General features: G+C 38.4%; 135 protein-coding genes and 2 riboswitches (2 of these 137 cut by a window edge). Of the genes, 90 read left to right on the top strand and 45 right to left on the bottom strand.

Annotated features, from left to right (window positions below):
• From AC1VNJ_RS08975 to AC1VNJ_RS08945, 7 genes are all read left to right on the top strand, one after another.
• Positions 1–989: the 3' portion of an aldehyde dehydrogenase family protein gene (locus AC1VNJ_RS08975; RefSeq protein ID WP_028414822.1), read on the top strand. The gene continues 445 nt to the left of window position 1, outside the view; only the last 989 of its 1,434 coding nucleotides appear in the window; its start codon lies off the left edge, out of view; it ends in the stop codon at positions 987–989.
• A gap of 91 nt (positions 990–1,080) precedes the next feature.
• A complete protein-coding gene (locus tag AC1VNJ_RS08970) occupies positions 1,081–1,983 on the top strand; it encodes an AEC family transporter (protein ID WP_028414821.1) in 903 nt (300 codons plus the stop codon).
• 526 nt (positions 1,984–2,509) lie between these two features.
• Complete coding sequence (locus AC1VNJ_RS08965) at positions 2,510–3,706, top strand: GTP-binding protein (protein WP_430052293.1); 1,197 nt, start codon at positions 2,510–2,512, stop codon at positions 3,704–3,706.
• A gap of 158 nt (positions 3,707–3,864) precedes the next feature.
• Positions 3,865–4,398, top strand: coding sequence for a dCTP deaminase (gene dcd, locus AC1VNJ_RS08960; protein WP_049165927.1), 534 nt, complete (start codon positions 3,865–3,867; stop codon positions 4,396–4,398).
• 143 nt (positions 4,399–4,541) lie between these two features.
• Complete coding sequence (locus AC1VNJ_RS08955; protein WP_430052291.1) at positions 4,542–5,486, top strand: CobW family GTP-binding protein; 945 nt, start codon at positions 4,542–4,544, stop codon at positions 5,484–5,486.
• Positions 5,487–5,629: 143 nt separating this feature from the next.
• Positions 5,630–6,070 (top strand): Fe-S cluster assembly sulfur transfer protein SufU, encoded by a 441-nt coding sequence (gene sufU, locus AC1VNJ_RS08950; protein WP_482640657.1) that lies wholly within the window; start codon positions 5,630–5,632, stop codon positions 6,068–6,070.
• Between the two features lie 494 nt (positions 6,071–6,564).
• On the top strand, positions 6,565–7,974 hold the full coding sequence (locus AC1VNJ_RS08945) for a glycoside hydrolase family 1 protein (RefSeq protein ID WP_034267302.1): 1,410 nt from the start codon (positions 6,565–6,567) through the stop codon (positions 7,972–7,974).
• 40 nt (positions 7,975–8,014) lie between these two features.
• On the opposite strand, the gene AC1VNJ_RS08940 is transcribed toward AC1VNJ_RS08945, so the two are convergent.
• Entirely contained in the window at positions 8,015–8,902 is an 888-nt protein-coding gene (locus tag AC1VNJ_RS08940) for a MurR/RpiR family transcriptional regulator (RefSeq protein WP_033580092.1), read from the bottom strand.
• A 31-nt stretch (positions 8,903–8,933) separates the two neighbouring features.
• On the opposite strand from AC1VNJ_RS08940, the gene AC1VNJ_RS08935 reads away from it, so the two are divergent.
• The gene (locus AC1VNJ_RS08935) at positions 8,934–10,343 is read left to right on the top strand and encodes a PTS transporter subunit EIIC (RefSeq protein WP_220462343.1); all 1,410 of its coding nucleotides are present in this window, start codon (positions 8,934–8,936) and stop codon (positions 10,341–10,343) included.
• 23 nt (positions 10,344–10,366) lie between these two features.
• Positions 10,367–10,843, top strand: a complete 477-nt coding sequence (locus AC1VNJ_RS08930; protein ID WP_098626308.1) for a PTS sugar transporter subunit IIA — start codon at positions 10,367–10,369, stop codon at positions 10,841–10,843.
• Positions 10,844–10,997: 154 nt separating this feature from the next.
• Here the strand turns inward: AC1VNJ_RS08930 and AC1VNJ_RS08925 are convergent, their stop codons facing one another.
• The 3 genes from AC1VNJ_RS08925 to AC1VNJ_RS08915 are packed head-to-tail and all read right to left on the bottom strand — an operon-like array spanning position 10,998 to position 12,709.
• Positions 10,998–11,525, bottom strand: coding sequence for an NAD(P)H-dependent oxidoreductase (locus tag AC1VNJ_RS08925; protein WP_482640656.1), 528 nt, complete (start codon positions 11,523–11,525; stop codon positions 10,998–11,000).
• 49 nt (positions 11,526–11,574) lie between these two features.
• Entirely contained in the window at positions 11,575–12,222 is a 648-nt protein-coding gene (locus AC1VNJ_RS08920) for an SDR family NAD(P)-dependent oxidoreductase (protein WP_154992189.1), read from the bottom strand.
• A gap of 49 nt (positions 12,223–12,271) precedes the next feature.
• Positions 12,272–12,709: a MarR family winged helix-turn-helix transcriptional regulator gene (locus tag AC1VNJ_RS08915; RefSeq protein WP_014458900.1), complete on the bottom strand. Its 438-nt coding sequence runs from the start codon at positions 12,707–12,709 to the stop codon at positions 12,272–12,274.
• A 226-nt stretch (positions 12,710–12,935) separates the two neighbouring features.
• On the opposite strand from AC1VNJ_RS08915, the gene AC1VNJ_RS08910 reads away from it, so the two are divergent.
• From AC1VNJ_RS08910 to AC1VNJ_RS08860, 11 genes are all read left to right on the top strand, one after another.
• On the top strand, positions 12,936–13,349 hold the full coding sequence (locus tag AC1VNJ_RS08910; RefSeq protein ID WP_482640655.1) for a DUF6892 domain-containing protein: 414 nt from the start codon (positions 12,936–12,938) through the stop codon (positions 13,347–13,349).
• Between the two features lie 246 nt (positions 13,350–13,595).
• Complete coding sequence (locus AC1VNJ_RS08905; RefSeq protein ID WP_028414817.1) at positions 13,596–13,916, top strand: PadR family transcriptional regulator; 321 nt, start codon at positions 13,596–13,598, stop codon at positions 13,914–13,916.
• 58 nt (positions 13,917–13,974) lie between these two features.
• Positions 13,975–14,328 carry a DUF1048 domain-containing protein gene (locus tag AC1VNJ_RS08900; protein WP_048019363.1) on the top strand — a complete coding sequence of 118 codons (354 nt, stop codon included), beginning with the start codon at positions 13,975–13,977 and terminating at the stop codon, positions 14,326–14,328.
• 189 nt (positions 14,329–14,517) lie between these two features.
• Entirely contained in the window at positions 14,518–15,279 is a 762-nt protein-coding gene (locus AC1VNJ_RS08895; protein WP_374733764.1) for an ABC transporter ATP-binding protein, read from the top strand.
• Positions 15,280–16,029, top strand: coding sequence for an ABC transporter permease (locus tag AC1VNJ_RS08890; protein WP_482640654.1), 750 nt, complete (start codon positions 15,280–15,282; stop codon positions 16,027–16,029).
• A gap of 445 nt (positions 16,030–16,474) precedes the next feature.
• Positions 16,475–17,233, top strand: coding sequence for an IclR family transcriptional regulator (locus AC1VNJ_RS08885; RefSeq protein ID WP_115654590.1), 759 nt, complete (start codon positions 16,475–16,477; stop codon positions 17,231–17,233).
• Between the two features lie 17 nt (positions 17,234–17,250).
• On the top strand, positions 17,251–18,204 hold the full coding sequence (locus AC1VNJ_RS08880; RefSeq protein ID WP_482640653.1) for a sugar kinase: 954 nt from the start codon (positions 17,251–17,253) through the stop codon (positions 18,202–18,204).
• 17 nt (positions 18,205–18,221) lie between these two features.
• Complete coding sequence (locus AC1VNJ_RS08875) at positions 18,222–18,884, top strand: bifunctional 4-hydroxy-2-oxoglutarate aldolase/2-dehydro-3-deoxy-phosphogluconate aldolase (protein ID WP_154989998.1); 663 nt, start codon at positions 18,222–18,224, stop codon at positions 18,882–18,884.
• Positions 18,871–20,019 carry a galactonate dehydratase gene (gene dgoD / locus AC1VNJ_RS08870; RefSeq protein ID WP_013058319.1) on the top strand — a complete coding sequence of 383 codons (1,149 nt, stop codon included), beginning with the start codon at positions 18,871–18,873 and terminating at the stop codon, positions 20,017–20,019. Before AC1VNJ_RS08875 ends, dgoD begins: the two co-directional genes overlap by 14 nt.
• Before the next feature lie 93 nt (positions 20,020–20,112).
• Entirely contained in the window at positions 20,113–21,432 is a 1,320-nt protein-coding gene (locus AC1VNJ_RS08865) for an MFS transporter (protein WP_482640652.1), read from the top strand.
• Positions 21,433–21,530: 98 nt separating this feature from the next.
• Complete coding sequence (locus AC1VNJ_RS08860) at positions 21,531–21,767, top strand: hypothetical protein (RefSeq protein WP_482640651.1); 237 nt, start codon at positions 21,531–21,533, stop codon at positions 21,765–21,767.
• A gap of 271 nt (positions 21,768–22,038) precedes the next feature.
• Here the strand turns inward: AC1VNJ_RS08860 and AC1VNJ_RS08855 are convergent, their stop codons facing one another.
• From AC1VNJ_RS08855 to AC1VNJ_RS08845, 3 genes are all read right to left on the bottom strand, one after another.
• Positions 22,039–22,470: a branched-chain amino acid ABC transporter substrate-binding protein gene (locus tag AC1VNJ_RS08855; protein WP_482640650.1), complete on the bottom strand. Its 432-nt coding sequence runs from the start codon at positions 22,468–22,470 to the stop codon at positions 22,039–22,041.
• Positions 22,471–22,674, bottom strand: a complete 204-nt coding sequence (locus AC1VNJ_RS08850) for a helix-turn-helix transcriptional regulator (protein ID WP_033580110.1) — start codon at positions 22,672–22,674, stop codon at positions 22,471–22,473.
• A gap of 1,067 nt (positions 22,675–23,741) precedes the next feature.
• Positions 23,742–24,077, bottom strand: coding sequence for a winged helix-turn-helix transcriptional regulator (locus AC1VNJ_RS08845; RefSeq protein WP_033580111.1), 336 nt, complete (start codon positions 24,075–24,077; stop codon positions 23,742–23,744).
• A gap of 143 nt (positions 24,078–24,220) precedes the next feature.
• Here AC1VNJ_RS08845 and AC1VNJ_RS08840 point away from each other — a divergent pair, with 143 nt between their 5' ends.
• Both AC1VNJ_RS08840 and AC1VNJ_RS08835 read left to right on the top strand, forming a co-directional pair.
• Complete coding sequence (locus AC1VNJ_RS08840; RefSeq protein ID WP_047750190.1) at positions 24,221–24,715, top strand: lactoylglutathione lyase family protein; 495 nt, start codon at positions 24,221–24,223, stop codon at positions 24,713–24,715.
• Positions 24,716–25,014: 299 nt separating this feature from the next.
• Positions 25,015–26,055 carry a zinc-binding dehydrogenase gene (locus tag AC1VNJ_RS08835; protein WP_482640649.1) on the top strand — a complete coding sequence of 347 codons (1,041 nt, stop codon included), beginning with the start codon at positions 25,015–25,017 and terminating at the stop codon, positions 26,053–26,055.
• Positions 26,056–26,106: 51 nt separating this feature from the next.
• Here AC1VNJ_RS08835 and AC1VNJ_RS08830 read toward each other — a convergent pair whose 3' ends face one another.
• Positions 26,107–26,274 (bottom strand): gamma-type small acid-soluble spore protein, encoded by a 168-nt coding sequence (locus AC1VNJ_RS08830; protein ID WP_033580113.1) that lies wholly within the window; start codon positions 26,272–26,274, stop codon positions 26,107–26,109.
• A gap of 1,040 nt (positions 26,275–27,314) precedes the next feature.
• On the opposite strand from AC1VNJ_RS08830, the gene AC1VNJ_RS08825 reads away from it, so the two are divergent.
• Both AC1VNJ_RS08825 and AC1VNJ_RS08820 read left to right on the top strand, forming a co-directional pair.
• Positions 27,315–27,467, top strand: coding sequence for a hypothetical protein (locus AC1VNJ_RS08825; RefSeq protein ID WP_155278278.1), 153 nt, complete (start codon positions 27,315–27,317; stop codon positions 27,465–27,467).
• Between the two features lie 944 nt (positions 27,468–28,411).
• Complete coding sequence (locus AC1VNJ_RS08820) at positions 28,412–28,612, top strand: cold-shock protein (RefSeq protein ID WP_033580115.1); 201 nt, start codon at positions 28,412–28,414, stop codon at positions 28,610–28,612.
• 233 nt (positions 28,613–28,845) lie between these two features.
• Here AC1VNJ_RS08820 and AC1VNJ_RS08815 read toward each other — a convergent pair whose 3' ends face one another.
• Together AC1VNJ_RS08815 and AC1VNJ_RS08810 are read right to left on the bottom strand one after the other, a co-directional pair.
• Complete coding sequence (locus tag AC1VNJ_RS08815; RefSeq protein WP_033580116.1) at positions 28,846–29,046, bottom strand: cold-inducible protein YdjO-related protein; 201 nt, start codon at positions 29,044–29,046, stop codon at positions 28,846–28,848.
• 123 nt (positions 29,047–29,169) lie between these two features.
• Positions 29,170–29,823, bottom strand: a complete 654-nt coding sequence (locus AC1VNJ_RS08810; RefSeq protein ID WP_014458934.1) for a M23 family metallopeptidase — start codon at positions 29,821–29,823, stop codon at positions 29,170–29,172.
• A gap of 726 nt (positions 29,824–30,549) precedes the next feature.
• Here AC1VNJ_RS08810 and AC1VNJ_RS08805 point away from each other — a divergent pair.
• The 6 genes from AC1VNJ_RS08805 (at position 30,550) to AC1VNJ_RS08780 (ending at position 33,941) form a co-directional block, all read left to right on the top strand.
• Positions 30,550–30,855 (top strand): hypothetical protein, encoded by a 306-nt coding sequence (locus AC1VNJ_RS08805; protein ID WP_071272130.1) that lies wholly within the window; start codon positions 30,550–30,552, stop codon positions 30,853–30,855.
• A gap of 165 nt (positions 30,856–31,020) precedes the next feature.
• Positions 31,021–31,614, top strand: a complete 594-nt coding sequence (locus tag AC1VNJ_RS08800; RefSeq protein ID WP_098113271.1) for a YdeI/OmpD-associated family protein — start codon at positions 31,021–31,023, stop codon at positions 31,612–31,614.
• Positions 31,615–31,756: 142 nt separating this feature from the next.
• Positions 31,757–32,128, top strand: a complete 372-nt coding sequence (locus AC1VNJ_RS08795) for an iron chaperone (RefSeq protein WP_328132992.1) — start codon at positions 31,757–31,759, stop codon at positions 32,126–32,128.
• A 40-nt stretch (positions 32,129–32,168) separates the two neighbouring features.
• On the top strand, positions 32,169–32,876 hold the full coding sequence (locus AC1VNJ_RS08790; RefSeq protein ID WP_482640648.1) for a DNA alkylation repair protein: 708 nt from the start codon (positions 32,169–32,171) through the stop codon (positions 32,874–32,876).
• Positions 32,877–33,038: 162 nt separating this feature from the next.
• A complete protein-coding gene (locus AC1VNJ_RS08785) occupies positions 33,039–33,332 on the top strand; it encodes an RNA polymerase alpha subunit C-terminal domain-containing protein (RefSeq protein ID WP_482640647.1) in 294 nt (97 codons plus the stop codon).
• Positions 33,333–33,455: 123 nt separating this feature from the next.
• Positions 33,456–33,941, top strand: coding sequence for a tetratricopeptide repeat protein (locus AC1VNJ_RS08780; protein ID WP_482640646.1), 486 nt, complete (start codon positions 33,456–33,458; stop codon positions 33,939–33,941).
• Between the two features lie 263 nt (positions 33,942–34,204).
• Here AC1VNJ_RS08780 and AC1VNJ_RS08775 read toward each other — a convergent pair whose 3' ends face one another.
• On the bottom strand, positions 34,205–34,393 hold the full coding sequence (locus AC1VNJ_RS08775) for a hypothetical protein (protein WP_014458940.1): 189 nt from the start codon (positions 34,391–34,393) through the stop codon (positions 34,205–34,207).
• A 501-nt stretch (positions 34,394–34,894) separates the two neighbouring features.
• Here AC1VNJ_RS08775 and AC1VNJ_RS08770 point away from each other — a divergent pair.
• The 3 genes from AC1VNJ_RS08770 (at position 34,895) to AC1VNJ_RS08760 (ending at position 36,463) form a co-directional block, all read left to right on the top strand.
• Positions 34,895–35,122, top strand: a complete 228-nt coding sequence (locus AC1VNJ_RS08770) for a hypothetical protein (protein WP_033580126.1) — start codon at positions 34,895–34,897, stop codon at positions 35,120–35,122.
• 91 nt (positions 35,123–35,213) lie between these two features.
• Positions 35,214–36,062, top strand: coding sequence for a sialate O-acetylesterase (locus AC1VNJ_RS08765; RefSeq protein WP_482640645.1), 849 nt, complete (start codon positions 35,214–35,216; stop codon positions 36,060–36,062).
• A gap of 80 nt (positions 36,063–36,142) precedes the next feature.
• A complete protein-coding gene (locus AC1VNJ_RS08760; protein WP_482640644.1) occupies positions 36,143–36,463 on the top strand; it encodes a hypothetical protein in 321 nt (106 codons plus the stop codon).
• Positions 36,464–36,515: 52 nt separating this feature from the next.
• Here the strand turns inward: AC1VNJ_RS08760 and AC1VNJ_RS08755 are convergent, their stop codons facing one another.
• Complete coding sequence (locus tag AC1VNJ_RS08755; RefSeq protein WP_047750239.1) at positions 36,516–37,691, bottom strand: NupC/NupG family nucleoside CNT transporter; 1,176 nt, start codon at positions 37,689–37,691, stop codon at positions 36,516–36,518.
• Between the two features lie 467 nt (positions 37,692–38,158).
• Between AC1VNJ_RS08755 and AC1VNJ_RS08750 the strand changes: the two genes are divergently transcribed.
• Entirely contained in the window at positions 38,159–38,365 is a 207-nt protein-coding gene (locus tag AC1VNJ_RS08750) for a hypothetical protein (protein ID WP_034267112.1), read from the top strand.
• Positions 38,366–38,419: 54 nt separating this feature from the next.
• A complete protein-coding gene (locus AC1VNJ_RS08745) occupies positions 38,420–39,091 on the top strand; it encodes an MOSC domain-containing protein (RefSeq protein ID WP_482640643.1) in 672 nt (223 codons plus the stop codon).
• 57 nt (positions 39,092–39,148) lie between these two features.
• Here AC1VNJ_RS08745 and AC1VNJ_RS08740 read toward each other — a convergent pair whose 3' ends face one another.
• The 3 genes from AC1VNJ_RS08740 to AC1VNJ_RS08730 all read right to left on the bottom strand — a co-directional run bounded on the left by AC1VNJ_RS08740 (position 39,149) and on the right by AC1VNJ_RS08730 (position 42,610).
• Positions 39,149–39,991, bottom strand: coding sequence for a C40 family peptidase (locus tag AC1VNJ_RS08740; RefSeq protein WP_034267107.1), 843 nt, complete (start codon positions 39,989–39,991; stop codon positions 39,149–39,151).
• A 304-nt stretch (positions 39,992–40,295) separates the two neighbouring features.
• The gene (locus AC1VNJ_RS08735) at positions 40,296–41,720 is read right to left on the bottom strand and encodes an NAD-dependent succinate-semialdehyde dehydrogenase (protein ID WP_165636326.1); all 1,425 of its coding nucleotides are present in this window, start codon (positions 41,718–41,720) and stop codon (positions 40,296–40,298) included.
• A gap of 29 nt (positions 41,721–41,749) precedes the next feature.
• Entirely contained in the window at positions 41,750–42,610 is an 861-nt protein-coding gene (locus AC1VNJ_RS08730) for a LysR family transcriptional regulator (RefSeq protein ID WP_154991889.1), read from the bottom strand.
• A 338-nt stretch (positions 42,611–42,948) separates the two neighbouring features.
• Here AC1VNJ_RS08730 and AC1VNJ_RS08725 point away from each other — a divergent pair, with 338 nt between their 5' ends.
• Positions 42,949–43,863, top strand: coding sequence for a DMT family transporter (locus tag AC1VNJ_RS08725; RefSeq protein WP_325075115.1), 915 nt, complete (start codon positions 42,949–42,951; stop codon positions 43,861–43,863).
• A 48-nt stretch (positions 43,864–43,911) separates the two neighbouring features.
• On the opposite strand, the gene AC1VNJ_RS08720 is transcribed toward AC1VNJ_RS08725, so the two are convergent.
• A complete protein-coding gene (locus tag AC1VNJ_RS08720; RefSeq protein WP_034267099.1) occupies positions 43,912–44,562 on the bottom strand; it encodes a DUF975 family protein in 651 nt (216 codons plus the stop codon).
• Positions 44,563–44,754: 192 nt separating this feature from the next.
• On the opposite strand from AC1VNJ_RS08720, the gene AC1VNJ_RS08715 reads away from it, so the two are divergent.
• Positions 44,755–45,108, top strand: coding sequence for a DUF4181 domain-containing protein (locus AC1VNJ_RS08715; protein WP_430155299.1), 354 nt, complete (start codon positions 44,755–44,757; stop codon positions 45,106–45,108).
• A 299-nt stretch (positions 45,109–45,407) separates the two neighbouring features.
• On the opposite strand, the gene AC1VNJ_RS08710 is transcribed toward AC1VNJ_RS08715, so the two are convergent.
• Positions 45,408–46,421 (bottom strand): S66 family peptidase, encoded by a 1,014-nt coding sequence (locus AC1VNJ_RS08710; protein ID WP_482640642.1) that lies wholly within the window; start codon positions 46,419–46,421, stop codon positions 45,408–45,410.
• Positions 46,422–46,569: 148 nt separating this feature from the next.
• Between AC1VNJ_RS08710 and AC1VNJ_RS08705 the strand changes: the two genes are divergently transcribed.
• Both AC1VNJ_RS08705 and AC1VNJ_RS08700 read left to right on the top strand, forming a co-directional pair.
• On the top strand, positions 46,570–47,082 hold the full coding sequence (locus AC1VNJ_RS08705) for a sigma-70 family RNA polymerase sigma factor (protein ID WP_048019395.1): 513 nt from the start codon (positions 46,570–46,572) through the stop codon (positions 47,080–47,082).
• Between the two features lie 19 nt (positions 47,083–47,101).
• Entirely contained in the window at positions 47,102–48,265 is a 1,164-nt protein-coding gene (locus AC1VNJ_RS08700) for a DUF4179 domain-containing protein (RefSeq protein ID WP_482640641.1), read from the top strand.
• A 46-nt stretch (positions 48,266–48,311) separates the two neighbouring features.
• Here AC1VNJ_RS08700 and AC1VNJ_RS08695 read toward each other — a convergent pair whose 3' ends face one another.
• Positions 48,312–48,731 (bottom strand): MarR family winged helix-turn-helix transcriptional regulator, encoded by a 420-nt coding sequence (locus tag AC1VNJ_RS08695; RefSeq protein ID WP_016765035.1) that lies wholly within the window; start codon positions 48,729–48,731, stop codon positions 48,312–48,314.
• Positions 48,732–48,874: 143 nt separating this feature from the next.
• On the opposite strand from AC1VNJ_RS08695, the gene AC1VNJ_RS08690 reads away from it, so the two are divergent.
• The 3 genes from AC1VNJ_RS08690 (at position 48,875) to AC1VNJ_RS08680 (ending at position 51,295) form a co-directional block, all read left to right on the top strand.
• Positions 48,875–49,222 (top strand): DUF6054 family protein, encoded by a 348-nt coding sequence (locus tag AC1VNJ_RS08690; RefSeq protein ID WP_482640640.1) that lies wholly within the window; start codon positions 48,875–48,877, stop codon positions 49,220–49,222.
• A gap of 204 nt (positions 49,223–49,426) precedes the next feature.
• Positions 49,427–49,810: a FixH family protein gene (locus AC1VNJ_RS08685; RefSeq protein WP_482640639.1), complete on the top strand. Its 384-nt coding sequence runs from the start codon at positions 49,427–49,429 to the stop codon at positions 49,808–49,810.
• Positions 49,811–50,089: 279 nt separating this feature from the next.
• Positions 50,090–51,295, top strand: coding sequence for a hypothetical protein (locus AC1VNJ_RS08680; protein WP_154991892.1), 1,206 nt, complete (start codon positions 50,090–50,092; stop codon positions 51,293–51,295).
• Positions 51,296–51,435: 140 nt separating this feature from the next.
• On the opposite strand, the gene AC1VNJ_RS08675 is transcribed toward AC1VNJ_RS08680, so the two are convergent.
• On the bottom strand, positions 51,436–51,816 hold the full coding sequence (locus AC1VNJ_RS08675) for a VOC family protein (protein ID WP_154991893.1): 381 nt from the start codon (positions 51,814–51,816) through the stop codon (positions 51,436–51,438).
• 323 nt (positions 51,817–52,139) lie between these two features.
• On the opposite strand from AC1VNJ_RS08675, the gene AC1VNJ_RS08670 reads away from it, so the two are divergent.
• On the top strand, positions 52,140–52,307 hold the full coding sequence (locus AC1VNJ_RS08670; RefSeq protein ID WP_328133050.1) for a hypothetical protein: 168 nt from the start codon (positions 52,140–52,142) through the stop codon (positions 52,305–52,307).
• 342 nt (positions 52,308–52,649) lie between these two features.
• Here the strand turns inward: AC1VNJ_RS08670 and AC1VNJ_RS08665 are convergent, their stop codons facing one another.
• A complete protein-coding gene (locus AC1VNJ_RS08665) occupies positions 52,650–53,579 on the bottom strand; it encodes a DUF3298 and DUF4163 domain-containing protein (RefSeq protein WP_482640638.1) in 930 nt (309 codons plus the stop codon).
• A gap of 425 nt (positions 53,580–54,004) precedes the next feature.
• Between AC1VNJ_RS08665 and AC1VNJ_RS08660 the strand changes: the two genes are divergently transcribed.
• From AC1VNJ_RS08660 to AC1VNJ_RS08615, 10 genes are all read left to right on the top strand, one after another.
• The gene (locus AC1VNJ_RS08660) at positions 54,005–54,262 is read left to right on the top strand and encodes a FeoA family protein (protein ID WP_108674805.1); all 258 of its coding nucleotides are present in this window, start codon (positions 54,005–54,007) and stop codon (positions 54,260–54,262) included.
• On the top strand, positions 54,255–54,986 hold the full coding sequence (locus tag AC1VNJ_RS08655; protein WP_311264803.1) for a FeoB small GTPase domain-containing protein: 732 nt from the start codon (positions 54,255–54,257) through the stop codon (positions 54,984–54,986). The genes AC1VNJ_RS08660 and AC1VNJ_RS08655 overlap by 8 nt, the downstream gene beginning before the upstream one ends.
• A gap of 13 nt (positions 54,987–54,999) precedes the next feature.
• Positions 55,000–56,367 carry a nucleoside recognition domain-containing protein gene (locus AC1VNJ_RS08650; RefSeq protein ID WP_482640701.1) on the top strand — a complete coding sequence of 456 codons (1,368 nt, stop codon included), beginning with the start codon at positions 55,000–55,002 and terminating at the stop codon, positions 56,365–56,367.
• 196 nt (positions 56,368–56,563) lie between these two features.
• Entirely contained in the window at positions 56,564–56,941 is a 378-nt protein-coding gene (locus AC1VNJ_RS08645; protein ID WP_482640637.1) for a hypothetical protein, read from the top strand.
• 344 nt (positions 56,942–57,285) lie between these two features.
• Positions 57,286–58,026 carry a metallophosphoesterase family protein gene (locus AC1VNJ_RS08640; RefSeq protein ID WP_482640636.1) on the top strand — a complete coding sequence of 247 codons (741 nt, stop codon included), beginning with the start codon at positions 57,286–57,288 and terminating at the stop codon, positions 58,024–58,026.
• Between the two features lie 157 nt (positions 58,027–58,183).
• Positions 58,184–58,354, top strand: coding sequence for a hypothetical protein (locus tag AC1VNJ_RS08635; protein WP_176544811.1), 171 nt, complete (start codon positions 58,184–58,186; stop codon positions 58,352–58,354).
• A 257-nt stretch (positions 58,355–58,611) separates the two neighbouring features.
• Positions 58,612–58,863: a hypothetical protein gene (locus tag AC1VNJ_RS08630; protein WP_028414722.1), complete on the top strand. Its 252-nt coding sequence runs from the start codon at positions 58,612–58,614 to the stop codon at positions 58,861–58,863.
• Positions 58,864–58,943: 80 nt separating this feature from the next.
• Positions 58,944–59,054, top strand: a riboswitch (SAM riboswitch).
• A gap of 79 nt (positions 59,055–59,133) precedes the next feature.
• A riboswitch (cobalamin riboswitch) is annotated at positions 59,134–59,322 on the top strand.
• 150 nt (positions 59,323–59,472) lie between these two features.
• Entirely contained in the window at positions 59,473–61,767 is a 2,295-nt protein-coding gene (gene metE / locus AC1VNJ_RS08625) for a 5-methyltetrahydropteroyltriglutamate--homocysteine S-methyltransferase (protein WP_482640635.1), read from the top strand.
• A gap of 142 nt (positions 61,768–61,909) precedes the next feature.
• Positions 61,910–62,527, top strand: a complete 618-nt coding sequence (locus tag AC1VNJ_RS08620; RefSeq protein ID WP_115654544.1) for an acetate uptake transporter — start codon at positions 61,910–61,912, stop codon at positions 62,525–62,527.
• Positions 62,528–62,671: 144 nt separating this feature from the next.
• The gene (locus tag AC1VNJ_RS08615) at positions 62,672–63,172 is read left to right on the top strand and encodes a GNAT family N-acetyltransferase (RefSeq protein WP_482640634.1); all 501 of its coding nucleotides are present in this window, start codon (positions 62,672–62,674) and stop codon (positions 63,170–63,172) included.
• A gap of 22 nt (positions 63,173–63,194) precedes the next feature.
• On the opposite strand, the gene AC1VNJ_RS08610 is transcribed toward AC1VNJ_RS08615, so the two are convergent.
• Complete coding sequence (locus tag AC1VNJ_RS08610; protein WP_258524462.1) at positions 63,195–63,326, bottom strand: hypothetical protein; 132 nt, start codon at positions 63,324–63,326, stop codon at positions 63,195–63,197.
• 242 nt (positions 63,327–63,568) lie between these two features.
• On the opposite strand from AC1VNJ_RS08610, the gene AC1VNJ_RS08605 reads away from it, so the two are divergent.
• The 4 genes from AC1VNJ_RS08605 to AC1VNJ_RS08590 all read left to right on the top strand — a co-directional run bounded on the left by AC1VNJ_RS08605 (position 63,569) and on the right by AC1VNJ_RS08590 (position 64,690).
• Positions 63,569–63,769, top strand: a complete 201-nt coding sequence (locus tag AC1VNJ_RS08605) for a helix-turn-helix transcriptional regulator (RefSeq protein WP_063247495.1) — start codon at positions 63,569–63,571, stop codon at positions 63,767–63,769.
• Positions 63,770–63,793: 24 nt separating this feature from the next.
• Positions 63,794–64,006: a hypothetical protein gene (locus tag AC1VNJ_RS08600; RefSeq protein WP_028414716.1), complete on the top strand. Its 213-nt coding sequence runs from the start codon at positions 63,794–63,796 to the stop codon at positions 64,004–64,006.
• Positions 64,007–64,080: 74 nt separating this feature from the next.
• Entirely contained in the window at positions 64,081–64,245 is a 165-nt protein-coding gene (locus AC1VNJ_RS08595; RefSeq protein WP_186807949.1) for a hypothetical protein, read from the top strand.
• 31 nt (positions 64,246–64,276) lie between these two features.
• Positions 64,277–64,690, top strand: a complete 414-nt coding sequence (locus AC1VNJ_RS08590) for a DUF5301 domain-containing protein (RefSeq protein ID WP_049165794.1) — start codon at positions 64,277–64,279, stop codon at positions 64,688–64,690.
• Positions 64,691–64,771: 81 nt separating this feature from the next.
• On the opposite strand, the gene AC1VNJ_RS08585 is transcribed toward AC1VNJ_RS08590, so the two are convergent.
• Both AC1VNJ_RS08585 and AC1VNJ_RS08580 read right to left on the bottom strand, forming a co-directional pair.
• Positions 64,772–64,912, bottom strand: coding sequence for a hypothetical protein (locus AC1VNJ_RS08585; protein ID WP_013058226.1), 141 nt, complete (start codon positions 64,910–64,912; stop codon positions 64,772–64,774).
• Between the two features lie 166 nt (positions 64,913–65,078).
• Positions 65,079–65,711 (bottom strand): LysE family translocator, encoded by a 633-nt coding sequence (locus AC1VNJ_RS08580; protein WP_482640700.1) that lies wholly within the window; start codon positions 65,709–65,711, stop codon positions 65,079–65,081.
• A 139-nt stretch (positions 65,712–65,850) separates the two neighbouring features.
• Between AC1VNJ_RS08580 and AC1VNJ_RS08575 the strand changes: the two genes are divergently transcribed.
• Together AC1VNJ_RS08575 and AC1VNJ_RS08570 are read left to right on the top strand one after the other, a co-directional pair.
• Complete coding sequence (locus AC1VNJ_RS08575) at positions 65,851–66,462, top strand: transglutaminase-like domain-containing protein (protein ID WP_482640633.1); 612 nt, start codon at positions 65,851–65,853, stop codon at positions 66,460–66,462.
• A 127-nt stretch (positions 66,463–66,589) separates the two neighbouring features.
• Entirely contained in the window at positions 66,590–66,724 is a 135-nt protein-coding gene (locus AC1VNJ_RS08570) for a hypothetical protein (protein WP_260506420.1), read from the top strand.
• A 72-nt stretch (positions 66,725–66,796) separates the two neighbouring features.
• Here AC1VNJ_RS08570 and AC1VNJ_RS08565 read toward each other — a convergent pair whose 3' ends face one another.
• Positions 66,797–67,237, bottom strand: a complete 441-nt coding sequence (locus tag AC1VNJ_RS08565; RefSeq protein ID WP_482640632.1) for a DUF5391 family protein — start codon at positions 67,235–67,237, stop codon at positions 66,797–66,799.
• A gap of 430 nt (positions 67,238–67,667) precedes the next feature.
• Positions 67,668–68,150 carry a DUF2500 domain-containing protein gene (locus AC1VNJ_RS08560; protein ID WP_482640631.1) on the bottom strand — a complete coding sequence of 161 codons (483 nt, stop codon included), beginning with the start codon at positions 68,148–68,150 and terminating at the stop codon, positions 67,668–67,670.
• Between the two features lie 126 nt (positions 68,151–68,276).
• On the opposite strand from AC1VNJ_RS08560, the gene AC1VNJ_RS08555 reads away from it, so the two are divergent.
• Positions 68,277–69,242: a 2-hydroxyacid dehydrogenase gene (locus AC1VNJ_RS08555; RefSeq protein ID WP_482640630.1), complete on the top strand. Its 966-nt coding sequence runs from the start codon at positions 68,277–68,279 to the stop codon at positions 69,240–69,242.
• Between the two features lie 11 nt (positions 69,243–69,253).
• Positions 69,254–69,484, top strand: coding sequence for a YczI family protein (locus tag AC1VNJ_RS08550; RefSeq protein WP_482640629.1), 231 nt, complete (start codon positions 69,254–69,256; stop codon positions 69,482–69,484).
• A 28-nt stretch (positions 69,485–69,512) separates the two neighbouring features.
• On the opposite strand, the gene AC1VNJ_RS08545 is transcribed toward AC1VNJ_RS08550, so the two are convergent.
• Entirely contained in the window at positions 69,513–70,388 is an 876-nt protein-coding gene (locus AC1VNJ_RS08545; RefSeq protein WP_482640628.1) for a Cof-type HAD-IIB family hydrolase, read from the bottom strand.
• Between the two features lie 164 nt (positions 70,389–70,552).
• On the opposite strand from AC1VNJ_RS08545, the gene AC1VNJ_RS08540 reads away from it, so the two are divergent.
• Both AC1VNJ_RS08540 and AC1VNJ_RS08535 read left to right on the top strand, forming a co-directional pair.
• Positions 70,553–71,311, top strand: coding sequence for a DeoR/GlpR family DNA-binding transcription regulator (locus tag AC1VNJ_RS08540; protein WP_482640627.1), 759 nt, complete (start codon positions 70,553–70,555; stop codon positions 71,309–71,311).
• Positions 71,312–71,363: 52 nt separating this feature from the next.
• Positions 71,364–71,573, top strand: a complete 210-nt coding sequence (locus AC1VNJ_RS08535) for a hypothetical protein (protein ID WP_098627646.1) — start codon at positions 71,364–71,366, stop codon at positions 71,571–71,573.
• Between the two features lie 36 nt (positions 71,574–71,609).
• On the opposite strand, the gene AC1VNJ_RS08530 is transcribed toward AC1VNJ_RS08535, so the two are convergent.
• Positions 71,610–72,296, bottom strand: a complete 687-nt coding sequence (locus AC1VNJ_RS08530; RefSeq protein WP_482640626.1) for a YoaK family protein — start codon at positions 72,294–72,296, stop codon at positions 71,610–71,612.
• 73 nt (positions 72,297–72,369) lie between these two features.
• On the bottom strand, positions 72,370–72,870 hold the full coding sequence (locus AC1VNJ_RS08525; protein ID WP_028414706.1) for a GNAT family N-acetyltransferase: 501 nt from the start codon (positions 72,868–72,870) through the stop codon (positions 72,370–72,372).
• Between the two features lie 115 nt (positions 72,871–72,985).
• Here AC1VNJ_RS08525 and AC1VNJ_RS08520 point away from each other — a divergent pair, with 115 nt between their 5' ends.
• The 5 genes from AC1VNJ_RS08520 to AC1VNJ_RS08500 all read left to right on the top strand — a co-directional run bounded on the left by AC1VNJ_RS08520 (position 72,986) and on the right by AC1VNJ_RS08500 (position 77,626).
• Positions 72,986–73,915, top strand: a complete 930-nt coding sequence (locus tag AC1VNJ_RS08520) for a hypothetical protein (RefSeq protein ID WP_482640625.1) — start codon at positions 72,986–72,988, stop codon at positions 73,913–73,915.
• 104 nt (positions 73,916–74,019) lie between these two features.
• A complete protein-coding gene (locus AC1VNJ_RS08515) occupies positions 74,020–74,649 on the top strand; it encodes a CPBP family intramembrane glutamic endopeptidase (protein WP_482640624.1) in 630 nt (209 codons plus the stop codon).
• 223 nt (positions 74,650–74,872) lie between these two features.
• The gene (locus AC1VNJ_RS08510; RefSeq protein ID WP_013058211.1) at positions 74,873–75,568 is read left to right on the top strand and encodes a FadR/GntR family transcriptional regulator; all 696 of its coding nucleotides are present in this window, start codon (positions 74,873–74,875) and stop codon (positions 75,566–75,568) included.
• A 278-nt stretch (positions 75,569–75,846) separates the two neighbouring features.
• On the top strand, positions 75,847–77,406 hold the full coding sequence (locus AC1VNJ_RS08505) for a sodium:solute symporter family protein (RefSeq protein ID WP_482640623.1): 1,560 nt from the start codon (positions 75,847–75,849) through the stop codon (positions 77,404–77,406).
• Positions 77,381–77,626 carry a hypothetical protein gene (locus tag AC1VNJ_RS08500; RefSeq protein ID WP_050690391.1) on the top strand — a complete coding sequence of 82 codons (246 nt, stop codon included), beginning with the start codon at positions 77,381–77,383 and terminating at the stop codon, positions 77,624–77,626. Before AC1VNJ_RS08505 ends, AC1VNJ_RS08500 begins: the two co-directional genes overlap by 26 nt.
• A gap of 58 nt (positions 77,627–77,684) precedes the next feature.
• On the opposite strand, the gene AC1VNJ_RS08495 is transcribed toward AC1VNJ_RS08500, so the two are convergent.
• Complete coding sequence (locus tag AC1VNJ_RS08495; RefSeq protein ID WP_165636364.1) at positions 77,685–78,155, bottom strand: hypothetical protein; 471 nt, start codon at positions 78,153–78,155, stop codon at positions 77,685–77,687.
• A 74-nt stretch (positions 78,156–78,229) separates the two neighbouring features.
• The gene (locus AC1VNJ_RS08490) at positions 78,230–79,360 is read right to left on the bottom strand and encodes a GerAB/ArcD/ProY family transporter (protein WP_028414702.1); all 1,131 of its coding nucleotides are present in this window, start codon (positions 79,358–79,360) and stop codon (positions 78,230–78,232) included.
• A 160-nt stretch (positions 79,361–79,520) separates the two neighbouring features.
• Here AC1VNJ_RS08490 and AC1VNJ_RS08485 point away from each other — a divergent pair, with 160 nt between their 5' ends.
• From AC1VNJ_RS08485 to AC1VNJ_RS08465, 5 genes are all read left to right on the top strand, one after another.
• The gene (locus tag AC1VNJ_RS08485) at positions 79,521–80,006 is read left to right on the top strand and encodes a hypothetical protein (protein ID WP_028414701.1); all 486 of its coding nucleotides are present in this window, start codon (positions 79,521–79,523) and stop codon (positions 80,004–80,006) included.
• Positions 80,007–80,087: 81 nt separating this feature from the next.
• Positions 80,088–80,570 carry a GNAT family N-acetyltransferase gene (locus AC1VNJ_RS08480; protein ID WP_034264432.1) on the top strand — a complete coding sequence of 161 codons (483 nt, stop codon included), beginning with the start codon at positions 80,088–80,090 and terminating at the stop codon, positions 80,568–80,570.
• 2 nt (positions 80,571–80,572) lie between these two features.
• A complete protein-coding gene (locus tag AC1VNJ_RS08475; RefSeq protein ID WP_047750318.1) occupies positions 80,573–81,652 on the top strand; it encodes a DNA alkylation repair protein in 1,080 nt (359 codons plus the stop codon).
• 156 nt (positions 81,653–81,808) lie between these two features.
• A complete protein-coding gene (locus AC1VNJ_RS08470) occupies positions 81,809–82,393 on the top strand; it encodes a hypothetical protein (RefSeq protein WP_482640622.1) in 585 nt (194 codons plus the stop codon).
• 412 nt (positions 82,394–82,805) lie between these two features.
• On the top strand, positions 82,806–84,461 hold the full coding sequence (locus tag AC1VNJ_RS08465) for a M14 family metallopeptidase (protein WP_482640621.1): 1,656 nt from the start codon (positions 82,806–82,808) through the stop codon (positions 84,459–84,461).
• A 22-nt stretch (positions 84,462–84,483) separates the two neighbouring features.
• Here the strand turns inward: AC1VNJ_RS08465 and AC1VNJ_RS08460 are convergent, their stop codons facing one another.
• The gene (locus AC1VNJ_RS08460; protein ID WP_221785382.1) at positions 84,484–84,639 is read right to left on the bottom strand and encodes a hypothetical protein; all 156 of its coding nucleotides are present in this window, start codon (positions 84,637–84,639) and stop codon (positions 84,484–84,486) included.
• Between the two features lie 81 nt (positions 84,640–84,720).
• On the bottom strand, positions 84,721–85,059 hold the full coding sequence (locus AC1VNJ_RS08455) for a YflT domain-containing protein (protein ID WP_034264441.1): 339 nt from the start codon (positions 85,057–85,059) through the stop codon (positions 84,721–84,723).
• Positions 85,060–85,281: 222 nt separating this feature from the next.
• Between AC1VNJ_RS08455 and AC1VNJ_RS08450 the strand changes: the two genes are divergently transcribed.
• Positions 85,282–86,151, top strand: coding sequence for an SDR family oxidoreductase (locus AC1VNJ_RS08450; protein ID WP_028414695.1), 870 nt, complete (start codon positions 85,282–85,284; stop codon positions 86,149–86,151).
• Positions 86,152–86,183: 32 nt separating this feature from the next.
• Entirely contained in the window at positions 86,184–86,408 is a 225-nt protein-coding gene (locus tag AC1VNJ_RS08445) for a hypothetical protein (RefSeq protein ID WP_028414694.1), read from the top strand.
• Between the two features lie 42 nt (positions 86,409–86,450).
• Here the strand turns inward: AC1VNJ_RS08445 and AC1VNJ_RS08440 are convergent, their stop codons facing one another.
• Positions 86,451–87,308: an STAS domain-containing protein gene (locus AC1VNJ_RS08440; RefSeq protein WP_482640620.1), complete on the bottom strand. Its 858-nt coding sequence runs from the start codon at positions 87,306–87,308 to the stop codon at positions 86,451–86,453.
• Between the two features lie 166 nt (positions 87,309–87,474).
• Here AC1VNJ_RS08440 and AC1VNJ_RS08435 point away from each other — a divergent pair, with 166 nt between their 5' ends.
• Positions 87,475–88,416 carry a magnesium transporter CorA family protein gene (locus AC1VNJ_RS08435; RefSeq protein ID WP_482640619.1) on the top strand — a complete coding sequence of 314 codons (942 nt, stop codon included), beginning with the start codon at positions 87,475–87,477 and terminating at the stop codon, positions 88,414–88,416.
• A 169-nt stretch (positions 88,417–88,585) separates the two neighbouring features.
• On the opposite strand, the gene AC1VNJ_RS08430 is transcribed toward AC1VNJ_RS08435, so the two are convergent.
• The 3 genes from AC1VNJ_RS08430 to AC1VNJ_RS08420 all read right to left on the bottom strand — a co-directional run bounded on the left by AC1VNJ_RS08430 (position 88,586) and on the right by AC1VNJ_RS08420 (position 90,553).
• The gene (locus tag AC1VNJ_RS08430) at positions 88,586–88,888 is read right to left on the bottom strand and encodes a hypothetical protein (protein WP_016764991.1); all 303 of its coding nucleotides are present in this window, start codon (positions 88,886–88,888) and stop codon (positions 88,586–88,588) included.
• 17 nt (positions 88,889–88,905) lie between these two features.
• Positions 88,906–89,208, bottom strand: a complete 303-nt coding sequence (locus AC1VNJ_RS08425) for a hypothetical protein (protein WP_048019436.1) — start codon at positions 89,206–89,208, stop codon at positions 88,906–88,908.
• Between the two features lie 133 nt (positions 89,209–89,341).
• Entirely contained in the window at positions 89,342–90,553 is a 1,212-nt protein-coding gene (locus AC1VNJ_RS08420) for an AGE family epimerase/isomerase (protein WP_482640618.1), read from the bottom strand.
• Positions 90,554–90,900: 347 nt separating this feature from the next.
• Between AC1VNJ_RS08420 and AC1VNJ_RS08415 the strand changes: the two genes are divergently transcribed.
• The 3 genes from AC1VNJ_RS08415 to AC1VNJ_RS08405 all read left to right on the top strand — a co-directional run bounded on the left by AC1VNJ_RS08415 (position 90,901) and on the right by AC1VNJ_RS08405 (position 95,740).
• The gene (locus tag AC1VNJ_RS08415; RefSeq protein ID WP_482640617.1) at positions 90,901–92,229 is read left to right on the top strand and encodes an SH3 domain-containing protein; all 1,329 of its coding nucleotides are present in this window, start codon (positions 90,901–90,903) and stop codon (positions 92,227–92,229) included.
• A 338-nt stretch (positions 92,230–92,567) separates the two neighbouring features.
• On the top strand, positions 92,568–94,211 hold the full coding sequence (locus tag AC1VNJ_RS08410; protein ID WP_482640616.1) for a diguanylate cyclase domain-containing protein: 1,644 nt from the start codon (positions 92,568–92,570) through the stop codon (positions 94,209–94,211).
• A gap of 17 nt (positions 94,212–94,228) precedes the next feature.
• Positions 94,229–95,740, top strand: coding sequence for a methyl-accepting chemotaxis protein (locus tag AC1VNJ_RS08405; protein ID WP_482640615.1), 1,512 nt, complete (start codon positions 94,229–94,231; stop codon positions 95,738–95,740).
• Positions 95,741–95,940: 200 nt separating this feature from the next.
• Here the strand turns inward: AC1VNJ_RS08405 and AC1VNJ_RS08400 are convergent, their stop codons facing one another.
• Together AC1VNJ_RS08400 and AC1VNJ_RS08395 are read right to left on the bottom strand one after the other, a co-directional pair.
• Positions 95,941–96,468, bottom strand: coding sequence for a hypothetical protein (locus AC1VNJ_RS08400; protein WP_482640699.1), 528 nt, complete (start codon positions 96,466–96,468; stop codon positions 95,941–95,943).
• Positions 96,469–96,898: 430 nt separating this feature from the next.
• Positions 96,899–97,111: a cold-shock protein gene (locus AC1VNJ_RS08395; RefSeq protein WP_482640614.1), complete on the bottom strand. Its 213-nt coding sequence runs from the start codon at positions 97,109–97,111 to the stop codon at positions 96,899–96,901.
• A 231-nt stretch (positions 97,112–97,342) separates the two neighbouring features.
• Here AC1VNJ_RS08395 and AC1VNJ_RS08390 point away from each other — a divergent pair, with 231 nt between their 5' ends.
• From AC1VNJ_RS08390 to AC1VNJ_RS08375, 4 genes are all read left to right on the top strand, one after another.
• On the top strand, positions 97,343–98,215 hold the full coding sequence (locus AC1VNJ_RS08390) for an STAS domain-containing protein (RefSeq protein ID WP_482640613.1): 873 nt from the start codon (positions 97,343–97,345) through the stop codon (positions 98,213–98,215).
• A 144-nt stretch (positions 98,216–98,359) separates the two neighbouring features.
• Entirely contained in the window at positions 98,360–98,494 is a 135-nt protein-coding gene (locus tag AC1VNJ_RS08385) for a hypothetical protein (RefSeq protein WP_274862684.1), read from the top strand.
• Positions 98,495–98,833: 339 nt separating this feature from the next.
• Positions 98,834–99,991, top strand: coding sequence for a ParM/StbA family protein (locus AC1VNJ_RS08380; protein WP_154973905.1), 1,158 nt, complete (start codon positions 98,834–98,836; stop codon positions 99,989–99,991).
• 16 nt (positions 99,992–100,007) lie between these two features.
• On the top strand, positions 100,008–100,712 hold the full coding sequence (locus tag AC1VNJ_RS08375; protein WP_049165748.1) for a hypothetical protein: 705 nt from the start codon (positions 100,008–100,010) through the stop codon (positions 100,710–100,712).
• Positions 100,713–100,884: 172 nt separating this feature from the next.
• On the opposite strand, the gene AC1VNJ_RS08370 is transcribed toward AC1VNJ_RS08375, so the two are convergent.
• Both AC1VNJ_RS08370 and AC1VNJ_RS08365 read right to left on the bottom strand, forming a co-directional pair.
• Positions 100,885–101,196, bottom strand: coding sequence for a hypothetical protein (locus AC1VNJ_RS08370; protein WP_028414682.1), 312 nt, complete (start codon positions 101,194–101,196; stop codon positions 100,885–100,887).
• Between the two features lie 223 nt (positions 101,197–101,419).
• The gene (locus AC1VNJ_RS08365; protein ID WP_033580183.1) at positions 101,420–101,947 is read right to left on the bottom strand and encodes a cupin domain-containing protein; all 528 of its coding nucleotides are present in this window, start codon (positions 101,945–101,947) and stop codon (positions 101,420–101,422) included.
• Positions 101,948–102,222: 275 nt separating this feature from the next.
• Here AC1VNJ_RS08365 and AC1VNJ_RS08360 point away from each other — a divergent pair, with 275 nt between their 5' ends.
• The 3 genes from AC1VNJ_RS08360 (at position 102,223) to AC1VNJ_RS08350 (ending at position 103,458) form a co-directional block, all read left to right on the top strand.
• Positions 102,223–102,411: a hypothetical protein gene (locus AC1VNJ_RS08360; protein ID WP_482640612.1), complete on the top strand. Its 189-nt coding sequence runs from the start codon at positions 102,223–102,225 to the stop codon at positions 102,409–102,411.
• A 242-nt stretch (positions 102,412–102,653) separates the two neighbouring features.
• Positions 102,654–102,830, top strand: coding sequence for an aspartyl-phosphate phosphatase Spo0E family protein (locus AC1VNJ_RS08355; RefSeq protein WP_223260221.1), 177 nt, complete (start codon positions 102,654–102,656; stop codon positions 102,828–102,830).
• Between the two features lie 238 nt (positions 102,831–103,068).
• Positions 103,069–103,458: a MerR family transcriptional regulator gene (locus AC1VNJ_RS08350; protein WP_034268334.1), complete on the top strand. Its 390-nt coding sequence runs from the start codon at positions 103,069–103,071 to the stop codon at positions 103,456–103,458.
• Positions 103,459–103,535: 77 nt separating this feature from the next.
• Here the strand turns inward: AC1VNJ_RS08350 and AC1VNJ_RS08345 are convergent, their stop codons facing one another.
• Together AC1VNJ_RS08345 and AC1VNJ_RS08340 are read right to left on the bottom strand one after the other, a co-directional pair.
• Positions 103,536–104,591, bottom strand: a complete 1,056-nt coding sequence (locus AC1VNJ_RS08345; RefSeq protein WP_048019442.1) for an NAD(P)-dependent alcohol dehydrogenase — start codon at positions 104,589–104,591, stop codon at positions 103,536–103,538.
• 197 nt (positions 104,592–104,788) lie between these two features.
• Complete coding sequence (locus AC1VNJ_RS08340) at positions 104,789–105,049, bottom strand: HPr family phosphocarrier protein (protein ID WP_028414677.1); 261 nt, start codon at positions 105,047–105,049, stop codon at positions 104,789–104,791.
• A gap of 222 nt (positions 105,050–105,271) precedes the next feature.
• On the opposite strand from AC1VNJ_RS08340, the gene AC1VNJ_RS08335 reads away from it, so the two are divergent.
• Positions 105,272–106,003, top strand: coding sequence for a nucleotidyltransferase domain-containing protein (locus tag AC1VNJ_RS08335; protein ID WP_482640611.1), 732 nt, complete (start codon positions 105,272–105,274; stop codon positions 106,001–106,003).
• Positions 106,004–106,071: 68 nt separating this feature from the next.
• Here the strand turns inward: AC1VNJ_RS08335 and AC1VNJ_RS08330 are convergent, their stop codons facing one another.
• Entirely contained in the window at positions 106,072–106,815 is a 744-nt protein-coding gene (locus AC1VNJ_RS08330; RefSeq protein WP_482640610.1) for an SDR family NAD(P)-dependent oxidoreductase, read from the bottom strand.
• A gap of 117 nt (positions 106,816–106,932) precedes the next feature.
• Here AC1VNJ_RS08330 and AC1VNJ_RS08325 point away from each other — a divergent pair, with 117 nt between their 5' ends.
• On the top strand, positions 106,933–107,775 hold the full coding sequence (locus tag AC1VNJ_RS08325) for a LysR family transcriptional regulator (RefSeq protein ID WP_482640609.1): 843 nt from the start codon (positions 106,933–106,935) through the stop codon (positions 107,773–107,775).
• A gap of 107 nt (positions 107,776–107,882) precedes the next feature.
• Here the strand turns inward: AC1VNJ_RS08325 and AC1VNJ_RS08320 are convergent, their stop codons facing one another.
• Positions 107,883–108,212, bottom strand: a complete 330-nt coding sequence (locus tag AC1VNJ_RS08320; protein WP_482640608.1) for a four-helix bundle copper-binding protein — start codon at positions 108,210–108,212, stop codon at positions 107,883–107,885.
• Positions 108,213–108,365: 153 nt separating this feature from the next.
• Between AC1VNJ_RS08320 and AC1VNJ_RS08315 the strand changes: the two genes are divergently transcribed.
• Entirely contained in the window at positions 108,366–109,079 is a 714-nt protein-coding gene (locus AC1VNJ_RS08315) for a DUF4396 domain-containing protein (RefSeq protein ID WP_482640607.1), read from the top strand.
• 121 nt (positions 109,080–109,200) lie between these two features.
• Here AC1VNJ_RS08315 and AC1VNJ_RS08310 read toward each other — a convergent pair whose 3' ends face one another.
• Positions 109,201–109,743: a recombinase family protein gene (locus AC1VNJ_RS08310; protein ID WP_034268364.1), complete on the bottom strand. Its 543-nt coding sequence runs from the start codon at positions 109,741–109,743 to the stop codon at positions 109,201–109,203.
• 232 nt (positions 109,744–109,975) lie between these two features.
• Between AC1VNJ_RS08310 and AC1VNJ_RS08305 the strand changes: the two genes are divergently transcribed.
• Positions 109,976–110,130, top strand: the 5' portion of a protein-coding gene (locus AC1VNJ_RS08305; RefSeq protein ID WP_034268367.1) for a helix-turn-helix domain-containing protein. Its footprint extends 49 nt past the window's final position; the window shows 155 of its 204 coding nt (coding positions 1–155); its start codon is at positions 109,976–109,978; its stop codon lies off the right edge, out of view.

Raw genomic sequence — 110,130 nt, 5'->3', positions numbered from 1 at the left:
TTGCAGCTATCACACCGTTTAATGTACCTATCAATCTAGTTTGTCATAAACTTGGACCGGCAATCGCAGCTGGGAATAGCGTAGTATTAAAGCCTGCTGAAGTCACTCCAATTTGTGCGCTCAAGCTAGCTGAGTTAATGGAAGAAGCAGGGCTGCCAAAAGGGCGCCTTCAAGTATTGACTGGAGATGGGGCAGAAATTGGTGAATGGTTATTAGAAAACCAAGATGTTAATATGTTTACGTTCACAGGAAGCCCAAGAGTAGGAGAACTTATCCGATCTAAGGCGGGTTTACGTAAAGTTTCACTTGAACTAGGAAATAATTCGGCTACTGTCGTACATAAAGACGCTGATTTAGAAAAAGCTGCATCTTTAATTTCTCAAAAAAGCTTTAATAACGCAGGACAAGTTTGCATTTCGGTTCAACGAATTTATGTTCATACGAATATTTATACTGCTTTTGTTAATAAGCTAAAAGAAAAAACAGAAAAGTTAGTAGTCGGTAATCCAATGGATGAGCAAACCGATATTGGACCTATGATTCGTCTTAAAGAAGCAGAGCGAGTGGAAGAATGGGTAAAAGAAGCGGTGGAAGAAGGGGCAAAAATTGAACTAGGAGGAAAGCGTGACGGTGCTTTTTATCTTCCTACAATTTTGACTAATGTAAATGATGAGATGAAAGTTTGTCGTCAAGAAGTATTCGGGCCAGTAGTAGCCATTGCTCAATATGATGAGATTGATGAAGTGATTTCAAAAGTAAATGATTCTGACTATGGGTTACAGGCAGGCCTTTTTACGAACGACTTACAGTTTGCTATGAAGGCAGCTCGTGAAATCGAAGTAGGCGGATTAATTGTAAATGATGCTTCAGCGTATCGTGTCGATCATATGCCGTATGGCGGTGTGAAAAAGAGCGGTAACGGAAAAGAAGGTCCAAAATATGCAATTGAAGAAATGACGGAAGAACGTATCATTGTTCTAAATTTATAATGTATTAGTTTAAATGAAAGACCTAGATTCTTAATTTTCTAGGTCTTTCATTTGGAAAATAACAAAGAAAAAATGACGAAGGTGAACAAACATGGAGTTCCTAACAATCCTTCTTCCTATTTTCGGGATTTTTGCACTTGGATTTATTGGACAAAAGAAAATAGGATTTGATACCAAAACGATTTCAACAATGGCACTTTATTTGATGTCTCCAGTTCTAGTGTTCAAAACATTTTACACAACCAAATTTACGATTGATTACTTATATCTTACGTTATACACATTTGCCCTTTGCTTTGCATTAATTGCTGTCGTCTATATTATTGCTTATTTTCAGCGATATTCTACTTCAGAAACCTGTGGAATGATATTAGCGTCTTCATTTATGAATAATGGAAACTACGGTACACCTGTTGTTTTATTACTTTTTGGCGTTACCGGCTTAGACTCTGCCATTATTCTCATGGTCATACAGCAACTGGTCATGTGTACAGTTGGAGTTTACTATGCTGCGAAAGGAAGTCCAAATGGAAATGGTATAAAATCAGCTATTGACGCAGTCCGACGGATACCAATTGTGTATGGGGGACTTTTAGGAGCTATATTTCAGTTTCTTCATATTCCGTTAAGCAACTCTGTAAAAGAAGCGGTTGATTTAGTAGCCGGTGCAGCTATTCCTACCATCATGATTGTACTTGGCATGCAGCTTGCTAAAATATCAATTAGAAATTTAGCCAAAGCCAAAGTTTCATGGTCATTAGCGATCAAGCTTGTAATCTCGCCGTTTATTGCTTATATACTAACGCTTCTGCTACCTGTGGATGAGATGGTGAAACAAATCATGATTATTATGGCTGCTATGCCCACAGCTGCTAATACAACTATGTACGCGCTGCAATTTAATACAGAGCCGGAGTTTGTATCAAGCGCAACGTTAATTAGTACCTCTCTAAGCCTTGCTACATTGCCTATCATTTTTCTAATTGTTTTGTAAAATAACACAGAAAAACGTTTCAATATAGGTTGAAAAAATAATTTTATTATATGACTTTAAAAGGAGTAGTCAACGTGAATTCTCCTCATAACGCAGTTTTAAAAAGATATTTAAAGTTTATTTTCTATTTTAGTTTTGTGTTCTTCTTATACTTCTACTTCACATACAGTTTTCAACACTATCTGACGAAATATTTATTTCTTAATTGTTTACTGACGGGGACATCTTTCTTAATTCGAAATTTAAGAGGTTATACGGAAAAACTGTAAAGGCACTGGTAACGGAAAAAACTTATTAAAAGGACCTATGGATTCTTTTAATAAGTTTTTTTGGGTTTTAGTATGATCCTTGAGTATATCTATACAGCAGAGGGGCTCCAATCACTAGTGAATAAAAAGAGTGCCTTACAGCTCATATAAAAATGCAAGAGAAATAAATAACAATTTTACTAAATTTCTTGCCTTCATCTAATCTACATAGTATGCTTAAATCGTAATAATTACGATTTAGGTATAGGAGTGTTCCAATGAAGAAAATACCTGTTACCGTTTTAAGTGGCTATTTAGGGTCTGGAAAAACTACATTATTAAATCATATTTTAAAGAATCGACAGGGATTAAGAGTAGCAGTCATTGTAAATGACATGAGTGAAGTCAATATCGATGCTGAATTAGTAAAGCAGGGTGGAGATTTATCCCGAACTGAAGAAAAGCTTGTTGAAATGTCAAATGGGTGTATTTGCTGTACTTTAAGAGAAGATCTTCTAATTGAAGTAGAGAAATTAGCTAAAAGAGGAAATATTGATTATATAGTAATTGAGTCTACAGGCATAAGTGAACCCGTTCCTGTAGCACAAACGTTTTCATATATCGATGAAGAAGTAGGAATTGATCTAACTCAATTCTGTAAACTTGATACGATGGTGACGGTTGTAGATGCAAATCGCTTCTGGAAAGATTTCGAGTCAGGAGATTCTTTACTTGATCGTAAAGAATCGTTAGGAGAAGAGGATACAAGGGAAATAGCAGATCTACTAATTGACCAAATTGAATTTTGTGATGTGCTGATTCTAAACAAATGTGACCTCGTAACAGAAGGTGAGCTGCTGAAATTAGAGAACGTACTAAGAACATTACAACCTAGTGCTAAAATTATTCGTGCTATTCATTCACAAGTTGATTTAGGAGAAATTTTAAATACGAACTTATTTGATTTCGATAAAGCGAGCGCTTCGGCTGGCTGGATAAAGGAACTCAATGAAGGTCATCATGCGCATACACCTGAAACAGAGGAATATGGAATCAGTTCTTTTGTCTATGACATAAAAAGGCCTTTTCATTCAGAACGTTTTACTGAATGGGTTTATTCAATGCCAAAGCAAATAGTTAGAGCTAAAGGAATTGCATGGTGCGCTAGCCGAAATAATGTAGCACTTTTAATGTCTCAAGCTGGACCATCTGTAAGTATTGAGCCTATTTCTTATTGGGTTGCCTCCTTGCCAAGAAACCAACAAGAGCAAATTATTAAACAAAATCCGCATTTATTGGATGAATGGGATGATCAGTTTGGTGACCGTCATACCAAATTAGTATTTATCGGTGTGGATTTAGAACAAGATAAAATTGAAAAGGAATTAGACCAATGTCTTCTAACGGAGGAAGAGCTGGAAGAGGATTGGAGTGAGTTTACAGATTCCTTCACTTGGAAGTTACAACAGGCGTAGTAGAAAATATTTTATCTCATTTGTGGCTTCTAAAATGTCAAAAGGTTTGATTTATACTGCAATCGAAGGAAGCAGGTTAATACTTTTTAACCTGCTTATTTTTCATAAGGTGTAATCATTGGTTTTTTATACTAAAACGTAAAGAAAGCGAGAATAGGATGATTTTATCTGATAAAACTATCGAGCAGAAAATAAAAGACAAACAATTACATATTGAACCGTTAACGGATAATCAAATTCAACCTGCTTCAGTGGATTTAAGAATAGGATCTAGCTATTTAAAGGTTAAAGAGCATCAAGTAGGTGTTATGTCTTTAGACCAAGAAATTAAATATGAACGCCTAAAAAGTGATGAAATAATTATTCCGCCGCATTCGTTCTTGCTGGCAACTACATTGGAGTACATTAAACTTCCCAATGATTTAACTGCTTTTGTAGAAGGCAGAAGCTCTATAGGCAGAATGGGATTGTTTATCCAAAATGCCGGCTGGGTAGATCCAGGGTTTGAAGGACAAATTACTCTTGAACTATATAATGCTAACCGCCTGCCCATAAGGCTAATTAAAGGGTGGAGAATTTGCCAACTAGTATTTGCCCAAATGGATCAATCGACCATTAGTCCTTACAGAGGAAAATATCAGGGACAAAAGAATGCTACCGGCAGTAAAATTTTCTTAGATGAGGGTAGATAGAGGAATTAAAATTAATAGAAGAATTCCGGTATGATGTGAAACAACGGAGTATAACAAAAGATATATTGAAACTAAAAGTAAGCGCTCAGGTCATATGAAAGAAACGAAACATTGAATATAAAAGAAGAAATGAGTGAAGATAGGTGAAAAAAATTGAAATATATATACTTGGTGGTTTTTTAGGGAGTGGAAAAACGACCTTATTACAAACTATTTTAGAGCAAGAGAAGAAACGAAAGAAAAAAGTGGCTGTTTTATTAAATGAAATAGGAGAGCACTCTGTTGATACAGATATTATTGGAAGAGAAACGCCGTTAAGAGAGCTTTTAAATGGCTGTATTTGCTGCACGATGAAGGATCAATTAGAACTGCAGCTATTATCTCTCTATCAACAGCATCAACCAGATGTTATTTACATAGAAACAACGGGAGTTGCACATCCTTTAGAAGTTTTAGACGCCTGTTTATCCCCTATTATTGCGCCATATATTGATGTTAAGTCTATTATTAGCGTCATTGATTTAAGCAGATGGAAAGATCGTAAGAAATTGAATAAATCAATTCAGAAGCTGCTTGTAGAACAAATAAAATATAGTGATCATTTAATCTTAAATAAAAGTGATTTAGTGACCAAAGAAGATCAATTATCTCTACAAGAGGAAATAAGAGAGGTGAATACTAAGGCTCAAATGAGCAAAACAACATATGGGAATATTTCATCCCTAGAAGAAATTAATCATTCCTTTCATTCCTCTGTGGATAATCATACTGAACTACACATTCATCACCATCTGCATATTCAAACGATGACTTATCAATTTGAAGGTAAAGTTATAAAAGAAGAATTTGAAAAATGGATAAAAGAACTGCCTGGTACTATTTATCGAATAAAAGGCTTTTTACAGTTTGTAGGAAGTGAGGAAGATACTTATTTATTTCAATATTCATATGGAATTCCTTACTCTTTTCCACAAAAAAAATCCTTTCCAAACAATCTCGTCTTTATTGGCGAAAAATTTGATAAAGAAAAGTTAAACAAAGAGTTAAAAAGCTTAGAAGAAAGCGCGAAGCAAAAAAGCTTTTTATAAAAAAGACGACATCTTCACAATTTACCTATCCAATAAGGGGGATAGGTTGTTTGGTTCTGATTAAAGTAGAAGAAAAGGTGTAAGAAAAGCCTCGATTTTCTATCAGTAGATCGTTTTCCTTAAAAGCATAAGGGGGGAAATAAATGAACCTAGATCATTTATACAAGCATGTAATAATGGATCATGCGAAAAATAGAAGAAACCACAGAACGATGGAATCCTACACTCATAAAGTGCATTATAAAAACCCTACTTGTGGGGATATCATGACAATGTATGCAGTCATTAAAGGCGATCGAGTGCAGGATATATCTTTTATAGGAGAAGGTTGTTTTATTAGTATGGCTTCTTCATCGATGTTTACAACGATAGCAAAAGACAAAAAAATAGAAGAAATAAAGGATATTTCTACCCTTATAAAAAATATGATTGTACGTGGAAGTGAAGTAGAAGATCCTCAAATACAAGATGCGATTAGTTTAAGAGATATTTATAAGCTGCCTTCAAGACATAATTGTGCGTTAATGCCCTGGCAAGCATTTGATGAATTATTAAAAATGAAACAAGAACAACAAATTAAGTAAGAAGTAAAAAAATTATGCAGCTCCATTTTGGACAAATCGTCTCAAAGTCATTGTAAGACCTTAATTAAATGGTGTCCATGAATCCATACTAACTCCAGTTGTTATACATGAAATCATCCATATTATAGGCTTTGAAGATGAAACAACTAGAGTATATTTCTATTTTCTTTAATGAGTTACCTCGCTTCTAATGTTGAGGTAGCTTTTTATTTTGTGTGAATACCTTCACTTGATAAACGAATATTGCCTATGTTCATAATTAGATTCCAAAGGCGTTTGTTTTATGGTAAACAAGCTACTTAAAACACATACAAATACTTTGCACCAGAAACCGACGAGGTCGTTCGATTAGAAATTTTGCAAGATGACTATCAGGATTTTTCTGTTTTTATAAAAATCTCTGCTACTTTCTTTCTGAATCTTTCAGATATATTGTGGAGTATGCGTTTTCATAATATGGTATACATACAAAATCAATAAAAAAGGAGAATACTATGAAACAGTCATTAAAAGAATTTCCTAAAGATTTTATGTGGGGCGGTGCAATCGCAGCCAATCAAGCTGAAGGAGCTTATCTGGAGGACGGAAAAGGTTTAGATATATCATCTGGATTTGCAAATGGGATTAAGCATGCTCATGATAAAGTAATTGACGAGAATAAATTCTATCCAAACCATGAAGCGATAGATTTTTATCATCGATACAAAGAAGACTTAGCCTTGATGGAAGAAATGAATTTTAATGTGTTTCGCACGTCTATTAATTGGTCAAGAATTTTTCCAAATGGAGATGATGTAGAGCCAAATGAGGCTGGACTAAAGTTTTACGATGATTTATTTGATGAAATGATTAAAAGGGGCATGAAACCCTTAATTACGTTAAGTCATTATGAAACGCCTTTACACCTTGTTGAAAAATATGGGAGCTGGAGAAACAGAAAGTTAATTACTTTCTTTTTAAATTATTGTGAGACAGTGTTTGAAAGATACAAGGACAAAGTGAAATATTGGCTTACTTTTAATGAGATCAATAATATGAGAAGAATGCCTGGGGGAGCTGGCGGTATCTTTTTTGAAGAAGGTGAAAACAGACAGCAAGTAGTCTATCAGGCTAGCCATAACATGTTTGTAGCGAACAGCTTGGCTATTAAAAAATTTAGAACGATTATTCCTGATGGTAAAATTGGCTGCATGCTTTCACTGAGCAATGTTTACCCGCATACATGTAAGCCAGAAGATGTATTTGAAACAATGGAGTTACGCAGAAGGTCACTGATGTTTGGAGATGTAATGATCAGAGGAGAGTATCCAAGTTATACTTCAAGAATTTGGGAAGAAGAAGGCGTAGAAGTAAACATGCAGCCGGGAGATGAAGAAATTATTAAATGTTATACGAGTGATTTCCTTGCTTTAAGCTACTACAGAACTTCAACTCATGAGTATGGCCAGCCATTCTATGGTGATACAGGAGGAGATCAAGGAACGCCAAATCCGTATATTGGGACTACCCCTTGGGGATGGCAAATTGATCCTCTAGGGTTAAGATATACACTTAACGAGCTTTATGATCGATATCAGCTTCCACTTTTTCTTGTGGAGAATGGACTAGGTCAAATCGATGAAATAGATGAGAATGGTGAAATTAACGATTTTTATCGTATTGAATACGTGAGGGATCATGTGAAAGCCATGAAAGAAGCTTTACAAGATGGGGTAGAAATTATGGGCTATACTTATTGGGGACCCATTGACATTATCAGTGCCGGGACGGCTGAAATGAAAAAAAGGTATGGTTTCATTTACGTTGATCGTGACAACGAAGGGAACGGCACCATGGAGCGAAGAAAGAAAGCTTCATTTGATTGGTATGCAAACTTAATAAAAAATAATGGAAACAATATCTAGAAAGCACAAAGCAGAAAGCACGCTCAGTGCCTTCTGCTTTCTATTCAAGATTATTGTTTTTGTAAAAGTAATCTCTTTCTGTTTTTCTTTTGGCAAAAGTAGATAAATTGTTACTATTTTTCTTATAGTTAAGGCTAAATAATTCACCGAAGACGCAGTCAAGGACGTAGAGCATCGCATTTCTCGATGTAAACGATCCCATTTTATATCTGCTTTCTGTCGAATGAATACGCAACGTCACATGAGCTAATTTTTCATATGGCCAAGCGTTTTTAGAAGCAGTCAATAAAATAAATGGAATGTTGTTTGTTACTAGTTCATCGATAATGTAATGCATTTGATGACTATTAGAATACTGGGAGATTACCACTGCTGCTTTTTTAATATTTGTAGGATTATCATCTCGAAAACTTTGAGCTTCCTGAAATCCATTTAATGGCTCAAGAACGGATAGAAGTCCTAACCGAATCATTTTATAGTGTAAGTCTTCCGCAATGATTAATGATTCTCCGCGTCCATAAATATAAGTGATGTCTGCTTTATTAATCAATTGCGCAGCCATTTTAATATCCGAAATGTTCAGTGCTTTGTACTCATATTCTAAGGCTTGAAGTGACAGGCGATAGAACGTATTAGCAATTTCTTCTGTTGTAGCTTCCTCTGGGATTGGTAAATCAACAGACGGCATTTGTCCATCAAGTGCAAATGATGTCAATTCAGAAGCAAGTTTAATCTTAAAATCAGAAAAACCTTTTACACCTAATTTCTTACAAAGACGAATGATTGAGGCCTGAGAGACGTGACATTCTTCACTAAGTTCTTCTAATGAAATGTTAACTACTATTCTTGGATATTCTAAAATAAATGATGCAATAACATTCTCTGTACTCGTAAGATTATTTGTTTGTTTTAAATTATCAAAAATCATATTTATCACCTAATAGAAAGTAGGAACAACAATGAACCATAGAGAGATTGCCAAAAAAATAATAGAAGAAAGTGGCGGTATAGAGAACATTTCCAGCGTCACTCATTGTTCTACTCGATTACGAATCTTTATTAAGGATAAGTCTAAAGTAAATCAAGAACAAATACAAGCTATAAAGCCAGTTTTAGGAGTGGTTTTCCCAGAAGACGAACTGCAAATTGTGCTTGGTCAAAATATGATACCTATTTATGAAAGCGTTTCTAAAACATTTGAATCTCAATCAGCAAATAGCAGTGCTAGCACAAATGAAACGCAAGAAGCTAGTCAAAGTAGTCATACGACGAAGAGTACGGAAACTGGTAAGAAGACGATCGGTAAATTTTTATATAAAGTTCTTGCATTTGTATCGGCTGCAGTTACACCAATGATTCCTGGTCTTGTTGCTGGAGGTATGCTAAAAGTATTTCTTTTATTAGCTACACTTGTATTTCCAGCATTCGAGAGCTCTTCTACGTATTCGATGCTAAATATGTTAGCGGATGTACCATTTTACTTTATGCCTATTTTTGTCGCTTATGGTGCTAGTAAAAAGCTAGGAGGCACGCCTTTATATAGTATGACTGTTGCAGCAGCACTTGTTTATCCTACTTTTATGACTGCTGTTACGGAAGGGACAAGTTTATCACTTTTAAATATCCCAGTGACACTCGTAAAGTATAATAGCACGCTGCTTCCAGCATTATTAATTAGTATATTTGCTTATTATTGCGAGAAATTTTTAGTGAAAGTAATTCCTGGTATCATTCGTCCAGTATTTGTTGGAATGCTGACTATTACAGCTGCATATATCCTTGGAATTACAGTACTAGGGCCACTAGGTGATATAGTTGGTAGCTATGTTGTTCATATTTTCTTATGGTCATCAGTAAATATTGGACCTTTTGCTGTGGGTATTTTAGCAGCATGTATGCCTTGGCTAGTAATGACAGGTATGCATCATGCCGTCACACCATTTATGGTACAAGCTATTACAAACCCTGGATATGACGGATTATTCAAACCAGCATATCTGCTGCATAACATGGCTGAAGGCGGAGCTTGTTTAGGGGTAGCTTTACGTACGAAAGACAAGGCTTTAAAAGCAGAATGCTATAGTTTGGCGGTGGGGTGTATTTTAGCTGGCGTTACTGAACCAGCGCTTTATGGAGTGAATTTAAGATTAAAAAAGCCCATGTATGGCGTAATGGCTGGCAGTGCTTTAGGGGGGATTGTAGCAGGACTAATGGGTGCAACAGCATATGTATACGGCTATTCTACTATACTAGCAATTCCAATTTTCCAACAAACTATCATGGCAATTGTAACCGCTATTATCGTCTCAATTGTCTCAGCTTGTATCATAACGATCATTATTGGATTTGACGAAGAATTACTTCGATAATTATGTAAAAGGATGGGAGAATAATGTTTAATATTTTCAAAAAGAAAGAGAAAGTTACCGAGATATATTCACCTGTAGAAGGGATTATTCATCATTTAGAAACTGCTTCAGACCCCGTTTTTAAACAAAAAATAATGGGAGACGGGTTCTATGCGTTACCTCATGCCAAAGAAATATATGCACCTATCGAAGGAGTAATCGATTCTATTTTTCCAACTAAACATGCCTTTACAATGAAAACTGACAGTGGAATCAGCATTTTGGTTCATATTGGTACCGACACAGTACAGCTAGAGGGCATCCCTTTTGAACTCAGTGCTAAAGAGGGAGACTATGTGAAACCAGGTGACTTACTCGGTACTGCTGACTTTGATTATATAAAAGACAAGGGTAAGGGAACAGAAGTATATGTGGTTTTTCCAGAACTTGATGATTCAAGAGAATTAACGCTGACTAAAAGGGAGAGAGTTAGTAGTCAAGATGTTATTGGTACGATTTGATTGTTCGGCAAACATAGAAGATAATGGTGTCTGCATGTAGAATAGTGAAAAGAGGTAACAAAAAAGACTAAGCGCCTTCGCGTTAGTCTTTTTTTATTTGCGCTACAATTTTTGTGAGAATATATCAGATGTTTTGTACAAAGATTGTCCGCGCTTAAAAGGTAAGTTTGAGGTGATGCAACAACTCTTCAGCACTTTCATGGACTTGTTCGTTCGTTAAGATACGTGCTCCTTGTTTTATGAAAGAGGGCAAAAATCGCATACCGGTCAAGTTAGCTGTTGCTTGAAACGGTTTGGTTAGTTCACTCATGCTGAAAAGGTTAGATCCACCAGCTTGATAGGCTGCTTCAGGTCCGCCTGTTGAAATGCCTAACATAAACTCTTTTCCATGCAATTTTGTGCCTTCAGATCCGTATGCCCAACCATAACTAAGAACAACATCCTGCCACTCCTTTAATAAAGAAGGACTGCTGTACCAGTAGAGCGGGAATTGAAACACAATCCGTTCGTGTTCAAGCAGCAATTGTTGTTCGTAAGCAACATCAATAGTACCGTTTGGATATGTGGCATATAAATCATGAACAGTAATGTCGCTCTCTTGACTCAAGCGATCTTTCCATGTTTTGTTAATAGTTGAAGTGGTTAAATTGGGATGTGCAACAATAACTAATGTTTTTTTCATAAATAAACTCCTTTTATATTTGTATATACAAATGATGTGTTAAAAATTTTTACTTTTCTTCAAAAGTGACTTCTACGTCTTTTCGGTTTTCAAACATGTGATAGAAGGTCTCAGCAATATTCGCAGGTGAGACGTACGTTCCTTCTTCAACAAAACCCTTAATAGTCAACGTTCCAACGTAAATTCCTTTTGAAGCAAGTTCTTGATTCAAGCTATATGCTAAATTACGAATGCCTGCTTTTCCAATCGCTAATGAAGAATAGTCAGCATATGGATGAAGAGCTAATCCGCCGCCTGTTAACAAAATGGCTCCGTTTTGCATATGGGGAACGGTTTCTTTAACAGCAGTAAGAGCTCCAGATACACTGATTTTAAAATCTTCTACTAATTGATCAGCGCTCAATGTTGTTGGTTTGCCAGGTCTTCCTGAAGCAGCATTGTATAAAAGAACGTCAATGGTTCCATAAGTATTAATTACTTTATCAATGGCTTTTCTTAAAGATTCTTGAGAAGAGACATCACCTGGAAATCCTTTTGCTATAATTCCGTCTTTTTCAAGCTCATCTTCATATCTCTGTAAGGAGTCCATATTACGGGAGATCATAGCGACTTTAAATCCTTCTTTTCCAAATTTTCTTGCTGTATTTAAGCTAATCCCTGGACCAGAACCAACAATTAGTAATAGTTTTTCAGACACATTGAATCCTCCTATTATATTTGTATATGCAAATGAAGGGGTAAAAAAATTACGATTCTTTCTCTAACTTATTGCTCGCTTCATGCAGCATTTTACTTAAGTCTTTACTAAATTCATCTCCTAATATTTCTGAGTAATTAGTAAACAATTCTTTTAAAGAAACGCGAAACTGATGATACACTTTTTCTCCTTCATCCGTTAACGAGATCCGCGTCTGCTTTCCATCCATTTTTTTGACGACAAGCTTTAATTTTTCAAGTTTATCAATAAACCTCGTACTTGTAGAAGGAGCAATTGATAGCTTGTGGCACAGTTCTTTCTGAGTGATATCCGGATGAAACTTTACAATCATAATCATGTAAAGATAGGAAGGAGCGACGTCACCAAAATCAAATGTTTTTTCAGCTAATTTTGTAATGTTGCGAGCAAATCGGCTAGCTGTAAAGTAAAGACAGTGTATTAATATTTGTTCTTCTTCATTATTCATGTAATCATTCCTTTTCTTCATTTGCATATACAAATTAACACGTAATAAAAGTAAAGTCAACTAAGTTGTGGTTGAATATTTGGTTCAGTTGTGCCCTCAATGTGAAAATAATAAAAACGAAAAACATATGTGAAAACCCAGGTTTTGTTTATAGATGATTGTTATAATACAAATAGTGCAGGGGCGATTGCAAGCCTAATACAGAGATAAAATCGGAGGTAGCAAAATGGGGAAAAGTGGAATGTTTACAGATTTTAATTTTAAATTAGTGGTTATTGAAGCTTTATTAGATCAAGAGCCATTATTTCTAAAAGAATTAACCGACTTAAAAGATAAGTATACGAATAATTTTGAATGGTATTCTGGAGCTGGCCCCATTGTTGAAATCAAAGATTATTTAGAAGAGTTAACTCTGGAAAAGAGTGATTTGGAAAAGGTTGAATGCCTTTGCTTTGATGGAGGTAATGAAATTTATCACATCCTAAAGCCAGATTGGGATGGCGAAGACAGTTTGTTTGATGTATTATCTGTTGAAGGATTTCAGAACTTAAAGAATCTAAAAGCAGTGGACTATATTTCCATGTGCAATCCAGAAGTATTAGAACCATTTAAACAAGCTGGAATTGAGAATGAGGATTAAGGAGAAGGAAGGCAATGTACTAACAGAAATAACTCATTTTGATAAAAAATGGTTTTTCTATAATAAACAGCATAAATAATTTTGAAAATATTTTAAAAAATAGTTGAAATGCCCGGTACTAAGTATTACAATCTACATATACTAAGTATTACTTAATAGCTTAATTTTAAAAGTTATTAAGTAAAAATTGGCTTGGTACTAAGTAATACAGAATATAAGTCAGACAATATAGAGGAGGTTCTGAAGATCGAAAATTTAACTGAAATGCTGAAGGGTTCGCTGGAAGGCTGTGTGTTAGAAATTATCAGCCGCCATGAAACCTATGGCTATGAGATCACACGCCGTCTGAACGAGCTTGGATTTATCGAGGTCGTGGAAGGAACGGTCTACACTATTCTCGTACGATTAGAAAAGAAAAAACTTGTGAATATAGAAAAAAAACCATCAGATATGGGCCCACCCCGCAAATTTTATTCGCTTAATGAGGCGGGCTACAAGGAGCTTGAGTTGTTTTGGAAAAGGTGGGATTTTGTATCATCAAAAATCAACGTCTTGAAGTCAAACTAGCTTCATAGGATAGTTTTAAAGCATCTTATGAAGCTTTATAAAAAGGAGGAAAAATGACATGTTGGAAATATTCAAAAAAATGATTGGTGATAAAAAAGAGTATAAAATGATGATGGCACGGGTTGAAGCCTTGCCAGAGGACTATGAGTTTGTATTTAAAAAAATTCAAAACTACATGTGGAATTTCTCATCGGGCAACGGAATGGATATGCTACACATGCAGTATGAATTAATTGATTTATTCGAAGCAGGTGCTGCAGAAGGTAGACAGGTGCTCGAAATTACTGGAGACGATGTGGCTTCCTTTGCTGACGAATTAGTGGCAAACGCTAAAACTTATATGGTTAAGTATCGTGAAGATTTGAACCAGAGTATTAAGGAACGATTAGGAAAAAATAAATTTAATCAATAACATCGACTGAATAGCTAGTTGCTTTTGCTATTCAGTCATTTTTTAAACTCAGTACTAAGTGATACAGAATATCAGTCAGACTAAATAGTGAGATATCAAAAACCTAGCTCTACGAGATGCTCAGCTTAGTTACAGCATGACAGTTCTAGCAAGCAAGCTTGTGGAGCTTTTTAAAAGGAGGAAAAACGTATGAGAAATACAGCGATTTTTGTAAAAGAGTTAAAAAAGTCCTTTAAAGACAAAGAAGTTTTAAAAGGGGTGAATGTTGAGGTGCAGCGCGGTGAAATTTTTGCACTGCTGGGCTCAAATGGATCAGGGAAGACGACGATAGTTAACATTCTTTCAACGCTGATGAAGGCTGATAGCGGCGAAGTAAGTATTTGCGGATTTGACGTCCAACGTCAACCGGCTGACGTCCGCCAAAACATCAGCCTAACGGGGCAGTTCGCAGCGTTAGACGGCATGCTTACTGGGAAGGAAAACCTGATAATGATCGCCAAATTGCGAGGGGTATCTAATCCTAATGAAGTAGCTGACAATCTTCTTGGAAGATTCAGCTTGACCGATGCAGCCAATCGTCGGGCGGATCAATATTCCGGTGGAATGAAGCGCCGACTTGATATAGCTATGAGTCTGATTGGGGCGCCAGCCGTTATTTTTCTCGACGAACCGACGACCGGACTTGATCCGGAAGCCCGGATTGAAGTCTGGAACACCATCAAAGAGCTTGCTGGCGGTGGTACGACCATCTTGCTCACGACTCAGTATCTGGAAGAAGCTGAACAACTGGCAGATCGTATAGCCATCCTACATGGCGGAAAAATCATCAAAACCGGTACCCTTACCGAACTCAAAGAGATGTTCCCCCCAGCAAAAGTGGAATACATTGAGAAACAGCCAACATTGGAGGAAATCTTCCTCGCAATCATCGGCAAAAAGGAGGAAATGTAAATGAAAAACAATACAGGTGTATTACTAGGACGTTTGATGCGCACTATTATGCGCAGCCCGGATACGATTATTACGGTGGCGATTACGCCGATTATGATGATGCTACTGTTTGTCTACGTATTTGGTGGCGCTATAAACACAGGAACAGCCAATTACGTCAATTATTTATTACCGGGAATCCTGCTGATGGCTATCGCATCCGGCGTCGCTTACACGTCCGTGCGGCTATTTAATGATGTGAAAAGTGGACTGATGGCCCGTTTCATCACCATGCCCATTAAACGTTCTTCGGTATTATGGGCTCACGTGTTGACATCTTTTGTTTCCAATGCGCTTACTATCTTGATAGTTATCTTCGTCGCGCTCTTGATGGGTTTCCGTTCCAGTGCTGATATCCTAGATTGGTTCGCGGTAGCCGGGATACTCGGGCTGTTTACGCTAGCGCTGACATGGTTGGCCATTATTCCAGGACTGACAGCGAAATCTATGGAAGGAGCCACAGGCTACTCGTACCCACTGATTTTCCTACCTTTTATTAGTTCCGCCTTTGTTCCCACTGAAACGATGCCTAAAGCTGTTCGTGCATTCGCCGAAAACCAGCCCGTGACTTCAATCGTGAATACGATTCGTGCACTCTTGTATGAAGGATCTGTTGGCAATGATATTTGGAGTGCCCTTGCCTGGTGCCTAGGTATCATGGTCATTGCTTACTTCTTCGCTAGTAAAAAATTCAAACGCAAATTAGGGTGAATTTTATAGACTGAGCAAGCTACCCAAGGTATATGGAATCATCGGAATTTTAATGTAAAGTATTGATAGCATAAAACAGGGATTACTTCTAGTTGTCGCAATGCCTCTTGAGTTTATCGTTTATACAGCTAACTGAACAAAATTAAAAATTAAATAAAGGAGAAAGACCCATAGGTAAGCTAAAAATACATTAAAAAAAATCAATAATAAAAAATCTCTATTTTTCATAACTAACTTCTATTACAATTTTTTCTAGTTTCTATGATTTCATCATAGAAGCTTCTTTATATTGGTATTTATTAATCATTTTTCAGTTTCTGTCATAAGTATTTTTGTTTAATTTGTAAAAATATTTTGAATTAATGATCTGTCTATGATAGTATTTAAATCAGTAAATCATATATAAAATTTAAAATCACATATGTGATTTAGAGGGGATTTCTTCATGTCAGTAAAATCAGCAGAACGTGTATTAAGGGTATTTGAATTAATTGCTCAACATCCCGAGGGGTTAACAGTAAAAGAAGTTAGCGATTTACTTTCGCTTCCGCAAAGCAGTACGTTTAATCTTGTGGGAACACTTCATAATGAAGGGTATTTGAATCAGGACTCATTAAAGAAGTACAAGCTAGGGCCAAAGCTAATTCAAATTGGAACAGCGGCTATGGAATCATTGGATATTTCTTCAGAGGGAAAACCGTATTTAAAGAAGCTGATGGAGGATGTTCAAGAAACTGTGTTTATGGCCTTGCTGTCAGATGGAGAATTGGTCTATGTTGTTAAGATTGATAATAATCGCTCTATTAGAACAACAGCTCAGCCTGGTAACCGAAAGCCGCTCTATTGTACAGGACTAGGAAAAACTTTTTTAGCTTTTCTTCCTAAAGATCAGCGAGAACAGCTGCTTGAACACACGGAGCTGCTGCCTATTACGGATTATACAATTACAGATAAAAAAGTTCTTAATGACAATCTAGATTCTTTTGTTCAAATGGGCTATGCGATTGATGATGAAGAAAATGAAGAAGGATTATTTTGCCTTGCTGCACCTGTATTTGGAGCGAAGGGAAGCATTCAAGCTGCTATTAGTGTAGCGGGTCCTAAGGAAAGAATGCTGAAGCATAAAGACTTTATTGTAGAAAGGCTGCTTCAAACAGCGACTAATATATCTTTTATTGCTGGATATGAAGAGGCAAAGAGATAAATGAAAAGAGGGGTAAAATGGATGTGATAAGCATGGGGGAAACAATGATTCTGTTTACCCCACACTCGAATGGAAAGATGAGATATGCTAAAGATTTTTCTTCTAAAATTGCCGGGGCAGAAAGTAATACGTTAATTGCCCTGTCAAAACTCGGTTATCAAACGGGATGGGTTAGCCGATTAGGAAAAGACGAGCTAGGAGAGCGGGTTCTTTCAAGTATAAAAGGAGAAGGAATAGATGTAAGGCATGTGATATTTGATGATCATGCTCCTACAGGTCTTTTTTTAAAGCAAAAAACAAATGAAATAAACAGTAAAGTCTTTTATTACAGACAAGGTTCAGCAGCAAGCTTTATGAATCCGCATGATATGAATGAAGAGTATATCTCTTCTGCCAAATATTTATACGTGACAGGAATAACACCTGCGCTGAGCGACTCCTGCCACGAAGCTGTTTTTCAAGCGATAAAAGCTGCTAAAAAAAATGGTGTAAAAATAGTGTTTGATCCAAATTTACGCAAGACACTTTGGGATGAAGAAACTGCGCGTCAAACACTCATTAAAATGGCTACATATGCGGATATTATTTTACCAGGAATGAACGAAGGTCAGTTTTTATTTGAAAAGGATAACCCTGAAGACATTGCAGCAGCGTTTCATCAATTAGGTGCAGAGTTAGTCGTTATTAAGCTAGGTGAGGAAGGAGCTTATTATTCGACTGAAAATGAATCCGCTTACGTAGAAGGCTTTAAAGTTGCTAGAGTAATAGATCCAGTAGGAGCTGGCGATGGGTTCGCCGCTGGGATACTATCAGGATTAATAGATAAATCTTCTTTAAAAGAAACGGTTAGAAGAGGGTGTGCTATAGGAGCTATGGTTGTAACCGTAGAGGGTGATATTGAAGGCTTGCCTGATAAGAAAGAGCTTTACGAATTTATGAATGCGATTACAAAAGAAGACGTTATACGATAAAAGAAAGGGGCTTACCCATGACGGATAGTTTATCACATTTATTAGAGCATAAAATCGTTGCGATTATTAGAGGAGCCAAACCGAAGGACGTAGTGAAAATTGCCTCTGCGCTTAATGACGGCGGTGTAAAAAATATAGAAATTACTCTAAATTCGCCTGACGCACTTTCAGCCATTAAAGAGGTTTCTACAGAGCTGGGTGCTCAAGTGCTAGTAGGAGCAGGTACAGTGCTTGATCCTGAAACAGCACGTTCAGCTATTTTAGCAGGTGCAAAGTTTATCCTTTCTCCAACGGTTAATATTGAAACTATTAAACTAACAAAAAGATACGGGGCGGTTAGTATCCCTGGTGCTTTTTCACCTACTGAAATTCTAACGGCATTTGAAAATGGGGGGGATATTATCAAAGTATTTCCTGCTAGGCTGGGTGCTAGCTATATTAAAGATATTCGAGGGCCGCTTCCCCATATTCCACTTCTTCCAACAGGAGGAGTAAGCTTAGACAATATTCAAGAATTTGAAGAAGCAGGTGCTGTAGGGTTTGGGATTGGAAGTTCTTTAGTAGATACAAATCGTGAAATTACTCATGCATACCTGCAGGAGCTAACACAAAAGGCTAAAGCATACGTAGCCGCAGTGAATGGTATAACGAAAGGGGAAAAAGTACATGAAAATTACTAATTATGAATTGTTCCAAGTGCCGCCACGCTGGTTATTTTTAAAAATAGAAACAGACGAAGGAATTGTTGGGTGGGGAGAACCTGTTATCGAAGGAAGAGCCTCTACCGTTAAAGCTGCAGTAGATGAGCTGATGGAGTATCTTATTGGCAAAGATCCACTAAATATTGAAGATCATTGGAACGTTATGTACCGAGGCGGCTTCTATCGAGGCGGACCTATTTTAATGAGCGCGATATCAGGAATTGATCAAGCATTGTGGGACATAAAAGGAAAATATTACGATGCTCCTGTACATCAACTGTTAGGCGGAAAAGCAAGAGAATCTATTAAAGTATATTCGTGGATTGGAGGAGACCGCCCTTCAGATGTAGGCGAAGCAGCAAGAGAAGTTGTTTCAAAAGGGTTTACAGCAGTAAAAATGAATGGGACAGAAGAGCTTCAATACGTAGATTCATATGAAAAAATTGATCAAGTAGTGGAACGTATCGCTGCTGTCAGAGAAGCAGTGGGGCCTTATGTAGGAATAGGTATTGATTTTCACGGACGAGTACATAAGCCAATGGCAAAAATTTTAGCTAAAGAACTAGAGGTCTATCGTCCAATGTTTATCGAGGAACCGGTTTTGCCCGAAAACAATGAGGCGCTAAGAGAAATTGCCAATCACGTATCCATTCCTATTGCGACAGGAGAAAGAATGTTTTCAAAATGGGAGTTTAAAAAGCTCTTAACGGACGGATACGTTGATATTATTCAGCCGGATTTATCACATGCGGGAGGAATTACAGAATGTAAGAAAATTATTTCGATGGCTGAAGCCTTTGATGTAGCGGCTGCGCCTCATTGCCCGTTAGGACCAATTGCATTAGCGGCGTGTCTTCAAGTAGATGCAACGTGCCACAACGCATTTATTCAAGAGCAAAGCTTAGGCATTCACTATAACCAAGGCAGTGATTTACTAGATTATATTGTTGATAACCACGTATTTAAATATGAAGAAGGATTCGTGAAAATTCCTGATGGACCTGGCTTAGGTATTGAAATTAATGAAGACCATGTTAGAAAAATGGCTGATATCGGTCATAACTGGCGTAATCCAGTATGGCGTCATAAAGACGGTTCTGTAGCGGAATGGTAAAGGGGAAACCATTTTAGTACGGGAGATCTGATTGACAAATGACCGTCAGTCAGATCTTCTTTTTAAACTAGTCATATACAGGGGGATAAGGGAATGAAGGGGTATAGCGAAAAGCCGACTCGCATTAGATTTCGTGTTTTAGCATTTATTTTCGTAAGTGTTGTCATCAACTATATGGATCGAAGTAATATTTCTGTAGCCGCCACAGCCATGTCCAAGGATTTAAAGCTATCATCCGTAGAACTAGGTCTTATATTTTCAGCCTTTGGATGGGCTTATGCCGCTTTACAAATACCAGGGGGGGTAATGGCTGACCGTTTTGGTGCTCGTGTTACGTATGCCGTTAGCTTAATCACCTGGTCTATTGTTACATTATTACAAGGATTTACTAAGGGATTTGTGAGTCTTTTTGGTCTGCGTCTAGCGACAGGAGCGTTCGAAGCACCGGCTTTTCCGACCAATAATAAAGTAGTTACCAGCTGGTTTCCAAATCAGGAAAGAGCATCAGCAATTGCTTTTTATACTTCAGGACAGTTTGCAGGGCTAGCATTTTTAACACCTACATTGGTGACCATTCAGCACTTTTTAGGGTGGAGAGGTCTGTTTGTTACTACAGGGGTTATTGGTATAGCATGGGGTATTATATGGTACATCTTTTATCGTGATCCTTCTCAACATAGCAAAGTAAATAAAGCAGAATTGCAGCATATCGAAGAAGGTGGAGGCTTAGTTAAAGCTGCTGATACGAAAGGAGAAAGAGCAAAGTTCGAATGGGGAAATCTTAAAGAAGCCTTTTCTCACAGAAAGCTATGGGGCATCTACTTAGGACAGTTTGCCGTAAACTCTACTTTATGGTTCTTCCTTACCTGGTTTCCAACGTACCTTGTGGAATACAGAGGGTTAGATTTCTTAAAATCAGGATTCTTAGCATCAGCTCCGTTTTTAGCAGCGTTTGTAGGAGTATTATTATCTGGCTTTGTATCTGACGCCTTAGTGAAAAAAGGAGTATCACTAGGTATTGCAAGAAAAACACCTATTATCGTAGGACTGCTTTTATCAACTTCAATCATTGGAGCCAATTATGTAAATAGCACATCTCTCATTATCATGTTTATGGCTATTGCGTTCTTTGGAAATGGTCTGGCTTCTATTACATGGGTCTTTGTCTCAACGCTAGCGCCTAAACACTTAGTCGGTTTAACAGGCGGAGTTTTTAACTTTATCGGCGGTCTAGCTTCTATTATCGTTCCGATTGTTATTGGTTTCTTAGCAAAAGGAGGCAACTTTGCTCCAGCGCTAGTATTCATAGCGGCATTGGCCCTTTTAGGAGCACTTTCGTACATCTTCCTTGTAGGGAAAGTGGAAAGAATTAAAGTGGTTAAAGATGAAAAATTGAATCGAGATATTGTGTAAGGCTGTTTATAGTTTTTTAGGAATCATACATCTGGAATTATTTGTGGTGGGATTAAAAGAGAATTTGTAAAAATTCCATTAAAGAAAGAGCATAAATTTTGAATGATGCATCTGATGTAAGAATTGAACTTTTTAGAGATAAAAAAAATTCTACTAGTAAATATGGAATTGTTCATTCAGAAAGAGAAACATTGGATAGAGACGATAAAGACCCTTTTTACTTTGCGAATTTCCCACTGTCTGAAAAAGCTAAGAAGCTAGAAGTAGTGATCACATGGAAAGAAAAAGGCAGCGATAGAGGCTATCAAGAGCGATTTACGTTTAGTCAAGATTAACGAATAAGCAAATCAAAGACCGTCCATAATTTTAGAAATTATGGACGGTCTTTTTTATAGATTGCTTCGTAAGTAACATATATGACGAATAGGGCTATAAAAGTAATGCCTATTTCTATAAACAATCCGCAGATTATCCCTTCAACACATATTTGACCATTATAAAAAGATACGCCCATACTTAACACCTCTATATATACCGGTGTTAAAGTATATGTTTAAGTAGTCTTTTCTAGTTACCATAAAACCTCTTATAGGAAGTATTTATGATTTATTCTTCATCATCTTTAGACCGTTTTTTTATTAAAAAATAACCAAATGAAAAAGTTCCTAAAAAACATAAAAATATAACTGAACCAATTATTATACTATCAGCCAAGCTATTATCAGATGTTATCTTTGTTAGTAAGCCAAAAATAACTCCGACAGCTAAACAACATAGTACTAATAAGTAATAAGGAATTTTTCTAATTTGTTTCTCATTTTCATAGGAGTCAACAGAAATACTCAAGTTCAAATACCCTAATATAACGCTAGTAAGTATCAAGACTAGCCATATAGGATTGTTGGTAATATTATTGAATCCTTTCGTAATGCCGTCGTATATTACAATTCCCACAAGTGCCAAAGTTTGAAAAGCAAACGCAAAACGAATATTCTTTAAGTTCTTAATAACAAGTCTTTCGTCTGTTATTACTTTCATTTAAATCTCCTCCTGATCAACCCAAAAAATCTCATCTAAGGTTTTATTGACTGCATAACATATTTCTAAGCAAAGTTTTAATGTAGGATTATATTTTCCTTTTTCAATTAGACTAATGGTTTGACGAGTAACACCAACTTTTTCAGCTAATTGATGCTGAGTTAAATCAGCCTGTACACGAAATATTTTTACATTGTTTTTCAATATAAACCAATTCCTTCCTAATTTAAGTGTAACATATATATTACATTATTCAATATATATGTTACATAAACCTCGAATTAAACTTACATAATCCATATTCTGGAAAACAAATAAAGACAGCAGCCAATATAGAATTAGCTGCTGTCTTTATTTGTAGGTTTAGTTTTCATAAAAATCCCTGCTAATCCAATGAAAATAGCAGATACAAGTAATGCAGTTACTCCCTGCTTTAAAATAAAGCTAAAGACCATTACAGAAAGTAAGCTTAACAAAAACATTAATTTGACTAACATATTTCTCTTATTCATTTATAATCATCTCAATTCTGCGTACGGATAACATATAAAATTATTGTCGTTGCTCTCTTTGTCCAACAATCCAAGCTAAAACTAAAATAGAAGCTGTTACTACTGAAGCTGTAAACATAACTATATTCACCTCTTATTCCTTATAATTACATTTTAACACATTAAAAAGATAGAAAAGTGAATGAATACAATATTCATTGCTAGTTTACATAAACACTCTTTCCAGAAAACACGAAAAAAGAGAACCCTTATGGGAGTAAGGGTTCTACAAGGGTCACTTTTATAGAATATTCAGCTTTTTATACATCCTTGATATGACGAATTTTTCCTTACAAGTAGTTGAAGAGATGATGCATAAAAAGCGCACCTTTTATTCATATGCAGCAACACGTTGAAAATATCCTTTAATTACATAAAATGGTAATATTCTTATATTTCAATACTTCGGATACGTATGAACAAACCCTTATAAAAAAGCAACCTCGTTCATTGGCCACTCCATGCCGAGGTTGCTTTTTTATAACGTTATTCAAGTTCTAATCTTCACTCAAAGCTTTCGACCATCTCATTTTCTGATGCTCTTAACCATTTTTAAGGGTGAGTTAGATTTCCTAATACTGTATAACCCTTAGTACAACTTAATTTAATATGTACAAGATTACATTTTAACGGTATTGCTTCCTATATACCAGTTCTTAATTGATTACCAAGATTTAGAGTATTTTACGATAGGCAAATATTTTTGTCAAAGCTCTCCAATCAAAAACCTTCTCCATGTTCTTTCCCCCATGTATGCATCAGGTCTAAGATGGGCATTAACGTTTTTCCCTTGCTGGTTAAGGAATAGTCCACTTTAGGTGGTACAGTATTGTATTGAGTCCTATTAATTAAGTCATCTTGCTCAAGTTCTTTTAATTGTTTCGTCATTACTTTATGGCTCACACCAGGTAACAAATGACGTAATTCACTATACCTTAATGTCCCGTCTGCGCCTAAATGCCATAGGATCACCGTTTTCCATTTGTTACCTATTTTTCCTAATGTATATTCAATAGAACATTTTAATTTTCCTGTATCGTCTATCGGAGTGCTCATTTCATTCTTCAGTCCTTTCTTACCTTTAGGTTAGTTTCTTACAAAAAAGTGCGTTCTTCCATAATTTAAAATTGTGAAATACACTATTTATGTGTTCGACAGCAAACACTAAAATCATTAAAAATATTGGAGGAATATAAATTATGTTCACATATCCTAAAACATTTTCTCATATTGGTCTTTCAGTACCTAACCTAGATGAGGCAATTAAATTCTATACTGATGTGTTCGGTTGGTACGTTATTATGGAACCTTCAGATGTAGAAAATGATGATACACCTATCGGTCAAATGTGTCGAGATGTATTTGGAAATGACTGGGATAAATTCAGAATTGCACATTTAGCTACGGGAGATAAAATTGGCGTAGAAATGTTTGAGTTCCCTGAAAATGAAAAACCTGAAAATAACTTTGAGTATTGGAAAACAGGCATTTTTCATTTCTGCATTCAGGATCCAGATATTGAAGGTCTTGTAGAGAAAATTAAGCAACATGGTGGTAAACAACGTATGCCTATCAGAGAATATTACCCAGGAGAAAAACCATATAAAATGGTTTATGTAGAAGATCCATTTGGAAATATTTTTGAAATTTATACGCATAGTTATGAGTTAACTTATTCACAAGGCGCTTACTAATAAATAATCTCTTTCCACCAGCAAAATCTTTTGCTGGTGTTTTTTATTATATGGTAGCGCCATGTTACAAAACAATAAAAAAGAGAGTTTATTAATATTTCTAAATTTAATGATCCAATGGTTTTTGACATTGCGAAACAGAAGTAAAAAGAAAAGGCCGTAAAAGTATACTGACTCCAAACTTGATGATAATAGAAAGAAGAGTGCATAATGAAATATGCATGTTTTTTTCTAAACTATAAGCAGCCTTATGAAATATATTAAAAACTATATTCGTAAAAAAAGAAGGGGACTGTTCTATGAAAGCTGTACAAGTAACAGGGTATGGAGACGTAAGTAAATTGAGCCTAGTGGAAATTCCTATACCTGAACCGAAAGAAAATGAAGTTCTTATAAAAGTAAAGGCCTGTGCTATTAACAATACAGAAATTTGGATGAGAGAGGGTGCTTACGGTACTGACTCAAAATCTGGATGGCGACCGGAAGGAGTCCAGTTTCCACGTACACCAGGATCTGATATAACGGGAAAAGTAGTAAAAGCAGGAAAATTAGTAGAGGCGTCTATAGTGGGAAAAGATGTTGTTTTATTCCCTTTTATATCTAGTGGCGAAGAAGGGTACGAACATATTGCTGATGATATGTCTTTTATAGGTTCAGAATACGATGGCGGTTATGCTGAATATGTGGTTTGGCCTGCTGAACTTTGCTTTGACATGCCCCTATCAAGCTATTCAGAAAGTGCTGTTTTTTCGGTAAGTGGGTTAACTGCTTGGCACATGGTCAACCAAATTCAAGCTCAACCAGGTGAGACAGTTATAGTAACTGGAGCAAATGGTGGTGTGGGATCATTAAATGTACAGATTGCCTCTAAAGTCTTTGGTGCTAAAGTTATTGCAATCACGGGGGACTTAGAGAATCAAGAAAGAATTAAGGAATTGGGAGCCACACACGTAGTATCATATAAATCTGATACTCTTTCAGAAGACATTTTAGAACTGAACGGAGGTCCGGTCGATTCCGTTCTAGATGTTGTAGGAGATGCTTTGTTTTCCATATCTCTTCAAGTTTTAAAAAACGGAGGGAAATTTTGCATTTCAGGTTCTGCTGGTGGTCAGCATACAAACTTTGATTTTAGAACATTGTATCTAAAACATATTACAATGTATGGATCTGTGTTGGGAACGAGAGCAGAGTTTAAAGATATGCTTAAGGCAATTTCTGAGGGGAAAATTAAACCGGTTATCGATAAAATTTTCCCTTTAGACAAAGCAAAAGAAGCCCAAGTTTATTTTAAAAATAAAGGGAAGTTAGGGAAGATTTTATTACTTCCCGAAGAATAACTTTGTATCACAAAGGGTTCTTTCAACGAGCATGAAAGAACCCTTTTAACATTATTTTTGGTTTTTGTTTGCTTGAGCGTTTTGACGTTTAACGTGTTGTACGTCAGTCTCGCTAGCAAATTCCGTACCGTATTTGCCAGAAGATGCTTGAGCATTCTTTTGCTTCACGTGTTGTACATCTGTTCCTGAAGCTGTCTTGTTAGAGTATTTGTTTTCCATTACTATCACCTCCACAAGAATTAATATATCCAAGTGGAGAGACAGTATCCTTAGAAGTACCTGGTAAGAAAAAATTGAAAATTTCAGGAAGTATTGTGCATATCACTATGAGGCAACAGAACGTATTTAAAAGCTATAGTAATCAACATTGCGTTGATTTAAATTGCCTTGAGGCAATTAAGCTTTGGAGTTGAAAAATAGAACAACCTGCTGCCACTCTAAGCGAGTTGTTCTATCAGGTAACATGTACAAGAAAACATCGTCAATAGTTTGTTCGAATTTTTACCGATTATATATTATAATTCTTAGGCAGCATACTCTTAAGATAATTCGTTGTGTAATTTTAGAATAGATGTACACCTTAAAATAGAGAGGTGTATAAAACCATGAAAAAGAATAGACTATTTTTAATACTGTTAGTTATCACTTGTTGGTCCAGCTTTTCATTTATGAAAGGCAAAGATTTTAAACGTTTTCTTCCAGCGTCCATTGCTATTTGTATGGTAACTAAATACCTTAATTCTTATGCTAAGAGAAAGAATTTTTGGTCTTTTAAACAAAGTATACATCCGAAAATTCCTGGCGAAGATGTGTGGACATGGGGGCCCTTTTTTACTGTATCTATGTGGGTGCTTAAATCCACATACCGTAAATTGCCTCTGTATATAGCTGTAAACTTTATGATTCATACTACATTTACATTTGTAGTTGTACCCAAATTAAAAAAGGTTAGCATCTTTAAGCTTAAGAAAATTAATCCTTTTCAGTATGTAACCATTTTGACTGTTAGACAACTCCTGTTATATGGTTTTCAACATATGAGTGAGTTTATAATGTCGAAGAAACTAGAGATAAAGTCGGATAATGGGAAGCATTAATAGGGGCATTCCTTTATTAGGTTATTTGGTAAGTGATAAAAGTATCTGGCTACAAGACACGACAAACACCTTCTAAATAGCTGATTGTTTCTTCAGCTGTCTCTACTTGAAAGTAGAGACAGCTTTTTTAAACTTCTCATCGCTTTTTTCTCGGCTACGTATATGAAAGACGAAGAAGACATTGGTTTTGTTCCCAAAGAAGTTGAATTTTTAGGTGGAGAAGATTTAAGTGCAGTATTAGTCCACGGATATGCTAATGGTAAAGAGAAGAAAAAAGAGGTGTCTGTCACAGTAGATTATGGTGATGATTACTGAGTAACAGGGTACGGATACAATTAAAGAAAACCTATGTAGAAAACTCTGTACACCTTAATGGAAGCCTTACATACAAATAAACAAGTATACCTTAGATAGTATGTATAACAAAAACGAGATGCAAACGATTATGCATCCCGTCATGTGAAGAAGGAAAAATCAGCTTTTAATGCAGCATATGATCTTTAAGGAACACCTCATTTACGTAATTCCATTGCCTAATGAAACAGTCACTTGAAAAAGTATATTCTCTTTAACAAACACCTCATTTAAGCATTGAACTAAAAAAATATACAATGTGAACGAAATCGTTCTTGGTCTGGGACAAACACCTCATTTGTATAGTGATAAATGAATATTATTGTCTACCCATTATATATATTCTTACTACGTTCATGACTACCATCCCCTTATGAATCAAACATACATCGATTTACAATAAGGTTTTCTGAAATAGGCCTGCTGTAGACACCTCATCCAAATGTAAGAAGCTTTGTAATGATTAGTTGTAATCAATAACTTGTTTTCCTTCTTCCCTAATTAGAATATCCCAATAGCCTCTTTATAATTCAGTAAAGTTAACAGGTGTTTTTTGGATTACATATATCCTTTATTTATAAGAAAGGTTAAATAGTAAATTATCATGAATAGCTATAATAAATGGAGATATATACATATTCAATATGCTCAGGCATTTATAAGCTATGCTACATATGCCTACCATAAGTCTTGGTAGGGGAAAGATGAATAGGTAGAACTTGTTGAAGGGGATATTTTTCTTGTTTGCTATCAATCCTACTATGTGTTACACTACAGATAACTTATTTTTGTTCGGTATATTGAGAAAAGAAAAAACCCTAAGTAGAAGTTTTTATCTTGAAATAGTATGTTTGGGCAAGATTAGTAATACATTTGTGGAGTATTCCACAGCAGGAGGCAACATTATGACACAAGGTACAGTAAAATGGTTTAATGCAGACAAAGGTTTCGGTTTCATCGAAGTTGAAGGCGGAGAAGATGTATTCGTTCATTTCAGTGCTATTCAAGGTGAAGGTTTCAAATCATTAGAAGAAGGTCAAAAAGTTACTTTTGATATCGAGCAAGGTCAACGCGGAGCACAAGCTGCTAACGTTCACAAAGCATAATTAAAAGTGATAAAAAAAGACTCCTGTGAAGGGGTCTTTTTTTTATGGTGTCATAATTAGTATACTATTGGTTCAATAGAAAAACCCAGGCTTTAAAAAAGCCTGGGTTTTAGACAAGACGATTGGTACAAGGTTAACTAGTTATAACATACAACAGAAATAGAAAGCAAATAGGAACCAAGACTTCTTTATGGATAAATAGTGTTTAATCTTTTAGAAAGCATAGGTTTATATTATTTTTTATGCGGATTACGGGGGATTTTATCAATAAGCCGTTTTTTAGCTTCCATCTGACTTTTACACAAAGGACATTTCTGATGACTATCGTAAGAGAAGTCTTTCCTCATCCAGCCTTTACACTCTTCTACTGTACATTCCCAAATTTCTGTTTCCTCTTGAATCGGAGGTTCTTGATTTCTTTTACTATAATGCATATTAATCACTGCTCCTCTCTTTAGAAGTATGCCTTATAAAGAGAGCATACATACTAGACTTGAGTCAATAACTTGGACACAAAAAAACTGTCTCAAATAAGACAGTCTAAAAACGAACCTCTATTAGAAAATAGGTAAATTATCTTCAGTCGATGATTGATAGCCATCACCTAAAATCCAAATTTGCTGATTATCTGGTGCGGAGTTCTTAGTGTATAAGACACTTTTTGGTGAAAGCACAGTGCTAGCTGTACCTGCTTTGATAATGTTAGAACTTGAACCTAAAGTTGGAGAGTATTGATAGTTTACAGTATCTGTATCAATTTCAAAATGTAAGTGTGCTCCTGTAGAATACTTTCCTGTGTTTCCGTAAATACCTAAAGACGTATCTTTTGTGACGCTTTGACCTTTTGCTACTTTTATTGATGCAAGGTGATTATAACGAATTACAATGTCTTTGGTCGCTTTTGTACTATGAATGTATGCTTGAGGATATTTTACTATAATCGTATTACCTAGAACCCCATCATATCCAGTGGCTAAAACTTTCCCTTTACCACTTGCCCAAACTGTACGATTACTTGTTGCTGAGACTAAATCCCAACCGTAATGTTTGAAGCCAAACTTTTGTTGGTATTTAGTATTGAGGTATCCGGCTGTAATTCGTGCATTATTAATTGGTTGAATTAACTTTTGCGAAGCCGCCTCTGCAAACGTTGGTAAAGCTATTCCCATAGAAAAAACAAATAATGTAACTAAACTAAGTATTTTTTTCATATTACCCTCCTTTTTTGTCTATATTATCATATAAATGTAATAAAAAATCCAAATTTACCAAAAAATAATATTTTGCATTAAAGATACAATCTATATACACCTATGCATTCATGTAGTGACCTTGGTTTAACTATGATTAAAGAAAATCAATATTCTGAAAGGAAGCTATATATTTTTTCTAATAGATACAATTATTGTGCTAGAATCAAACAACTCATGTTTTATAAAACATGAGTTGTTGTTAAACTAATTTTTTCTACAATTATATAATGTTTATTAATAGTGCCTGTAGAACAATGTCCAACAATTGAAATATTCTTTATTATAGATTCGACGTTATTCATAGAAATAATTTGGAAAACTTTAGAGTTTTCATTGAAAAAAGAACATTTGTTCCTATATAATATAGAGAACGAATGTTCTTTTTTTGTAGGTTCTTTGAATCTAGTATGAGTAGCTATCAAACAGAGTCATTATATGTACCGACATGAAGGCATTCCTTGCTTTGTTTTGTTTCTCTATATTAAATGCAAACGTTGAAGAAGAGGAGAAAATGAGATTGTTGGAGGATATTGTAATCAGCGTAAAAGAAGCCCATGCGCTTGCCAAAACGATTGTTTAAATTTGGCTTTCCCTTTAAGAACACCCCACTATACCATCACCTTAAAAGGAAAAAATAACCAATATATAAATTATATAAAATTAGTTTTCGAAGGAGAAATAACATTGAACTCTACACTCAATAATTCAGAAGATATAAAAAGGGAAGAAGGACAAAAGCAGCTGCTTGAAAAAAGTCTTCAAGCTCATAGAAATAAAAAATGGATAATCAACTTTACTTGTGCTATATCTTTTCTTTTAGCAGTATTATGTTTTTGCTTCCAAGTGCCAGACGCTATAATTATTACTGTTATCTTATTGTTCATATGTGTAACTTTCCAAACCGCACATAAAATGTTAGATAGAAAAATAGAGCTGCGCTTGAAACGTATAAAGCAGGATCATAGAAAGACCATATTCAAGATAAAATAAATCCTAACTTCCTGCTTGAAATGTTTATAATTTTAACAACTATCAAGTCAATTGAAGAAGGGCATTTCCTACATTTGAAGAATAGTAACACCATTAAATGAATTGACGGCTGACTATATCATTGCGAGAGCGACAGGTTAAAAAATTGAAGAGGAGTGTTCCTTGATGACAAATAGCAAAATGAATCCTAAGGTTGATGAATTTTTAACTAAAGCTAAAAAGTGGAAAGAAGAATATGAGACGTTGAGAAAGATTGTTCTTGACTGTGAGTTGACCGAAGATTTTAAGTGGATGAATCCTTGTTATACGTTTGAGAAAAAAAACATTGTTTTAATACATGGTTTTAAAGAATACTGTGCGTTGCTGTTTCCTAAAGGTTCTCTGTTACAAGATTCTCATGGTATTCTAATTCAACAAACGGAGAATGTACAAGGGGCGCGACAAATTCGGTTTACCAATGTGCAAGAAATAGTTGAAAAGGAAGCTATCTTAAAGGCTTATATCTATGAGGCTATTGAGGTGGAAAAAGCGGGATTGAAAGTCAAAGTTAAAAAGCCTGAAGAACTCATTATTCCTGAAGAGCTACAGCATAAATTTGATGAAATACCTGCTTTAAAAGATGCTTTTACTACATTGACTCCAGGACGACAAAGAGCATATATTCTTCATTTTTCTGCGGCCAAACAATCTAAGACTCGAGCATCAAGAGTTGAAAAATGCATTCCAGACATTCTTAATGGAAAAGGATTAAATGATTAGTACATTTTATTTAAAACATGGCTAATATAAATTGTTAATGTATTTGAGTTAAAAATGAAATAAGGCTAAGTGAACTGACTGATGTTCGCTTTGTGTAAAAGTAGAGTAGATTAAAAAAAATTTTACTTTAGGAGAAGATGCTATGGAAGTTTTTGCAGAATATTTAGCGCGTATAGATAGTCCTGACCACCGTGACCGAACAGAGGAGGTTTTGGCTTGGATTGCTAATACTTTTCCGAATTTGGAGCCACAAATCAAATGGAATACGCCAATGTTTACTGATCATGGAACATTCATCATCGGCTTTGCCTCAGCGAAACATCATTTGAGCGTTTCACCTGAAGAAAAAGGCATTGCGCACTTTAATCATGACATTGCTCAGGCTGGATATAGCGCTACCAAAGGTCTGTTTCGAATTCTATGGACTGAGAGGGTAAACTATGAATTACTTAAGAAAATAATCGAGTTTAATATCTTAGATAAGAAAGACTGTTCAACTTTTTGGCGTAAATAAAAAGCAGATTATGAACGGAGAAGAAGGAGGGTACAGAACGGTGGACTTTGAAATGGTTATGAAAGAACTTGAAGCGCTTGGCACAGAACGAATTAAAAAGACTTACATAAACAATGGTGCACACGATCCACTTTTTGGAGTGGCAACAGGAAAAATGAAGCCGATTGCAAAGAAAATCAAGAAAAATCAGGCTTTGGCCGAGCAGCTTTATGCGTCTGGAAATTACGATGCTATGTATTTTGCTGGTATCATTGCAGACCCAACAGAGATGACTGCGGAGGATTTTGAGCGTTGGATTGATAAAGCGTATTTTTACATGATATCTGATTATGTAGTTGCAGTCACTTTGTCAGAAACCGATTTTGCGCAAGTTGTTGCTGATAAATGGGTGGCAAGCGGTGAAGAATTGAAAATGTCGGCAGGTTGGAGTTGCTACTGCTGGCTTTTGGGGAATCGTCCTGACGATGAATTTAGCACAAGCAAGATTGCCGATATGCTTAATCAAGTGAAAAATACGATTCACGATTCTCCAGATCGAACGAAATCGGCTATGAATAATTTTATCTATACAGTCGGTGTTTCATATTTGCCACTTCATGAAAAGGCCCTTGAAACTGCAAAGGCAGTAGGTCCAGTCGAAGTTAAGAAGGATAAGAAAAAAAGTAGTATTCTTCTTGCTTCCGAAAACATTCAAAAGGATATAGATAGAGGACGGATTGGTTTCAAACGCAAACATGTAAGGTGTTAGCGTAATTTGTAATGGAGCTGTACTATCTGAAACGAGACTAACAAGCATTTAATAATAATTAGCTTACTATACGCATGATGTTCTGTTTCTCCATAAATCATCCATTGCAGAAGTGGCAGGGGATAAAAGCTAAAAAACTCTTGAGAAAAGGAGAGATTAAAAATGAAAATCCAAAAGGGAAATCTAAGAATCTGTCATAAAGGACACAAATACTATAAAAGCAGTAGCTGTCCGACCTGCCCAACCTGCGAGCAAGAACGCAAACCTGAAGATGGATTTCTTTCCATGCTATCAGCACCAGCAAGACGAGCATTGGAAAGCAACGGGATAACTTCTTTGCAGCAGCTATCAACATTTAGTGAAAAAGAGATATTACAATTTCATGGTATGGGTCCTGCTTCTTTACCTAAACTTAAAGCAGCTTTGCAGGCCAATGGGTTAGCCTTTAAAAATTAAATATTAAGGATAGTTAAAACAAGAAATAGATCTGGATAAAGTGTACAAATACGCTGAATTTCTGGATATGCAAGGATGTTAAGAGATAAATAGGGGGAAAAAGAAGGGTTGGAGATTTAAGTGATGAATAACAAACTAGATAAAGCATTAGCGTTACGAAAGAATGGAAATCACAAAGAATCTAACGAGTTGCTAAGTGAATTAGTTAAGGAATTCCCAGACAATGCTTTATATAACTATCAATGTGCTTGGAGCTTTGACGTATTAGGAGAAGAAGAAAAGGCAGTGCCCTTTTACGAAAATGCCATAAAGATAGGATTACCCTCTAAGGATATGGAAGGTGCAGTATTAGGATTGGGCAGCACATATAGAGCCTTGGGGGAATATAAAAAGTCAAAAGAGACATTTTTAAAAGGGATGGAATTATTCCCAGATAATCATGTAATTAAAGTGTTTTATTCCATGACTTTATACAATTTAAAAGAACATAGCAAAGCGATGGAACTGTTACTGAAATGCTTAATAAGTACGACAAATGACAATGAAATACTAAGTTATAAAAAAGCCTTACATTTCTATTCAGATAAACTAGATCAGACTTGGAAGTAGCTTATAAAATTCACTGAAATACACGTTCCTTTCCTGAAACGAGGAGAGGACTTTTTTGTAACAATATTGGCAGGTCTCCTTTGATAAAATGACTTTTAAAATGATAGACTGTGAAGAAATACATTTAAACTATAGGAGGCTTTGTTGGGTAAGAAAGCCCTTACATATTATATATGTCTAATATGTAAGGAGCCCTATAAGAATTACATTTGAAATAGGAGATTCCTGCTTTGGATCTTGCGCTTCTTTTTTTGTTGAAGCACTTATGTTTGTACCACTCTATCCTTACTAAACTCTTCTTCAATTAGCTTATCCATGAGAAAATGATAAAAAACGTGATAATTCGTTTTAGTTAGTTTGTCCAGTTCCTGGTGAGTGATGATATTATGTTGGATGAGTAAACCTATAGCAGCTGATATACAATTTACTTTTAAATCTTCTTCCCCTAACATATAAATCACCTTCCCTTATTTACTAAGTAACCCATTCTATATAATAGGCATACTTAAGACACGGACTCATATAAGCTCTTTTCTCAAATTATGGATCTCGTGCTGATAAAAAATGATCATAAAATATTCTCAACACTTTTTGATGCATATTGTTATCTTTATATACTTTGCTTTTTTTTCCTGCAAAAAAAACAAAATGATTTCAATTTTCCCTTATTATGGAATGTTGTATTTGTTTTTAACAGTTAGAGAAGCTTTTGAGCGCTCAGTATGTATCTGAATGTCAACACCAAGAACTTATAAACGCCATCCGAGGAAAGTGAATGATGGACTTTATTTTAATTGGTTCTTATTATTTATCTTATGTAAATGTGGCTTTCCTGTAAGTGAAAAAGGCAACTTTAACTATGTCATAAACTTCCCTGTAGGTAATTATTAAATTATATAGGGAAATTTACAGCTCAATAAAATACTGTTATTACAAGTTAGTGAGGTAGAAGTATGAAAGAAACCAATAGTAAGAATTTAAAATCGGAAATTATAAAAAAGCATGAGGTATTATTTGCAAAGAGATTGGAGCTTGAGAGTGAAGCAAGCCGTTTGATGTTAGAAATTAATTTATTAGACGCACAGAATACTCTTAATAAAGTAAGTCAGTTAAACCAACAGATAGATGATATAACCTCGGAAATGGATTATTTGAAACAAGCTCTTGAAGCCATTAATTAAGCTATATATCAAAGTGTAACTAATTCTATAAGTATAAGCACGAGCAAATTTAAAAAAAGTGATCAACATGGAAGAGAAAGAAGGTATTTCGATGAAATCTATATTATTAATTGGACAATCAAATATGGCAGGCAGAGGATTTATTGGGGACGTACCGCCGATTTATAATGAGCATATACATATGTTACGAAACGGCAGGTGGCAAACGATGGCAGAACCACTTAATTTTGATCGTCACATATCTGGTGTTGGGCCGGCAGCCTCTTTTGCTCAAGCTTGGACAGAGGATCATCCGGGCGAGTCCATTGGGTTAATACCATGTGCCGAGGGAGGAAGCTCAATTGATGAGTGGACAATTGACGGACTATTAACCAGACACGCGATTTCTGAAGCGAAATTCGCAATGGAAACAAGTGAGTTAGTGGGAATTCTGTGGCATCAAGGAGAAAGCGACAGTTACGGAGAACGTTATAAGACGTATGAAGATAAACTGCTTTCATTATTTAAACACTTGAGAGAAGAATTGAATGCACCAGATATCCCGATTATTATTGGTGAGTTGGGACATTACCTTGGAGAAGTCGGATTTGGAAAAAGCGCCGTAGAATATAAACAAATAAATCAGATATTATCTAAAGTTGCCCATTCTGAAAAAAATTGTTATTTTGTAACATCAAAAGGCTTAACAGCAAATCCAGATGGCATTCATATTGATGCCGTCTCTCAAAGAAAGTTTGGATTAAGATACTATGAGGCTTTTTCGAAACAAAAGCATGTGTTAGATGTTTTGGACATTGAGCATGAATGGATTGAAAAGGAAGCAAAGCGTGAACTAACTAAAAATGAACGTATATTTGTTGAAAGTATGAAGTTTGCCTTGGGACAATTAAGTTTTGAGGAGTTTTCTCTTAATATCTCTATTATTAATGAAAGTAAGTAAAGCAGAATTAAAAGGTTGAGGCAGATTACAGGATAAATCCAACAGAAAGCTTGCAGTATTGCTGAAGAAGGAGAAAAGCAATGAAAAAAGCTCTCATTTTTTGTTCAGTCCTTATACTCCTAGTCTTAGTAGGAGGAATTTACATCAATCATTCTAAAGAAAAAAAAATGGAGCAAAAACAAAATGATCAAATGTTCCATAAGGCGGAGCAGGCAGCCATTACATATTTTAAAGAAAAAAGACATAAAGACCTAGTGGTGGAAAAAGCAGATTTTGCGGACCATGGTTTTGATTATATAGAGGTAACGGGGAAGGTGAAAGAAGATAACTCTAAGCAATACGTAGTAAACGTCAGCTACAATGATAACTACCGCGTTACTTCTATTGTAGATATGGATTAAAAACAGATAGAAAATGCTAAAAAAGCACTCACCACAAGTGAGTGCTTTCTCATTAAATAAACAATCCAACCATAATACCTGTTAAAATCGATCCCATTGTCGCTACTAACAGCATCTTCAATCCGAACTTTGCAACGCGTGAAGCTTGTTCGCCATTGATTGCTTGGATCGTACCAAGAACGATCCCAATTGAGCTGAAGTTTGCAAATGAGATTAAGTAAGCTGATACGATACCGACTGTTTTTTCAGAAAGGTGAGGCATCATTTTTTGGAAGTCAAGCATGGCAACGAATTCGTTTGCTACTACTTTTGTTCCCATTACGCCACCGGCTCTCATCAGTTCGTCTGCCGGGATACCCATGATAAAGGCAATTGGGTAGAAGATATAGCCTAAAATGTCTTGAACCGTTAATCCGATGACACCGTTTAATACGTAGTTCACTAATGCTAAAAGACCAACGTACGTTACAAGCATAGCTGCTACGATTAACGCAACGCGTCCGCCGTCTAGGGCTCCGTCACCGATTGCTTCAAACAGCGTGCCTTGTTTAGCAGGCGCTTTGATATCGACTTCGTTTTCATCTTCTACTTTTACTGGTGCAACGATAGAAGAAACGATTAAACCAGAGAATACGTTTAGCGGAAGGGCAATTAATACGTATTCCGCCGGAATCATCTGCATGTATGCGCCTAGAATCGAACAAGAAACGGATACTAAAGACGTTGTTGTAACGATAAATAAACGGTTTGGTGTTAAACCTCCGATGTGGTTTTTCACCGCAATTAGCGCCGTTGTATCACCAAAAATCATCGCGTTCACGGCTGTGAAGCTTTCAATTTGGGGAAGTCCGGTAATTTTTGAAACAAGTCCTCCGATATATTTGATCCCAAAGGGTAAAATACGAGAGTAGTTTAAAATACTTAATAATGCTGAAACGAATACAATCATAACTAACGTTTGGATAAAGAAAATGCCTTTTCCTGCAAGATCTCCAAACACGAACGAAATTCCGTCGTTACCAAATGATAAGATCTTTGTAAATACACTTGTGATAAAGTCAAGCACCTTGCGACCAATCGATGTATTCATCATAAAAGCAGAGATAGCAAGCTGGATGACAAGCATAACTGCGATGCCTTTATAGTTGATAAGTTTCTTGTCGTTTGACATGAGGAATGCAACTGCTAAGATAATTACAATCCCGATAATTCCCATTAAAATTGACATTTACTTTTCTCCTTACATGTATCCTATATTTATAAAAGAGGGACGTGCATAGAAATGACTATGTAAATCGGCCTCTATTTTATACAAAAACGGAACTTCTACGCCAATTTTGTTAAAAATGGGCAAAATTTTTTAGGCCATTATAAAAAATGACGTAATTGTAAAATAATATTTACTATGTGCTAATATGTAAAAAAACATGCAGAAATGACATAATAACTTATATTTCGACAGCCTCTACTATCTTAAATCATTTTGAACAAAAGAAAAAGGGGAAATGAAGATATTTTTAATATAATTGTGAAATATTTTTAAAAATTTATGATACTTCCGGTTCTTGGAATTACAGCATGAGAAGTAAAAAAGAGACAAAATCACTTATCATATGCTGTTTAAGAGAAATTTTTCCTTTTTAATGGTAGAATATTCATGAATAATGACAAAGTAAAAGTACAAAGGAGTTAACAATGAATAGTATTCAAACCTTTTTTTCAAAGCATCCCAAATGGTCGTATACCGGAAATTTTGTGGTAACACTGGTGTGCGTAGCGGTGTTCCCATCTTTATTTATGCCGACCGTTTCAGGAGTGCTGCTTGGATTTGTCGCAGCTACCGCTATTACTTATGCATTAGGACTTAAGTGGAAGCCGCTGAGAGAGCTAACAAGTAAATAAAATGCTCTATAAGTGTGGTAAACTAGTAAAAATGATAAAAGAGGTGTAAACATAATGACAACACCCGAGAGAAGGCTGATTCATTTAGCAACCGCCATGCCTGAACAAATGGCATACGGCTCTGACAAAGAAATGCGGACAGGTATCTGCAAAAAGCAAGTAGACGAAACATTTTTAGCAAAAGAAGGGTTTCAAGGGGACGGCGTAGCGGACTTAAGGTATCACGGCGGACCCGATCGTGCGGTGTGCGTGTATCCGTATGAGCACTATAAAAAATGGAATGAAGAGTTTGATACGGAGCTTCCCATGTCTGCGTTTGGAGAAAATCTTGTCTTAGCGGGCATGGTTGAAAAAGACGTATGCATTGGAGACGTTTATCAAGTGGGAGACGCCGTTATTCAAGTGACGCAAGGGCGAAACCCATGTGACACGATTACAAAGAGAACGGGCGTTAAAGGGATTTTAAAACGAATGATTGAGACAAGCTATACCGGCTATCTTTGCCGGGTGCTGAAAGAAGGTACGATTACGAAAGACGCGAAAGTGAAATTAATTCAAGCTCATCCGGACCAAGTATCCGTGTGGTTCACGCTTGATTTATATTTCCATCATTCAAAAGATGTAGAAGGGATGCAGCGGGCTTTAGAAGTGGCTGAGCTAGCTGAAGACTGGAAAAATAAATTTCAAACGCGGATTGAAAAGGCGCTTTCTGTCGCGCAGCGATAAAAAGTAAATGCCCTCCAATCGTTAGAACGTATCTAACGATTGGAGGGCATTTTTTTCTTAGAAGCGTCCGTATCCTAAGAAATGATCTTGATAGTAAGAAACATCTAGGTCAGCTACTGCTACACCGTGTGAACCAGCATGAATCATTTGGCCGTTTCCGATGTAGATTCCCATGTGAGATGGGCCGCTTGTGTATGTGTTTTGGAAGAATACTAGATCGCCTGGTTGTGGAGACGAAATTTTTGTCGCCATGTTCCAGTAGTTAGCTACGCTTGTACGTGAAATGCTGTGACCGCTATGGTTGAACACGTATGCGATAAAGCCTGAGCAGTCAAATCCGCTTGGTGTGTTTCCTGCCCATTGGTAAGGTGATCCTACTAAACTACGTGCAACATTTACTGTGCTTCCAGAAGCCGTGCTTGTTGTTGGAGCAGGTGCTGGTGTGCTAGTTTCTTTTGCTGCTGATGTAGATGCAGATGCTGTAGAAGTAGAAGGAGTTGATGTGCTTACACCTTTTACTTGGCTTGCGCTTGGTTTACCTGATGCAATTGTTACATAGCTTGAGCTTTTTGAAATCCATTTGTTTGGTGCAATTTCAACTAAGCCGTTTGCTTCTTTTAAAATAGCAAACTCTTGACCTTGTGTTGCCGTTCCAACAACTGGAGATGAAAAGCTAGCTCCTTGACGAATATTTAACGCACTCACGTTTACGATGACTTTTTGATTAGTAGTAGTTGCTTGTTGTTGAGGTACGCTTGGCGTTACCTTTTCTTGTACGGGTGCTGGTGCAGCGCCTCCGTCATTTGCACTTGCTGAAGTTGTGCTAAATGTTAGGGCAGCGGGAACAAGTAATGCTGCTAACCCCATATTCATAACTGTACGATTTGCTTTCTTTAGCATGTTCTTTCTCCCTTTCCATAACTTGTTTTATTCACAACTGTGAGTCTATCAATCCTGACAGGAAAAGTAAACATCTAATTCCAAATTACGACATTTTGTAACATAGTTTTAATATTAAAGGGCGATATAAGTAGAATTGTCACCATCTCTGTAATAATTCTGACAATTTATCTAGGTAGAAATGTTTAGGAGATTCATAGATTTATTAGAAAATATGTAAGAAGGATGGAATTTTTCCGTTTTTCCGTTAAAAAAGAGGGTGCAAAATAAAAACCAGCAGCTAAATAGCTGCTGGTTTTTAGGGTTATAGTCCCATTGAAATATATTTCACTTCTAAATAGTCTTCGATGCCGTAATGACTTCCTTCACGGCCAAGACCGCTTTCTTTGAAGCCGCCGAATGGAGCCTGTGCGGCTGATGGAGAGCCGTCGTTTACCCCAACAATTCCGTATTCTAATTCTTCAGAGATATACGTTGCTTCTTTGATGTTTTCTGTGAAAACATATGCCGCCAAGCCGTAAGGGCTGTTGTTTGCTCGATCGATCGCTTCATCAATTGTTTTAAATGTAGCGACAGGAGCCAGAGGGCCAAACGTTTCATCAAACATACAGTTCATGTCATCAGTTACATTCGTTAAAATAGTCGGTTCCATAAAAAATCCGTTTTCCGTTGTCACGGCTTGTCCGCCGAGAACAATTTCAGCGCCTTTTGCTTTGGCATCTTCAATTTGTTTTTGAACTTTTTCAACGGCTTTTTCGTTGATAAGAGGGCCTACGTCCGTGTCTTTTTCCAAGCCGTTTCCTACTTTTAGCTCAGCTGTTTTTTCTTTGAATTTTTCAACAAACGCTGCTTCAATCGATTCGTGCACGTAAATGCGGTTTGTACAAATACACGTCTGGCCGGCATTAATAAATTTAGATGCGACTGCGCCTTCAACGGCTGCGTCAAGATCAGCGTGTTTTGTGACGATGAACGGGGCATGTCCGCCAAGTTCAAGCGATAATTTTTTGACCGTATCCGCTGCGCCGCGCATTAAATGTTTTCCGACAGCTGTTGAACCTGTGAATGTTAGCTTGCGGATGCGTCCGTCTTTTTGCCACGTATCACCGATTGCCGCTGCGTCTCCTGTTACAACATTTAGTACACCTTTTGGTACGCCGGCTTCTTCTGCCAGTTCAGTCAAGCGAAAAGCCGTAAACGGCGTTTCTTCAGATGGTTTTAACACGATTGTACAGCCTGCAGCAAGAGCCGGAGCTACTTTACGTGTAATCATGGCTGCCGGGAAGTTCCACGGTGTAATCGCTGCAACGACGCCAACCGGCTGTTTTTTTACAGTGATGCGCTTGTTTTCGTAAGGTGCTGGAATCGTTTCTCCGTAGATGCGTTTTCCTTCTTCAGCAAACCAAGCGATATAGTCATTTCCGTATTGAATTTCGCCTTTTGCTTCTTCAACCGGCTTTCCTTGTTCCGTTGTCATGATTTCAGCTAATTCATCTTGATGCTGTTCAATGAGCTGATGCCACTTCATTAAAATGGTACTGCGTTCTTGCGCCGTTTTTTTCGACCACGTTTTAAAAGCTGTCGCCGCGGCATCAGCAGCCGCTGCGGCTTCTTTTTCTCCGCCTTTTGGAATATGGCCAATCACTTCTTTTGTTGCGGGATTTACTACGTCAATTGTGTCTTCAGTCGTTTTCCATTCTCCGTTAATATACAATTTATTTGGGTACATGATGTGTCCTCCTTAGATGTTTTAATTAGTTAAGATGGAATAAAAGAAATAAACTTTTTAGCCGCGGGGGACAAATAGCTGTTTTCTTTCCATGCGATGCCAATTGTCCTCATGCAGTAGGGCTGAATGACTTTAATCAGTTTGAACGTCGTTTTGTCGAGCGAATGGAGGTCTGGCGTCAGCGTGATGCCAAAACCTGTAGAGACGCACGCTAAAATAGAAGAAAGCTCTTCACCTTCAAAAATAACGCGCGGGCTAAAACCGGCTTGTTCGCAAAACGTATCCATCAGCGTACGAAGCCCGTAGCCTGCTTTATAAGTGACAAAGTGCTCATCTTTTAACGACTTTAAATCAAGCTGATCATACTTAGCTAAAGCGTGATTCCGTGAAACCACGATAAAAAGTTCTTCTTTATAAACGGGTTCAACGTTTATCAGTTTGTCCTCGATCGGAATTAACGATACAAAGCCAATATCTGCTTCGCCGGACTGCAGCATACGGATAATACCGTTTGAGCCCGTTTGAGTTAAACGGTAATCAATGTGAGGGTATTCAGTCTGAAAAGAGTGAATAAGCCCGACCACAAAATCAGATTGAACAAATGCAATCGATAAATGTCCGTATTCAGGATCTGTAAAGTCCTGTAATTCTTGTTTTCCTATTTCAATTTCTTTTAACGCATTTTCCACACGATGAAGAAAAATTTCTCCGTATTTCGTGAGCTTGATATTTCGTCCGATACGTTCAAACAAAGGAACTTCGAGCTCTGCTTCGAGTTTGGCAATCGACCTGCTAAGAGCCGGCTGCGAAATCGCTGCTTGCTCGGCTGCTTTAGAATAGTGCTGAATGCGCGCTAGCGTCTGAAAATACTTTAGCTGATGCCACTCCATAAAACGACTCCTTTAAGCTTTTCTTTGTCGTCTGCCTATTTAGCTTATCTACTTTTTTATATTAAATCTATTACCACTTAGTTATTAAAACTATGCATGAAGGTTATAGATAAAAAACGATATCGTCACTGGGAATCCACTTTATCTTTTTCTGGATTAGCTTATAAATAAGAAAGATAAGCTTTCATAAAAGAAAAGAACAAAATCATTATTTATAACTACTATGCATCGATTACATAAAAAACATGCAATTGAAGCGAGTGAAAAAGAGGCGTAGTATACAAGGAGGAATGAACGCGTGAGTCATTTACATTCATATATGTAGGAGTGGTTGTTGTATGAAACAGTCATCATCTTTTATTAACGGGATTCTTTTAGCTGCTCTTGTACTGATTTGGGGATTAACGTGGCCGGTATCGAAGCTGGCGCTTGGGTATTCATCGCCGATTTTGTTATCTGGCGTGAGGTCATTACTTGCAGGAATTGTATTATTAGCAGTTGCACTGCCACGATATAAACGGCTTCACTGGAAGCAGAACTGGCATAAATACATGGTATCAGGTTTATTTAATGCCATCTTATTCTACGGACTGCAAACGCTCGGACTTATGTTTATGCCAGCGGGTGTCTTCAGCGTGATTGTCTACTTGCAGCCGGTACTCATCGGCATCATTGCATGGCTATGGATTGGAGAAAGCATGAACGCTGTGAAAGTAGGGGGCTTGATTCTTGGGTTTGTAGGCGTAGCTACTATCAGCATGGGGGAATTATCTGCTAATGCTTCAGCCGTTGGAATTATTCTTGCTGTCCTTACAGCGCTGAGCTGGGCGATTGGAACGGTCTATATCAAACGTATTAGCGACAGCGTAGACGGCATTTGGCTTATTACCATTCAAAGTCTTGTCGGCGGAGTGGTTATGACAGCGACAGGCAGTGGAGTAGAAGGGTGGTCTCATATGGTGTGGAATTCATCATATGTGCTGCTGCTTTTATTTTTAGCACTGTTTTCCGTTGCCGTTGCGTGGCTTATTTATTTTCATTTAATCAGCCAAGGAGATGCCAGCAAAGTGGCGTCGTTTAATTTTCTTGTTCCGATTATTTCAATTGTCATTGGAACACTCTTTTTAGACGAACCGTTTACATCGTCACTTCTTGTAGGGTTAGCGCTTATTATTATCAGTATTTATTTAGTGAATAAAAAAGCGAAGAATAAAAAGGCAAGACCTTCTGCTGGAGGAGACCAGGCAGCTTGAAATCACCCATAAAAAAACCGTATTCGCAACTCGAATACGGTTTTTCTTCTATTCAGCAACTTCTGTTTCATTTGCTTTTAGCTTTTCATAGAATACGCCAAGCGAAGTCGTTACATACGGAACAAGCCATAATAACCCGATGCCAAGCGTAATCAAGCTTAAAATTCCCCAGCCGATAAAGCTTAAAACGAGTAAAAAGTAGGTCCACTTGTAGCCGTTCATTAACCGTCTGCTTTCAGTAATAGACTGGTTCACCGAATAATCTGGGTTATCGCGGAATACGTAGTAAGCCTGTGAATAGGCAAGGCTTTTGATGATGCCGGGAATGATTAGTAAAATACTCCACAGCACGGTATAAATAATCGTTAGCAAGTAAAGTCCGAGTGTTCTAAAGTATAATCCCGCAGATGAAAACGAATCAAACACGTTTCCTACACGTACACTTTCTCCTCGCACCAGACGCAATAGTACCCAGTAGTAAGAAAAAAAGAGCGGTACGAGCAGCAGAGATACAATATTAGCTAAGGTAGACTGTGAGTATTCGGTTTCAGACCCGCTTGGAAATCCGTTAACAAGAAAGTCAATAAGTCCTGGAATACCGGCAGCAATTAGATACGTAACGAACGTAAGCAGTACGGCGAATCCCCAGCGGTTTTTCAGCGCTGTGAGTGCACCTTGCTTCACTTCTTTTATTCTCATAACTTGATGTCCCCCTCTAGGTGAGTTTATACAGAGAATTTAACCTGTACATTAGTCAATATATTAGCGATTTTTAAATATATGAATGCTTGCACTAATAAGTTGGATAAAGTTTTTTAGAGACTTGAAATTTATGGAAAGTCCTTTAAAATGGAAGTATAAGGATATTTTAAGTCGGAAGGAGGGACGGAAATGACGCTTGTGTATTTGCTGATTCTGGCAGTCGTTTATATCTTTCTGGATCTTGCCATGCGAAAGAAGCTGAATACAAAGATGAAAAAAAGCTATTGGAGAAGCTTTAAGGGAAGGCGTCCGCTGTTTATCACACTTGAAATGGTGATGCTTGCTGCGTTTTTAGTGCTGATCTTTGTTATACCTCCAGCCTATACCTCCGTTTTTATGTTTCTTTTCTTTTTTTTCCTGTATGTAATTCGAGGATTTGAAGAATGGAAGTTTGAAAGAAAACAAAAAGAGCACTATCACTCGTGGTTTGGTGCAACTTTTTTCTTGTTTGGGACGTTTGTATTACTGATGACAGATATGTAAAACAAGGTTGTGAAACAACGAAATGAATCGAGGTTGATTTCCGTGCAAGACTTCCCTTTCCGCGGCCGGCCGATGAGCCTCCTCGTCGCGAACGCTCCTGCGGGGTCTCACTTGTTCCGCTTTTCCCGCAGGAGTCTTCGTCTTGCCCTCCAATCAACCATTAGAAGCACCTACATATATGAAACAAACCTACGTGCACCATACCCATAAAAAAATCCGAAAGAATTGGATTCTCCATCAAGAATCAAGTTCGTTCGAATCTTCTTTTAATCAAGCTACCTATATATAAGCTTCTTTTTTTACGCAAAGTGTTGAACGACCGTGCCTTTATTCTTCTCTACGTTAACACTCGCGTACGCGCCGTTAATAAGCGTGAGCTGAGGAGGGAGGTGGCCGCAGTCGATTTCATAGACAACAGGAATATGTAAGTCAGAGGCAAGGTCATGATACACATCTTCAGCCGTGTAGGAATCAACGGGTTGATTAGCAATGCTTCTGCCGAATAAAATACCTGAGCAGTTATCAAACCAGCCCGCTAGCTTAAGCTGAAGAAGTGAGCGGCGAAGGTCAGCCGTCGTCAGTTCACAGTTGTCAAAGTACCAAATGACCGGTTCTGAAGGAATATGTTTTTCTCGAAAAGCTTTTACATCTCCAAAAGGAGTTCCTACCAAGTGCCTGATTACGTCAATACATCCTCCGAGCAGGCGTCCTTGGATATGAACGTCGCTTGACGATGTGTGCTTCCAAGCCGTTTGCTCGGTTAAATGAAACACGCATGGTGACGGGTTATCGTGCTGCCATTCTGTTTGATAGCAATCAGAAGAAACTTGAGCTACGCTTTCTCCTTTTTTGGTCGTCAGCACCTGCTGCCACATCGCAGTCGTTGGATCCCAGTATTCTCCGCGTAAATCCACAAAGTTGGTTCCATGAGCCGTTGCAATCCCGGTATTAAGTGTAATAGCCAGCAAAAGAACGCTGGTGTCAGAATAACCAAGAACCCATTTTGCTTTCCATTTTGTAAAGTCGAGATGTTCAAGAATTTCAATCAGCAGCTCGCCTCCCCAAGGCGGGATAACGATATCAATGTTTTCATCAGTAATCATGGCTTGAAGCTCACTTGCACGTTTTTTAGGAGAAGCAGATTTTGCTTTGTGCTGCGTCCACACGGTTTCTCCGGGTATAACAGAAAAACCTTTTTCCTTCATTCGTTCACACGATAAAGAAAACATGGAGTGAAGAGGCTTCGGTACACCGGAAGACGGTGCGGTTACGCCGATGGTTGGGTTAGATGTAAGAAAAGGATAGGTAATCATAGCGGCCTCCTTCAAAGGTTTTAGCTTATTTTACCAGCGAGGGAAATACGGAACAAGCTTATTTTTAATTTAATTTAGGAAGATTGATAGGTTTTGTAAAAAGAATGCGTATTAATAGATGTAAAAGCAAGGAGAAAGGAGCAATGTCATGGAAGATGACTGGATTGTTGGGTGTATAACGCGTAAAAAAGAAAAAGGATTAGAGCTGTTAATTGATCAGTACGGAGGGTTAATTACGGCCATTGTACGCAAGCATTTAGGCACGCTCAAAAGCTATGAAGAAGAATGTGTAAATGACGTATTGTTAGCGGTGTGGCATCATATTCACCGCTTTGATTCGGAGAAAAATACGTTTAAAAACTGGGTTGCGGCTGTTGCGAAGTACAAAGCCATTGACTATCAGCGCAAATACATAAAAACGCAGCACGAAGCGCTTGGCGAAGCGGAGTTCGGTGAAACATCAGGAGTTCATAACGTTCAAACAAATGACGTGGAAGAACTTTTAGGTCACTTAAGTGAAGGAGACCGCGAGCTGTTTAAAGCGTATTACTTACAGGAAATCGAGCTGAAGCAAATTGCGAAAAAACAAGAGACCACCATCAGCAATTTATACAACCGGCTGTCGCGCGGACGAAAAAAGTTAAAAGCCATTTTTAAATAAGAAATAAGGAGGGACAAAGATGAAAAATCAGTACGACTTTTTAAATGGATCTTCTGTAGACTTTGATGAATATGAAGAAATTGAGCTAACGGCAAGCGAGAAAAAACGAATGAAAAAGCGCTTAAAACGTGAAATAAAGCCAGCGCGGAAAAAAGCGCGTCCGCTAATTGCCGCTGCGGTGCTGCTGCTTGCTGTAACGCCTGTGATGATACAAAATGAAACGGTATGGGCATCGGCTGTGCGAATCAGTCAGCAACTCGGTCAGCAAATTGAGCTGCTTATGAACAAGCCTGAAGGCAGTTTGAACAGCTATAAAAAAGCGGTAAATGAAACGGCAACGGACCAAGGTATTGAAGTAAAAGTAAATGAACTAATGCTTGATGACGGACAGGTGCTGCTTGGGCTGACGATCAGCGCAGATGAAATTAGAAGAACCGCACTAGGACTTAACCAAAACGCGCCAATTCGACCGGGAGAGCTGCGCGTAAAAATTGGCAATATGTCGTTTTTTGATTCCGCTTCAAGTATTAGAGAGGAACCAATCAAAAACAAAGACGGAAGCTGGGACTATCTGTACGCTTTAAAATTAACGCAAGCGGACACGGACGGAGACGGGGAAATTGATGTTGAAGGCTACAGCGTGCTAGATCACATTGATCCGAATAAAAACTATCAAATCAGCGCGCAGTTCACGAGCCTCGAATTTGAAAAGAATCCTGGTCAGACGAAAAGCGGGAACTACCGGGATTCGTACGGAGAAATTAAAGGGAATTGGACGGTTCATACAAGCGTAAACGGCTCAAAAATCATTGCTGATACTAAAGTGTATCCGTTAAACAAGGAAATTCCGATTAGCGAAAAGGGAATAGAAGGCGTATTGTCTATTAAAGAAGTTCGCGTATCGCCTGTTTCGATTAAAATGCACTATACGTTTACATCATCAAACGGAAGCATCCGAGGCGGAACGGATGTTGGTGTAGACATAAAAGATCAAAATGGAAGAAATCTTTCTGAAAGCGGCAGTGGAGGAGGAACAGACACAGTGATAGAGATGGACGGAGAGTACCGAAATGATAAGGACGTCACTATGCTTCGATTTATTCCGTATGTAAGTGATCACGAAAAAGACTGGTCAAAAGACTTAACTTCAGACGCCTTTAATTTGAAGGTAAATGACAACTAACACAAATAAAAACCAGAGGCCTGCTTAGCGGGCATCTGGTTTTTTATTAAATATCCATTTTATTTAACAAGCGAAGAAACGTCTGTAATTCTTCATCCGTAAAATGGCTAAGCTTTTCACCGTATTCTTTAGTGAGCACTTTTTCCATTTCTTCTGCAAACGCTTTTCCTTTATCCGTAATCGATAAGTAGACAACGCGGCGGTCTTTTTGACTTCGTACGCGCGTGACAAATTCTCTTTCCATGAGACGGTCGCTGACGCACGTCATGCTGCTGTTTGAGATGTGCATATGCTCGGCAATCTCAGAAACGATATGATTGCCTTCTTTATACAGCAGGCGAAGCGCTAAAAATTCATTTAAAGGAATATATGATTTTAAAGTGGGGATAACCGACAGCTGCATTTTTTTCGTTTGGTTTCGCATCGTGGAAACCACATTTTGGATAAGTTGATCTCGTGTATTCATAGAGGTTGTATGCTCCTTTTTCCGTTCAAACAATTCTTTTTCTTTTCTATTGTACCATATTGTACATAAAGAGAAGCGGCAGGTTTTTTAGAGGGAAAAAGAGAAGTAGTAGGTATCTGTTGCGATAGAAAGGGGCTTGAGTGATGGGAAAGGTAATTGAATTTAAAACGACGCTGCTTCCTTTTGATGGAGCAAAAAAGCTTGTGAACGCAAATAATTCCGAAAGTGACTTATTATACAAGGAATATTATGATCTCGGAGACGGTAAGCAGATGTGTACGCTTGTGTTTGAACGCTATTTTTTTCGCACCGGCGGCAGAGGATCATTAACCATTATTCTAGAAAATGTGTCGGGTCCAAACAAAGTAAAGTGTATTCCTTCTGGAAGCGCAGAAGGGATATTAAATATTGATTGGGGAGCAAGCAAAGATTTTGTACGATGGGTCGAAAACGCACTGTCTGCTTATACCCTAGAAGAACCGCAGAGATAAAGGTAAAGCTGGAGAAGGCAATACGCTTCTTCAGCTTTTTTGTGAAGGAAATGACGATTAGAGAAATGAAAAGATGTAAAAGCTACTGTAGAAATAAGAACTTTATGTGGACAATAAGCAATTTTTCTCTTTTTACCGGATAAATGAGTATAATATGAAATTGCAGGAAGACTTCACATTTACATAACAAAGGAGAACAACATAATGAAAAAACTCACCATCGTATTATTTGTTTTAATGATAGCTATAGTAGGCTGTTCAAAAGGAAATGATTCACGTTCAAAAGAAGTAAAAGGAACGATTGAAGTACCGGAATCCATTCAAGCAAATGAACAAGTCAAGCTTAAAGTCCTTGTGACACAAGGAGATAAAAAAGTAGAAAACGCGGACGACGTACAGTTCCAAGTTGAAAAAGAAGGCTACATCAATCAAGAAATGACAAAAGCACCGCACGAAGGAAAAGGCGTCTACAGCACGGACTATACGTTTAAAGAAGACGGCGAATATATGATTACCGCTCATGTTACGGTAGATGGTGACATGAAAATGTTTACGAAAAAAGTAGAGATAGGTAAGTCTAAAGAGTAGTACCTTATATAGCCATTTAAAAAGAGAATGCCTTGTGCATTCTCTTTTTTTCATAAGGTCGCTTCTTCAATGTCTTTTACCGCCAGCACAAAATGGTTTAATTTTTTAATCATTTCGTTTCTTCCTAGACAGTAAACCAAACGTTAGGAAACTTATGTTAAAATTAGGATAATAACAGTAATCTTATTCAACTAACGGGACAGTCAAGTTGAACAAACCCTTTTTTCTAAAAAAGAATATTCTCTTTCCTTAGGGAATTAACAATTGGGGATGAAAAGAATGAACCATTTTCTGAATCAAATTGCCAAGGACTTAACTAATACGAACTTAGAAAGGTATTGGCCAAATTTTGAACTTGTTGCCTATGCATTGTACGACCAAAACAGTGTATTCCTGTTCAATCATCCTAGGTATAATGACATTCCTCCTAAATCATATGAAATTTTAAAACGGGACGAGCAGTTTGTGGGAAATACGCTTATTCTATTTGATGGCTATCCTACGGCTATTGCTGATATGGAACTGTACGATGACTATGAAGGACTTTTTTCGATATTGGTTCACGAATTATTCCACGGAAATCAATATGTAAAAGGGGAAAAACGCTTTCCTGATGAAACGATGGGAATAACCTATCCCTTAACAAAAGAGAATGTAGAAATTCGAAATCGGGAAAGAAAAAGTCTTTATAATGCATTGATAGAAACTAGTATCAGTAACAAGAAGCAGTATTTGAACGAATTTATCAGCCTAAGGGAAAAAAGGACAGAAGGAATAAAAGAGCATTTAACATATGAAAACTTAATTGAATCTGTTGAAGGACCAGCCTGGTACGTTGAACTAAAGGCTTTTTCAGAAAAATCTTCGCTTCCTAATGATTTGGTTTTAAAAAAATATGGAAAAAATCTAATAGACGTGGTTGAATCCACTTCTAATATAAGGCGCAGCTGTTATAGTTCAGGCTTATTTATGTGTTTGTTGCTGGATGAATTGTTACCTGATTGGAAAGAAAGTTTTTTTGAGGCTAAAACAACACTATTTGAGTTAATTAAAATTCTTGATATTCCCCCTCGAAAACAGGCAATTGAAGAGGTTCAAATAAGCCCGGAAACAGAAGCAGCAGTAAATTTTGCGGTTGAATCAAGGAAGAAAGAACTTGATGAATTCGAAGCACAGATAGGAACCCATCTTTTCATTGAAGGAGAAATCATTGCTTTATCCTTTGATCCGATGAATATTGTTCCTTTGGAAGGCAGGTTATTACATAAAAATTATATAAAAGTAAGGATAATTAACCAAGAATACCTTATTCAACAACCATCTCTTTCCTATTGTGCGGTTGGATTGAAAAATATAAATAAATTACTTATCGTATTACAGGATAAACCATTGGAAACGGGTGATTCACTTTTTATCACTGGTATTGGAGAAATAAAGGGTCAGTATGAAATACAAAAAGATACGATCAATTTGGTTGTTAATTAGATTGTAAGGACGCAGTTTATAAGAAGCGGGGTCCCTTATATAATAAAGAAAACTCGCAAATTTCTACTGCGAGTTTTCTTTTGAGCCTCTATAACATAGCAATAATATTTATGAAAACAGCGTTTTTTAAGAAGGTCGCCTTAATCTACGTAGTTCGACAGCTCAATCAAATTGTAATCAGGATCTCTAATATAAACAGAAACAATAGGCCCTACAGCACCTGTACGTCTGACCGGCCCTTCTTCAATTTCTACATTATGTTTTTGTAAATGATGGATTATGCTTTCGATCTTTTCTTCTGTAATAAAACATAAATCAGCGGAACCCGGAAGAGGGTGATTTGCTTTAGGCTCAAATTCATGCCCTGCTTGATGTAAGTTTATTTTTTGTTCACCAAAACGAAGCGCTACTCTTCCTTCTCCGAACGTTTCTTTTTGCATGCCTAAGATAACCGTATAAAAGTGAATGGTTTTTTCAATGTCTTTTACTGTTAACACAAAATGGTCTAATTTTTTAATCATTTCGTTTCCTCCTAACAATGTACACTTTCTTCCTCTGAGGGTAGGGTAAGTACTGGGTGAGATCTGAGAGGTTTTTCTATAAATAAGTATATCATTTGTAAAGTGGAGCATAGCCAGAGACAGCTTTATATTCATTTTTAGTTCAAAAGAGCGTTTTATAAATAGCCTGTTTTAAAATATTATGGTTTTACACAATTAAAGGTTTGTGGAATTTTATGTTAATATTGGATGAAGAGTAGCATTTATTTTAATAACTTATTCGGGAAGATTTGTTGATTAGATGTGTTGAAAATTTAAATACATATATGAATGGAGATGCTCGTATGTCTATGGGGATACTTTCTTTCATCACTTTTGTTATCTGGTTTGTAGTCATTCAAGAGTTTTTAAAACCTGAAAAGAATCAGAGTAACCGAAAAATAATGATGTTAACATCCGCAGGCTCCTTGCTGACGTTAGTTTTGACCATTTCACTTTTTCAAACGCTATAAAAATACCTTAAAAAGCGGTTTTTCGTCTGCTACAAGAAGCGTAATACATGCGGCCCTGAGTTCTTCCGTGGTTGTATGATTTGGTTTTCGGAAAATGATGGGGAAGGGGAGAGTAGAGATTGTGAAGAGGAACTACACATTACTGTTTTATTTTCTGTTTGTATTGTCAATGATAGGCGGTCTAGCGTTAAGAGATACGTTTTCCTATTCAATGATGGTTGGAGGCGGAATAGGGCTCACCTTTCTTTTTTGCTCCGCTTATTCTGCAGAAAAAAAGAAAAAGAAGCATGTGAACTGATGGTTCGCATGCTTCTTTTTTTTATGTTTTTTTGTACGACTATCTTATTTATAAATGGTGGACGGAACTTTAAACGTATGAATGCCGTTAGAATACGGGCCGTACTCATACTCACCAAATATAATGGCAATGCCGCTACTTGTATAGTAAAACTGATCGTCTTTTAAATTTACAGACTTAAATTCATTAACCCAGAACTGAGCACCTTTTTTATTACGCGCAATCATTTCATTCCGGATATAGTTATTAACTTTATTCAACTTCGTATTATTGTTAATAATATCTTTTAAGCTAATTTGTCGAGCTTTTATCAAATCGTAATTGTAAGTATCAATCCAAGCGTTGCCGTGAACGCCGCCAGCGTACGCATCATTCGTAACAGCAACACTTAAAATATTATCTTGGTTGTAAGGTACAGAGTATGTCATATTACGAGAATAAGGACCTGGCGCCCAGCCGTTTTTGCGGTCTTCCTTCTCTTGTTCTTTTAGCTCGTTATGTTCTTTTTGTGCTTCTTTCGCAATGTTTAAGAACTTTCGATTATAGCTAGCCTCAAATGGTTTATTGATAAGACCAGATACCTGAGGGTAACTAATGTTGCTTGCTAAAGATTTCTTCGTAACTGTTACCCCTAAGGCTTGAATTTTGTCAATAGGGGCTTTTTCATACTTAATACTTGATGACTTTTGAGCATACGTACCCTTTGATACCCCATAAAGACCACCAAATTTGCCAGATTCAGAATACACGCGGAATACTTGCCCTTTTGTCACTTTTCTAGCCGCTGCTAACTTGTTGTTTTTAATGTTGTAAAGATTCGTGTTCTTTAAAACGGTAACGCGTCCTATTTGCCCTTTAACCAGTTCCTGATTCCCCCACACGACTTTTGCTTCTGCAACTGTTTGCGGAGCAAGCGGTGAAAATAACAAAGCAAAACCTAAAACAACTGCGCTAACCCTTTTGAACCTTTTCATAAAAGCCCCCTAAAGTGATTTTTGTAGGTTTTAAAACTAATACATACTTTATTTTCCAAAAAAGCTCATTCACTAGTATAGCACAACTTTACATTTTTTTACTTTTATTAATTCCTTTTTACGTAATTATCTTTTGACTTACTTTTATTAGAAAAAATAGACCAGCACTTACCACTTTATGCCTTCAGTAAAAAGAAGAAAAAAGTCAGTTATTTACCCTGGACTAAAAAAGTTTCCTGTGGTAAACTTTCGGTATTATTATAAGTGAAAACTAAAATTTTTAAATAATTGATGCAGACAGGTTCACTTTTCTGCTTAAGCAGAATAGCCTATTACAAATCAACGAGTATATTTTTTTACCTTAAAAGTTGGTCTGATGAAAAAAATATAACCTTGTATAAAAAATAAGAAGGGGTGAAAAATAGATGGCTAGTGTAAAAAATTCTCCGCTGTCTACATTTACGACAGGTGAAACGGTGCAGCTAGAGCGAATTGAAATTGAAGGTGCCTTAAAGCGCCGCTTGTTAGATTTAGGGTTTATTCCAGGAGCCATCATCAAAGTGCTTCAAAAAAGCCCGTTAGGAGATCCTGTTGCTTATCAAGTCAGTCATACAACGATTGGTCTCAGAAAAGAAGAAAGCTCAAAAATTTATGTGAAAAAAGTAGGTGACGACGTTGAGTGAGTATCGCATTGCATTAGCAGGAAATCCGAACACGGGAAAGAGTACGTTATTTAACGGATTAACCGGTCTTAAGCAGCACACGGGAAACTGGACGGGAAAAACCGTAGCCAAAGCAGAAGGGACGTTTGAACATCACGAGCAGCTCTACACAATCGTCGATCTGCCTGGAACGTATTCACTTTATTCAAACTCGGCGGACGAAGAAGTAGCGCGCGATTATATTTTATTTGAAAGACCTGACGTGACGGTTGTTGTGGTGGATGCAACGGCGATGGAACGAAATCTTAATCTAGCCCTGCAGGTAATGGAAATGACGGAAAACGTCGTGATTTGTGTGAACTTAATGGATGAAGCAAAGAAAAAAGGAATTGTGATTAACGAAAAAAAGCTTGCTGAATCGTTAGGGGTACCGGTTGTGCCTATATCAGCACGTAATAAAAAAGGCATTACGAATTTGCTGGATGCGATTGAAGGAGTCGTGCGCGGGGAAGTAAAGCTTACTCCTTACCAGGTGCAGTATACAAAAGAAATTGAAGCGTCACTAAAGGAGCTAGAACCTCAAGTTGCTTCTATTGTGGGAAATCAATTTCCTCTCCGCTGGATTGCTTTACGGGTTCTTGATGGAGACACGTCGTTTTTAGAAACGATTCAGCAGCATCAGCAGCAAGATATCAGCCACACAGAAAGGAGGAACAGCACATATGGGAAATCCGTTAACTCCTGAAAACTCATTAGCGATGGAACAGCTAACGCGCTATGCGCAGCAGGCAAAAGAAAAAGATCATCGTTCAAATATGGTGGCAAGCATTTATCAGTCTTCACAGCAAATATGTAAAAAAGCCGTTGTATACGAAGATCGTTCAAAGCTTCAGCGAACGGAGAAATTGGATAAAGTCTTCACTTCGCCAATTTGGGGATTTCCCATTATGCTTGGCATTTTATCGGTGATTTTTTACATCACCATAGCAGGCGCAAACGTTCCTTCTGGATTAATTGCAGAAGGGTTTAGCTGGGCAGAAGGATATTTAACAGCTTTCTTTCAAGCGATGCATGCACCAGAATGGCTGCACGGAATTCTTGTATTAGGACTGTTTCGCGGTACGGGTTGGGTCATTAGCGTCATGCTGCCTCCGATGGCTATCTTTTTTCCGGTGTTTGCCCTTTTAGAAAACTACGGCTATTTGCCTCGCGTCGCGTTTAATATGGATCGTTTGTTCAAAAGAGCAGGCGCACACGGCAAGCAGTCGCTGACGATGGCAATGGGATTTGGATGTAACGCCGCAGCGATTATGTCGACTCGTATTATTGAATCGCCGCGTGAACGTATGATGGCGATTTTAACGAATAACTTTGTTCCGTGTAACGGCAGATGGCCTACACTGATTTTGTTAGCTTCTTTATTTATGGCAACAGGCTTTACAGGGAGTGCTAAAACTTTCGTAACGGCGCTTGTTGTAGTCGGAACGGTGTTATTTGGGATTGTTGTGACGCTGTTTGTATCATGGGCACTGTCTAAAACGGCGCTGCGTGGAGTACCAACCCACTATACGCTAGAGCTCCCGCCTTACCGTAAGCCAAAATTTGTAGATACAATTGTGCGTGCGACGCTGGATAAATCGCTGTTTGTGTTAAAACGCGCGATTATTGTTGCAGCACCCGCAGCGGTATTAACGTGGGTATTGGCTAATATCTATATTGGCGATACGAGTATTTTAATGCACTTCGTTCAGTTTCTTGATCCGTTTGCCAAGACGCTAGGACTAGACGGGTATATACTAGCTGCTTTTATTATTGGCTTGCCGGCTAATGAAATTGTTGTACCAGTTTTACTAATGGCGTATTTATCAACAGGCTCATTAATTGAAATTGAAGATGCAACTCGACTGAAACAAATTTTCCTTGATCACCACTGGACGTGGCTAACGGCTCTTAATATGATGCTGTTTTCGCTTCTGCATTTTCCGTGCGGAACCACGCTTGTGAACATTTATAAAGAAACCAAAAATGTTAAGTGGACGTTTCTTGCTTTTGCGATTCCAACAGTGATTGCGATTGGCGTTACGTTTGCGGTTGCTCAAGTCGTAAAAGCGTTGAACCTTATTTAAATATGAAATAAACGTGCAGGGCTTTGCGAAAAGTCCTGTATTTTTTATGAGTAGTCAATGAGATAAAGAGTATGATAGGGTGAACTTGATTGCTATTTGTTAGGTTAAATGGTAATTTATATGATATAGATTTGCTTAATGCGCAAAAGAGATTAATAGAAAAAAGCGCCAATAAAATGCTAAAAGGAGGCTGACATTGGGGATATTTTTTAATAAAATAGATTCAAACAAGAGAAGTAAGTATCAAACAAGGCTGTATTCTTGCTTCACTGTTCTCATCATAATCAATGTGATTAACAGCTGGTTTCTCGAGTGGCTGTGGCTTTATATCATCACAAGTAGCGTTCTTGTTATACTAGTGGTATTCCTGCTCAAAACACCTAAACGTGATTTAGAGAAAGAGTGGAAGCAGCTAGAAATAGAGAAAGACGAGGCTTTTGAAAACAGAGTCAATTTGATGATGATGAATGGCCGAAGCGACGTTCAGGCTATTAAATACATACGAAAAGAAAAAAATCTCGGTTTGCTTCATGCGAAGCAGTATCTTGACCGTATTAAAGAATCCAAGGAATAATAAAAGCGACCTTTGATAAGAATAGCGGGTTCGATTTTGAAGTGCAAAGTAACAAATAGCATATCAAAAAAACATATTTTTTCGTAGGCTTTTCGGTATTAAAATAACCAAAAGGACTATCAAATGATGGTCCTTTTCGCTTAAATGCCTAATATCGAAATGTAACCGTTATTTTTACTCTTTTCAGTTATCCAAGTTTGGAATTCGCTGATAACTTGAACTAAATCACTAACATTTTGGTTGAGGTTTCCTTTGAATTTTTTCAATTAAACCCGAGAGATCCATTCAACTTTGTTTTTATGGGCGACAGCAGAGGTGACGGACCAAACGATAATTGTTACACGATGAGCGGTGAATTTGAGCTTGTGTTAAAAAAGGCGGTGGAATTGAATCCGCTGTTTATTATTCATGGGGGAGACACCGTGTATACAGGAGAAAAGAGGTATTTGGAGCACTTTGTTAAAGTTGTCGAAAAAATAGCACCAAACATTCCCGTGTTTGTATGCGTAGGGAATCATGATGAATTAAACCTTGAAGAAAGCAACCTCGAAAACTTCAGAGCCACTATCGGAAAAGTGCACTGGGTCATTGATATTCCTGTCTTTAACTTCCGGTGCATCGCATTAAATAATATCATCAGTCCCAAGAATAAAATATATGGATTTACAGATAGAGAGCTGAATTATTTAGAGCAGCAGCTAGAGGATGCTCCTCGTAATACCGTTGTAGCTATGCATGCGCAGCCAAATATTGGCCGGTGGTCAGACCTGGGAGGTTTTCCTGTAACGACTCCTCAAAGTCAAGAATTTTTTGATTTAATTCAAGAACATCGCGTGAAAAAAGTGTTAGTCAGCCACGTGCATGCGTATGACGAGCAGTTTATTAGAAAAAACAGAAACGGGTCGTTTACGCTTGGAAGAGGTACTGATTTTGTATTATCAGGAGGCGCGGGTGCACCCCTTGATTTTGAACCGCCTTTAATTTTAAATAATTATAATTTTACGGAGTTTTTTGTTAGCCGGTACGACATTTTAGGACCTCTTCTTTGGAAGGATTTTGGACGACCTCGAAGAAATTGTTTGTAAAAACAAGAAAGTAGAAAGCTAGGTTCAAAAAAAGAGGCTGGGAAAAAAGGGTTTTAGACGAAATGAAAAATGAACCATTGATCAAGATGCTTGATTAGTGGTTCATTTTTTTTATTAGGGTAAACGTAGATTTCATGTGTATAAGTCTTTCTAGCAGGTGATTGGAGAACAAGACGAAGACTCCTGCGGGAAAAGCGGAACAGGTGAGACCCCACAGGAGTGTATGCGACGAGGAGGCTCAGCGACCGCCCGCGCAAAGCGAAGTCTTGTACGGAAATCAACTGCGGTGTCACAAGCGATTCAGCTCATGTATCCCATTTGCCTTTAGATTGGATTCACTTCGTTGTGTCCACCCTCTTTTAGAAAACCGTACGAAACCTTGTAGCAGAAGGCTCAGTCAAGCGTTATAATAGATAGTGAATGATGATATATTCTCTATATTTGTCATATATTTGTATTACATATGTAATTGAAGAAAAACATTCACTTGATATACTGTTTAATGACTTAACTTTATCTTAACATTCACAGTGAAATGCCTGTTCATAGAAACTTAGAACATACACAGCAAATGGAGGAGCTATCATGGCAAACGAAAAGATGCAAGAAGGACTCAATCGTTTTATTAAGGAAGATTTAAATGACCTTTTAGGTAGACTGTTCCCCCTAATGGACCGAGAATGTGCGGAAGAAAAGAGAATGCTTATCGAAACGGCGGTAGAGTACATTTATTCTTCAGGGTATCATCAAGGAGCAAAAGACTTGATCGAAACACATCGAAAAGATGATTACAAATTGTTAAGGCAAAAATTAGCGTCAACGCCTCCTGAAAACTAATTTTTTTGAAATTTCTTTTGACAACATAAATGTAAGGTGTTAAGATGACTCTACATTCAAAATATTATAAACAATTAAAACTCTTATTGAGAGAGGCGGAGGGACTGGCCCTGTGAAGCCCGGCAACCATTTAACAATCTTGTTAAAAAGGTGCTACATCCTGCAAAGCGTACAGCTTTGAAAAATAAGAGAGGATTTCATAGATACTATGCCTCTCTATTCATAATAGAGAGGCTTTTTATTTTATGTGAAGGTGTTTTGAATGAACAATTTCATAGAAATGCATCAGGTGCTGTGTAACGAATGTACGCAGCTTAAAAGGGAAGACCGGTGAAAAGCCGGCGCGGTCCCGCCACTGTAATGGGGAGCAACTTATTAACCACTGTTTCATGTTGAAATGGGAAGGGATAGGAAGCGATGAACCTAAGTCAGGAGACCTGCCTGTTGTATGCACTTAAGCTCTACGGGATATAGAGAGGAGTGAGGAATACGTGTTGAGAAAAACAGGCTATCTCAACTTTAGTTAAGTATGCGTATCATCTCTCTTTTCATTTCGAAAAGGGAGATTTTTTAGTTTAGCGATAAAAAAATATACAGGGAGTGGAAAAAATGAGCAGTGTAAAAAGTTCAAATGTAGGTTATCCAAGAATTGGTGAAAAACGAGAATGGAAAAAAGCGCTTGAGCAGTTTTGGGCAGGAAAGCTAGAGAAAGATATCTTTCTACAGGAAATTGAAGCTCTTCGTCTTGGGCATCTGAAAAAACAGCGTGACGCAGGAATTGAACTGATTCCAGTCGGCGATTTTAGCTTATACGATCACGTGTTAGATACAGCCGCTATGTTTGGTTTGGTGCCAAAGCGCTTTGAATATAACGGAGGCCCGGTATCGCTTGAAACGTATTTTGACATCGCGCGAGGAACAAAAGGTGCCGTAGCCTCTACGATGACAAAATGGTTTAACACAAATTATCACTACATCGTACCCGAGCTTGAGGAATGTACGCCGGCACTTGTAGAAAATCGCCCGCTTCAATTTTACAAAGAAGCAAAACAAAAGCTGAATATCAAAGGCAAGCCCGTTATTTTAGGTCCAGTAACATTTGTGAAGCTGTCAAAAGGATATAAAAAAAGTGAGTTTAAGAAAGTAGTTGAACAGTTTGTTCCTCTTTATGCAACAATCTTAGCGGAGCTGCAGGCAGAAGGCGTGGAGTGGGTACAAATGGATGAGCCGGTTTTAGCTACAACGCTATCAAAAGAAGACCTGGCACTGTATAAAGAAGTCTATCAAGTCCTGCATGACGCGGCACCGAATGTAAAAGTCATTTTGCAGACGTATTTTGACAGCGTAGATTACTATAAAGAAGTAGTTGCTCTTCCTGTTCACGGAATTGGATTGGATTTTGTACATGACCGAGGCGAAAATCTCACGGCACTTAATAAATATGGTTTTCCAACTGATAAAGTGCTGGCAGCAGGAGTGATTGACGGACGAAACATTTGGCGTGAAAACTTGGACGAACAGCTTTTAACAATCAGGGAAATTGAAGAAGCCGTATCAAAAGACCGTTTGATTCTGCAGCCTTCATCAAGTTTATTACATGTTCCTGTCACGGTGAAAAGCGAAAAAACCATTGAGCCAATTCTAAAAAACGCGCTGTCTTTTGCAGATGAAAAGCTAAAGGAAATCATGCTTTTAACAAAAGCGGTGCAGCAAGGAAAAGAAGCAATTGAAAAAGAAATAAGTGTAAGCAAACAGGCGATTCAAGCATTAAATGGATCATCTTTTCGAAATCACCAAGACGTGCAAAAAGAGCTGAAGCAGCTGCACAGCTATAAAGCAGAGCGCCAAGCGCCGTTTGACGTACGTCAACGTGTTCAGCAAGAAGCGTTTCAACTGCCGCTTCTTCCAACGACAACAATTGGAAGCTTTCCGCAAACAAAAGAAGTGCGAAAAGAGCGTCTGAAGTGGCGTAAAGGAGAGTTAAGCGATGAAGCATATGAAGCGTACATTAACGCTGAAATCAAAAAATGGATTGAAATTCAAGAAGACATCGGCTTAGATGTTCTTGTGCACGGAGAGTTTGAGCGTACCGACATGGTTGAATACTTCGGTGAAAAATTAGGAGGCTTTCAGTTTACGAAGTTTGGCTGGGTGCAATCATACGGTTCTCGCTGCGTCAAGCCGCCGCTTATTTACGGAGATGTCTCGTACGAGCAGGCGATGACGATCAAAGAAACGGTCTACGCACAGTCTCTAACCAATAAGCCTGTTAAAGGAATGCTGACGGGGCCGATTACGATTTTAAACTGGTCATTTGTGCGTGATGATATCCCGCGCTACGACGTGGCAAATCAAATTGCGCTTGCTCTTAGAAAAGAAGTGGAAGCACTTGAAAGTCAGGGCATCTCAATGATTCAAGTAGATGAACCGGCGCTGCGTGAAGGACTGCCGTTAAAACGAGAAAACTGGGAAAGCTACTTGAACGCCGCGGTGTACGCGTTCAAATTAGCCACGGTATCGGTGCAAAACGAGACGCAAATTCACACGCATATGTGCTATTCGGAATTCGAAGAGATTATTGATGCGATCAAAGCGCTTGATGCCGACGTGATTTCCATTGAAACGTCCAAAAGCCACGGTGAATTAATTTATGCGTTTGAAAAACATACGTATAACCAGGGAATTGGACTTGGCGTATATGATATCCACAGCCCGCGCGTACCGAAGCTTGAAGAGCTGACACGAAACATTGACCGCGCTCTAAAAGTGCTTGATCCTGCATTGTTTTGGATTAATCCCGACTGCGGTCTTAAAACAAGAGGAATCAGCGAGACGGTGGAAGCTTTAAAAGTGATGGTTGAGTCTGCAAAACAAACAAGAAAAAATTTATTACAAAACGCTTAATAACAAGAAAGTCAAGACCAAGCAGTGTAAACGCTACACTGCTTGGTCTTATGGGTTTTTTAAAGGCCAAAAATATCCATTGACACTTCCCGTAGATTTTTGTATCTTTTTAAAGGTGTTTTTAAAATCAGGGAGGTACAACATGAGTAACAACAGCACGCAGCACGTTAAAATTGTAACAGCGGATCCATCAGCGCTAGGCCTATTCGGACTTGCCATGGTGACACTTGTTGCATCGTTTCAAAAGCTTGGGGTAACCGATGGTGTTTCATTGGTATTGCCATGGGCAATTTTTTTAGGCGGGATAGGACAGCTAATTGCGTCTATGCAAGATTTCAAACATAATAATACCTTCGGCGCAACGGCTTTTGGTGCCTTCGGTTTATTTTGGCTAGGTGTAGCTATGACATGGCTTATTCAGCTTGGCGCATTTGGGGAAGCGCTCGCAAAAGAAGCGGATCCGAAGCAGCTCGCATTTGCTTTTGTCGGCTACTTAATTTTCAGCGTTTTTATGACGGTTGGAGCAATGGGCACTCATAAAGTATTATTTATTATTTTTGTATTAATTGATTTCTTATTTATTGGATTATCGCTAAGTACATTTGATGTGGCCTATGAATACACACATTTACTAGCAGCAGTCTCAGAGCTATTAATTGCTCTGTTTTCATTCTATGGATCTGCCGCGGCTGTATTAAATACTCACTACGGTCGAGTTGTGCTTCCAGTGGGCAAGCCATTTGGTGCATTTATTAAATAATCAAGACGTTCATTAAACAGCGAAGTAGGGTTGAATTCTGTATGATGCAGAGGTCAATCCTTTTTTGTTTGTGCGTTTTTATATATAGTAGAAAGAGATAGTTATATGTAATAGAAGCTTTTAGAGAAAAAAGAGAAATACATAATGAAAGGAATCGTTTCAATGATTATAAGACAAGTGGATGAAAAAGATTTAAACCAATTAATTACGTTAGAAAACAAAGGCTTTACACCTGAAGAAGCTGCCTCAAAAGATGCATTTATCACGCGGATTAACACCATTCCTGATACGTTTATCATCGCCCAAGAAAATGAAGAAATAATCGGATATGTGAACGGTCCCGTCATTTCAGCTCCGTTTATTACGGATGATTTGTTTGAAAAAACGATTTCGAACCCTGAGACAGGCGGTTATCAAAGTATTTTGGGTATCGTTGTAAATCCCAAGCATCATCACAAAGGAATCGCCAGTATGCTGCTAAAAGAGTTTGAAAAACAAGCACGGAACAAACAGCGCGTAACGGTGACTTTAACGTGTAAAGAAGAATTGATTCCGTTTTACGAAAAAAATGGATATGTGAATCAAGGAGTTGCGCAGTCCCAGCATGCAGGCGTGCAGTGGTTTAATATGAGTAAGGAGCTTTAATGTTACTACTATGAATTGCTTGTTACACCGCTAATGATTTCCGTGCAAGGCTTCGCTTTCCGCGGGCGGCCGCTGAGCCTCCTCGTCGCTTGCGCTCCTGCGGGGTCTCACCTGTTCCGTTTTTTCCCGCAGGAGTCTTCGCCTTGCCCTCCAATCATCAGCTAGAAGCACCTACATACACGAAACCTACGTTCACCATACCCATAAAAAAATTAGCACGAGATGAATTCTTAATCAAACTCGTTCGCCTTGTCCTTCAACTAACCTACTTTTGTTCTAACCTCTATTTCAGTTATGTAAAAGACTCTACTTTGTCAAACATATTTGACAGTAACAAGGAAGATAATATAAGATATGGATGTAAAAAGTTTTTTACATTTTAGAGATGAGTGATGAATGGTGGAAAACCGAATTAAAGAACTGCGTAAAGTTAAGCGGATGTCTCAAGATGAACTGGCGAAAGTATGCGGCGTATCTAGACAAACGATTAATGCAATTGAAAACAATAAGTATGATCCAAGCTTAGCGCTGGCTTTCCAGCTGGCCCAAGAACTGGGAGCAACAGTAGATGAGCTGTTTTTATTTCATAAATCATGAGTTAGTTAAAAAGGAGAAGGTAATGTGAAAGTAAAAAAAGCGGACGAAATGGAAAAGTTTGAAATCAAGCAAGCGGCGCGAAACGGCTTTTTATTTTATACAGTAGCGCTGTTAATTTGGTCTTCCTATGATTTTATTAAAACCGGTGAAAGAGGCTGGGAAGCCACAATCTTACTAGTAGGAATATGCGTATATTTTTGGACACTCGTTTATTATAAACGAAAAGTACATAGCTAATAAGTGAACGGAAATCGAAAATACTTTGATCACTTCACATAAAAGAGATTTACAGAGCAACGGCGGTGAAATGAATGAAAAATCGAGCTGCAGGAGTAGCTCTTACAAGCATGGGCATGTTACTGTTGATGATAACGTTAATACTTCCTGTTCCGGGATTAATCTACAGTTTACTTGTAGGAAGCAGCATTCTACTAAAAGGATGCGGAACAGGAGGAATAAAAAGGTGTATCACCTGAATGCAGCGTGATGTAGAAAAGGAGGTTCCTTTTGAAAAAAAGAACGATTATTATAGCTGCACTTTTATTTATCATCGTATTTTATTTTACATATACCGGGAAAGCCTATCAGTTAAAAGACGTCATAAAAGTAGAGGAAGCAAACGTTACGCGTATTGAAATAGATACGGACGAAGGAAAACGTGTAGTAGATGACAAAAAAGAGATAAAGCAAATCGTACATTCTTTAGCAAAAGTAGAAGTGAAAAAAAGCAAGGAACTCGATCCAAAGTTTGACCAGTCTTACTGGGTAAAAATCGTTGAAAACGGAAAAGATGCGTACGGATTAACGATTTACGATGACGATTACATAAAAGCGTTTAACTTTGAAGATAAAAAACAGGCGACGTATACGATTGTTAAAGATCAAAAAGTAGATGTTAAAAAGCTGTTTTCAACTAAATAAAAAACCTACTAAAAAAGACAGCCTGCGCTGTCTTTTTTTATAAAAATAATAGATTGAAAATTTTGACTATTTTAAGTGGAATTAATCCTTGCCTATATAATTAATAAATGATTGAATTAGGTCAATATCGGGGTTAACTAACAGTGCTGGAAGAAGGCCAAATGTTAATAATACAAGGACGTTTGATCCAATAAAGATGCGAAGTGCTTTTTTGATTTTCATGATATTTCCTCCCTTTTTTATATTTTCGTATAAAAAGAGAAAAAAATCAATAGAAATGTGACGAAAATGTGAACTTTTTGTCTGGTAGTCCCTGATAGATTATAAAAATTCCCTCTCTATACTAGATAAAGAGGGGATATAGTAAATCATAAAATATGTAGAAACATTAAAAGTACATGCGCAGATTCCCGATAAATCGGTAGAGAAAATAGCATGAAAAGCCAATTAAGATACATCCAGCTGCAATAGAAACCCATTTGATATAAAGCTGATTCAGCACTTTTCTAGTTCCAGAGACAATTGTCATTAAGCCCAGATCATGAATTAAAATTCCCGTTAATATTCCGGAAGCAATCACTAGGAAATGAAAAGAGTGAGAGGCTTGAAGCGAATTTGTCAGCACCGTTCCAAATACGCTCAGCCAAAAAATGAGATTGCTCGGAGAAATCGCAACAAAGATTCCGTTCACATAAGAAGAGGCAAACGACTTTTTTACGTGTTCTCCAGGAGCCGTTATATCATGATCCGCGTGTCTAATGCTGTCATAGCCAATATAAAGTAAAAAAAGTGCCCCTACAAGCCACATAACAAGCTGGATAAAAGGAGCAGACAAAAAAGAAGCCAGTCCAGAGTAAAGAAGCACAATTAGCAACAAATCAACCGTCATGCCTCCAAGTCCCACAACCCAGCCGTGAAGAAAACCATTTTTTAAACCCTGCTTCGTCATTTCAATCGTTACCGTACCAACGGGAAGGGCAATCGAAAGACCGAGCAGCACATTTGTTAAAAATAACGTCACCAAAAACAAAACCTCTTTCAATCTCGTATCTACTATCGTTTTCCGTTTAAGTGGTCTTTCATTATATAAAAATATGTAATAAAATTCAATATTATGAATAAAAAAACATACAGTGAAGATAAGAGGAGGAAAAAAGTAAATGAAGTTAATTTGTGAATCGTTACAAAAAGAAGACTATATACAAGAACTTTCTGAAGTGAATTTTACACATCCTTTAATTCAACAAAAGGTACGTGAACTCAAAAGCGGCTCGCCTTATTCTCCAATAGCGTACATAAAAAAAGCGTACGAGTTTGTGAGAGATGAAGTTTCTCATTCATGGGATATTCAAAGCAGAATCATCACGAAAACGGCTTCAGAGGCTTTAAAAGAAAAGGAAGGAATTTGTTACAGCAAATCTAATCTACTAGCCGCTTTGCTGCGTGCAGAAGGGATTCCGACAGGCTTTTGTTATCAAAGATTAATCCTTGGGGATACGATAGACACAGGCTACTGTATTCATGCGTTAAATGCTGTCTACATCAAAAGTGAAGAGAAATGGATTCGATTAGACGCGAGAGGAAATAAAGAAGGAGTGCAAGCCGACTTTTCGCTAAAAAAAGAAAAACTGGCTTTTTCAGTAAATCCTACACAGGGTGAAGTAGACTATGCGACTATTTATACAAAACCTCGTAAAGAAACAATGGACGTGTTGTCTCAGCACGAAGACTGCTTGGATATGTATTTGCACTACTTGCCTACCGAGCTATAAAAAGAGGCTGGGACAAACATATTTTAGTTAAAGGAAGATCCGAACGATGAATGGAGAACCTTAATAGAGAATGAAATTCGTTCGGATTTTTTATTGATAGTTTCATGTATGTGGCTGCTTCTAGCTGGTGATTGGAGGGCAAGGCGAAGACTCCTGCGGGAAAAGCGGAACAGGTGAGACCCCGCAGGAGCGTACGCGACGAGGAGGCTCACCGGCCGCCCGCGGAAAGCGAAGTCTTGCAAGGAAATCAACAGCGGTGTAACAAGCGGTTCAGCTCATCTCTCCATTTTATTCGTCTTTAACTGAAAAATTAGTATGCCATCTCTTCACCATTTTAAACGCTTTCCTGCATAGTGGCTGACGGTCTTTTAAACGCAGCAACAAACCACACAATATTCGTAATCAGTAAGCCTAAGCAAGAAATCATTACACCTATGATGGAAGCTAAGTTTCCTGAGAAATCTTCCAGTCCAAATAAAAACAGAGCCGGCATTAGTAATAGAGTGCTAGCAGCGATTAAAAGTCCAATGCTGCAAAAAGCAGCCATCACAAATTTTAAGAAATGCATTCCTAGCAGATAAAATGCTAAAGGCAATAGATATAAAAATAGAATCATGCCAAGAGATAACCACATCCCAACTGAACCGAACGTGTTAACATTGGGACCAGAATCTGCTAGAGGAGAAAGCGAAGCAAGAACTATGATAGAGCAGAAAAATAGGCCGGAAAGCAAAGTGGTGATCGCTACACTATTTTTTGTTGTCGAATTACGCACTGTTTGTTAACCTCCTTTCTCAATAAAAAAAGTATATGGATTAATTTTACAATATAAAAGTCCGGAAATCACCAATTTTTTACAAAAATATTCGATAGGCTGGATAATAATGAAGATAAGATGGGTTGAGATAATACACGTGAACATATTTTTTGTGTGGGCCTGGATAGTGGGTTTCGTGCCAGTATTGCGTCAGTATTGTTTGAATAGGGTGCGAATGAGGGGCTTCTCCGTAATGTCCGTAGTAGATGCCGCTTCCTGAATAAGGAGAATACATAAAATCACCTGCCTGCTTAAATGAATGTGTTACACGGTATGTTTTTACGTTGGTTAACGTTCTTCTACAGTGCAAAAAGGGCACAATTAGGTCATTGGCTATATGAATGCTCTCTTACAGTAAGAAAGACCTCTAAAAGCACGAGGTCATAAGCTAAGCATCTGTATGTTCTTCACTGAAATTCCTTTGAAAATCCAAAAAACGAGTTCCTTGAAACGTCAGTATTCCTTCGTCTCCTTCTGCAAGCTTGCCGTACTGGCTGCCTGAAACAGCAAATTCAGAGCGGTCGGTGCTTTCAAATTGAAAGGTTACGTAGTAAGTTGTAGACGTATGAGAGTGGTGATGTTCGTGAGCATGGCTGTTATGGTGCTGGACGTTTGTCCGTTTGCCCGTAATTTTTGCTTTTACGGATAGACGGGGAGACTGCTCATTTTTGCTCCACGTGCTGATTCCTTTAAAAATAGAAAATAAGAAAATACCAATAACAATAACAAAAAATAGCATAACAAACGTAGGCATTCCGTTAAGTAACGCATCGTCTGGAAAAAAAGCGCCTCCGCTTAGGTCAGCATCACCTTCAAAAACAATGTCATCTCCGGACGGATCATCTTCAAATATCATTTCATCTTCAAACATTCGTATTCCCCCTTACTATAAATACGGTTCCTGAATGGAAAAAGTTTCATCTTTATAGTAGTCTTATGATAGGATAGCTAGTTACTATTCATACATATGAGTGAACAAGGAAAAGGAGAGATCAACATGTGGAAATACAAAGTTGTTATGTCTGGAAAGACGTGGCCAAACGCTTACGAAAAGCTAGCGGAACACTGCGATATTCAAATGTGGGAAGGAGAAGGGAAGATTCCACAAGAAACGCTGCGCGACTGGCTTCGTAATGCTGACGGCTTTTTTAATATCGGCCACATTACAGTGGACGAAGAGCTATTAGAAGCAGCACCGAATCTGCGCGTTATTTCTCAATCAGGCGTCGGGTATGACAGTGTAGATGTCGAAGCGTGTACCAAAAAAGGCGTGCCGTTTAGCAATACGCCGGGCGTGTTAGTAGAAGCGACGGCTGATTTAACGTTTGGTCTCTTATTGTCAGCAGCTCGCCGCATTCACGAAGGCTATGAAAAAGTGAAACAAGGAAACTGGGAAACGGTATTTGGCGTTGATTTATTTGGAAAAACGCTTGGTATTGTTGGAATGGGCGATATCGGAAGCGCCGTTGCCAGACGAGCAAAGGCATCGGGGATGAACATCGTTTACCACAACCGAAGCCGCAAGCATGAAGCAGAAAAAGAGCTTGATGCCGTATATCTTTCGTTTGAAGAACTGCTTCACACAGCTGACTGTATCGTATGCTTAGTACCGCTTTCAGATAAAAGCAAAGGCATGTTTGGAGAAGCGGAATTTAAAGCAATGAAAAGCAGCGCGTATTTTGTGAACGCAGCGCGCGGGGGATTAGTGGATACGGAAGCACTGTACGAAGCGCTGAAACATGAAGAAATTGCGTATGCCGCACTGGACGTAACAGATCCAGAGCCGCTTCCGGCAGATCACAAGCTGCTGCAGCTTTCAAATGTGCTAGTAACGCCGCATATTGGAAGCGCTACGTACGAAACGCGCAATCGCATGGCAGATCTAGCCGTCCAGAACCTGCTTTTAGGCCTTGAGAAAAAGCCTTTAGTGACGTGCGTGAATGAAGAAGTGAACTACAAGTAAGGAGAGATTTTTTGTTAAAAGCATTACAGCTTATTTTTTCAATTATTACCGTTGGACTGGCTCTTTATATGATGCTCACTCACAATTACCAGTTCCTTTCGTTTTTAAATATACTTCTAGGCTTAACGATGCTAGTTTTAGGAGCAATTGAGTGGCAAAAAAGAAAAAAAACCAGCGCGTGGCTGTTGCTGTTAGTTGCGCTGTTTAGCTGGTTTGTTGGTATTTACCGCATGATCAGTTAAAAACGCTTGGCATTTGCCAAGCGTTTTTTTAATGTGCTTTTAGCTGTGTTTCTAACACGTTTTCAATAACGGAAGCTACTCCGTTTTCATCGTTTGTTAATGTAACGTCATCTGCTAGTGCTTTAATTTCCGCGTGCGCATTTGCCATAGCAATTCCTTTTCCAGCCGTTTGAAGCATCGATACGTCATTAAAGCTGTCTCCAATGGCAATGGTATCCTGAAGAGAAGCGCCAAGCTCTTTGACAACGTAGGTTAATGCATTTCCTTTTGAGGCGTCTTTGTGTTCGAGTTCAAAGTTGTGATCAGCGGAAGAGACAAGGGTCATGTCATGCTGCTTGCTAAAGTGATCCCAGCCTTTTTTTCGTTTTTTATCATCAAATGAAAAAGCTAATACGTTATAAAGCTCAGCGTTTGTATTTAAAATGTCTTCATACGATGCAACAAAGGCAAATCCCGTTTGGCTGTACTGCTTAGCCGCAGCGTGATGAAGTCTTTCTACGTCCACGTTTTTATTGGCGCTTTTTACCCGGTCAATTTCAATGGCCAGCAGCTCTCGGCCCGAGTTTGGTGTATAAATCGCATGCTCTGCAAACACTTCATAATAAAATTCGTTTGCATCCAGCCACTGAAGCGCTTCTTTTACGTGATGGGCATCAATTGGAACAGAATGTCTAAGCTTTCCGTTCGGGTCATGAATAGTCGCTCCGTTTGCGGCAATCACCCAAAGATTTGAAAGCTCAGCTTTTTTTAAAATTTCCTGCACGTCGAAATAAGCGCGCCCTGTAGCAACCACGACTTCAACTCCATGTGTTTGCGCTTTTTTAATTGCTTCTGCATTAATTGTGCTAATTTCACTGCTGCTATTTAAAAGAGTTCCATCTAAGTCTGTAAAAATCATCTTCATAAACTATCTCTCCCTTTGACTATTATTACTTGTTTTTGCGTGTTTTATCTTGTTTATCCTACAATAAACGAAAAAACACTGATAATCAAGCGTTTTTACATTGTTTTTACAAAAGAAACAAGTATAATAAAGTAAAAAGCAGAAAGAAAACAGGTGAACAAGCAATGCTAAAACAAGAAAGACGCAAACAAATTATGAATTTGCTTGAAAAAGAAGGGCGCATTGTAGCTACGACGCTTAGTCAAACGCTGAACGTTTCAGAAGATACAATCCGCAGAGACCTGCGGGAAATGGACGCGCTCGGTTTGCTGCAGCGTGTGCACGGAGGAGCACTTCCGCGTTCCACGTCTGCGGTTGATTACAAAGAGCGTAAACGTGAATTGATGGATGTTAAGCATTCACTTGCCGTTGCGGCGCTTCCGTTAATTAAAGACGGGCACGTGCTCTTGATGGACGGAAGTACAACAAATATTCAGCTCGTCAAAGCTTTTCCAAAGAATTTAAACGTTACGGTTATTACAAACAGTCCGTTAATTACCGTTGCATTAGCGGAACATGACTTTGTAGAAGTTGTTTCTCTTGGAGGAACGTTTCGAAAAGAATCGATGGTCACGGTAGGACAAAGCGTGGTTGATACGCTTAAACAAATTCGAGCGGATCTTTGTTTTTTAGGCGTGTACGCGATCGATCCGAAAATTGGCATGAGCATTCCTTTGCTTGAAGAAATGCACATTAAAAGTCAAATGATTAAAAGCGCGAGTGAAGTAGCGGCTATTGTAACAGCTAAAAAACTCAATACGTCTTCAACGTACACGTTCAGCTCAGCCAACTCACTAGATTGGCTCATTACAGAAGAACATGTGAACGAAACCGTGTTAAATGCTTATCGCGAAATCGGCATTGAAGTGATCACAAATAAATAGTAGTGTTAGTAAGGAAGTATATGGTAATGTAGAGTAAAAAGGAGCTTGAGCGATGAGCGAACAAATAGATGTTACGCAGGAATTAGCGAAGCTTCAGCAAAGAGTCGAACACCTAGAGAAAAGAGTGAAAGAAGCAGAGTCCAGGCAAGGCCCTTTATGGTTTCTATGGGAAGCTATACGATCAATTTTAATTGGACTATTTATTGTAGGACCTGTGGTCGCCATTATTTTTGGTGTGTTAGGGGCACTATCCGGAAAATAAAAGACCCGTTTTTTTATCGAAACGGGTCTTTTATTATTATTTTTCTGAATCAGAGCGAAACTTTGTGCTGACAAAAATGATAATGGCTAATAGAATCACAATTGGCAGCCAAATAATTTCAAATTTATAAGCTGGCTCTGCAAGTGCGGCGATAACAGCGCCAAAGCAGTAAAGCACAAGAGACAGCGCGCGAAGAATCGCATCGGTGTTAAACGTTTTGCGGTAGCGAGAGCTGCGAAAACGTGCCGTTACGTCTTCAAAGAAGTTAGCAAGCGTCCCTGTTAATACAGTTGTAGAAATTCCGGCTACGCCAAGCTTTCGAGCAGCCGTTGTTTGAAGACCCATTGCTGAGCTTAATAAGAAAATAAATAAGTAAGTTACGTGTAAAGAAGGAGAAAACGAAGATAAAAGTGCAAAAACAAGTAAAATCAATCCTTCTATTCCAAGGGCAATCGTTACAGCTTTAGGCCAAAACGTTTTTTCTTTGTTTCCAACTAGGATTGCAGCTCCTACAACTCCTACAATAAAACCTCCTAAAGCTGTGAGGGAATGAAAAACAGTTGTTCCAAGCGAGTTTCCGATTGCTAACCCAAGCAGCACGATGTTTCCCGTCATATTTGCAGTAAAGATATGGCCAAGGCTTAAGTAGCCAATCACATCCACAATACCTGCTGTTACGCAAAGAACGAGCAAAATAATGTTTCGATAAGTAGAATTCGTCACGGTAAGTCATCCTTTCTTTTTATACCAACTAAACAGTTTACCGTGAAGAAAAAAATCTGTCCAGAGAGTTGTCCTACAAATTTTCAAGTGTGTCCCACCCAAAAGCCACTTCAGATAGAGATGTACCATCAATGATAACGTCAGCGCGATCGATTCTTTTTCCGCCAAGCGCTTCATAAAATTGACAGGCGCCGTTTTGTTCAAAAGCCCATGTGAGCATCGTATGTATATCACGGTCTACAAGCTCTTGCGCTATTTTATGCATAAGCGCTTTGCCAATTCCTTTTCGCTGATGCTCTGTGAGTAAATACATGGCATACAGTTCTCCGGTATAGGAAGGATGCTTGTTGGTTCTTTCTTTACCATAAGAAGCAAAGCCTACGATTTGACCGTTTTCTTCTGCAACGAAAACAGAATTTGATTCCAGCTGCTTTTTCCAGACGGCTTTTCGCTTTTCAGCGTTCAACGAATGTAAAAAAGAATCCGGAACAAGTCCTTTATAAGTCGATTTCCAGCTTTCTACGTGTACGTGGGCAATGCCCGCTTCATCACCAATTCTCCCTTGACGTATCATCTGCTCACCTCGTTTTTTTCTATATTTTAACATAAATTTAAAGGTGGTATCCCCGTTTTTCCGTTTTCTTTGTATATATATAGTAGCTATTTTACATAACAAAGGAGATGACGTAATGAGTAAATTATTATTAAAAGATCAGCCGTTACTTGTACTGCCGGCGCTTGCAGTCAAAGTAGGAGTGAACGGAGCGCTGTTTCTTCAGCAGCTTCACTACTGGCTTGAAAAAAGCGTAAACGTGCAGGACGGATATACGTGGGTATACAATACCAATCAGCAGTGGCTGCAGCAGTTTCCGTTTTGGTCGCTTTCAACGATTCAACGCATCATTTCAAAGCTTGAAAAAGAAGGGTTGATTATAAAAGGAAAATACAACCGCTCTAAATTTAACAACACGGTTTGGTACCGAATTGATTATGAGCAATTAGAAAAGCTTATGCCAAGCGATGAATTTGAAGAGCTCGAAGATGTCAATTTGACAGAAAGGGCTAGTCAAATTGAAGCAGCGGAGCCGGTCACAGTGACTGCGTCATTAACAGAGACTACAGCAGAAAATACAAATCAAATAAAAAGAGAAGAAGACGCGCATGACGCTTACGCCCAAACGTTGGAAGCCGCTTTTATTGCTAGAAGAAACCGAGGGATGTATCCTTCAGCCAGTGATTTAAAGCATATGTACGAAGTCGCAAAAAGCGAAATACCACTAGAAACGGCGCTATCAGGACTGCAGGAAGCATTCGATCACTACGTGCCTAAATACAGCGGTGATACCATTCGAACGTTTGCTTATATTAAACAGCATCTTTTTCATAAGCATTATGTAACATCACAGCGTACGCTAGCGAGTCAACAGGCTGAAAAGCCGATTTCCTACGTCAATAAAAAGCGTGTCGTTCGCAAGGAAATGACGCCGGATTGGCTAAGAGAAAATGAAGAGACAGCGCCTTCAGCTCCTGCTTTTAAAGACGATGCTCACTTTGAAGAAGAAAAGAAAAAGCTTGCTGAAAGTCTTCGCGAGTTGGAGCAAGAATTAAAAAATAATTGAAAATACCACTGGACTTTTATAAGATAAAAGATAGTAAACCTTTTGAATGCGAAAGGTTTACTTGGTAAAAGAAAAGCGGCTTTTAAAGAAGGTGCGCCATAAACGTGATAAAATTTTTGTTTTTGCTGTTCATGCCTACAATCTTTGTTTTGTTCGGTTTGTGGCTTATCCAAAATGTGTTGGTAACATTTGTTTGCTTTTACGGCTGGATGTTTATGATTTTATATGCGAATAATAAAATTAACTTTAAGGTAGCGCTTACAAAGAAATCTCTGTATGTGGGAACTCTCAGCGGAGTTTTATGTGCCGCTGCTATAATTGGAAGCAGCCTGCTTTTTTCTGGTAAAATCTTTCATGTAGAAGATATGCAAGCGGTTTTGCAAATATGGGGATTTAGCGGATGGAAAGTTACCGTTTTAGCCGTCATTTTGATTTTTATTAATCCTGTTTTAGAAGAAATGTATTGGCGAGTCTATATAGAGAATAAAGTGAAGAAGCATCTGTCCTTACCTGCTTCAAGTATTGTTACATCAAGCTTTTATACGCTTTATCACCTGTTTATTATTCTGCCCGTTTTTGCGTTTCCTTTTAATTGGATCTCGGCTGCAGGCGTTTTTTTAGCAGGTATAATGTGGGCGTGTATAAGGGAGCGATATGGTGCCAAAGCGGCAATTATTAGTCATGCGTTAGCGGACGCGGCGATTATGATTGTATACGGATTATATGTAAGATAGTGGTATTATATCAAAAAACCATGAATCGTTATTCATTTATAACTTGTTTTCATGGTATAATAACAATAATAGTAAAATTTTATCAACACATTTGAATTGAAATAATGTATACTTGTAATACAAAGATTGAAGCGTTTACATAAATCGGAATACACATAGTTAATCTGGGTCCGATGAAAACAAAAAAAAGAGAGAGATAATTACTTGGAGGAGGAATAGAAGTATGTTTGTACCTATTGAGCGTAAAAAAGTATCTAGTCAAGTGCTTGATCAATTAAAAAAGATGATTAAAGAGAAAACGTTCCCGCCAGAGTCTCGTTTGCCGTCGGAACATGAGTTATCCAAAATGTTTGGAGTGAGCCGCGCACCAATTCGTGAAGCGCTAAGCGTTCTTTCTGCCAGTGGATTGATTGAATCAAGACAAGGCGGAGGAAGCTACGTAAAGCGTGTAAACTTAGTGGGCATGCTTGATCCAATGACGTTTGAAATGGTTGAAGCAGATCAGGTTCTTGAACTAATTGAAATGCGTATTATCATTGAGTCGCAGGCAGCAAGCCTAGCCGCGCTGCGCCGCACAGATGAAGAACTGATTGAAATTAAAGAATCGTTAGAAGCATTTAAAAAGACGGTTCATAACAGTGAAGAAATTGGACATGAAGCAGACTATCGTTTTCACCATGATATCGTGAAAGCAGCTCATAATTCATTCCTTCTTCATGCCGTAGAAGATTTAGGGCATTTATATCGAAAAGCGCTTGCTTATTCGTTAAATAAAAGCCAAAAAGAAAATCGCAAGCAAACGGATGCTGACCATGAACGCATTTTTGAAGCGATTAAAAATGGAGAGCCAGAAGAAGCAGCAGAAGCGGTTCGTGATCACTTAGAGCACGTTCGCCAAAAAGTAATGGTATCTCAATAATAAAAAAACGACAGCCCGAGTGGCTGTCGTTTTTTTATTAATCAGACCATTCATGTGAGGAAATAGCACACGATGAAAACGAAAATTTATGCTTAAGCCGGTGCAAATGTGCCGGCTTTTTTTGTGTGAAAGGAGAAAATATCTAATTATACTCTTTAATAATCAGAAAATACAGTATTGTTAATAATTTTACGACGTGGTATTTTATTAACAAATGTTACTTTTATTTACATATTTATGTTAGTAAATCTAACATTTATAGAAAGAGGAGGGATAAGATGCTTTCATCAAGCGTCGGATATTTGATTTTACTGATTTTTGGAGGAGGATTTACGGCCGTTACAATTATGATGCAGCGCCGTCAAGGAAAGGAAATGACGGCTGAGCAGTTCAGTACAGCCGGAAGAAATGTAGGCGTTGGGCTGGCGAGTGCATCCATTATCGCCGCGTGGACATGGGCCGCTACGTTAATGATGTCTTCATCCACAGGCTATCAGTACGGAATTAGCGGACCGTATTGGTACGCAGCGGGAGCAAGCATTCAAATTTTGCTGTTTGCCATTGTAGCGATTAACCTGAAGAAAAAAGCACCGAACGCTCATACGTTTTTAGAATTTATTGCACAGCGTTTCGACGTGAAAAATCATCGTTTAATGCTTGGATTTGCTCTTATGACAAATATTATTGTGACCGCCATGGTTATTTTAGGAGGAGCCATTGCTTTAAACTCTCTTACTGGGATGAATATTTTTGTTGCCGCTTTTTTAATTCCTCTTACGTTTACCATCTACACCATGATTGGCGGTTTAAAAGCCTCATTTGTTGCTGATTATTTTAACACCGTTTTTATTTTCATTATTTTATTTATTTTTGCTGCTGCCGTTTATTATAAGTTCGGCGTAACAAGCGTGTACGAAGGGCTGAAAAATCTGCCTTCGTCACAGCACATGCTTACGATGGCATCGGTGCCGGGCCTTTTTTTTGGGATGATTAATATTATCGGGAACTTCGGTACGGTCTTTGTGGATCAAGCTTACTGGCAGCGTGCCATCGCAAGTAAAAACAGCGCTGCTTCAAAAGCGTATATTTACGGCGGAATTGCCTGGTTTTCGATTCCCTTTGCCGTTGCCACTTTCCTTGGCGTAAGTGCCGCTGGTCTTGGAATTGCGGTTGATTCACCAGATTCCATTGCACCCGTTATGGCGTCACACGTGCTTGGAAATCTAGGTTCTATTTTGTTTTTAACGATGCTGTTTATGGCAGTAATGTCGACAGGAGCGGCTGAATTAACGGCGATCACGAATATTATCGTAACGGACATTTACCTGCGTTCTATCAACCCAAAAGCAAGCAGTAAAAAAATCTTAAGCACGTCGCGGAAAGTGACGCTTGGCTTTGGGCTGGCGATGGGCGTGTTTTCCATTTTACTGTTTTACTTAGGAATTAGCCTTGGGTTTGTGTATATGGCCATGGGTATTTTCGTCAGCGGAGCCGTTATTCCCGTTACGCTTGGATTGATGTGGAAAAAAGCGACGAATACAGGTGCATTTTACGGCGCGCTGTTAGGAATGATCGGAGGCGTTATCGCATGGAACACATCTGCTTACGTGATTAATGGTTACATTAATGTGGATGCCCTTGGCGGACTGTATCCAATGCTTATTGGAAATTCTACCGTTTTTATCATCAGTGGGGTCATATCAATTGGACACGGCTTGCTTGCTAAAAAAGAATTTGACTTTGATGAACTAAAAGATAAATTCAAAAGCTTTGATGAACATGGAGATGAACCATTAAGAGAGGAAGTGGCGTATGGATCCACAACAACAGTTAAATAAAGACGCAAAGCTATGTACGCGCTGGGCGCTGGGACTTACATTCTTATTTGTCCTCTTGTTTCCAGGCGTGATGTTTTTAACGGGCTATCAATATACGCTTTCCTTTTTTAAAGGTTGGACGTATCTGGCGTTTGGCTGGCTGATTATCGCAGGGATTTGTATTATTGTCGGGCCTGTGGTGGAGTTCGTGAGGGAGAAGAAGGATAGTGCTTTAAAATAATAGATTTCATCAAAGAACAGCTTTTCTTTTGCAGAAAAGCTGTTCTTTCATTGATTACTTAAATTGGTCTAGAATTCCTCTCCAACTTACACACCCACCGGTAATACTGCACCACCATCCAAAACAACAGTGGATTTAAGAGGAGCGAATACCACCACGTCCACCATCCGTAGTGAAAATAACCCCAAGGAGCAGGGAGAAGAGCCACTACTTCATAAAGTAAAACAGCAACCGACCAAAATAAAATATAGGCGGCTTTTTTTGTGAGTTTCCCGGCAAGGGGATAGTAGGTAAGAAAAAGCATGTTTACAGGCGGAATGAGAACAGTATAAGCAAAAATACCTTGCCAGTCCGTCTCTTGTGTAAAATACCAGTAGCCGTGAAATTTGAAATTAATAAAGACGTCAAAGATGTGCTGAGCAGCAATGGTGAACATCCAAATGTGTACAATTTGATTTGCTGTGAAGCGCTTGTTTGTTTTAAAAGCAAGAACGTTAAATACTAAAATAGAAAGAATTAATCCAATCATATTGGTTCTCCTTTTGGCTTCTTGACTATATTGTATAATTTTAGGAGGTTAAATCCAATAGAGAAATGGACATACTACGAATTTTCTGCGGTCTTTTTCACAGTGACGGACTGTACTTTTTTTCGATTTCTTAAAAAGGCGATCACGAGTAAAAAAGCAGGAATGACAATTTGAAACGGAAGATGTAAAGTGAACGGAATAATTTTTAAACCTTCATAGACATGTTCGAAATAGTTTTGAGCAAGAGACAATGAATAAAACAAAATGACCAAGCCGATTGGAAATACAAGCGGTGACGGGTTTTTAAGCTCAAACACGTGGGAAAGGCCCAGCACAGTGGCGTAGAAAAACAGACCGATTTTAAAGAAGCCGCCAGTGATTAAAGCCACCATAAAAAACACATCAAGCCGCTCTAAAAACCCTGCAAATTGAATGCTTTGAACGGTGCTTAAAAGCGGAAAAGCAGACCTCGATGTTAAGGTAACGCCCAGCACACCTATATTCACAATCATTGTGATCATAAGATTAATACCGTTTAATGTGATTGCGCTGAATACAATCAGAGCGGTCTTTTTCACATTTTTTGTATACGGGAAAATCATTGCAAATACAATCACTTCACCAAAAGGAAAATAAAGTGTTTGGCTGTAGGCAACGCGAAGCACCGGAGCGATGCCTTTTTCAAGAATCGGCCGCAGGCTTGTAAAATCAATGAGGCCGGAAACAAAGATAAGAATAAAGCCAGCAACGGCGAGTACGTAAATGAAGAAAAACAGCAGTTCCGCCGAACGTGCCATTACTTCAATTCCTTGGCGAACGGTATAGATAATTCCGAGCATTAGTAAAGCGTTCACTATAAAAAGCGGCGTATCGGGATAGACGAACGTAAGAAGCATCGCGCCAAAATCGCGCAGCACCCGCGCGGCTCCATTCGCAAAATATAATATGTAAAGAAAAGCAAGTATGCGTCCCGGCACTTTTCCAATAATTTTTTCGATATACTCCGTCAGGGCTAAATCCGGATAATAGCGGTGCAAGCGATAATACATAAAAATAAGTGCATAGCTGCTGATCATACCAACTAAAATAGCAATCCAAGCATCTTGCTTAGCGTCCATTGCTAAGCCGACCAAAAAGGCGCTGCCAATCTCAAAGAGCGTAATTAACACAAACAGCTGCCATCCGCTAATTCGAGCTTTTTCCACTGCCTATCCGCCTCCTTTTCTACAGCTAGTATGCGCTTTTTAACGTGAAGCATATGCATCATGTAAGTAAAGAGTTGGAAAGGAAATAGGGATATTTTGTTAAAAACTAAGTGCGCTAGCCGAAGATATAAGAGAGAAGTACGTAAAAGGAGAGAGCGTATTGGATTTATTTGAAGTTATATTGAGTATCCATATTGGACTCGGAATGATTTGTTTGCTTTCAGGAGCGGTGTCCATGTTAGCGGCTAAGAAAAAAGGAGGGCATACCAAATGGGGAGAAGTGTACCACGGTGTTTACGCAGCCCTAGCCGCTACAGCTATCATGTTAGCGATTTGGAAATGGAATGAAATTGCCTATTTATTTTATATTGCGGTGTTTTCATACGGATTAGCGGTATACGGGTACTTAGCACGCAAGCAAAAATGGAAGAGCTGGCTTCAGCATCATATTCGCGGGATGCTGGGGTCTTATATCGGAGCGGTTACCGCGCTGCTTGTGAATATTGGAGACAGTATTCCGCTGTTAAATATGCTTCCGCCTCTTTTTTATTGGTTTTTGCCGACGATTATTGGCAGTCCGCTTATTTACTTAGTCGGAAGACGCTATCGAAAAAATCCTTCCGCTTCTAAAAAAATATCATACTAACGAAAAAAGCCTTTTCTCTATAAAAGGCTTTTTTCTATGGCGAACATTTGTGCTATGATAGAGAAGCAAGGAGGATACAGCATGAAAGAAAATCATCAGTTTACCATACATACAGATAAAGAAAAGCTTGATATAGATGTTATCTACTCGTACCTTCATCATGAATCATACTGGGCAAAAGGAATTCCGTTTCATCTTGTTCAAACATCTATTGAACATTCCGTTTGTTTTGGCGTCTATGATGAGTGCGATAAACAAGTAGGGTTTGGACGGATTATTTCAGATTTTGCGACGTTTGCTTACTTGGCGGATGTGTTTATTCTTCCGCACGCGCGAGGCAATGGCCTTGGAAAAGCATTGATACAAGAAATGATTCGCTATCAGCCGATTCAACACGTACGAAAAATTTTACTAGCGACAAAAGATGCTCACGGTTTGTACAGTCAGTACGGATTCAAAGAAGTCAAAAACAAACAGCTGTTTATGCAAATTTTTAAAAAGGGCATGTACGAGCGGGCGCTTTATTCAAAAGAAAATAAAATACTGCCTGGAAAAGAGGGATAGGTATGGCTGAAGAGTTACGTAAAAGCGTATTTAATGAAGAGTTGATTACGCACTTAAGCGACACTTTTTCACGTGAAATGAGCTCATTTGATCAAAAAGCGTTTCATGAGCTGGTTTTTCAACAGGACTGGGAAGACTTAGCGCTGAAAGAGCGCATGAGAAGAATTACGTTTTCCATGCATGAAGTGCTGCCAGATGATTACGAAGAAGCGCTTCATATTTTATATAAAGCGGCTCCAACGGTAGGAGGGCTTCAAGGCACGGTTTTTCCAGATTACGTGGAACTATACGGATTAAACGATTGGGAAGCTTCCATAAAAGCACTCGCGTTTTTTACGCCGTTTTCCACATCAGAATTTGCGGTGCGTCCATTTTTAATTCAAGATCAAAAACGAATGCTCCAGCAAATGATTGAGTGGGCAGGAGATGAAAACCATCATATTCGCAGATTAGCAAGCGAAGGGAGCCGACCTAGACTTCCGTGGGGACAATCAGTACCTGCGTTAAAGCAGGATCCAAAACAAACGCTGCCGATTTTAGAGCAGTTAAAACGCGATGAATCGCTCTATGTCCGCAAAAGCGTAGCCAATCATTTAAACGATATTTCGTACATAGAAAAAGATTGGATGCTTGATGTGATGAAAAGCTGGTACGGAAAAGATGCTAAAACCGACTGGATTGTTAAACACGCGTGCCGTTCACTGCTGAAAAAAGGAGATTCTGAAGCTCTGTCTCTTTTTGGCTATGGAGATGACCCAGGCGTAATTGTCACAGGTCTTGGCTTACATCCACATACGATTACAATCGGTGATAGCATTGACTTTTCATTTGAGCTATCCGTGGAAAAACCCATGCCGCTTCGCATAGAGTATGGAATTCATTACGTAAAAGCAAAAGGAAACCGCACTCAAAAGGTGTTTATGCTAAAAAATGTTCAAGCAAAAGCAGGCCAAACGCTTACCGTCACAAAAAAGCATGGGTTTAAAGATTTAAGTACAAGAAAACATTACAGCGGTACGCATACGCTTTCTGTTATTGTAAACGGAGTAGTAAAAGCAGAAGCGGATTTTGTGATCGAGTAGCTCTTTCCTGATGGAGAGAGTTTCTTTATGTTTCTATAGAGTTGATAAGGAAACTTAAATCAATAGGTTGTTGCCTCTTTACTTATTTACAAAATCGACTGAGAAACATCCATTTAAATTCCTTTTATGGTATATTAATCCTTAAGGAGTGGTGAAGTGAAGAAATTTATGGTGGGCACATTGAGTGCTTTTTTGGCAATGTCATTGGTAGCGTGCTCAAACTCTGCTAGCAAAGAAGAGAGCGGCTATAGCATTCAAAAAGTGAAAGTCAAGATAACTGATGATGCCAATTTAATTGGAAAAGTTGGTATAGAAGATGATAAAGGAAAAATGGTCGATGTAAAACCAAAAGCGCTGTATTACGAGTTTAAAATGAAGCAGCAAGGCAAGCGTAAATTCTATCAAAATGATAAAGAAGAAATAGAAGCTAAAATTATACCGAATGAAGATTTAAAGAAAGCATCTATCAATACAGTAGGCGTTAATGTATTTGATGAAGGGCATGAGCAGTTCGGTACAGGTATGGGAATTGAAGAGTTTAACTATATGAAAAAAGGAAAAGTCGACGTGCACTACGATCTGGGCGCGACTGTTAAAAACAAAGAAATGCCTCTCGCTCCTTCCGATCAGAAATTAAAAAACCTCCAAAAGGTCGCGAGGCATGGAAAGCTCGTCATTACAAGAAATAACAAAGAAATTGGTCGATATGATTTAGAGACGTTAGAATCTGTAAAGAAATGATCGATAGTTGCATGGAGTATGGGCAGCTAAATTACGGACAGTGCGGGCTCAATGAAGGGCTAAAGTTTATAGCAGTTCATACATAAAAGAGAGGCTGGGCCAAATGTATTTTAGCCGAAGGGAAAAATGAACCATTGATCAACATGTTTGATTAGGGGTTCGTTGTTTTGTTAGGTTGAACAAGAAGTCCGAATTGTTAATCCAGATTATTTGTCTTCAGATTGAATTGATTCTGCTATGTCTCAATCCTTTTTTATATAAATGCACTCATTTGATACATTAAAAATAGTCAAAAAGGTTCAGCTCCCTTATCTTGAAGTTATTTCCTTAAACGGTATAATTATTTATGTAACATTTTAAATATTTTAAAAATTTAAAATGTCTAATCAAGGGGATGGGGAGGAGTAAATGAATGAAAAAAACTGTAAAACGAACGGCCGTGCCGGCGATTTTGTCAATTGGATTATTGCTGTCGCCGCTTGCGGTACAAGCTGAGATGCCTTATTACGGAAAAGACTACAGTCAGCCGGAAAAAATTAAAGCGCTTTATCCGGAAATAAAGGTGAATGAAGCAACGCCGGCATTTCTGAAAGGGCAAGACGCATTTACGACTCAAGAAGAAATGATGAGCTATGTTCAAACGCTTGCTCATAAAAGTCCGTACGTAAAGCTGAAGATTATCGGTAAATCACAGCAAGGGCGAGACATTCCAGCTCTATATTTTTCGAAGGAAAAGAAGTTTGCTGATGGAAAGACATCTAAAAAGCCAACGATTTGGCTTCAAAGTCAAATTCATGGTAATGAACCGGCAAGCGGTGAATCCGTACTCGCCGTTGCAACGCGTTTGACACAAGACTTTGGAAAAGATGTGTTAAATAAAGTCAACATTGTCATTGTGCCACGCATTAATCCTGACGGATCTTATGCATTTAAACGTCAGCTAGCAAATAATTTAGACGGAAACCGCGACTACATAAAGCTTGAAAGCCCGGAAGTACAGAGCGTACGAGCTGAATTTAACCGTTTTTCACCAGAAGTCGTCATCGACGCTCATGAATATACGCCTTACAGCAGCGGATTTAAAAATATCGGTAAAGAAGGCGTGTGGAAGTATCACGATATTTTACTGCAGTCCGGTCGAAACTTAAATATTCCGCAGAACATTCGCGACGTGTCGGATGAGCTGTTTGTGAACAGTACGCTTACAGCCATTGAAAACCAAGGATATTCAGGAGAAGTATACTATACGTCTCAAGTGAATAAACAAGGGCAGCTGGAAGTAGAAGAAGGCTCAGTTGAACCGCGAATCGGGCGAAACTCACTAGGCTTGTATCCATCGTTTTCATTTTTAGTCGAAAGCAGAGGAATCGGCATTGGTCGAGAAGATTTTCCGCGGCGAGTGAGTGCGCAAATTGCTACACAAGAAAAGCTGATTACACAAACAGCCAATCACGCCAAACAAATTAAAGCGCTGATTGCCAAAGAAAAAGCGGCGCTTGTCAAAAAAGGAAAAAATGCAAATGATCGTGATCCAATTGTGGTGAACAGTGAAAATAAAAAAATACCAAACTCTACGTTAGAAATGGTCGATGTAGAAAGCGCGTCTGTTAAAGAAATTCCTGTGACGTACTACAGTGCAAAGAAAGCAACGCCGACGCTTGTCCGCGAACGTCCGACTGCTTACCTTTTAAAACCGGGACATGAAGAGTTAGCAGAAAAACTGCAGGGACAAGGCGTAAAAAGCTTCAAGTTAACGAAAGAAACGGCTCTTTCAGTAGAAGCGTATAATGTCAGCAGCCGCATTGAAAATGAAGTCTACGAAAATAAACCGAATGTGGACGTGCAAACAATCGTCAAGTCAAAAACGGTGACGTTCCCAAAAGGAAGCTACGTCTTTTTAACGTCTCAGCCGCAAAACAATTTATTGTCTTTATCACTTGAGCCGGAATCGGTGGACAGCTTCACCACGTTTGGGTATTTGCCTTCAGAGGTAGGACAAGAACTCGATGTTTACCGATTTACGCGTTCCATTGAAAAATCGCCTTTGCAAAAAGAATCCCGTAAATAATAAAAAAGCGTGGAGCATGGCTTCACGCTTTTTCATTATGATCACGTGACTGCTGTCGATTTTTTCTTTTTCTAGAAAAGAAATAAATAAAAAATCCTGCTAATACAAGAAGTGTAATAAGAAGAATACTAGTAGGAAAGTAAAGAGAGCCTATCTGAATGCCCAAGTAGTTTAACATTATCATAACTTCCTTTCTTGATAAAAAATGGTTTATTTTACTAAATACCCTTATACGCTAATAGAAAACGTTTCAGCTGTTTTAGTAGGGAATGGATTGACTCTGTGCGCCCACAACCACGACATGACCTTGTCTCATCTCTTCTATATACCGGTTTGCCTCCCTGTTAGATAAGCCGAGTGAAGCCATCTTTGAAAGAAGCTCATCTTCTCTTGAAAGAAGCATATTGACCGCCGTTTCAAAAATACCTTGCTCTGCCATTCTGTACTTTTTTGTATGTGTTGCCTCCGTTAAATGCTGAGCCCATTCTTTATCGTAGGCCAGCAGATAAATCTCTTTGCTTGTAAATCCTCTCTTTAAAAAAGAACGGATGACGCAGACTGCCTCCTCTTGGTTTTCTGCTACTTGAATGTGTTTCATACACGAACCAAACCTCCTGATAAAAGATATTTCCGAAATACATCTTCTACTCATCATGTAGCCTTTGTTTCCAACTTTAAACTTGTTTTCTATCAATTTTCTCAGATAGTAAAAGAGAATAGAAACATCATAAATTTTCAAAAAAAGATGTTTGAACTTCAAAACAGAAGGCTAAACCTAGACTATACTAAAAAGTTCCATCAAAAATAGGAGGAGATTAAAATGAATTTACAAGATCAACAAACACAAGGCCAGCCCGAGCAAACGCAAGACCGCCAGCCGGGTATCGAAAGTGAGATGAATCCTCTCCCTATTTATGAGGATGACAATTACATTGGTACAGGAAAATTAAAAGGAAAAGTAGCGCTGGTTACCGGGGGAGACAGCGGAATTGGACGAGCTGTATCCATTGCTTATGCGAAAGAAGGAGCGGACGTAGCCATCGTTTACTTAAACGAACATAGCGACGCCGAGGAAACAAAAGCCCGCATTGAAGAAGAAGGTGTAAGATGCCTGCTGATTGCAGGAGACGTAGGAGACGAATCATTCTGTAACGAAGCGGTAGAAAAAACGGTGAGTGAGCTTGGAAAGCTTGATATCCTTGTGAACAATGCAGGAGAGCAGCATCCAAAAGAAAGCATTAAAGAAATTACGAGTGAACAGCTTGAACGAACGTTCAAAACGAACTTTTATTCATACTTTTATTTTACGAAAAAAGCGCTTGATTATTTAGGGAAAGGCAGTGCCATCATTAATACAACGTCCATTAATCCTTACCGCGGGAATCCTCAGCTGATCGATTATACGGCGACAAAAGGTGCAATCAACGGCTTTACGCGCAGTATGGCGCAAGCGCTTGTCAAAGACGGTATTCGCGTGAACGGCGTAGCGCCGGGACCAATCTGGACACCGCTTATCCCGTCTACTTTCTCAAGTGATAAAGTAGGAGAATTCGGTACAGATACGCCTATGGGAAGACCTGGACACCCTGTGGAGCACGTGGGCTGTTATGTGCTGCTAGCTTCAAATGATTCATCTTATATGACGGGTCAAACGCTTCATGTCAACGGCGGAGATTTCATGAACACATAATTGCTTCACCTATTATAAAGGAGGAGAAAACGATGGGAGAGCGCCAGAAAAGATCTATTTCAAATACACCAAAAAAACGAGATGAAACGGAGCAGCGTGTAACAGATCAAGACGAAACGTTGTTTGAACGTTTCAAGGAAGAAGAAACAGTGGATCCTATGCCAATGGAAGATATAAGACTTGAACAAAAAGAAGAGAAAAATAAAACGAAAACAAAAGATGAATCGGGTTCTGAAAACATTCATCATCGAAAATAAAAAACAGCCTTCTCGGGCTGTTTTTTTATCTGTGTTTCTATATTAATGAGCATTAGAAGCAATGACAATTTTTGAATCATCTTCTAATGCCTGAGCAAGATTCGATTTAATTCGTATATGGTCAAAACTTAAACCAAGCTGCATCGCAGTAGTAGCTAATTCAGGACGAATGCCCGATAAAATCGATTTAACGCCAATTAAATCAAGCGCATTTATCAGCTGAAACAGCTCGTGCGCGACCATTGTATCGATCATCACCACGCCTGACAAGTCAATATACAAATGAGAGATTTGCTTCTCCGCACACTGTTTTAACGTGCTTTCTAGGATCATTTTGGCTCTTGCCGTATCAATATCGCCGACTAATGGTAAAAGAGCCACGTCTTTTTTAATCACAATAACAGGTGAACTTAATTCATGAATCATTTCCTGCTGAGAGCGGAGGCGGTTTGAGGCATATTCCTGCGCTTCTGTGATGAATTTCAAAATAATAATATCAAATACCCGTACTACTTTTTCATTCCACATATCGATATGCTGCTGAGTGATGTCATCATGAAGTTCTGCAAATCGGCGAATATACTCACAGTATTGTTTGGGGACGTTCATAAATTCTTTAATAATACTTTGAATGGGGGTTCTGAGATGCTGTTGGTCTTTGGCAACTTTATTTAGCCACGTGTTAAAAGAGTCAAAAAAGCTTTTTTCATCTTCTATAAAGACGTTGCTAATATATAAATGAAATTCATAGTTTTGCGCTTTTAAGCGTTGAATGACGTCAGGATCATTAGAGGTATATACGCCTTCAGAAGATGTTTTATCCAAAGATTCATACCATTCTTCCGTCATAGTTGGTGCGCTTTCTAGCAGATAAGAACGTAAAGCGATATCTTTCTTCACTGTTATTCTCCTCTCAAACTGATAAAACATGCGCAGGTGCGCAACGTATTTATTATAGCATCTTTTTTTATAAAGATGGATATGAAATGTATGTTTATTTTGCGTGTGAGGTTTTAAGTGATTGTATATAGGGAAAAATTTTAATAAAAGGGGAAAGAGGGAAAGTATGAATACCGTGACGAGCGATCAGTGGAAATGGTATCAGTTTGATTTAGAAGAAGCCGATGGAATAGCTGATATAATCAAAGACTATCAGTATCCAAGAGATGAATGGTTTTGCCAGCAACTTCAAAAGAAAAATTCTAATCATATTCAAGTAGATGTAATAGGAGAAAGTGAGCTCATTTATGGTTCACTGATTTATCATAAGAAGTCGTTTGATCAAAAAAATTACGATTCGTTTCATTTTTATATTACTGAGGAATTTATTATAACGGCAGGAATCGATTTGAAAATCCTTGAGAACACCAATCACGAACGAATGATTGAACGCATGAAGCAGGCTGCTAACACGGCGGAAAGTTTTTTTATTCTTTTAGGCGAAATTATGAAAAAACACTTAAATGGGTTTGATCAGTTTGAAAGTCATTTCAGAGAGCTTCTGTGGGAAGTGCGCCATAATAATAACATCGACGTGTTAGATGACATTCATAAAGCGCGGTATGACCTGCTTATATGGACAAATTTAATCAGTTCTGTTCGAGAAGTTACCATGGGAATAGAAGAAGCGTTTCATAAAAAAATTAACCAAACGATTCAATATCAGCGAATGTGCAAAAAAATCGAAATCGGCTTAACGCTAATTAAACAATATCAAAAAGAATTTGACGCGTTAATTAAATTAGAAGAAGTTGTGTCGACTCATCGAGGAAATGAGATTATGAAAGCTTTAACGCTGCTGACAGCCATCAGTACGCCTTTAACGGCTTTTGGAGCCCTTTGGGGAATGAACTTTAAAGGGATGCCGGAGCTTGATTGGAAGTTTGGCTATATCTATGCACTCATTTTAATCGTTCTTTCGACCATTGCCATTTATCTCTATTTACGAATGAAAGGTTGGACGGGCGATCTGTTAAAAGGAAGAAAAAAGAACTCATTTTTTAAATAAGCTTTAATAAAAGAGGTTGAGACATAACGAAATGAATCCAATCAACTGCTAGAAGGAACAAAACAGATCAAACTATATTCACCATCACAAAAAAACGAACCACTCATCAAATATATTAATGAGTGGTTCGTTTTTCACTTGGGCTAAATCTCAGCCTCTTTGTTGTCTGTTATCCTCGCCTCCACGTCGTAGGCTCACCTGAACGAAGGCATCTTGGGAATAAATCGTTTTCTTTTAGCTTTACTTGATTGCCGTTTTCGTCGGTATAGCGACCGGTTTGTGGAACCAATTCTCCGGTTGAAAAGGCGTCATCTACGGGCTTCCACGTCGTTGATTCACGTGTGTGGGGGCAAGGTGTAAAAAGATCATCTTTTTGAAAAAGTTTAATTTCACCTTCCGCACAAATGTAAGCGCCCGATTCTGGTACAGCTTCACTCGTTCGATAAATGTTCTGTACAGTCTTCACACGCATCCAACCTTTCTTTTTGATTAGTTGTATTTTAATGTTCCTGTCGTGGCGTCCATGTACGTGCGGTCTTCTATAATATCCGAGTCATCTAGCTTTCTAAAAGGAGCGCAGTAGCAGACAACACCCGTCTCGATTTCAATTTCTTGAAATCCGTATGCACGGCAAAGGTATTCGCCGACCTCGCTTGGAGCTGGATGGGTATCAAGCTCATCTAACGCTTCATTAAACATCTCTAAAAATTCTTTTTTTGAAAATTTTTTCTCATGATGCAGTGTTACTGGATCTCCAGAATCTGTTCCTTGTGCTAACGCGTAAAAATACATCGCCCTCACTCCTTACATATATATAGTCGTGCTTTTGCTGAAATGTAGAAACATTGATTGTTAGTAAGTAAATTCCCTTAAATAAACAAAATAAACGCATCTGGAAGAAAACGGTTTCTTTATGGTTGTGATCTTAGAGAGAATTCAGCGCTATCAGCGTTTGATAGCAAGCTGCCACAGGGTGATAATCGGCTTTAGGAGCCGGGCTTTTTTTCGAGCTGTAGCGTTCGTTTTGCTGATTTAACAGCTGATACCAGCCTCCATATGTGTGATCGATAAAGTGTTTCTGAGAGTAGGAGAACAGGGCGTCGTATGCTTTCCAATATTCGCTGTCTCCGGTTTTTACCCCGAGCAGTGAAGCCGCAGAAATGGCTTCGGCCATCACCCAGTAGTTTTTATCGGGGTCAATGACCTCTTCTTGAGGAGACAGCGCAAAGTAAAGACCTCCGTACTTAGCATCCCAGCCTCGGTTCCAGCCCTTATCAAACAAATACTTTGCACGTTCTGTCATCCAGTTTTCCGAACGGTGCCGATCAAGCCATAAAAGCAGCTTGCTCCATTCAAACTGATGTCCTGGTATAAAGCCGTACGGACGAAATTCATCTTTTGTATCGTTTTTATTGTAGTCCCAATCTGGCTGCCAGTCTGTATCATAATGCTCCCAAATCATACCGCCAGATCGTTCAGCAAGCTGCTGAGTAACGCCTTTTGCAAGCGTGTATGACCGGTCTACGTATTTTTTATCTCTTGTTGCTTCAAAGGCAGAAAGCATCGCTTCACACATATGCATGTTTGCATTTTGGCCCCGATAGAAAGAAGAAGCTGACCACGATGCGTCCCATTCGTCTCGGTAAAAGCCGTGCGCATCTTCCCAAAAGTACTTTTCCATCACGTCATATACCTGTTCAATTGTTTCTTTTGCTTCTTGAATACCGGCTTGATACGCGATGGAAGAAGCTAAAAGAGCAAAAGCGTGGCCATATGCTTGTTTAGAATCATCTTTTACTTTTCCGTCATCGGTTATTTCAAAAAAATACCCGCCGTTCTCTCTATCATAATGGTTGTTTTGTAGAAAACGAATGCCGTGCTGAGCTGCTTCTTTGCACCAATCCGGTCCGTCTAAAAGAGCCCCTACACTGAAGATATAAATAAAGCGCGCCGTACTTACTAAGTGCTTTGAATGCGTGTTGTTGACGGTGCCGTCGTCGTAGTATTCATGGATATACCCGCCGTTTTTTTGGTCAATACAAGCTGGGTAGTAGAAATGAAGCGTATCAAAAATATGCTGTTTTAATGTGTGAGGTTTTCGAAACGCAGTTGAGGAAAAATCCGTTGCCGTGTTCATTTTATCACCATCTCAATCTTTGTTTTTAATTGTTTTTTACCCTAAGCCATTGGGAGTAAATGTAAGGGTTTTTTTGCTTTTTTTGCTCTATTATTCTATTTTTGTTGAAAATGTATCAGTTTGGAAACAAGTTTGAAATATTTTGATATACTTTTGACACGATTATCCGGTATTCTAAAAGTACGTGCTAGCTGGAACGAACAAATGTACAGAGCCTCTAGACGTCAAATGATTTTATTTAGTGTGGCTAGTTTAAGATTGAGCTTAAACATCGGATCCTGTTTTCACTTAATCTATTAAACTGGCAACATGTATTTCTATTATATTTTGCAAATGAGGTATAAAAAATGACAGAAGTGAACAAACAAAGATTTTACAAAAAATTAGCGGTAACAGGTCTTGCTTTTACACTTGTAGGGGCAGGAACTCTAGGTCTTCATTCTTTACATTTTACGGGTGAGCCAACTGTCGCAAGCGCAGCGGCGGAAACCTATACAACCACGGCGAATTTAAATATTCGAAGCGGCCCATCGACGTCCAACGCAATTATTGCAACGGTTAAACAAGGCACGCAGCTAACGGTAATTGGACAAGCAGCAAGCGGCTGGCTGAAAGTAAGCTATCAAGGCAAAACGGGCTACGTAAGCAGTGAGTATGTTAAAAAGTCAGCGAGTTCAACGACCAAAACCTATGTAACAACGGCAAATTTAAATATTCGAAGCGGTCCATCTACGTCAAGCGCGATTGTTGTAACGGTCAAACAAGGCACGCAGCTAACGTCGACAGCACAAGCAGCGAACGGCTGGCTAAAAGTAAGCTATCAAGGCAAAACGGGTTACGTGAGCACGCAGTACGTAAAAGAATCAACGGGTTCTTCTGAACCAGCTCCAGCTCCGGAGGCTTCTGTCTATGTGGCAACGGCGAATTTAAATGTTCGAACAACTGCTTCAACTTCTGGTGCGGTTATCGCAACACTGAAAGCCGGCACACAGCTCGACGTAACGGCTAAAGCAGCAAACGGCTGGCTGAAAATTACGTATCAAGGGAAGGTTGGCTATGTAAGCGGTCAATACGTACGAGCATTAGCTGGGATGAAAGTGGTTTCGAACCCTGAAAGTATACAAGTTGTTGTGAATAAACAAAACAAGCTTCCGGAAAACTACGTTCCGAAAGATTTAGTATATACAACGATTCCGTTTACATTCAAAGAACAAACGGAAAAGAAAAAAATGCGCAGTGAAGCAGCCGCTGCTATTGCACAGTTGTTTGCGGGTGCGAAAAAACAAGGCGTTACGCTTCTTGGCGTATCAGCTTACCGTTCACATGCAACGCAAAGCGCGCTTTTTAGTTCGTATGTTCAACGAGACGGTTATGATAAAGCGGCAACTTATAGCGCACTGCCAGGCACGAGTGAACATGAAACAGGTCTTGGAATTGATGTAACAAAAGGAGACGGCACATGTGCTGCTCAAGACTGCTTTGGCGGAACAAAAGAAGCAGCTTGGCTCGATGCCCATGCAGCCGAATATGGATTTATTATTCGCTATCCAAAAGGGAAAGACGCGGTAACCGGCTATAAATATGAGCCGTGGCATTTGCGCTATGTAGGCAAACCAGTGGCGCAGGCGATTAAGAGTAAAGGCATTACGCTTGAAGAATATTACGGAATTAAGTAGGTTTAAAAAAGAGGCTGGAATAAAAGTAGCTTAGTTGACGGAAGATCCGAACGCGTTTGATTTAGAATCAAACGCGTTCGGATCTTTTTATTGTTGCGGTAAAGATAGCTTTCATGTATGTAGGTGCTTCTAGTGGTTTGTTATGCCTCAATCTCTTTTATTTTTGTTCATCATGTTTACCTTTCTTGTGAAGGAGGGTAGGTAATGATACAAAAGAACTACTGTTTGTACATTTAAAGTTGAGTTTGTGTGTGAAAAGATCTATTGTATATTTCATACAGAAGTGTAAAGTACAGGGGGCGTTCATCTGTGAAAAAACGAAGGAGATGCATCCTATCATGTTGAAAGATCATATGTTTGAATTTTATTTCGATCAAATGAATGAGCTGGTTTTTTTGGCGGAAGTAAAGAACCAGCATCTTTATTATAAAAAAATGAATAAAGCGGCTGCTAAGCTTGTACGGTACCAAGGAGAAGCGGGCATGCGGCTAGAAAGCGTACTCCCTGAGCGGGCGTATCACTCCCTTTACCCTTACTATATAAAAGCGATGGAAACAAAAAAGCCAGTTACCTACCATGACATAAATACCTTCTCAGATGCAGCTGAAGCGTTTGAAACAACGCTTACCCCCATTTTTGATGATACCGACAATAGTACGCACTTATTAGTGATGAGTAAAAATATCAAAAAGTTAAAAAAAGATTTAGCCCAAAGCATGGAGCGGTATAAGTCGCTTTTTATGAACCATGAAAACGCCATATGTATGATGGATTTAAGCGGTAAAATTGTTCAAGCAAATCCTGCCTGTGAGCAAATGTTCGGCTACGATACGCAAGAGATCATCAATAGTTCTTACATGCAGCTTCTAAAAGAGCTGAAGATTGATGTCCGTGCTTTGCCTTTGCATCACATCATATACGACCAAAGCTACAGCAAAGAAATCCAAGCGTGGCACAAAGAAAAAGGAATGATTTATTTATATGTTACAAACGTGCCCATCATCGTGGAAAATGAATGGATGGGTATTTACTTGATTGCTCAGGACGTTACGAAAGAAAAGGTAGCTGAAATAAAGCTGGAAAACACGGTGAAAGATTTAGCAAACATGAAGTATGCCCTTGATGAGTCCGCAATCGTAAGCGTCCTGGATCCATATGGAACGATTAGGTATGTCAATGATATGTTCTGTACAATATTTGGCTATGAAAAAGAAGAGCTAATCGGACAATCATACAAGTTATTTGATGTAAGCTATGACCTTCGGGTTCTTGAAAGTATTGGCCAAGGAAAGGTTTGGAGAGGGCAAGTCAAAAGCATAACAAAAGAAGGCGTCATCGTGTGGAGCCATAAGACCATCGTTCCGCTGACCGATATTCATCACCGAATCTCAAGCTACGTGCTGATTCAAACTGATATTACTGCGCAAAAAAACCTAGAAAATCAGCTGAAGTTTAAGGCGTTTCATGACAGTTTGACGGGGGTGCCGAATCGAATGATGCTGCAAAAACAAGTGCAGGCTGCGATCGAGCAAAAGGAAAGATTTGGCCTGCTGTTTTTAGACTGTGATAATTTTAAAGAAGTGAACGATCAATTTGGTCATGATATTGGCGATGCATTTTTAATTCAGTACGCGCATCGGTTAACGTCTTGCATTCGCACATGTGACGAAGCTTATCGCCTTGGAGGGGATGAATTTGTTATCTTGCTTCGGCACATTGAAAGGCGCGAGGAAATCCAGCAGATCATGGAACGAATTCACCGAGAGCTTCAAAAAGAATGGAGTATTGAATCCTGCATCTTTACGGCTACATCGACCATTGGAGCCGCTTATTATCCAGAAAACGGAGGATCGTTTCAAGAGCTGTTAAAACAGGCGGATCAAGCGCTGTACGAAGGAAAACGACAGGGGAAAAATAACGTGAATTTCTATAAAAAAAACCACTCTGTAGCCGATTCTATAGATAAAGAAAGTATTGTCTAATATAGAAAGGAATAAATATGAATAAACATAAATTAATGGTTGTTTTATCAAGCGGAGCAGTGATACTTTCTCTGCTCATACATATCATTCATCGTATTTGGCCGATGGAGATGTCCGGCATGTCGATGGAACATAATTCAACGCCAGGCGAAGTGTCACTGATCTTTTTGATGCTTCCTATTGTTTTTCTTGGCGTGCTGCTTGTGCTGTATGTTAAAAAGCATGAGCTAGTACCTGCGTTTGTGACGCTAACGCTGACGTTTTCAAGCATCAGCACGATTGTAGGCGGAGGAGGAATGGTTGAGTATCACTTTTCAATTTTTATGGTGATAGCTATTCTTTCCTACTATGAAAATGTAAAGCTGTTATTGTTAATGACGGGTATTTTTGTTATCGAGCATCTAGTGGGATTTTTTGTTTCATTTTTCACGCCGATTATTTTCGGAACGTCTTCTTATTCCTTTTCGATGCTTTGCCTTCACGCGGCGTATTTGCTTTTTACATCAGGGGCGACCGCTTGGCAAATTACTTCAAAGAAAAAATATACAAAACAGCTTCAGCAGCAAAATAAACAAAAGCAGCACATCATTTATGACATGATGAAAAAGCTGCATGAAACGAATGGTCAGGTAAGACAAACGGTTGTTGACTTAAAGGAAAGCTTAGAAGAGTCGCAAGCAGCGAGTCATCATACGACGGCTTCAATGCAAGAGCTAGCGGCAGGAGCGGACCAGCAGGTAATAATGGCTCAAAAAAGCAGTGAGTTTCTAGAAGAGATGACGCAAGGCGTAACCAAAATAGCCGAGGCTTCAGCGGCAGTCAGCGAAGCTTCTGATCAAACAGCAAATGAAGCCGTGCAGGGAAAAGAAAAAATTCAAGAAGCCATTCAACAAATTCATACAATCGATTCTTCTGTTCAGCATGCAGCTAGCGTTATTCATCAGTTAAAAGAACGTTCTGCAGAAATCAACGATATTATGAGTGTGATTTCAGGCATTGCTGCACAAACAAATCTACTGGCGCTAAATGCTGCAATTGAAGCAGCGCGCGCAGGCGAACATGGTAAAGGGTTTGCGGTCGTAGCAGCGGAAGTTCGCAAACTTGCAGAACAATCCAATCAGTCAGCCGAACAAGTAGCAAGACTCATTCAGCATATTCAGCAAGAAACGTCTCAAGCCGTAGCATTTATTCAATCAGGAACTGCTGATGTAAAAAACGGTATTTTACTAGCCAACGAAGCGGAAAATGTTTTTAATCGAATCGCCGACGCATCTACGTACGTTCATGAACAAATTCAGCAAACGGCTGCTTCCGCACAGCAAATAGCAGCGGGATATACGCAGGTGCTCCATGCCGTCAGCGAGATGACCTCTTTTGCGAACCAATCAGCCGCAAGCAGCAGCAGTATTTCTTCCGCTTCCGTGCGTCAGCTGCAGTCGCTGCAAATCATTGAACAGACGGCGGGATTTTTAAGTGGGTTAGTTGAAGAGCTTGGCAGCGTAACGGAAAAGTTAGCGAAGCAAGCGTGAGTGAGGCAGCAGGCTACATAGAAGTACATGATTTGATACACTGAATTAATCCTATAAATCTACTAAAAAATTATGTATATACAAACGTTTAAAAAGTTTCTACAGACCTTTAGACCACTAATGTTTATATCAATCCCCTCCTTTAGAAAAATGAAGCGCTCTAAAAAGAGGGGATTGATGCTTTTGTCTAAAAGCTAGCGTTAGTTATTTGTTGGAGAAGGAAATCTCGCTGCTTCAAAATGTGAGCCATCTTCAGATGTGACGATTGTACCAGCTATGCTGCTTTGAACAAAAACTTCAACGCGATCTCCAGCTTCTAAATTGTAAATAGTAGACACGGATACCGCATTAACAAACGGTGTGTTCCCGCCAAAGAAATCGTTATCGATAGCGATAGCGGTTGTCCCATTTACACGTATTTCTATACGAGTTCTATAATCTAGCGTCTGGTCGTTAGGAGAGAATCCAATTGTAGCAATGATGGAATATACGCCATCTTTTTTGGGGCGGAAAGTAGAAGTAATCGGGTTATATTCATTTGCTAAATCAAATTGTTCAGTTGGGAAAACTGCTTTTACAAACGTATTGGCAGGAACATTTTGAGGCATCGTTAAATTGAGCGCTCTAAATGCAGATTCACGCGTGTTTCCTTTTTTGCCTTTATCTTCTTTACATTTAGAAGCCCAGTCATGTGCTTCCTCATAGATATCTTCATCGCGTTCATACATCCAAACATGTGCTTCCTCAGGGCTATCTTCTTCACGTCCATAAGCCCAGCCGCGTGCTTCCTCAGGGGCATCTTCTTGATGTTGCTCCTTCTTATTGTTAAGGGAAGCCTTCTTCTTGTAAGGATAAGATTTTTCCACATAATATTTGTCATCTTTATCATTGTAATTGAAATAATACTTTTTTATAATAATTACCCTTTCTTTGCAGTACTCTATACTGTATTCACTCGTAGAGGAAATGTTTGGATACTTGTCCAACAACTTTAGAACTGTTTTTTTAAATAGCTAATAGTAACTAATTTTGAATGTAGAATTAGGTGCATCATACAAAAAAACACCTTTTTCGAACAAAAGTCGAAGAGGTGTTTTTTGGTTCGAAAAGTATTTGATTCGACAGTCTACCCATAATCTGTATGTAAATGTCACTCTATCAGTCAACTGGGTGTACTTTTATAGCGCTCGGTCCTTTAGCTCCTTCTTGAACTTCAAACTCTACTTTTTGTCCTTCTGACAGATTTTTATATTCCTCACGGTCGATTGCATTAGAGTGAACGAACACTTCTTTTGATCCGTCCTCGGGTGTGATAAATCCAGATCCTTTCGATTCGTTGAAAGATTTAACGGTTCCTTTATGTTTGCTCATTGATAAATCCCCCTTATAAGTATAGAAATAATTTCTTAATAGGTTTTTACCCAAACGCTGAAATCTCAATCATTTTTATGATCGTTATACCGATTAGAAGAGTCAGGAAAAGCAAATAGGGAGGGCTTAACAATTTTTTCATTTCAGTTATATTTTTATATTGTCTGTGATATAACTATTGTTATAAAATGTAATCGTTAATTCTGCTAACTAAAGGAGATAAAGAAAAAAATGAGGGATGAGTTGTTATATATAGGGAAGAAAATTATCGATAATAAACAGGAATTAGCGATACAATTTTCTGATCTGATGGACTCTGAATATAAGCGGAAGCTTGTTTACCATGAAGAAAGTGAAGTTTTAAAATGGAGAGCAGAACTCATTGAGTATTTAGGCGAGTCGTTATTCGAAGAGCACTCGGTCGTTTTAAAGAAAATCATTCAGTGGGGTACAGATATAGGAAAAGTGGCTGTGGAAAACGGACTTTCGTTGAGTCAAACGTTAAAATCACTCGCGCTGTTTCGAACAGTGATATGGGGCGTTTTTACAGAAGAGCTGCAGCAGAAGCAGTTTGCTCCTATTACGATGCTTGATGTAAGTAAAAAAATTGATCCAATGCTTGATCAGCTTAATCATATATTTGTCGAAATTTACGAAGAATATAATACCGAAACCATAAAACGCGCTTATGCAGCGCTAGAAGAATTATCAGTTCCCATCGTTCCTCTTTCTGAAGGAATCGCTGTGATGCCAATCGTTGGACAAATTGATACGCATCGTTCGCAGCTTATTATGGAAACGGCTTTAGAAAAAAGTGCTCAGCTACAGCTGAGTTATTTAATATTTGATATTTCAGGTGTTTTGATCGTCGATACGATGGTAGCGGACAATATTTTTCAAATTGTAAAAGCTTTACAGCTTATCGGCACTAAAACGATGATTACCGGAATACGTCCGGAAATCGCGCAAACCGTTGTTGATTTAGGCGTCGATTTTGGAACAATCAAAACAAGAGCGACGTTAGAAAAAGGTCTTGAAGAAATAGGCTTCAGTAAACTGCCAGAAAATCCGCAAAGAAAACCAAATAAATGGCCTTTTCAATAAATAAAAAAAGTAAGAGGCTTAGACAAAGTATGTTAGTTGAAGTCAAACCCGAACCATTAATTTGATTGATGGTTCGGGTTTTTTTGTTGTTATGGTTGTTGTTATGGTGAACGTAGGTTTCATGTATGTAACTGCTTCTAGCTGGTGATTGGAGGGCAAGACGAAGACTCCTGCGGGAAAAGCGGAACAGGTGAGACCCCGCAGGAGCATAAGCGACGAGGAGGCTCACCGGCCGCCCGCGGAAAGCGAAGTCCTGCACGGAAATCATCAGCGGTATAAAAAGCAGTCCAACTCATTTATCTCATTTGTTCGTCTTTCGATTGGGTTGATTTAATTATGTTTCCACCTCTTTGTTTTCTCGTGTCTCTAAAAAATAAAAGAAAGGCTTATATTACGAAAAATTTAAGGGGGAAGTCACAGCGTCACATGTTACATTCTTTGTAAAAAGGGGTACTGGTAAAAAGAAGCATTTCAAGCGCTTTTCAATTACATTAGCCGTCTAAAATTAATTAATTGTCAATTTTGAATAACATAAATTATTTAAATACTTAGACAAACAAATGAGGAAAATATATACTTATTAGTGTTGTCACGAAAAGATAAAGGGGAGAAACAAGGATGGATATCAAACGTCAAAACGTTGATTTTGGTAACTCAATTTTTCAAACGCTAGTGGATGGTTATTACTATGAAATTCCTACAAACGTAGTAGAAATCACAAAAGATCAGGCAGAGGGGCATTTTCCTTCAAGTGTAAATGAACCGGAATTACTTCTTCAAAATTTACTGATTTCTACCACAATTGAAGGGGTTGAAAAGTATTATTTAGTAGGAGACGCCGCAGAGAAACACGTGCTAGGCAATATCCATATTAATAAGTTACATAATAAAACTGAATCTGATATTCCTTATGTAATGTTTTTAGCTTCAGTTGCTTATTACAACATACTTAAAGGAAAAGACAAAGAGGATAATCATGTGGCGATTAATTTTTTCTCGACTATGCTTCCGATTTGGCTGCTTAAGAAAACAAATAAATTCAGTGAAATGCAGCAGAAGATGGCCGAACGTTTTCAAGGAGAGCATACGGTAACGGTATTGACTCCTGGGTTAGAAAAAACGGTCACTGTGAACATTGAAACGAGCAAATGCCGTATTGAAAGCGAAGTGGCTCGCTGGGCGATCAAAAAAGATTTTGAATTACAAGATAGAGAAGAAGCAAATGCATTCAAACATTTTGAAACACTAATTGTAGATTTGGGCGGAGGTACGGTTGACCTGGCACTGCTTCCTGCAGGGCTTCAAGCTCCTAAAAGCAGAAATTCGTTGAAGTGTCTTACGGATATTTCATATTTGAAGCATATTGAAAAGCTAAGAAATGAAAAGCTGCTTGAGTATTTTGATGATGTTCGTTCATTAGAAGAATTTATTATTGCCAATATCCATAAAGCAAAAATGGAGCAAAGAGACGGCAACAGCGGGAAAAAAGTCGATCTCACGGAGCCTATTCACGCTTCGCTTAGAGAATACACGCAAATTTTATTAACAAAAGTTGAAAATCTATTTCCATCGCCAAAAGATAAAGTCTATAAATATATTTATATTGGAGGACTGGCTCCTATCCTTCAACAGTTTATTGCAGAGCAGATTGATAACATGTATGGGGAAGAAATCAGAGAAGAAAACCATCTTTTCTTGCCGGAGACACGAAAGTTAAATTTATACGGTCTTGAAATTTTAAGCAGACATGAAACAAACGCAGCGGTTCACGCTTAAAAAGGGGGAGCCATACATGAGTCATCAACACACTCGCCTTAAGGAAGCACTAGACGATTGGTACGGTCAGCTAAGCTCCCAGGTGGCTGCACCATTTTACTTATTATCAAATGCGTTTCTAACAGCTGGGAATCTATCAGCAGATATGATGGGAGCAAGGGGAAAGACCGTAAGTAATAGAGATGAACATGCAAGTTTTACAATTGAAACTGCTGACATTCCGTCAGAAGTGTCTTCATTTCTAAAAGAAAAACAGCAGGCAAACGAGCTGCAGGACTATATAGTGAGGCTCATACAGCAAGACTTGCAAAAAATGAATAAAAAAGATGAAGTCGAGTCGCTCGTTCATTCACTTCGAAAAGAGCTGTTGGGCGAAATTGACTTGCTAAAACAAGAAATGAATTCACGTTTTGCTGCAAATCGTGAGGAATATGAGTCCTCGCAGGCAAATGAACTTCAGGATTATGTAGCGAAGCTTGTGGAACAAAACGGGCAGAAAGACAGCCGCGAAGAAGATTTTCAATCGTTAGTTCATTCATTGAGAAGCGAGCTGTTAGGAGAAATTCACTTGCTTAAAAAAGAGCTTGGCTCTGCGTCAGTTCCTTCTTATAAGCAGCTGAAGCCCGTTACAGATGAGGAAGAAACGTTTAAAGAAGGTCAATTAATTAAAAGTGAAAAAGTGACTGGAACCATTCAAGAAGATATCGATGTAGATTTTTAAACAGAAAGTAGAGGCGTGATATGCCTCTACTTTTATTATTTTTCTATTAAAAATGGAGCTGGGGCAAAAGTATTTTTGCTAAAGGAAGATCCGAACGAGTTTGATTCTTGATTGTGAATCCAACTTGTACGGAAATTAACAGCGGTCCGATGTAAAAGCTTTAGCGTATACATCATAAATCTTTTTGGTTTCTTTTTAGCTTTTTTTGAAAATATAAGCAAATATCAAATGTAACGATGGTACAAATACTGCATTTTATCATAAACCAAAATAGAGCTTCGTTTATGCCAAATCCGCCAATCGAAGCTTTTAGTTCATTTAGCTGCCTGAGAATTAAATTTATGTCGTTTTCATAGGCCACAGTAAAAGATTTAATCACAAGCATGGTCATAATGACTGCTTCTACCGATATATATAGAACTTTTCTTGCTAGTTTAAGGGAAGGATTTACGTTTGATTTAGGAATTTTATAAAATAATTTCATCGCCCGTTTGCCTTTCAGTTATTTTAAGCTGTTTAAAAAGGTTCGTTTATTCTATAATTCTTTCTTTGGCTATAAAATCCTTTATGTATAGCAAGTTAAAAAAAGCCCGCTAGAAAAGGTCGTACACCGATTTTCTAGTGGGCTTCTTTAGTCAAAATCTGTCTATTCACTTAGTATTGATCCTGAAAAAGCGTTCCAATCCTGCATAACGCTCTGCTTATTTTTAATGTTCTTCAGCCAGAGCGTTTGCTTTTGTCACATGAACTGTACCGAATGGGTGGTTTGGAGGAGCGTAGATGGAGTAAAGTTTTAGCGGAGTGGTACCGATATTGGTGACATCATGCCATGTTCCGGCAGGGATAAATATCGCATCATCATCGTAGACTTTTCGTTTAAAGGTTAGATTGTTTTTACTTTTGCCCATTTGAACAACGCCTTGCCCTTGTTCAATGCGCAGGAATTGGTCAACGTTAGGATGGATTTCTAAGCCGATATCTTCACCTGGCTTTAGACTCATTAGCGTCACTTGTAAATGTGTTCCCGTCCACAAAGCAGTGCGGTACGTATTGTTTTGCTTTGACGCTTCATTAATGTTAATAACAAATGGCCTTGGTCCGTAGTCCTTTAATTTACCGTTTCTTTGTTGAAACTGTTCGCTGGTGTGATAGTGATTCGGCACATAATAACTATATGGCTGCCAGCCGTAGTACACTGGGGTCTGCCACTGATGATAATAAGGTGCATAGTGCATACTCATTCTCCTTTTCTCGTTTCATTTTTCTTTTCATCCTATGCTTTTGTCAAAACGGTTGATACCATTTGCCTTTTTGTCCGCGGTCTTTATCCACTTATTTTTTGCCCAAATCATGTAATTAATGATTTCTCTGAGCTCTTTGATTGTTTTTCGGTGGTTAAAAAATACTTTCATCACTTTAATACGATAATTCAGTAAAAAATATATCGTATGAAAACGTTTTATTTGATATAATTTTAGAAGATGAAAATTATTTTAAAGGGTGACGTTCATTGAAAGAAAAAAAACTTCAAGAATTAACTGGACATCTTAATAATTTATTCAACAATTTAATTCATGGATCTATCACAGAAGGTGAATTTAATGAGCTGTCCGAAGAGCTTTACAGAAAGCAAACGAGGCTGCGCTATGAGATAGAGTGTGAGAAAGGTTCGTATTACCGAGAATATTTTAAAGGCTAAGGCTTTGTATTAGACTGCTTTATAAGAAATAAGAAAAGACCTCCATTTAGGGGGCCTTTTCTTCACTTCTAGTAGTAAGTGGAGTGATACTTTCTATTTCAATAAGTATATTAGTATATTTACTTCATAAAAAATACAGCTGTTGAAGGTCTAAAACTCGCTATTCACCCCCAAAAACCTGTATGATAGGTTTAAGATTGCCGCATATGAAATATATGTATAGTAAAAAAGGGTGATGAGCTGTGAAGTGGTATAAAGGAGTTGTCATGCAAGTCTTAATGACAGAAATCGAAACAGCAAGAGAGCACATGGTTATGTTGGGACTTACAGAAGGTCTTACAAGTCGTAATACAGTTCGAATCAGTCAAACCCTTGATTATTTATTAAATGAACTAAGTAAAGTGATGGCCGCAGATTAATCGTATTTTATATAAAAATGAAAAGAGCTGCTGACTTCACGGCAGCTCTTTATAAGTTGCCTTAACGCTTTTATGATACTATTCATACAGTTATCTCATAGCAAAGAAAATAGCGGATTTGATTATATATATCGTATAGTAGAAACCTAGAAGATGAGTTGAAAGCGCCCGTGAAAAGGGAAGCTTAGATACATAAAGCAAACGCCGTACTAAGAATGGCGATGGAGGGTATAGTGGAATGGAATATCATATTAAAGAGGCCGCTGCAAAGGTAGAGCTGCCTACGCATACGCTTCGATACTACGAGCAGCAAGGGCTTTTGCCTTTTATAAAAAGAGACGAAAACGGAAATCGTATTTTTAGCGAGTCTGATATCGAGTGGCTAGAATTTATTATTTGCTTACGAAAAACAGATATTTCCCTTTTAGAATTACGTAAAATTGTTGAATTAACACAAGAAGGTGATGATACAATCGGTTTGCGCAAGCAGATATTTGAAAAGCATAGAGAGAAAATGATGGAAAAACAAAGGGAGCTGGACGCAGCTTTTAGAAAAGTGGAAACAAAAATTGACTACTATGATAAATTAGAGCAAAAGTATCAGGAAGAGCTTTCATCTAAAGCCTAATTTACCGTTTGTTTTTTATTTTATAAAGAAATAAAAAGCGGGCAGCTAATCCAATTAGCTGCCCGCTTTTTTAAAACTTATAGTGTAGAAATGTCAATAACAAATCGATAGCGAACGTCGCTGCGAAGAACACGCTCGTACGCTTCGTCTACTTGATTTGCATCAATGACTTCAATCATAGGAGCAACGCCATGTTCAGCCGCAAAATCAAGCATTTCTTGTGTTTCACGAATGCCGCCTACAAGTGAACCCGCAATGCTGCGACGTCCCATGATAAGGGAGAATACGCTGTATTGATCTGGGTTAGCAGGTGCGCCCACGTTAACAAGCGTTCCATCTACGCGAAGTAATGATAAGTATTGATCTACGTTTAAGTTAGCCGATACCGTGTTTAAGATAAGGTCAAAACGACCCGCTAATTCAGTAAATGTCGCTTCATCACTCGTTGCAAAATAATGATCTGCACCAAAGCTTAGCGCTTCTTCTTTTTTATTGTTAGAACGGCTCAATACCGTCACTTCAGCACCCATTGCATGTGCAAATTGAATCGCTACATGTCCAAGGCCGCCCATTCCCACGATCGCCACTTTTTTGCCAGGACCAGCATTCCAGTGCTTTAACGGAGAAAATGTTGTAATCCCTGCGCATAGAAGCGGACTTGCTGCATCCATACTTAAGTTATCAGGAATACGAACAACGAATCCTTCTTTTACGACGATTTTTTGGCTGTAGCCGCCGTATGTACGGTTTCCGTCGTAATCCAATGAATTGTACGTTTGAACAACGCCTTTTGTACAGTATTGCTCGTCACCGTTCACACAGTACTCGCACTCTCCGCAAGAGTCAACAAAACATCCCACGCCAACGCGATCGCCAACCTTGTATTTTGTTACGTTTTCGCCAACCGCTTCAACCACTCCTGCGATTTCGTGACCAGGAACCATCGGGAACATCCCGCCGCCCCACTCATCAAATGCACTATGAATATCAGAGTGACAGATACCGCTAAACTTAATATCAATTAAAACGTCGTCTGCTCGCAGTTCTCTGCGTTCAATTGTCGTATTTTCAAATTTTGCCTTTGCGTGCGGTGCACTTAAAACACGTGATGTTGTTGTATGTTGATTACACATAAGTAAAAACACAATCCTTTCGTATTAAACATAACCAGTTGCTACTACATTTGCATTCACTGACTACGCTTGATGTATTTAAAAACTACAATACTAGCTTAAACGTTAAAGTCGACTTTAAAGCAAGAGTTTTTTGAAAAAAATTTCGTTCTATGACTTTATGAAAAAAGGAAAGGAAGTAATAGCATGGCAGCTTTCTATCTATGTTTAGTTAAAAGAAATTCTTCAAGGGTGCGAGCGGCAGCTTGTTCATCAACTCCATTTGTCAGCAGTGTTATTTCATCTCCTTTCTTAACAGCCAAAGCCATTACCTTCATGATGCTTTTTCCACTTACACATTTTCCATCTTTCGCAAGAAAAATATCACTTTGAAACGAACACGCTTCGCGTACAAACAAAGCTGTATGTCTAGCTAGAAGTCCACCGGAAAGTTGCACCGTTATTCTTTTAATTAGCATAGTGTTTCCCCTTTTTTGTATTTTAAAAACTATAAAACTAGCTTAAACGTTAAAGTTAACTTTAAGGCAAGGGGGGATTTGGATAAAAGAGTCATTTAAATGACGGTAACTAAAAGTAAATACAGTAGACATGTTCAGAAAGGTTAAATAAGAACTTATTGTTAAAGGAATTTCCACGTTCTAACAAGAAAAACAATATATATCATTTTCTGGAGGAATACGATGAAAGAGCTAAAAAGTTTAGAACCGCTGCAAGCAGCTACACAATTCATTCTTAAACATTACCCTAACTGTCAAGGCGCATTACTCGCTGGAAGCGTGGTGAGAGGAGAAACTACGCGCACGTCCGACCTTGATCTTGTTATTTTTGACGATAGTCTTATTTCTTCTTTTAGGGAGTCACTCATTGAATTTGGATGGCCTATTGAAGTTTTTGCTCATAATCTGACTTCATACCAAGCCTTTTTTAAAAGCGACTGCAAAAGGGCTAGACCGTCACTGCCGAGAATGATTTCCGAGGGAATTATTTTAGTGGATAAAGGAGTGGTGCAGTCTATAAAAAAAGAAGCTGCACAATTACTAGAAAAAGGCCCGGAAAAATGGTCGGAAGAGACGATCAGATTAAAAAGATATTTTATAAGCGATGCCTTGGATGATTTAATCGGTTCTTCAAATACAGGTGAAGCTCTTTTTATTGCCAATACGCTCGCTTACATAACGCACGAATTTGTGTTAAGAACAAACGGTCATTGGATCGGGGATTCTAAATGGATTGTACGGTCTTTAAATAACTACAATAAGGGCTTTAGTAAAGAGTTTGTGGAGGCATTCGATACCTTTTATAAAACAGGGAGTAAAGATAAAGTGATTCAGCTGGTTGATAAAGTATTAGAACCATACGGAGGCAGGCTGTTTGAAGGGTTTTCACTGGGGAAAGAGAGATTGAATCAGTAGCCTTGTTAGAACCCCACTATTAGTTTTTGCTAGTAGTGGGGTTTATTTTTAGGGAAATTCACGTATGCTTAAAGAGTTTGCCCGTTATCAATCGTAAACACTTGGCCCGTCACAGACTCTTGGTTTAACTGAAACAGAATAGCATCTGCGATATCTTCAGGAGAAGAAATGCGCTGAAGAGGCAGATTTCCTGCAAGCTGATACATTTTATCTTCGTTGCCAGACCACCACCTTGTGTCGACTGCACCAGGAGAGATGCAGTTGACTCGAATATGGGGTGCCAGTGCAATCGCTAACGACTTCGTCATCGTATGAATTGCTGCTTTTGTTGCTGCATAGGGAATAGATGAGCCGATTCCAGTTGTACCGGCGACACTTCCTACATTAACAATCGTTCCTGACTTTTGCTTTTTCATATGTGGAACGGCTGCTTTTACACAGTGAAACATGCCTTTTACGTTTACATCATATAAAGAGTCCCATACGTCATCCGTTGCAGACTCTAAGTCATTCATGGGGATTTGAGCTGTAATACTAGCATTATTCACTAATCCATCTAACCGTCCGAATCCTGTAATGGTTTGATGAATCATTTCATTCACTTCGTGCTCGTTGGCTACGTTCGCTTTAAAAGCAAACGCCATGCCTCCTTTTTCAGTAATCTCCTCCACAACTTTTTTCGCTTCTGTTTCTGAGTTGCTGTAGTTTATCACAAGTTTTGCGCCCATGTCAGCTAGCTTTAAAGCCGTTGCTTTACCTACACCAGTGCCGCCGCCGGTAATAATAAATACTTTATTTTTAAAATCGTTCATTTCTCTTAACCTTCCTTTCTCTCAACATCTTTTATTATATCTTCGATGAAAAAAAGGATATAATAGGTAATACTAAGAGAGGTATCATTTAAAATGATATCAGCGGAGGAATTGAAATTGGAAAGCCAAGACTTACGAATTTTTAAATGTGTGGCAGAAACAAAATCACTATCAAAAGCCGCCGAGGTATTAGGATATGTTCAACCGCATATCAGCCAGCGCATAAAAAAATTAGAGGAAGAGTTAGGTACTAAATTACTGACACGTACAAATAGAGGAGTTACGTTAACGGATGAAGGGGAAGCTTTGTTTGACTATGCCCAGCGTATTTTACTGTTAATGGAGGAAGCTAAAGCAGAAGTTAATCCGAATAAGTTTAGAAAATCTTTAATCATTGGTGCGTCGCAGACAGTTTCTGCTACTAAAGTTCCTTTTTTGTTCTCGTCTTTTTTGAAAGAACATCGAAATATTGAAGTTAAAATAAAAACAGATAGGAAACACGCCTTACAGGAAATGCTTTCGTACGGGGAAATTGATGGACTTTTTCTTAGCGGTACTTATAACGAAGCTCAGTTTGAAAGAGTTTATCGCTATGCAGAAAAAATGGTGCTTATCTTACCTACGGATGAAGATATAGAAGAAAAAGCCCCACCAACGCTGCTCATCAATAGTGATGCGAACTGCATCTATAGAAACAGACTATTAGCGTTTTCAAAAGAACATCATATACATAAAGCCAGCATCATGGAATTTGATTCATTAGAAGCTATTTTACAAGGCGTCCGCGATGGACTAGGTATAAGTGTAGTCCCGGCTAGCGTAGTAAATTCTCGTGGTGATATAAAAAGCATTCAATATCAAGAGCTTCCAGAAGACGTTCATATTGATTTTGTAATAAAGAAAGGGAAGCAGCGCTCACAAAGTCTTAAAAAGTTTAGTCGTTTTTTAGAAAGCCTATAGATTCTGTCTTTAGGAAACGTGATGTCTTCTCTTTTCCAGTACATTAAAAAGAACCCTTAATGCCTGAAATGCGCTTCAAGGGTTCTAGCTTTCTTATGTTCTAAAGATTATGCAGCTAATTTTCTACACTCATCCGCGCATTTCAAGCAGGCTTCCGCACATTTTTGACAGTGGTCATGATCGTGTTTCTTACACTCATTTCCGCATCTTTCGCAAATTTCGGCGCAAACTCCAGCCAGTTCAGCAACGAAAGGCGTTCCTCTTTCTAGAGCTTGTTCCAAATATCCGCACATATCTGCACATTCTCGATCAAAACGGATACAGTCCACCATCATACCCACATTTTCTTCTTTTAGACAAGCATCAAAACAATGGTTGCAGGCACTCATACAGTCATGCAGCGTTTGAATAACGGTTTGATAATTTTCGTGAGACATTGTAAAATTCCTCCTTATTTTTTCTTCTCTCTATTACATTAGACTATCGTTTAGTTTAGTAAACATAATAAAAATGAGCAGGTGGTCTTTCATGTTTAAATATAGGGGTGGAGGGTATGTAGTTGATAGATAAATCTTAAAGGAGTGTAGCACATGAGCTGGCTAGAAATACTTTCGTATATAGCTATTGCAATCGGACTTATTCAATTTTTAGTTATTACAATCGACGTGATCAGGCATCCACAGATGATGTTTGTGATGAATATTGTGTGGCCTATCACGGGACTATATTTTCCTGTCGCCGGGATATGGTTTTACTTTAAATTAGGGCGTAAGGACAGAAAAAAACACGCTCATGCTCATCATTCCTCTGAGCATATGCATGATAACCATGAAGGTCATCATGAGCACCACCATAGTAAGAAGCCTTTTTGGCAAAGTGTTTTTGTATCGACTACGCACTGCAGCAGCGGGTGCTCGGTCGGAGATTTAATTGGCGCACCAATCGTATTTTTAACGGGATGGACGATTGCCGGAAGCGTGCTTTTTGCAGATTACGTAGCGGAATTTATTCTTGCTTATATAGCGGGAATTGCTTTTCAATACTACGGCATGAGTATGAAAGATAATAGCTCAAAAGAGGAGCTGAAAAACGCGGTAAAAGCGGATACGTGGTCGCTTATTGCCTTTGAAATCGGCATGTTTGGCTGGATGGCTTTATCACATTATGTCTTTTTTACACAGGCACCCAAACCAGACAGCGCGGTCTTTTGGTTTATGATGCAAATCGCCATGATCATTGGCTTTTGTACGAGCTATCCTGCTAACTGGGTACTTGTTAAAAAAGGGGTAAAATATGCGATGTAGACACGTTTATGAATGCTGTTATGTTATCAGTACGGACTAATAAAACGTACACTGAAGAACTTAAAAAAAGACGCCTTTTTATTAGAAAAAAGGCGTCTTTTTCGCATATGTTTTTACTATTTCAGTTATCTAAGTAACGGTACAAAGTCGTCTTGCTTATACCTGTAGCTTCTGTAATTTGAGCAATCGTATAGTTTTTACTCCAGTACATATCAAGCGCTCGGTGGACGTTATAGTCAGGCTTTTTTGGCCGACCGCCGCTTTTTCCTTTTGATTTTGCTTCTTGAAGACCGGCTTTTGTGCGTTCACTGATGACGTCATGTTGAAATTCACCAATACGTTTAATGGTACTGAAAAAGGCTTTTCCTTGTTCGGTGGATGTATCAACGTCATCCAAAATCGATACAAAGTGAATATGATTATCTGAAAGATATTCAATTAATTCAATGAGGTGCCGAGTGGAGTCTGCGATGCAGTAAAATTTATACACAACGACTGTATCGCCTGGCTGAAGTGAAGCTACCATCTCATCGAATTCTACTCTTTTTTTTATGGAATTTGTTTTTTCATGATAAATTTTATCGCAATTAAAAGGCTGCAACGCCTGTAACTGTTTGTCCAAGTTTTCATCTTCGCTATATGGACGGGTATAACCAATAATCACTACACCATCTCCTGCATGGATTGTTTATTTATATTTACCTATTGTACCAAATTCCTTCCGCTCATAACATTTCTTTTCAGTATAGAAAGAAGTGTAGTTCCAAAAAAGATCGTTTTTGGAACAAAAAGTGATAGACATTTTGGTTTAGGTCTGCTAGAGTTTTAGTTGTTAACAACGTCTCGGCTTCTATGAGAGTTGGAAGCCACTTATATAAAAAAAGCGAGGTGACAATATGGATAAAGACACCATCAAATTGATTCGGAAAAGCTACAATTTGAATCAGCGGAATTTCGCTGAAAGAGTAAACTGCAGTTTTTCACTCATTGCATTAGTGGAAGTTGGGAAGAGAAGAATTACACAGGACTTAGAGAATAAAGTGAAAGAAGC

The sequence above is a fragment of the Priestia sp. 3CA3 genome (genome assembly GCF_056836725.1).
This window is presented reverse-complemented; position numbering and strand designations above follow the sequence as displayed.

Coding starts and splice junctions, on each gene's coding strand:
- AC1VNJ_RS08970 (WP_028414821.1), top strand. CDS start 1,081: ATGGAGTTCCTAACAATCCTTCTTCCTATTTTCGGGATTTTTGCACTT.
- AC1VNJ_RS08965 (WP_430052293.1), top strand. CDS start 2,510: ATGAAGAAAATACCTGTTACCGTTTTAAGTGGCTATTTAGGGTCTGGA.
- dcd (WP_049165927.1), top strand. CDS start 3,865: ATGATTTTATCTGATAAAACTATCGAGCAGAAAATAAAAGACAAACAA.
- sufU (WP_482640657.1), top strand. CDS start 5,630: ATGAACCTAGATCATTTATACAAGCATGTAATAATGGATCATGCGAAA.
- AC1VNJ_RS08945 (WP_034267302.1), top strand. CDS start 6,565: ATGAAACAGTCATTAAAAGAATTTCCTAAAGATTTTATGTGGGGCGGT.
- AC1VNJ_RS08940 (WP_033580092.1), bottom strand. CDS start 8,902: ATGATTTTTGATAATTTAAAACAAACAAATAATCTTACGAGTACAGAG.
- AC1VNJ_RS08935 (WP_220462343.1), top strand. CDS start 8,934: ATGAACCATAGAGAGATTGCCAAAAAAATAATAGAAGAAAGTGGCGGT.
- AC1VNJ_RS08930 (WP_098626308.1), top strand. CDS start 10,367: ATGTTTAATATTTTCAAAAAGAAAGAGAAAGTTACCGAGATATATTCA.
- AC1VNJ_RS08925 (WP_482640656.1), bottom strand. CDS start 11,525: ATGAAAAAAACATTAGTTATTGTTGCACATCCCAATTTAACCACTTCA.
- AC1VNJ_RS08915 (WP_014458900.1), bottom strand. CDS start 12,709: ATGAATAATGAAGAAGAACAAATATTAATACACTGTCTTTACTTTACA.
- AC1VNJ_RS08910 (WP_482640655.1), top strand. CDS start 12,936: ATGGGGAAAAGTGGAATGTTTACAGATTTTAATTTTAAATTAGTGGTT.
- AC1VNJ_RS08900 (WP_048019363.1), top strand. CDS start 13,975: ATGTTGGAAATATTCAAAAAAATGATTGGTGATAAAAAAGAGTATAAA.
- AC1VNJ_RS08895 (WP_374733764.1), top strand. CDS start 14,518: ATGAGAAATACAGCGATTTTTGTAAAAGAGTTAAAAAAGTCCTTTAAA.
- AC1VNJ_RS08890 (WP_482640654.1), top strand. CDS start 15,280: ATGAAAAACAATACAGGTGTATTACTAGGACGTTTGATGCGCACTATT.
- AC1VNJ_RS08885 (WP_115654590.1), top strand. CDS start 16,475: ATGTCAGTAAAATCAGCAGAACGTGTATTAAGGGTATTTGAATTAATT.
- AC1VNJ_RS08880 (WP_482640653.1), top strand. CDS start 17,251: ATGGATGTGATAAGCATGGGGGAAACAATGATTCTGTTTACCCCACAC.
- AC1VNJ_RS08875 (WP_154989998.1), top strand. CDS start 18,222: ATGACGGATAGTTTATCACATTTATTAGAGCATAAAATCGTTGCGATT.
- dgoD (WP_013058319.1), top strand. CDS start 18,871: ATGAAAATTACTAATTATGAATTGTTCCAAGTGCCGCCACGCTGGTTA.
- AC1VNJ_RS08865 (WP_482640652.1), top strand. CDS start 20,113: ATGAAGGGGTATAGCGAAAAGCCGACTCGCATTAGATTTCGTGTTTTA.
- AC1VNJ_RS08855 (WP_482640650.1), bottom strand. CDS start 22,470: ATGAAAGTAATAACAGACGAAAGACTTGTTATTAAGAACTTAAAGAAT.
- AC1VNJ_RS08845 (WP_033580111.1), bottom strand. CDS start 24,077: ATGAGCACTCCGATAGACGATACAGGAAAATTAAAATGTTCTATTGAA.
- AC1VNJ_RS08840 (WP_047750190.1), top strand. CDS start 24,221: ATGTTCACATATCCTAAAACATTTTCTCATATTGGTCTTTCAGTACCT.
- AC1VNJ_RS08835 (WP_482640649.1), top strand. CDS start 25,015: ATGAAAGCTGTACAAGTAACAGGGTATGGAGACGTAAGTAAATTGAGC.
- AC1VNJ_RS08830 (WP_033580113.1), bottom strand. CDS start 26,274: ATGGAAAACAAATACTCTAACAAGACAGCTTCAGGAACAGATGTACAA.
- AC1VNJ_RS08825 (WP_155278278.1), top strand. CDS start 27,315: ATGAAAGACGAAGAAGACATTGGTTTTGTTCCCAAAGAAGTTGAATTT.
- AC1VNJ_RS08820 (WP_033580115.1), top strand. CDS start 28,412: ATGACACAAGGTACAGTAAAATGGTTTAATGCAGACAAAGGTTTCGGT.
- AC1VNJ_RS08815 (WP_033580116.1), bottom strand. CDS start 29,046: ATGCATTATAGTAAAAGAAATCAAGAACCTCCGATTCAAGAGGAAACA.
- AC1VNJ_RS08810 (WP_014458934.1), bottom strand. CDS start 29,823: ATGAAAAAAATACTTAGTTTAGTTACATTATTTGTTTTTTCTATGGGA.
- AC1VNJ_RS08800 (WP_098113271.1), top strand. CDS start 31,021: ATGACAAATAGCAAAATGAATCCTAAGGTTGATGAATTTTTAACTAAA.
- AC1VNJ_RS08795 (WP_328132992.1), top strand. CDS start 31,757: ATGGAAGTTTTTGCAGAATATTTAGCGCGTATAGATAGTCCTGACCAC.
- AC1VNJ_RS08785 (WP_482640647.1), top strand. CDS start 33,039: ATGAAAATCCAAAAGGGAAATCTAAGAATCTGTCATAAAGGACACAAA.
- AC1VNJ_RS08780 (WP_482640646.1), top strand. CDS start 33,456: ATGAATAACAAACTAGATAAAGCATTAGCGTTACGAAAGAATGGAAAT.
- AC1VNJ_RS08775 (WP_014458940.1), bottom strand. CDS start 34,393: ATGTTAGGGGAAGAAGATTTAAAAGTAAATTGTATATCAGCTGCTATA.
- AC1VNJ_RS08770 (WP_033580126.1), top strand. CDS start 34,895: ATGAAAGAAACCAATAGTAAGAATTTAAAATCGGAAATTATAAAAAAG.
- AC1VNJ_RS08765 (WP_482640645.1), top strand. CDS start 35,214: ATGAAATCTATATTATTAATTGGACAATCAAATATGGCAGGCAGAGGA.
- AC1VNJ_RS08760 (WP_482640644.1), top strand. CDS start 36,143: ATGAAAAAAGCTCTCATTTTTTGTTCAGTCCTTATACTCCTAGTCTTA.
- AC1VNJ_RS08755 (WP_047750239.1), bottom strand. CDS start 37,691: ATGTCAATTTTAATGGGAATTATCGGGATTGTAATTATCTTAGCAGTT.
- AC1VNJ_RS08750 (WP_034267112.1), top strand. CDS start 38,159: ATGAATAGTATTCAAACCTTTTTTTCAAAGCATCCCAAATGGTCGTAT.
- AC1VNJ_RS08745 (WP_482640643.1), top strand. CDS start 38,420: ATGACAACACCCGAGAGAAGGCTGATTCATTTAGCAACCGCCATGCCT.
- AC1VNJ_RS08740 (WP_034267107.1), bottom strand. CDS start 39,991: ATGCTAAAGAAAGCAAATCGTACAGTTATGAATATGGGGTTAGCAGCA.
- AC1VNJ_RS08735 (WP_165636326.1), bottom strand. CDS start 41,720: ATGTACCCAAATAAATTGTATATTAACGGAGAATGGAAAACGACTGAA.
- AC1VNJ_RS08730 (WP_154991889.1), bottom strand. CDS start 42,610: ATGGAGTGGCATCAGCTAAAGTATTTTCAGACGCTAGCGCGCATTCAG.
- AC1VNJ_RS08725 (WP_325075115.1), top strand. CDS start 42,949: ATGAAACAGTCATCATCTTTTATTAACGGGATTCTTTTAGCTGCTCTT.
- AC1VNJ_RS08720 (WP_034267099.1), bottom strand. CDS start 44,562: ATGAGAATAAAAGAAGTGAAGCAAGGTGCACTCACAGCGCTGAAAAAC.
- AC1VNJ_RS08715 (WP_430155299.1), top strand. CDS start 44,755: ATGACGCTTGTGTATTTGCTGATTCTGGCAGTCGTTTATATCTTTCTG.
- AC1VNJ_RS08710 (WP_482640642.1), bottom strand. CDS start 46,421: ATGATTACCTATCCTTTTCTTACATCTAACCCAACCATCGGCGTAACC.
- AC1VNJ_RS08705 (WP_048019395.1), top strand. CDS start 46,570: ATGGAAGATGACTGGATTGTTGGGTGTATAACGCGTAAAAAAGAAAAA.
- AC1VNJ_RS08700 (WP_482640641.1), top strand. CDS start 47,102: ATGAAAAATCAGTACGACTTTTTAAATGGATCTTCTGTAGACTTTGAT.
- AC1VNJ_RS08695 (WP_016765035.1), bottom strand. CDS start 48,731: ATGAATACACGAGATCAACTTATCCAAAATGTGGTTTCCACGATGCGA.
- AC1VNJ_RS08690 (WP_482640640.1), top strand. CDS start 48,875: ATGGGAAAGGTAATTGAATTTAAAACGACGCTGCTTCCTTTTGATGGA.
- AC1VNJ_RS08685 (WP_482640639.1), top strand. CDS start 49,427: ATGAAAAAACTCACCATCGTATTATTTGTTTTAATGATAGCTATAGTA.
- AC1VNJ_RS08680 (WP_154991892.1), top strand. CDS start 50,090: ATGAACCATTTTCTGAATCAAATTGCCAAGGACTTAACTAATACGAAC.
- AC1VNJ_RS08675 (WP_154991893.1), bottom strand. CDS start 51,816: ATGATTAAAAAATTAGACCATTTTGTGTTAACAGTAAAAGACATTGAA.
- AC1VNJ_RS08670 (WP_328133050.1), top strand. CDS start 52,140: ATGTCTATGGGGATACTTTCTTTCATCACTTTTGTTATCTGGTTTGTA.
- AC1VNJ_RS08665 (WP_482640638.1), bottom strand. CDS start 53,579: ATGAAAAGGTTCAAAAGGGTTAGCGCAGTTGTTTTAGGTTTTGCTTTG.
- AC1VNJ_RS08660 (WP_108674805.1), top strand. CDS start 54,005: ATGGCTAGTGTAAAAAATTCTCCGCTGTCTACATTTACGACAGGTGAA.
- AC1VNJ_RS08650 (WP_482640701.1), top strand. CDS start 55,000: ATGGAACAGCTAACGCGCTATGCGCAGCAGGCAAAAGAAAAAGATCAT.
- AC1VNJ_RS08640 (WP_482640636.1), top strand. CDS start 57,286: ATGAGCGGTGAATTTGAGCTTGTGTTAAAAAAGGCGGTGGAATTGAAT.
- AC1VNJ_RS08630 (WP_028414722.1), top strand. CDS start 58,612: ATGGCAAACGAAAAGATGCAAGAAGGACTCAATCGTTTTATTAAGGAA.
- metE (WP_482640635.1), top strand. CDS start 59,473: ATGAGCAGTGTAAAAAGTTCAAATGTAGGTTATCCAAGAATTGGTGAA.
- AC1VNJ_RS08620 (WP_115654544.1), top strand. CDS start 61,910: ATGAGTAACAACAGCACGCAGCACGTTAAAATTGTAACAGCGGATCCA.
- AC1VNJ_RS08615 (WP_482640634.1), top strand. CDS start 62,672: ATGAAAGGAATCGTTTCAATGATTATAAGACAAGTGGATGAAAAAGAT.
- AC1VNJ_RS08605 (WP_063247495.1), top strand. CDS start 63,569: ATGGTGGAAAACCGAATTAAAGAACTGCGTAAAGTTAAGCGGATGTCT.
- AC1VNJ_RS08595 (WP_186807949.1), top strand. CDS start 64,081: ATGAAAAATCGAGCTGCAGGAGTAGCTCTTACAAGCATGGGCATGTTA.
- AC1VNJ_RS08585 (WP_013058226.1), bottom strand. CDS start 64,912: ATGAAAATCAAAAAAGCACTTCGCATCTTTATTGGATCAAACGTCCTT.
- AC1VNJ_RS08575 (WP_482640633.1), top strand. CDS start 65,851: ATGAAGTTAATTTGTGAATCGTTACAAAAAGAAGACTATATACAAGAA.
- AC1VNJ_RS08560 (WP_482640631.1), bottom strand. CDS start 68,150: ATGTTTGAAGATGAAATGATATTTGAAGATGATCCGTCCGGAGATGAC.
- AC1VNJ_RS08555 (WP_482640630.1), top strand. CDS start 68,277: ATGTGGAAATACAAAGTTGTTATGTCTGGAAAGACGTGGCCAAACGCT.
- AC1VNJ_RS08545 (WP_482640628.1), bottom strand. CDS start 70,388: ATGAAGATGATTTTTACAGACTTAGATGGAACTCTTTTAAATAGCAGC.
- AC1VNJ_RS08540 (WP_482640627.1), top strand. CDS start 70,553: ATGCTAAAACAAGAAAGACGCAAACAAATTATGAATTTGCTTGAAAAA.
- AC1VNJ_RS08535 (WP_098627646.1), top strand. CDS start 71,364: ATGAGCGAACAAATAGATGTTACGCAGGAATTAGCGAAGCTTCAGCAA.
- AC1VNJ_RS08525 (WP_028414706.1), bottom strand. CDS start 72,870: ATGATACGTCAAGGGAGAATTGGTGATGAAGCGGGCATTGCCCACGTA.
- AC1VNJ_RS08520 (WP_482640625.1), top strand. CDS start 72,986: ATGAGTAAATTATTATTAAAAGATCAGCCGTTACTTGTACTGCCGGCG.
- AC1VNJ_RS08510 (WP_013058211.1), top strand. CDS start 74,873: ATGTTTGTACCTATTGAGCGTAAAAAAGTATCTAGTCAAGTGCTTGAT.
- AC1VNJ_RS08505 (WP_482640623.1), top strand. CDS start 75,847: ATGCTTTCATCAAGCGTCGGATATTTGATTTTACTGATTTTTGGAGGA.
- AC1VNJ_RS08500 (WP_050690391.1), top strand. CDS start 77,381: ATGGATCCACAACAACAGTTAAATAAAGACGCAAAGCTATGTACGCGC.
- AC1VNJ_RS08495 (WP_165636364.1), bottom strand. CDS start 78,155: ATGATTGGATTAATTCTTTCTATTTTAGTATTTAACGTTCTTGCTTTT.
- AC1VNJ_RS08480 (WP_034264432.1), top strand. CDS start 80,088: ATGAAAGAAAATCATCAGTTTACCATACATACAGATAAAGAAAAGCTT.
- AC1VNJ_RS08475 (WP_047750318.1), top strand. CDS start 80,573: ATGGCTGAAGAGTTACGTAAAAGCGTATTTAATGAAGAGTTGATTACG.
- AC1VNJ_RS08465 (WP_482640621.1), top strand. CDS start 82,806: ATGAAAAAAACTGTAAAACGAACGGCCGTGCCGGCGATTTTGTCAATT.
- AC1VNJ_RS08460 (WP_221785382.1), bottom strand. CDS start 84,639: ATGTTAAACTACTTGGGCATTCAGATAGGCTCTCTTTACTTTCCTACT.
- AC1VNJ_RS08455 (WP_034264441.1), bottom strand. CDS start 85,059: ATGAAACACATTCAAGTAGCAGAAAACCAAGAGGAGGCAGTCTGCGTC.
- AC1VNJ_RS08450 (WP_028414695.1), top strand. CDS start 85,282: ATGAATTTACAAGATCAACAAACACAAGGCCAGCCCGAGCAAACGCAA.
- AC1VNJ_RS08445 (WP_028414694.1), top strand. CDS start 86,184: ATGGGAGAGCGCCAGAAAAGATCTATTTCAAATACACCAAAAAAACGA.
- AC1VNJ_RS08435 (WP_482640619.1), top strand. CDS start 87,475: ATGAATACCGTGACGAGCGATCAGTGGAAATGGTATCAGTTTGATTTA.
- AC1VNJ_RS08430 (WP_016764991.1), bottom strand. CDS start 88,888: ATGCGTGTGAAGACTGTACAGAACATTTATCGAACGAGTGAAGCTGTA.
- AC1VNJ_RS08425 (WP_048019436.1), bottom strand. CDS start 89,208: ATGTATTTTTACGCGTTAGCACAAGGAACAGATTCTGGAGATCCAGTA.
- AC1VNJ_RS08420 (WP_482640618.1), bottom strand. CDS start 90,553: ATGAACACGGCAACGGATTTTTCCTCAACTGCGTTTCGAAAACCTCAC.
- AC1VNJ_RS08415 (WP_482640617.1), top strand. CDS start 90,901: ATGACAGAAGTGAACAAACAAAGATTTTACAAAAAATTAGCGGTAACA.
- AC1VNJ_RS08410 (WP_482640616.1), top strand. CDS start 92,568: ATGTTGAAAGATCATATGTTTGAATTTTATTTCGATCAAATGAATGAG.
- AC1VNJ_RS08405 (WP_482640615.1), top strand. CDS start 94,229: ATGAATAAACATAAATTAATGGTTGTTTTATCAAGCGGAGCAGTGATA.
- AC1VNJ_RS08400 (WP_482640699.1), bottom strand. CDS start 96,468: ATGTATGAACGCGATGAAGATATCTATGAGGAAGCACATGACTGGGCT.
- AC1VNJ_RS08395 (WP_482640614.1), bottom strand. CDS start 97,111: ATGAGCAAACATAAAGGAACCGTTAAATCTTTCAACGAATCGAAAGGA.
- AC1VNJ_RS08390 (WP_482640613.1), top strand. CDS start 97,343: ATGAGGGATGAGTTGTTATATATAGGGAAGAAAATTATCGATAATAAA.
- AC1VNJ_RS08380 (WP_154973905.1), top strand. CDS start 98,834: ATGGATATCAAACGTCAAAACGTTGATTTTGGTAACTCAATTTTTCAA.
- AC1VNJ_RS08375 (WP_049165748.1), top strand. CDS start 100,008: ATGAGTCATCAACACACTCGCCTTAAGGAAGCACTAGACGATTGGTAC.
- AC1VNJ_RS08370 (WP_028414682.1), bottom strand. CDS start 101,196: ATGAAATTATTTTATAAAATTCCTAAATCAAACGTAAATCCTTCCCTT.
- AC1VNJ_RS08365 (WP_033580183.1), bottom strand. CDS start 101,947: ATGCACTATGCACCTTATTATCATCAGTGGCAGACCCCAGTGTACTAC.
- AC1VNJ_RS08350 (WP_034268334.1), top strand. CDS start 103,069: ATGGAATATCATATTAAAGAGGCCGCTGCAAAGGTAGAGCTGCCTACG.
- AC1VNJ_RS08345 (WP_048019442.1), bottom strand. CDS start 104,591: ATGTGTAATCAACATACAACAACATCACGTGTTTTAAGTGCACCGCAC.
- AC1VNJ_RS08340 (WP_028414677.1), bottom strand. CDS start 105,049: ATGCTAATTAAAAGAATAACGGTGCAACTTTCCGGTGGACTTCTAGCT.
- AC1VNJ_RS08335 (WP_482640611.1), top strand. CDS start 105,272: ATGAAAGAGCTAAAAAGTTTAGAACCGCTGCAAGCAGCTACACAATTC.
- AC1VNJ_RS08330 (WP_482640610.1), bottom strand. CDS start 106,815: ATGAACGATTTTAAAAATAAAGTATTTATTATTACCGGCGGCGGCACT.
- AC1VNJ_RS08320 (WP_482640608.1), bottom strand. CDS start 108,212: ATGTCTCACGAAAATTATCAAACCGTTATTCAAACGCTGCATGACTGT.
- AC1VNJ_RS08315 (WP_482640607.1), top strand. CDS start 108,366: ATGAGCTGGCTAGAAATACTTTCGTATATAGCTATTGCAATCGGACTT.